Source organism: Micromonospora sp. BS32 (genome assembly GCF_059089345.1).
The window spans coordinates 449,167-564,509 of sequence record NZ_JBSSHR010000001.1; the positions used below are offsets into that span (position 1 = coordinate 449,167).

General features: G+C 74.7%; 65 protein-coding genes (2 of these 65 only partly in view). 41 read left to right on the forward strand and 24 right to left on the reverse strand.

Annotated features, from left to right (window positions below; all coding sequences use genetic code 11):
• Positions 1 to 1,926 carry the 3' portion of a molybdopterin oxidoreductase family protein gene (locus AC5RWQ_RS02165; protein ID WP_494281036.1) on the forward strand. Its footprint begins 294 nt before the window's first position, so the window shows 1,926 of its 2,220 coding nt (coding positions 295-2,220); its start codon lies beyond the left edge, outside the window; it ends in the stop codon at positions 1,924 to 1,926.
• A 395-nt stretch (positions 1,927 to 2,321) separates the two neighbouring features.
• Here the strand turns inward: AC5RWQ_RS02165 and AC5RWQ_RS02170 are convergent, their stop codons facing one another.
• Genes AC5RWQ_RS02170 through AC5RWQ_RS02185 form a run of 4 tightly spaced genes read right to left on the reverse strand, consistent with a single transcriptional unit; the run spans position 2,322 to position 5,602 of the window.
• The gene (locus tag AC5RWQ_RS02170; protein ID WP_494281037.1) at positions 2,322 to 2,948 is read right to left on the reverse strand and encodes a response regulator; all 627 of its coding nucleotides are present in this window, start codon (positions 2,946 to 2,948) and stop codon (positions 2,322 to 2,324) included.
• Positions 2,945 to 4,216, reverse strand: a complete 1,272-nt coding sequence (locus AC5RWQ_RS02175; protein ID WP_494281038.1) for a sensor histidine kinase — start codon at positions 4,214 to 4,216, stop codon at positions 2,945 to 2,947. The genes AC5RWQ_RS02170 and AC5RWQ_RS02175 overlap by 4 nt, the downstream gene beginning before the upstream one ends.
• 4 nt (positions 4,217 to 4,220) lie before the next feature.
• Positions 4,221 to 4,676, reverse strand: a complete 456-nt coding sequence (locus AC5RWQ_RS02180) for an ABA4-like family protein (RefSeq protein ID WP_494281039.1) — start codon at positions 4,674 to 4,676, stop codon at positions 4,221 to 4,223.
• Positions 4,673 to 5,602 (reverse strand): hypothetical protein, encoded by a 930-nt coding sequence (locus AC5RWQ_RS02185; protein ID WP_494281040.1) that lies wholly within the window; start codon positions 5,600 to 5,602, stop codon positions 4,673 to 4,675. The genes AC5RWQ_RS02180 and AC5RWQ_RS02185 overlap by 4 nt, the downstream gene beginning before the upstream one ends.
• A gap of 124 nt (positions 5,603 to 5,726) precedes the next feature.
• On the opposite strand from AC5RWQ_RS02185, the gene AC5RWQ_RS02190 reads away from it, so the two are divergent.
• The 5 genes from AC5RWQ_RS02190 to AC5RWQ_RS02210 all read left to right on the forward strand — a co-directional run bounded on the left by AC5RWQ_RS02190 (position 5,727) and on the right by AC5RWQ_RS02210 (position 9,084).
• Positions 5,727 to 6,461, forward strand: a complete 735-nt coding sequence (locus AC5RWQ_RS02190) for a YqjF family protein (RefSeq protein WP_494281041.1) — start codon at positions 5,727 to 5,729, stop codon at positions 6,459 to 6,461.
• 90 nt (positions 6,462 to 6,551) lie between these two features.
• Positions 6,552 to 7,307 (forward strand): maleylpyruvate isomerase family mycothiol-dependent enzyme, encoded by a 756-nt coding sequence (locus AC5RWQ_RS02195; RefSeq protein ID WP_494281042.1) that lies wholly within the window; start codon positions 6,552 to 6,554, stop codon positions 7,305 to 7,307.
• Between the two features lie 132 nt (positions 7,308 to 7,439).
• Entirely contained in the window at positions 7,440 to 7,916 is a 477-nt protein-coding gene (locus tag AC5RWQ_RS02200; RefSeq protein WP_494281043.1) for a winged helix-turn-helix transcriptional regulator, read from the forward strand.
• A gap of 42 nt (positions 7,917 to 7,958) precedes the next feature.
• Positions 7,959 to 8,657 (forward strand): SDR family oxidoreductase, encoded by a 699-nt coding sequence (locus AC5RWQ_RS02205; protein WP_494281044.1) that lies wholly within the window; start codon positions 7,959 to 7,961, stop codon positions 8,655 to 8,657.
• 67 nt (positions 8,658 to 8,724) lie between these two features.
• Positions 8,725 to 9,084 (forward strand): hypothetical protein, encoded by a 360-nt coding sequence (locus tag AC5RWQ_RS02210; RefSeq protein WP_494281045.1) that lies wholly within the window; start codon positions 8,725 to 8,727, stop codon positions 9,082 to 9,084.
• An 8-nt stretch (positions 9,085 to 9,092) separates the two neighbouring features.
• Here AC5RWQ_RS02210 and AC5RWQ_RS02215 read toward each other — a convergent pair whose 3' ends face one another.
• Positions 9,093 to 9,677, reverse strand: a complete 585-nt coding sequence (locus AC5RWQ_RS02215) for a helix-turn-helix domain-containing protein (RefSeq protein WP_494281046.1) — start codon at positions 9,675 to 9,677, stop codon at positions 9,093 to 9,095.
• A 43-nt stretch (positions 9,678 to 9,720) separates the two neighbouring features.
• On the opposite strand from AC5RWQ_RS02215, the gene AC5RWQ_RS02220 reads away from it, so the two are divergent.
• Entirely contained in the window at positions 9,721 to 10,341 is a 621-nt protein-coding gene (locus AC5RWQ_RS02220) for a dienelactone hydrolase family protein (RefSeq protein ID WP_494281047.1), read from the forward strand.
• Between the two features lie 144 nt (positions 10,342 to 10,485).
• On the opposite strand, the gene AC5RWQ_RS02225 is transcribed toward AC5RWQ_RS02220, so the two are convergent.
• Entirely contained in the window at positions 10,486 to 11,193 is a 708-nt protein-coding gene (locus AC5RWQ_RS02225; protein WP_494281048.1) for a Crp/Fnr family transcriptional regulator, read from the reverse strand.
• A 504-nt stretch (positions 11,194 to 11,697) separates the two neighbouring features.
• Positions 11,698 to 12,792, reverse strand: coding sequence for a hypothetical protein (locus tag AC5RWQ_RS02230; RefSeq protein WP_494281049.1), 1,095 nt, complete (start codon positions 12,790 to 12,792; stop codon positions 11,698 to 11,700).
• 587 nt (positions 12,793 to 13,379) lie between these two features.
• On the opposite strand from AC5RWQ_RS02230, the gene AC5RWQ_RS02235 reads away from it, so the two are divergent.
• From AC5RWQ_RS02235 to AC5RWQ_RS02275, 9 genes are all read left to right on the forward strand, one after another.
• Complete coding sequence (locus AC5RWQ_RS02235; protein WP_494281050.1) at positions 13,380 to 14,318, forward strand: hypothetical protein; 939 nt, start codon at positions 13,380 to 13,382, stop codon at positions 14,316 to 14,318.
• A gap of 64 nt (positions 14,319 to 14,382) precedes the next feature.
• Complete coding sequence (locus AC5RWQ_RS02240; RefSeq protein ID WP_494281051.1) at positions 14,383 to 14,640, forward strand: hypothetical protein; 258 nt, start codon at positions 14,383 to 14,385, stop codon at positions 14,638 to 14,640.
• A complete protein-coding gene (locus AC5RWQ_RS02245) occupies positions 14,637 to 15,392 on the forward strand; it encodes a vWA domain-containing protein (protein WP_494281052.1) in 756 nt (251 codons plus the stop codon). Before AC5RWQ_RS02240 ends, AC5RWQ_RS02245 begins: the two co-directional genes overlap by 4 nt.
• Entirely contained in the window at positions 15,389 to 16,168 is a 780-nt protein-coding gene (locus tag AC5RWQ_RS02250; protein ID WP_494281053.1) for a protein phosphatase 2C domain-containing protein, read from the forward strand. The genes AC5RWQ_RS02245 and AC5RWQ_RS02250 overlap by 4 nt, the downstream gene beginning before the upstream one ends.
• Entirely contained in the window at positions 16,165 to 16,806 is a 642-nt protein-coding gene (locus AC5RWQ_RS02255) for a hypothetical protein (RefSeq protein ID WP_494281054.1), read from the forward strand. Before AC5RWQ_RS02250 ends, AC5RWQ_RS02255 begins: the two co-directional genes overlap by 4 nt.
• 9 nt (positions 16,807 to 16,815) lie before the next feature.
• Positions 16,816 to 17,211, forward strand: coding sequence for a hypothetical protein (locus AC5RWQ_RS02260; protein WP_494281055.1), 396 nt, complete (start codon positions 16,816 to 16,818; stop codon positions 17,209 to 17,211).
• A complete protein-coding gene (locus AC5RWQ_RS02265; protein ID WP_494281056.1) occupies positions 17,208 to 17,864 on the forward strand; it encodes a 4Fe-4S single cluster domain-containing protein in 657 nt (218 codons plus the stop codon). Before AC5RWQ_RS02260 ends, AC5RWQ_RS02265 begins: the two co-directional genes overlap by 4 nt.
• A gap of 14 nt (positions 17,865 to 17,878) precedes the next feature.
• A complete protein-coding gene (locus AC5RWQ_RS02270) occupies positions 17,879 to 19,087 on the forward strand; it encodes a hypothetical protein (protein WP_494281057.1) in 1,209 nt (402 codons plus the stop codon).
• A complete protein-coding gene (locus tag AC5RWQ_RS02275; protein ID WP_494281058.1) occupies positions 19,084 to 20,961 on the forward strand; it encodes an AAA family ATPase in 1,878 nt (625 codons plus the stop codon). The genes AC5RWQ_RS02270 and AC5RWQ_RS02275 overlap by 4 nt, the downstream gene beginning before the upstream one ends.
• A gap of 2 nt (positions 20,962 to 20,963) precedes the next feature.
• On the opposite strand, the gene AC5RWQ_RS02280 is transcribed toward AC5RWQ_RS02275, so the two are convergent.
• Genes AC5RWQ_RS02280 through grpE form a run of 7 tightly spaced genes read right to left on the reverse strand, consistent with a single transcriptional unit; the run spans position 20,964 to position 31,516 of the window.
• Positions 20,964 to 21,242 (reverse strand): hypothetical protein, encoded by a 279-nt coding sequence (locus AC5RWQ_RS02280; protein WP_494281059.1) that lies wholly within the window; start codon positions 21,240 to 21,242, stop codon positions 20,964 to 20,966.
• The gene (locus AC5RWQ_RS02285) at positions 21,235 to 22,794 is read right to left on the reverse strand and encodes a TRAFAC clade GTPase domain-containing protein (RefSeq protein WP_494281060.1); all 1,560 of its coding nucleotides are present in this window, start codon (positions 22,792 to 22,794) and stop codon (positions 21,235 to 21,237) included. The genes AC5RWQ_RS02280 and AC5RWQ_RS02285 overlap by 8 nt, the downstream gene beginning before the upstream one ends.
• 3 nt (positions 22,795 to 22,797) lie before the next feature.
• Positions 22,798 to 25,206 carry a GTPase-associated protein 1-related protein gene (locus AC5RWQ_RS02290; RefSeq protein WP_494281061.1) on the reverse strand — a complete coding sequence of 803 codons (2,409 nt, stop codon included), beginning with the start codon at positions 25,204 to 25,206 and terminating at the stop codon, positions 22,798 to 22,800.
• The gene (locus AC5RWQ_RS02295) at positions 25,203 to 26,396 is read right to left on the reverse strand and encodes a hypothetical protein (protein ID WP_494281062.1); all 1,194 of its coding nucleotides are present in this window, start codon (positions 26,394 to 26,396) and stop codon (positions 25,203 to 25,205) included. The genes AC5RWQ_RS02290 and AC5RWQ_RS02295 overlap by 4 nt, the downstream gene beginning before the upstream one ends.
• A gap of 1 nt (position 26,397) precedes the next feature.
• Positions 26,398 to 29,058 carry a SaeA-related protein gene (locus tag AC5RWQ_RS02300; RefSeq protein ID WP_494281063.1) on the reverse strand — a complete coding sequence of 887 codons (2,661 nt, stop codon included), beginning with the start codon at positions 29,056 to 29,058 and terminating at the stop codon, positions 26,398 to 26,400.
• A gap of 5 nt (positions 29,059 to 29,063) precedes the next feature.
• Positions 29,064 to 30,734 carry an Hsp70 family protein gene (locus AC5RWQ_RS02305; protein WP_494281064.1) on the reverse strand — a complete coding sequence of 557 codons (1,671 nt, stop codon included), beginning with the start codon at positions 30,732 to 30,734 and terminating at the stop codon, positions 29,064 to 29,066.
• A 29-nt stretch (positions 30,735 to 30,763) separates the two neighbouring features.
• Positions 30,764 to 31,516, reverse strand: coding sequence for a nucleotide exchange factor GrpE (grpE, locus tag AC5RWQ_RS02310; protein WP_494281065.1), 753 nt, complete (start codon positions 31,514 to 31,516; stop codon positions 30,764 to 30,766).
• 119 nt (positions 31,517 to 31,635) lie between these two features.
• Between grpE and AC5RWQ_RS02315 the strand changes: the two genes are divergently transcribed.
• From AC5RWQ_RS02315 to AC5RWQ_RS02325, 3 genes are read left to right on the forward strand one after another with little or no spacing between them, the layout of a single operon-like run.
• Positions 31,636 to 33,171: a vWA domain-containing protein gene (locus tag AC5RWQ_RS02315; protein WP_494281066.1), complete on the forward strand. Its 1,536-nt coding sequence runs from the start codon at positions 31,636 to 31,638 to the stop codon at positions 33,169 to 33,171.
• Positions 33,168 to 34,466: a hypothetical protein gene (locus AC5RWQ_RS02320; RefSeq protein ID WP_494281067.1), complete on the forward strand. Its 1,299-nt coding sequence runs from the start codon at positions 33,168 to 33,170 to the stop codon at positions 34,464 to 34,466. The genes AC5RWQ_RS02315 and AC5RWQ_RS02320 overlap by 4 nt, the downstream gene beginning before the upstream one ends.
• Positions 34,463 to 36,427 carry a caspase family protein gene (locus tag AC5RWQ_RS02325; protein WP_494281068.1) on the forward strand — a complete coding sequence of 655 codons (1,965 nt, stop codon included), beginning with the start codon at positions 34,463 to 34,465 and terminating at the stop codon, positions 36,425 to 36,427. Before AC5RWQ_RS02320 ends, AC5RWQ_RS02325 begins: the two co-directional genes overlap by 4 nt.
• 9 nt (positions 36,428 to 36,436) lie before the next feature.
• Here AC5RWQ_RS02325 and AC5RWQ_RS02330 read toward each other — a convergent pair whose 3' ends face one another.
• Positions 36,437 to 38,518 carry a hypothetical protein gene (locus tag AC5RWQ_RS02330; RefSeq protein ID WP_494281069.1) on the reverse strand — a complete coding sequence of 694 codons (2,082 nt, stop codon included), beginning with the start codon at positions 38,516 to 38,518 and terminating at the stop codon, positions 36,437 to 36,439.
• Positions 38,519 to 38,549: 31 nt separating this feature from the next.
• The gene (locus tag AC5RWQ_RS02335; protein ID WP_494281070.1) at positions 38,550 to 41,285 is read right to left on the reverse strand and encodes a CHAT domain-containing protein; all 2,736 of its coding nucleotides are present in this window, start codon (positions 41,283 to 41,285) and stop codon (positions 38,550 to 38,552) included.
• A gap of 277 nt (positions 41,286 to 41,562) precedes the next feature.
• On the opposite strand from AC5RWQ_RS02335, the gene abc-f reads away from it, so the two are divergent.
• The 5 genes from abc-f (at position 41,563) to AC5RWQ_RS02360 (ending at position 46,309) form a co-directional block, all read left to right on the forward strand.
• The gene (gene abc-f, locus AC5RWQ_RS02340) at positions 41,563 to 43,194 is read left to right on the forward strand and encodes a ribosomal protection-like ABC-F family protein (RefSeq protein ID WP_494281071.1); all 1,632 of its coding nucleotides are present in this window, start codon (positions 41,563 to 41,565) and stop codon (positions 43,192 to 43,194) included.
• Positions 43,195 to 43,301: 107 nt separating this feature from the next.
• A complete protein-coding gene (locus AC5RWQ_RS02345) occupies positions 43,302 to 43,775 on the forward strand; it encodes an MOSC domain-containing protein (protein ID WP_334490628.1) in 474 nt (157 codons plus the stop codon).
• 30 nt (positions 43,776 to 43,805) lie between these two features.
• Positions 43,806 to 44,141 (forward strand): CGNR zinc finger domain-containing protein, encoded by a 336-nt coding sequence (locus AC5RWQ_RS02350; RefSeq protein ID WP_494281072.1) that lies wholly within the window; start codon positions 43,806 to 43,808, stop codon positions 44,139 to 44,141.
• Positions 44,142 to 44,203: 62 nt separating this feature from the next.
• Positions 44,204 to 44,707, forward strand: coding sequence for an ATP-binding protein (locus AC5RWQ_RS02355; RefSeq protein ID WP_494281073.1), 504 nt, complete (start codon positions 44,204 to 44,206; stop codon positions 44,705 to 44,707).
• Positions 44,708 to 44,938: 231 nt separating this feature from the next.
• Positions 44,939 to 46,309: an FAD-dependent oxidoreductase gene (locus AC5RWQ_RS02360; RefSeq protein ID WP_494281074.1), complete on the forward strand. Its 1,371-nt coding sequence runs from the start codon at positions 44,939 to 44,941 to the stop codon at positions 46,307 to 46,309.
• Positions 46,310 to 46,339: 30 nt separating this feature from the next.
• Here the strand turns inward: AC5RWQ_RS02360 and AC5RWQ_RS02365 are convergent, their stop codons facing one another.
• The gene (locus AC5RWQ_RS02365; protein WP_494281153.1) at positions 46,340 to 47,221 is read right to left on the reverse strand and encodes a helix-turn-helix transcriptional regulator; all 882 of its coding nucleotides are present in this window, start codon (positions 47,219 to 47,221) and stop codon (positions 46,340 to 46,342) included.
• 156 nt (positions 47,222 to 47,377) lie between these two features.
• Between AC5RWQ_RS02365 and AC5RWQ_RS02370 the strand changes: the two genes are divergently transcribed.
• A complete protein-coding gene (locus AC5RWQ_RS02370) occupies positions 47,378 to 48,373 on the forward strand; it encodes an aldo/keto reductase (protein ID WP_494281075.1) in 996 nt (331 codons plus the stop codon).
• A gap of 70 nt (positions 48,374 to 48,443) precedes the next feature.
• Here AC5RWQ_RS02370 and AC5RWQ_RS02375 read toward each other — a convergent pair whose 3' ends face one another.
• Together AC5RWQ_RS02375 and AC5RWQ_RS02380 are read right to left on the reverse strand one after the other, a co-directional pair.
• Positions 48,444 to 49,088: a LuxR C-terminal-related transcriptional regulator gene (locus AC5RWQ_RS02375; RefSeq protein WP_334490621.1), complete on the reverse strand. Its 645-nt coding sequence runs from the start codon at positions 49,086 to 49,088 to the stop codon at positions 48,444 to 48,446.
• Positions 49,089 to 49,203: 115 nt separating this feature from the next.
• Positions 49,204 to 50,070 (reverse strand): metallophosphoesterase family protein, encoded by an 867-nt coding sequence (locus AC5RWQ_RS02380; protein WP_494281076.1) that lies wholly within the window; start codon positions 50,068 to 50,070, stop codon positions 49,204 to 49,206.
• Between the two features lie 345 nt (positions 50,071 to 50,415).
• Here AC5RWQ_RS02380 and AC5RWQ_RS02385 point away from each other — a divergent pair, with 345 nt between their 5' ends.
• Positions 50,416 to 51,186 carry a thioesterase II family protein gene (locus AC5RWQ_RS02385; protein ID WP_494281077.1) on the forward strand — a complete coding sequence of 257 codons (771 nt, stop codon included), beginning with the start codon at positions 50,416 to 50,418 and terminating at the stop codon, positions 51,184 to 51,186.
• Positions 51,187 to 51,341: 155 nt separating this feature from the next.
• Here the strand turns inward: AC5RWQ_RS02385 and AC5RWQ_RS02390 are convergent, their stop codons facing one another.
• A complete protein-coding gene (locus AC5RWQ_RS02390; protein ID WP_494281078.1) occupies positions 51,342 to 52,955 on the reverse strand; it encodes an MFS transporter in 1,614 nt (537 codons plus the stop codon).
• An 83-nt stretch (positions 52,956 to 53,038) separates the two neighbouring features.
• On the opposite strand from AC5RWQ_RS02390, the gene AC5RWQ_RS02395 reads away from it, so the two are divergent.
• From AC5RWQ_RS02395 to AC5RWQ_RS02410, 4 genes are all read left to right on the forward strand, one after another.
• A complete protein-coding gene (locus AC5RWQ_RS02395; protein ID WP_334490616.1) occupies positions 53,039 to 53,641 on the forward strand; it encodes a TetR/AcrR family transcriptional regulator in 603 nt (200 codons plus the stop codon).
• 134 nt (positions 53,642 to 53,775) lie between these two features.
• Positions 53,776 to 54,012 carry a PqqD family peptide modification chaperone gene (locus AC5RWQ_RS02400; protein WP_494281079.1) on the forward strand — a complete coding sequence of 79 codons (237 nt, stop codon included), beginning with the start codon at positions 53,776 to 53,778 and terminating at the stop codon, positions 54,010 to 54,012.
• Positions 54,013 to 54,127: 115 nt separating this feature from the next.
• Positions 54,128 to 56,212: an MMPL family transporter gene (locus AC5RWQ_RS02405; protein ID WP_494281080.1), complete on the forward strand. Its 2,085-nt coding sequence runs from the start codon at positions 54,128 to 54,130 to the stop codon at positions 56,210 to 56,212.
• Between the two features lie 302 nt (positions 56,213 to 56,514).
• The gene (locus tag AC5RWQ_RS02410) at positions 56,515 to 57,117 is read left to right on the forward strand and encodes a TetR/AcrR family transcriptional regulator (RefSeq protein WP_494281081.1); all 603 of its coding nucleotides are present in this window, start codon (positions 56,515 to 56,517) and stop codon (positions 57,115 to 57,117) included.
• 48 nt (positions 57,118 to 57,165) lie between these two features.
• Here the strand turns inward: AC5RWQ_RS02410 and AC5RWQ_RS02415 are convergent, their stop codons facing one another.
• Complete coding sequence (locus AC5RWQ_RS02415) at positions 57,166 to 58,449, reverse strand: LLM class flavin-dependent oxidoreductase (RefSeq protein WP_494281082.1); 1,284 nt, start codon at positions 58,447 to 58,449, stop codon at positions 57,166 to 57,168.
• Between the two features lie 39 nt (positions 58,450 to 58,488).
• Positions 58,489 to 59,337 carry a mycofactocin-coupled SDR family oxidoreductase gene (locus AC5RWQ_RS02420; RefSeq protein WP_494281083.1) on the reverse strand — a complete coding sequence of 283 codons (849 nt, stop codon included), beginning with the start codon at positions 59,335 to 59,337 and terminating at the stop codon, positions 58,489 to 58,491.
• 294 nt (positions 59,338 to 59,631) lie between these two features.
• On the opposite strand from AC5RWQ_RS02420, the gene AC5RWQ_RS02425 reads away from it, so the two are divergent.
• The 9 genes from AC5RWQ_RS02425 (at position 59,632) to AC5RWQ_RS02465 (ending at position 107,242) form a co-directional block, all read left to right on the forward strand.
• Entirely contained in the window at positions 59,632 to 60,078 is a 447-nt protein-coding gene (locus tag AC5RWQ_RS02425) for an SRPBCC family protein (RefSeq protein ID WP_334490609.1), read from the forward strand.
• Positions 60,075 to 61,481: an NAD(P)/FAD-dependent oxidoreductase gene (locus tag AC5RWQ_RS02430; RefSeq protein ID WP_494281084.1), complete on the forward strand. Its 1,407-nt coding sequence runs from the start codon at positions 60,075 to 60,077 to the stop codon at positions 61,479 to 61,481. The genes AC5RWQ_RS02425 and AC5RWQ_RS02430 overlap by 4 nt, the downstream gene beginning before the upstream one ends.
• A gap of 178 nt (positions 61,482 to 61,659) precedes the next feature.
• On the forward strand, positions 61,660 to 66,993 hold the full coding sequence (locus AC5RWQ_RS02435) for a type I polyketide synthase (RefSeq protein ID WP_494281085.1): 5,334 nt from the start codon (positions 61,660 to 61,662) through the stop codon (positions 66,991 to 66,993).
• A gap of 24 nt (positions 66,994 to 67,017) precedes the next feature.
• Positions 67,018 to 71,790, forward strand: coding sequence for a type I polyketide synthase (locus AC5RWQ_RS02440; RefSeq protein ID WP_494281086.1), 4,773 nt, complete (start codon positions 67,018 to 67,020; stop codon positions 71,788 to 71,790).
• Positions 71,791 to 71,829: 39 nt separating this feature from the next.
• Positions 71,830 to 82,287: an SDR family NAD(P)-dependent oxidoreductase gene (locus AC5RWQ_RS02445; RefSeq protein ID WP_494281087.1), complete on the forward strand. Its 10,458-nt coding sequence runs from the start codon at positions 71,830 to 71,832 to the stop codon at positions 82,285 to 82,287.
• Position 82,288: 1 nt separating this feature from the next.
• Positions 82,289 to 103,459 carry an SDR family NAD(P)-dependent oxidoreductase gene (locus tag AC5RWQ_RS02450; protein ID WP_494281088.1) on the forward strand — a complete coding sequence of 7,057 codons (21,171 nt, stop codon included), beginning with the start codon at positions 82,289 to 82,291 and terminating at the stop codon, positions 103,457 to 103,459.
• Between the two features lie 209 nt (positions 103,460 to 103,668).
• A complete protein-coding gene (locus tag AC5RWQ_RS02455) occupies positions 103,669 to 104,997 on the forward strand; it encodes a KamA family radical SAM protein (RefSeq protein WP_494281089.1) in 1,329 nt (442 codons plus the stop codon).
• Complete coding sequence (locus AC5RWQ_RS02460; protein WP_494281090.1) at positions 104,994 to 106,250, forward strand: pyridoxal phosphate-dependent aminotransferase; 1,257 nt, start codon at positions 104,994 to 104,996, stop codon at positions 106,248 to 106,250. The genes AC5RWQ_RS02455 and AC5RWQ_RS02460 overlap by 4 nt, the downstream gene beginning before the upstream one ends.
• A 44-nt stretch (positions 106,251 to 106,294) precedes the next feature.
• Positions 106,295 to 107,242: an ACP S-malonyltransferase gene (locus AC5RWQ_RS02465; RefSeq protein ID WP_494281091.1), complete on the forward strand. Its 948-nt coding sequence runs from the start codon at positions 106,295 to 106,297 to the stop codon at positions 107,240 to 107,242.
• A 44-nt stretch (positions 107,243 to 107,286) separates the two neighbouring features.
• On the opposite strand, the gene AC5RWQ_RS02470 is transcribed toward AC5RWQ_RS02465, so the two are convergent.
• Positions 107,287 to 107,547, reverse strand: a complete 261-nt coding sequence (locus tag AC5RWQ_RS02470) for a phosphopantetheine-binding protein (protein ID WP_494281092.1) — start codon at positions 107,545 to 107,547, stop codon at positions 107,287 to 107,289.
• An 87-nt stretch (positions 107,548 to 107,634) separates the two neighbouring features.
• On the opposite strand from AC5RWQ_RS02470, the gene AC5RWQ_RS02475 reads away from it, so the two are divergent.
• Positions 107,635 to 109,173: an amino acid adenylation domain-containing protein gene (locus tag AC5RWQ_RS02475; protein ID WP_494281093.1), complete on the forward strand. Its 1,539-nt coding sequence runs from the start codon at positions 107,635 to 107,637 to the stop codon at positions 109,171 to 109,173.
• Between the two features lie 46 nt (positions 109,174 to 109,219).
• Here AC5RWQ_RS02475 and AC5RWQ_RS02480 read toward each other — a convergent pair whose 3' ends face one another.
• Positions 109,220 to 110,803 (reverse strand): AMP-binding protein, encoded by a 1,584-nt coding sequence (locus AC5RWQ_RS02480; RefSeq protein WP_494281094.1) that lies wholly within the window; start codon positions 110,801 to 110,803, stop codon positions 109,220 to 109,222.
• Positions 110,804 to 110,978: 175 nt separating this feature from the next.
• Between AC5RWQ_RS02480 and AC5RWQ_RS02485 the strand changes: the two genes are divergently transcribed.
• Positions 110,979 to 115,343: the start of an SDR family NAD(P)-dependent oxidoreductase gene (locus AC5RWQ_RS02485; RefSeq protein WP_494281095.1), read on the forward strand. Its footprint extends 11,802 nt past the window's final position; only the first 4,365 of its 16,167 coding nucleotides appear in the window; the start codon lies at positions 110,979 to 110,981; its stop codon lies off the right edge, out of view.

Genomic DNA, 115,343 nt, shown 5'->3' on the forward strand with positions numbered 1-115,343 from the left:
GGTCGGGACGCGGTCGCGGCCTACCTCGGCAACCCGAACGTGCACACCATGGCCGGCGGACTCTACGTGGGACCCCTCGTCCGGGCCCTCGGCACCCGCAACGTCTTCTCCGCCAGCACCGTCGACCAGATGCCCAAGCACGTCTCCTCCGGCTACCTGTACGGCGACCCGAACGCCATCCCCGTGCCCGACCTCGACCGCACCGACCTGCTCGTGCTGCTCGGCGCCAACCCCTGGGAGTCCAACGGCAGTCTCTGCACCGCGCCCGACTTCCCCGGCCGGCTGCGCGCGCTGCAGGCGCGCGGTGGCCGGTTCCTGGTCGTCGACCCGCGGCGCACCCGCACGGCCGCCGCCGCCGACGAGCACCTGCCCATCCGGCCCGGCACCGACGCGCTGCTGCTCTTCGCCGTCGTGCACACCCTCTTCGACGAGGGACTGGTCCGCCTCGGCGCGCTGGCCGAACACGTCACCGGGCTCGACGACGTCCGGGAGTTGGCCGGGGCGTTCGCCCCGGAGCGGGTGGCCGACCGGTGCGCGGTACCCGCCCCGCGCATCCGCCGGCTCGCCCGCGAGCTGGCCGCCGCCCCGACGGCCGCCGTGTACGGGCGCATCGGCACCTGCACGGTCGCGTTCGGCACATTGACGAGCTGGCTGGTCGACGTGGTCAACGTGCTCACCGGCAACCTCGACCGGCCGGGCGGGGCGATGTTCCCCCTCGCCGCCCACCAGCGCGTTCGTGCCGCCGGCCCCGGCAAGGGGTTCCGCACCGGGCGCTGGGCCAGCCGGGTGCGGGGGCTGCCGGAGGTCAAGGGTGAGCTGCCGGTCGCCACGCTGGCCGACGAGATCTCCACGCCGGGGGAGGGGCAGGTCCGCGCACTGATCACCATTGCCGGAAACCCCGTGCTGTCCACCGCGAACAGCGAGCGGTTGGACCATGCGCTCGCCTCGCTCGACTTCATGGTCAGCGTCGACCCGTACCTCAACGAGACGACCCGGCACGCCGACGTGGTGCTGCCACCACCCGACCCCGCCCACAGCGGGCACTACGACTTCGCGTTCCTCACCCTGGCGGTGCGCAACGTGGCGAGCTACTCGCCGCCCGTGCTGCCGCCGGAGCCCGAGGGCTTGGACGAGTGCGAGATCCTCGCCCGGCTCACGCTGATCGCCGCCGGGCAGGGCGTCGGCGCCGACCCGGCGCTGCTGCACGAGCAACTGCTCGGCCAGGTGCTCGCCGAGGCGGCCGACGGACTGGACCGGCCGGTGGCCGAGCTGCGGGCGCTGATCGCCGGAGACCGGCCGGCCGAACGCCTGCTGGACGCGCGGCTGCGCCTCGGCGCGTACGGCGATCTTTTCGGACAGCGACCGGACGGGCTGACCCTGACCCGGCTGCTCGACCATCCGCACGGCGTCGACCTGGGGCCGCTGCGGCCGCGCCTGCCGGAGGTGCTGCGCACGCCGAGCGCGACGGTCGAGCTGTGCCCGCCGCCGATCGCCGCCGACGTGGCCCGGCTGCGCGAGGCCCGGGACGCGCCACCGGAGGGCTTCGTCCTCGTCGGCCGCCGGCATCTGCGGTCGAACAACAGCTGGATGCACAACGTGCCGGCGCTGGTGAAGGGCCGGGACCGCTGCACGCTGCAGGTGCATCCCGAGGACGCGGCGAAGCTCGGGCTGGCCGCCGGGGACCTCGCGCGCGTCTCCTCGCGGGTCGGGTCGGTGGACGTCGCCGTGGAGCTGACCGCCGACACCATGCCGGGCGTGGTCAGCCTGCCGCACGGGTGGGGTCACGACGTGGCGGGAACCCGCCAGTCGGTGGCGCGCGCACACGCCGGCGTCAACAGCAACGTGCTCACCGACGAGAGGGCGATCGACCCGCTCTCCGGCAACGTCGTGCTCAACGGCATCCCGGTGCGCGTCGCGCCTGCCTGACCGTCGACCGCGGACCGCCGTCACCGGCCACCCCGGGGACCGGTGGCAGCGTCGTCGACGCCCGCGACCGCGCGCCCCGGTCCTCGGCCCGCCCCGACGATCGGCTCCGGCTGACCCTGCTGGCGGCGCAGGTCGGCCGCACCGAGACCTGGTCGCCCGAGGCGGACGGGAGCCTGCTGGCCGCACTCCTTCCCGGCCACCGCCCTCCGCCGGCCGCTGACGTACCGGCGAACCGGGGAACATCAGGCCGGCTGCTGCTGATCGCCTGTCTGGCGGACGCCGCGCAGGTCCGGGTGGGAGCCCTCGTCGACGTGGCGCTGGCCGGTGCCAGCAGGCGGGCGTCCCGACCCCTTGCCCGGTCGGTGCCACAGTCGCGCGTCGGAACCTGTCGCCGCTCACGCTCCTCGGGCGAACAGGGCCAGGCGTACCCGGTTGGGGCTGTTGGTCTTGGTCATCAGGCTGGTGATGTGGGTCTTCACCGTGGTCACGCCGATGTGGAGCCGGTCGGCGATCTCCGCGTTGGACAGTCCGTCGGCGACCAGGTTCAGCACGTCCTGTTCGCGCGCGGTCAACCCTTGAGTCGGCTCCGGCGCCTCGGCACGGGCGTGCACCGCGCGCTGGACCAGGCGCTGCAGCACCTCCTGGCTGAACGGGCTGTCGCCCGCGGCGGCCCGGCGGACACCCTCCAGCAGGTCGGCCGGCGGCGCGTCCTTGAGCAGGAATCCGCAGGCGCCGGCGGTCAGGGCGGGATACAGGTGGTCGTCGTCGCCGAACGTGGTCAGCACCAGGACGCGGGTGGCGGGGCGGTCGGCGAGGATCCGGCTGGTCGCGGTGATCCCGTCGACGCCGGGCATGCGCAGGTCCATGACGACGACGTCCGGGACCAGCCGGGCGGCGAGGGAGATCGCATCGCGGCCGTTGTCGGCCTCGCCGACGACCTCGATGTCGGGCTGGGCGCCGCAGAGCATGCGCAGGCCGGCGCGGATGAGGTGCTGGTCGTCGACCAGCAGGACGCGGATCATGCCAACTCCGGCGCGGGCGGCCCCGCCGACGCCTCGCGCTCGCGGGGAGCCGGCGGGGCCGGCATGACGGCGGGGGAGAGGGGAGGAATTGTCGGCGCGGAGACCGCGGCCGGGAGGACGGTGCGGACCCGCCAACCCGTGCCGGCCGGACCTGCCTCCAGCCGACCGCCGAGGACCTCCGCGCGCTCGCGCATGCCGGTGATGCCGTGGCCGCCGCCGGACGGCACCACCGCCGGCACCGAGCCGCGCCCGTCGTCCGAGACCTCCCAGTGGACGGCCCCCTCGGCGACGGACACCGACAGGCGCGCCCGCGCGGACGTGCCGGCATGCTTGGCCACGTTGGTCAGCGCCTCCTGGGTCAGTCGCAACACCGCCAGCCCCCGAACCGCATCGAGCGAACCGACCGCCCGGTCGATGTCCGCCTCCACCGTGACACCGGCCTGGCGGGCTCGATCGACGGCCGCGCCGAGTGCCGACGGCAGCGCCGACGGCTCGATCGCGGTCAGCGCCGCGTCACCGCGTACCCCGTCGGGGTTGCGCAGGACCGCGACCAGCCGGCGCAGCTCCGCGAGGGCCGCGGACCCGGTGCCGTGCACGTCGTCGAAGACCTCGTTCACTCGCGGATCCAGGTCGGTGAGCACGTGCCGGGCCACGCCGACCCGCAGCACCATCGACGCCACATGATGCGCGACCACGTCGTGCAGCTCGCGGGCGATGGCGCTGCGTTCGTCGGCGCGCGCGGCGCGGCCCTCCGACTCGCGCCGGCGCTGCTCCTCCGCCGCCCGCTCCTCGGCCTGCCGGCCGAGTTCCCGGGTGGTCCGGATGACCAGGCCCAGCAGCAGCGGCAGGCCGACCTCCACCGTCAGCCCGAAGACGCCGGAGAGGAACCGGCGGAACGGGTCACCGATGGAATCGGTCAGGCCGACCGCTGCCAGCAGCCCGGCGGCCAGCCAGATGGTCCGCGGCCGGTTCGCCCACATGGCGAGTTCGAGCAACGCCCAGCTGGCCCCCACCTGGTTGATCATCGTGTCGTCGATGACCTGGAACGCGAGCGTCAGCAGCGCGGCCTGCGCCAGCAGGTTGACCAGCGGCCGGCGGTGGAGCACCAGCGCGACGGCGAACGCGACCACCGCGAGGAGCCACTGTGTGGCCGTCGGTGAGCGGCCCGCATGGGTGCCGAAGACCAGGTAGCCGATGCCGCTGAGGTCGAGCAGCAGCATCCGCGCGAGCGTGTCACGCCCGTCGAACAGCCGTCCCACCCACCCCACCGGTTCAGCCTAGGGGTTGGGGCTCGAGGACAGTAGCGACCGCCGGCCGGACCCACCTGGCCCGGACCCCGAGGTAGGCGGCCAGGCCGAGAGGTCCGAGCAGGATCGTCAGCACCAGCACCGGAGCCATGACCAGCGCCGGCACCCCCCGTTCCCGGCTGTCGAGCCACGCCCACCGACCGGCGAACAGATCGAACGCGACCAGGTGCGCCCAGGCCGCCGCCGCGCCGTCCGTGCTGCCGAGCAGGTCGCGCACGCCGCCCAGGGTCGGCGACAGCACGGCCGGCAGCACGTCGTCGAACGCCGGGATCACCAGCATCGCGTAGATCACCAGGACCGGTGCCACGATCAGCGGCGAGGAGATGATCCGCGCGGTCCACGGCCAGCGCGGCAGCAGTAGCATCAGCGCCCAGAACGGCGCGGCCACCGCGAACGTCAGGCTGAACAGCGCCCCGGTCATGCGGCCAGCGCCAGTTCCGGGCGGCGTCGGCGGGCCAGGACCACCCCGGCGGCGGTCCCGGTCGCGACCACCAGGGCCGCCACGGCGGCCAGCGTGAGGGCGTCCGGACGCAGCAGCGGCTGCCCACGCAGGGCCTGCCAGGTCAACAGCATCGTGAGTACGCCGTACGCCCCGCCCGCGACGACCAGCAGCCGCACCCGGCTGCGCTCGTCCAGCCGCGTCCCGAGGAACCGGCTCAGCAGGATCGCCAGGATCGGCAGCGCCTGCAGGGCGTGCAGCCCCACGAAATGCCCGATCCGCAGATCCCCGCCGGTGGTGCTCCAGCCGACCAGCGGCAGCCCGGGCCCGCCGTCCGGTACGCCCACGCTGTGCGCCCCGGCGATCCCCTCGATCCCCGGATCCTGGCCGGGCAGCACCATCGGCACCGCGGCCAGCATGCCCAGCAGGGTCAGGCCGAGCCCCAGCCCGACCGCGTACCCGGCGACCCGGTCCACGACCGGCTGACGCAGCACCACGATCCCGATCACCAGGTGCGCGACGAAGAGCACCATGATCGAGGCACCCATCACCTGCCACAGTGCGGCGTTCAGCGGGGTGCTCTCGTTGTAGTGGCTGGTCTGGCCGCGCAGCACCTGCCCGACGATCACCACCATCTCGGCCAGCGACATCGCGACGATGACCGTGCCCGCCCACCCCGCGACCCGGCTGCGTCGCGGCAGCAGGGAGAGCATCCAGGCCAGGGTCGTGCCGTACAGCACGAAGGACACCGAGAACTTGAACGGCTTGAGCCAGATCGGCGCGCCGGTGAGGACGCGTGGGTCGGCGAAGATGCCGACCGCCGAGACGACGGCGAGGACCGCCATCGCCGAGACGAAGACCATCAGTGGGCGGTGCCAGTGTGCCGCCCGGTGCAGTGCGGTAGTCATACCTGTTGATGCTGGTGAGCCGAACCCCGGATCGCGCCCGACCGCAGGCCCCGGCTGCGGCCGGCGGTCGGACCCTCGTCTCCTACCAGGGGAGGAGGCCGAGCGCGTCGGGGACAATGGGTATGTGCACATCGAGCCGGTCGACTGCGCGCCCGAGCAGGCGTTCCCGCGGGCGCTGCTGCGGCAGCGCTGGGAGGATCTGACCTTCCTGCACTGGGCGGTCGCGCCGGAGCTCGTCGCGCCGCTGCTGCCACCCGGCACCCGCCCGGACACCCTCGACGGGCTCAGCTACGTCGGCCTGATCGGCTTCCGCATGGTCGGGCTGGGTCTGGGCCACGGGCCCGGGGTGCCGTACCTCGGCAGCTTCGCAGAGACCAACGTCCGGCTCTACTCGGTCGACGACACCGGTCGCCGGGCGGTGGTGTTCCGCTCGCTCGACGCGTCCCGGTTGGTCCCGGTGCTGGTGGCCCGGGCGACCCTGCGACTGCCGTACCTGTGGTCGGCGATGCGGCTGGACCGGGACGGTGACCGCTACACCTACCGGTGCCGGCGCCGCTGGCCCGGCCCGGCCGGTACGACGAGCCGGATGGTGGTCCGGGTGGGTGCGCCGAGCGCCGACCCGACCCCGCTGGAGCACTTCGTCACCGCCCGCTGGGGGCTGCACACCCGGGCGTACGGGCGCACGCGGCACCTGCCGAACTGGCATCCGCGCTGGCCGCTGCACCGGGCCGAGCTGCTGCACCTGGACGACGAGCTGGTCGCCGCCGCCGGGCTGCCGGCGCCGACCGGGCCGCCGGCCAGCGTCCTGTATTCCCCCGGCGTTCCGGTCCGGTTCGGCCCACCGGTCAGCCTGCGCTGAGCGGCCGGCACAGACCACCTGAGTGGCCTGGCCCCGGCGGTGGGTGCGGCGGGACGCGGTGTGTCACAGGTCCGTGGTGGGCTCTGAAGCATGGAGACGACCCGATTCCTCGACTGCCTCGCGGCCGACTTCGCCCGGCTGCGCGCCGTGGCGCCCACCGACCTCACCGCGGCCGTGCCGAGCTGCCCCGGTTGGCGCGTCGCCGACCTGACCCGGCACGTCGGCCTGGTGTACCTGCACAAGACCACGGCCATGCGCGACGGTGCCGAGCCCGAGTCCTGGCCGCCGGCGGAACTCGCGGACGAGGAGCCGCTCGCGCTGCTCGACCGGGCGTACGCGCAGTTGCGCGCCGAGTTCGCGGCCCGTAGGCCGGAGGACGCGGTCGGCTGCTGGTACGGGCCGGACCAGACCGTCGGTTTCCTCATCCGCCGGATGGCGCAGGAGACCGTCATCCACCGCATCGACGCCGAGCTCGGCGTCGGCGTGCCGGTGGCGCCCGTCCCGGACGACCTCGCCGTCGACGGCATCGACGAGCTGCTCAGGGTGTTCGTGGAGTACTCGGTGGGGGAGTGGCCCGACTACTTCACCGGGATTCTGGCCGGCTCGCCCGGCCGGTCGTACACCGTGCGGACCGACGGCGCCGCCTGGCGGGTGCGGACCGGCCCGGGCCTGTTCCGGGTGGACAGCGGCGCAGAGGACGCCGCCGACGTGACGGTCTCCGGCCCGCCGACGGCGATGCTGCGCTGGCTGTGGGGCCGGGCCGGTGAGCGGAGCGGGGTGACGGTCGAGGGCCCGCCCGAGGCGGTCGAGGAGTTGCGGCGCTGCCTGGTGACCGCGACGCAGTGAGGCGGGCGCGCCACGGAATCCACGCCGGCCGGGGGGAGGGCGGGGAACCTCGGGTGGCCGACGGGCATTCCCGAGGATCCCGTGACCTAGCTGACTTTGGTTTCCCTAAGTCAGGCGGGTAGCGTCACCCGTATGACCGAATTCCTGGACCAGCGAGACGATTGGCTCACGACCAACTGCTCGATCGCCCGCGCGCTCGAGGTGGTCGGAAACCGGTCCACCCTCCTGCTGCTCCGGGAGGCTTCGTTCGGCACCCGGCGCTTCGACGACTTCGCCCGGCGGGTCGGCGTCAGCGAGCCGGTCGCCGCCGCCCGACTGAAGCGCCTCGTCGCCGACGGGCTGCTCGAACTCCGGCCCTACCGCCAACCCGGGCAGCGGACCCGGGACGAGTACGTGCTGACCGCCAAGGGTCAGGAGCTGCTGCCCGTGCTGGTCGCGCTGCGGCAGTGGGGCGACAGCTGGGCCGCCGACGAGGCCGGTCCGTCCGTGCGGGTCGAGCACCACGACTGCGGCGCGGTCGTGCACGCCCGACTGCGCTGCGAGGCCGGTCACGACGTGGCGCCCGGCGAGATCGACGTACGCCCCGGGCCGGGGCTGCTTCGTCCCTGACCGGCCACCCCAAGACAGCCCTTCACCTCTCAGGAGCAGGACATGAAGATCTCAGGACGTACCGCGCTGGTCACCGGCGCCAACCGTGGCTTCGGCCGGCACCTCGCCGGCGAGCTGGTGGCCCGCGGCGCCACCGTCTACGCCGCCGCCCGCAACCCGGACAGCGTCGACCTGCCGGGCGTCACCCCGCTCCGGCTCGACATCACCGACCCCGCCTCCGTGGCCGCCGCCGCCGAGGTGGCCCGCGACGTCACCCTCCTGATCAACAACGCCGGCTCGGGCACCGGCGCGGATCTGCTCGACGCCGACATCGCGACGATCCGGCTGGAGATGGAGACCCACTACTTCGGCACGTTGTCGGTGGTGCGCGCCTTCACCCCGACCATCGCGGCCAACGGCGGCGGCACCATCCTGAACATCCTGTCCGCCCTCTCCTGGATCAGCTTCCCGCAGGTCGGGGCGTACGGCGCCGCCAAGGCCGCCGAGTGGTCCCTGACCAACGCGCTGCGCGCGCAGCTCGCCGACCGCAACATCCGGGTGGCCGGCCTGCACGTCGGCTACATGGACACCGACATGACCGCCAACGTCTCCGCGCCGAAGTCCGACCCGGCGGAGATCGCCAGGATCGCCGTCGACGGGATCGAGGCGGACCTGTTCGAGATCGTCGCCGACGACACCAGCCGGCAGGTGCGGGCCGGCCTGTCGGGCGGTGTCGCCGCCCTCTACCCGCAGCTGTCCTGACCCGGTACGCCCCTCGGCCGGCGGCGGATCCGTTCCGCCGCCGGTCGGCGGGGCCACAATGGGAGGCATGAGGCAGGGGTTCGCCCACCAGGCGGTGGTCCAGATGGCACCGGACGCCGACCTCGGCGCCCCCGGGGCGGCCATCACCACCGTCCTGTGCGGCCACTGGGAACACGAGTCGCCCTGCCCGATCGCGTCCCACCACACCAGCGCGGAGCGGATCGGCGACGACGTGCGCCTGCGCATCCTCTTCGCGACCGAACCACACCTCGAGGTGAGCGTCCGGCAGGACATCGACCGGGCGTTGGGGCGCGGCGAGCTGCTCGGCCCCGACGGCCGGACGACCCGGTGGCGGCTGCGGCTGAGCGGGTCGAGCGAGCCGGCGGGCCGGGAGTTGGCCCACCTCGCCCGCCTGACCCGCGGATAGTCGGTGCCTCAGTCGTCGTCGGCGTCGTCCGGCTCGGGCAGCGTGGGATGGTCGGTCGGGTAGAGGCCGGCGGCGAAGCCGTACACCGTGTCGCCGGAGCGCGGCAGCTCGCTGAACTCCCGGATCAGCGCCTCGACGCGCTGCCAGAACCGCGCCGCCGCCTCGGCGGGGATCCGGGCGTGGCGGATCGTCGTGTAGAGCCGGTCCGCCTCGTGGGCCGGGACCGATTCGGCCGCGGCCACCGACAGGCCGTTGACGCACACCGGTGTCGTGGTGTCGCCCGGGCGCCGGACGACGCCCACATGGATGGTGCGGCCCGTACGTCCGTAGAAGCGCTCGTCGATGGCGCGGACCCGGCGGGTCCGCACGACGCGGAGCATCTGCGCCTGGACCAGCACGCTCACGTGGTGGGCGACGGTGCTCTTCGGACGGCCCAGGGCGGCGGCCAGCTCGGCCACGGTGGCGGCCCGTTCCAGCACCAGGTCGAGGATCGTGGCCCGCAGCGGGTCGGCGATGGCGCGCAGCTGCTGGGGCGTCGACACCTCGACCGTGTCGGGAAGGTCGTAGTCGGGGATCTGCCTATTGCTCGACATTGTTGGATCAATCTAAACTCTTGGACTGTTAGCGGCAAGACTGGTGGCGGCACCCGTACGTGTCGTCCGTCCGAGAGTGAGGGGCCGCATGGCTGAGGTGCTGTTGTTCCACCACGCGCAGGGTCGGACGGCGGGGGTCCTCGACTTCGCCGAGGAGCTTCGACGGGCCGGGCACACCGTGCACACACCCGACCTCTACGACGGCCACACCTTCCCGACCCTGGACGAGGGTCTGGGGTACGCCAGGAAGGTCGGCTTCGACGAACTGCTCGAACGCGGGGTGCGCGCTGCCGATCAACTCCCCGCCGAGCTGGTCTACGCCGGTTTCTCGCTCGGGGTGATGCCGGCGCAGAAGCTGGCGCAGACCCGGTCGGGCGCCCGCGGGGCGCTGCTGTTCCACTCCTGCCTCTCGACCGAGGAGTTCGGGACCTCCTGGCCGACGGAGGTGCCGGTGCAGGTGCACTCCGCGGACGCGGACCCGTTCTTCGTGGACGACGGCGACATCGACGCCGCCCGGGCGCTCGTCGAGTCGGCCGAGCACGCGGAACTCTTCCTCTATCCCGGTGACGGGCACCTGTTCGCCGACAGCAGCCTGCCGTCGTACGACGCGGACGCCGCGGCGCTGCTCCGCCGGCGCGTACTCGACTTCCTCCGGGACCGCTGACCGGCACCGGGCCGGCCTCCCCTCGGTGGCCCGCACACGGCGGTGGGACCGGGCCGGATCAGCCGGCCCGGTCCCATCGAGGGTCCGGCGCCTCGGCGCGATCATGCCAGCGCCCGTCGCCGCGCGGCGCGGTCCGGGGTGGGCTCACCGCGGCCCGCCGTGGGCGGCGATCGCGCGGAGACCGGCCAGATCGAGCACCGCGATCTGGCGGTACCCGGTGCGGATCAGCCGCTCCGCGCGGAGCGTGCGCAGCGCCCGCTGGGTGGTGTCCGTCGCCGCGCCGACCAGGGTGGCAAGCTCCGCGTGGTTCAGCTCCACCCCGATGACGAGTTCGTCGTCGTCGGTCCGCCCGCAGCTCGTCGCGATCTCGGCCAGCACCCGGGCCAGCCGTACGTGCACCGGATAGGCGGCGAACTCTGCCCGGCGTTCGTTCGCCCACCGCAGGCGCTGGCCGACCGTCGCGGTGACCTGGGCGGCGACGGCGGAGCGGCGGTCGAGGAAGCGGAGGAAGTCCACCTGACGGATGACGGTGGACACCACGTCACCGCACGTCGTCACGGTCGCGGAGCGGCCCTGCCCGCTGATCGCCGCGAACTCTCCCACCAGATCGCCGGGCAGGCGGATCGCCAGCAGCCGGTCCGCACCGTCCGCCGTCGTCGTGATCTTGACGAAACCGCACCGGATCACCTCGACGTGGGTGTCCCGCGCGCCTTCGGTCAGCAGGCGCCGGCCGGACGACACGGTACGGGTCACCCCGAGGGCCAGCAGTTCCTCGCGGTCGGCGGGAGCGATCCGGTCCAGGAACGATCCCGGCGCCCAGACCGCGTCACCGTCCAGCGGTACGGCAGACATGACCGTGGCCTCCTCGAGGTGGGGCCGGGCGAGATCCCGTCCTTCCCCGGAATACCGCCCGCCGGTCCGGGGTGCAATACCCGCAGAGGACCGGATCAGCTGCCTGGCGAGGGGAGGCGACGTGGAGTCCCATCGCAGACGGTCGTAACGCCGACATCCTCGTACCGTGGATCGCCCGCGCCGGCCCGTGGGCCGGCGGTCCGGCCGGCTGTCCGTCAGATGATTGACAGATGACACGCAGGGCGGTGCGGCGCGGATCGGAGGGGACATGGCTACCTGCGATCCCGGCCCGTCGACCGGCAGCCTCCGGGCGGTGGCGGGGCCGTGAGCACCCCGCCGCCGGCCGGGGAGCCGCCGCCCGCGGAGCTCTCGCCCGAGCAGCGGACGCGCATCCGGCGGCTCCTCGAACGCGAGTTCAGCGAGGCGTGGCGGGCCGCCGTCGCGGCCGGAGCCGACCCGGCCGCTCTCGCGGACGCCGTTGCCCACCGGGTACGGGAAACGTGGTCACGGGCGGCTGTCGGCGATGATGCGGAGCACCTCGTCGACGATCCGCCGGACGGCCGCGTCGTCGGCGAGCAGGACTGACACCCGCTCCTCCGGGGCCGGCACACCGTCGGGCGTACGGTCGATCTGCTCGCTCCCGGTGCCGGCGCCGAAGACCACGCCGAGCACCCGCACCACCGTGTCGACCGGGTCCGCGCCACGGCGTAGCCGACGGCTGATCGCCGCCACGGCGGCGGACGCGAGGTCGGCGAGCCGGGCCTCGTCGCGCTCGTGCGGGCCGATCGCCACCAACGGCCGGGGGTCGGCCACCCCGTCGCCGGGGACGGCGAGGACGGGGGCGCACTTGCGGCCGAGCGGTCGCTCCACATAGTCCGCGTACCACCGGGGTCGCCGCCGCATGGCGGCCAGCACCCGCTCGATCTCCCGGGACAGCGTCGGGCTGTCGCTGCCGGTCAGGTCGCCGGTGGCCGCCTCCCGCCGTAGCGCCCAACTGTCCAGCGGCCACAGCTGCGTGCCGGCGGTGGCGGGTACGCCCACCCAGGTGAGGATCTGCACGGCCAGCTCGGTCAGCCAGGGATCACCGCCGAGCTCCGCGGCCAGCCAGGCCGGGACCCGGGGCCGCTGCAACGCGCCCCGCCGGCCGCGCCGACGGCGGTGACCGTCCACGGTGGCCGCAGTGAGCCGGGCCGACAGCCAGCGTTCGACGTCGAAGATCGGCACCTTGGCGTTGGCGAGCAGGTCGGACACGACCGCCTCGACGTCGTCGTGGTGTCGGTCGAGGCAGTCGTCGGCGAGCATCTGAACCGAGTTCGCGCAGGCCCAGTGCCCCCGCCGGCGCTCCATGGGACGGGTCACCCGGGAGAAGACGATCGGCCAGACGATCGCGTACGCCGCACCGGTGAGCCGGGCGTGGACCTCGGGCGTCGCGGACGCCGCGACGGCCGTCAGCTCCCCGCGGCGGGCCAGGTCGCGCAGTTCGTCCAGCGCGGGTCGGGTGCGGGGCGTCCCGGGCGTGCGCGTCGGCCGGCACAGGGTCGCGGCTTCGACGGTGCCGCGTGGAGAGAGCCGTGCAGTCGGATCATCCGCGTTCGTCATGACGCCCCCTCCAGAATGTGGAATGAGCCTGTCTGCGCATTGCACCCGAAAAGATTTCGGTGCTGACCAGTAACAATGTGTCGAGTAGGTGTGGAAGGCGAGCCCCTGCTCGTCGAAGAAGCGGTTCGCCGCACATCGGTGACGAAATCGTCCGGCCGGAAGGCCGATCCGGCACGCGGGCCGACGGATCCGCCGAGCCGTGCCGGCCCTCCCGTCCACCCGGGCACGTCCGTCAGGGCGACCGACATCCGTTCGCGGCCCGACCGATCGGCGGCTCGGCATCCGGGCCCGAGTGTGCTAGGACCCTCCACTGTGTTCACCTGCATGGCGCGGATCGATCCCCCGTTTCCCGCAAATGGTGGCGTGACGCGTCCATCCTCGTGCGCAGGGGGGATCGACACTGGCCAGAAGATGTCCTTTTTCCTGGCCAGATAATGGTCGTGGGCGGGACACTCGGCACACGACGGGGCCACGGGCCTCCCAATGTGCCGGTAGCCTCCGCATCGTCCTGACGGACCACCCACAGGAAGGAGAGGGCCCTGCGTCCCGGGATCGAACCCCGTCCCTCCGACGGGCTCCGACAGGAGTTGCTGGACCTCCGCCGGGGTCCGGGCCTGCAGAGCAGCCCGCTGCACCGTCGACTGGGGCCCCGCCTGGCCGACCTCTGCGGCGTCTCGCCGGCCGAGTCGGAATCGGCGGTACGGGCGAAGGTGCGCGCCACCCTGCTCGCCCTCGCCGCCGACATGCCCGGCGACCTGCGCCGGGCCGTCGTCCTCGCATACGCCCTCGATCCCACCCATGCCTATCTCCGGCTGGACCGCCGCACCGACCAACTCGCCCGCGAGCTGTCGGTCCAGCAGCGCACGGCCCGCCGCCGGATCGACGAGGCGGTCGCCCGGCTGGTCCGCGCCGCCGTACCGGAAATCCCCACCGGCGCGACCGACGCCGGCCCCGACTGGCACCTGCACGCGATGAACGCGCTGCTCCGGCTCGACACGCCGACGCCGGAGCTCTACGAGACGCGCACCGTCGTGGCGATCCGCCCGATCGACGAGCTGACCGTGCAGTTCAGCCTGCCGCGCCAGCCGGGTGACGACGGTCCGGAGCACGACGTGCGCGCCGACGTCCTGTTCGGCGCGCGGATCCGGGAGCTGACCCGGTACAACTCGGGCCAGTTCTTCCGGCTCACCCTCGCCCTGCCGAGGACGCTGACGCCGGGGGAGCGGCACGAGCTCTGCCTGCACTACCGGGTGCCCGAGGGGCAACCGATGCGGGAGCACTACGTCTTCCAGCCGCTGACGCCGTGCGCGCACTGCACCGTCCGGCTGCGGTTCCCGGCGGACGGCGGGCCGGCGACGGCCTGGCGGCTCAACGGTGTCCCGCCCCGCGCCGTGGACGAACGGGTGCCGGGCCCGGACCGGCTCCACCCCGACGCCGTGGGCGAGGTGACGTCGGCCTTCGACGGGTTGCAGCAGGGCTACGCGTACGGGATGGCCTGGACCTTCGCCGACGGCCCGCGCACCTGAGCCGGGCCGTGGGCACCTCGTCGGCCGGAGCGGCCCGCCCGACGGCCGTCCGTCAGATGAGTACGTGGCGAGTTTCTCCGCCCGGCTCCGGGCAGGCGGGTTCGGGGTCCGGCCCCTGGTCCGGCGTACCCCGCCGCCACCCGGTCACGAGCTGGGCACCGTGCACGCGACGTTGAAGCCGCGGGGGCTCGTCGAGGCCGACGGGGTGATCGTCGCGGCCTGGTGGGTCGGCGACGGGCCGCCACCCGCGCCCGGCGCCCGCGTCCGACGGCGGTCCGACCCGGGCGGGCGCTGGCTGGCCGAGGCGGTGGTCGGACCATGAACCCCTTCGCCCTGTTCGAGGAGGACACGGACGAGCCGGACGAGGTCCCCTTCATCACCGACACCCACCGGCGGCGCTTCGTGGCGCTCCTGATCGACACCTCCTGGTCGATGGCGGCCACCCAGAGCAACGGCGTACGCGCGATCGACGCGCTCAACCGGGAACTGGCACGGTGGCTGCCCACCGTGCGTGCGGAGGGGCGCGGGCCCCTCCGGGACGTCGAGTTCGTGGTCGTCACGTTCGGCGCGGGCGGCGTACGCGTGGTCTCCGGCGACGGGACGCCGTCGGCCGAGGACGACGGGGCGTTCGTACCGGCGTCGCGGCTGGAGCTGCCGACCCTGGTCGCGGGAGGCGCGACGCCGATGGTGGCGGCGCTGGACCTGGCGCTCACCCTCGTCGAGCAGCGACGCCAGCACGTGCAGACAGTCCACGCCCAGCAGACCGGCGGGCCCCGGCTGATCCTGGTCAGCGACGGCACCCCCACCGACGAGGAGGGCAACCCCACCGACGACTGGCGGCCGCTCGCCCGGCGGCTGGAGCAGTGGCGGTCGACGCGGCGGATGCAGCTGTTCGCGTTCGGCGTGCCCGGGGTGGACGACGAGGTCATGCGGGCCCTCGCCACCCCCAGCGGCTACTTCCCGCTGGACGACCTCGACCTGCGCAAGCTGCTCGACCTGATCCTGGTGGCCACCTCCGACCACGTCGACTTCGAGCGGGTGCGCAGCCAGGTGTACGGGGACGACCTCCGATGACGGCGCGTTGGTCGGTCCTGGGCGGCAGCGCGGCGGGCGGGGCCCACGCCCGCGCCGGGCTCAGCGGCCAGGACGCGTACGCGGTCCAGGAGGTCGACGGCACCCTGCTGCTGGTGACGGCCGACGGTGCCGGCAGCCGCCGCTGCGCCGGGGCCGGCGCGTCCCTGGTGGTCACCCTGGCCGTGCAGCTGCTCGTCGCGCTCCTCGGCGACCAGCCACCGGCCACCGCCGCTGCCTGGTCCGGGTGGCTCGACGTCGCGGGGGACCGGCTGTTCCGCCGGTTCCGCCGCGCGGCGCGGGCGCTGGCCCGGGCCGCCGGTGGACTCGACCCGGCCGACCTGGCGACCACGGTGACCGTCGTGGTCGCCCGTCCGCCCTGGGTCGCCGTGCTCGCCGTGGGTGACGGCATCGTGGTGGTCCGGGCCGCCGACGGCAACCTCGACCTGCTGCTCGCCCCGCCGGGCGGCGCCGACCTGCCGCCCGGTGCGACGACGCTGCTGCCGGACGCACGCGCCGGGAGGCACGCCCGCCGGCTCGTCGCCCGGCTGCCCGACCTCACCGGGCTCGCCGTGTGCACCGACGGCCTCGACAGCCTCCTCGTCGAGTACGACGGCAGCCGGCCCCGCCAGCCCGGCGCGGCGGCCTTCGCGCAGCTGTTCACGCTCGTCGAGGCCGCCGACACCGACCCGGCGGCGCTCATCCGGCTGCTCAGCGGCCGGCGGGTCGGCGCCCTCACCGACGACGACCGGACCCTCCTGCTGGCGGTGCCCCAATGAGCCTCGACGTGTGGCTGGTCGGCCCGGACGGCCGCCGGACGGCCGACACCCTGGACGCGCCGGTCGGCTCGGTCGGCTCCCAGGGGCAGGTCTTCCGGCTGCGGCACCGGCCGGACACCGTGGCGAAGGTCCTGCACCGCGCGGACCCGGCCGAGCTGGCCGCCCGTACCCGGGTCCTGCTCGCCGAACCGACCGGGTGGACCGTGCGGTCGGGCGGACCCGTGGTGGCCTGGCCGACCGCCGCGGTGCACCGCCGTGACGACGGAAGGCTCCTCGGGTACGCCGCCCCCCGGCTCGCGCCACCCCGGTTCGCACCCCTGCCGTTGCTGTTCAACCCGGTCGCCCGGGCCCGGATGCTGCCCGGCGCCACCTGGGCCTGGTGGCTGACCGTGGCGGAGGAGCTGGCCCGGCTCGTCCGGTCGGTGCACGCGCGCGGGCACCTGGTCGGCGATCTCGCGCCGGCCAACGTCTTCGTCTCCGCCGCCGGCGGCGTCTGCCTGATCGACGTCGACGGCTGGCAGTTGCACGACAGCGCGACCGGGGAGGACCTGCCGTGCCCGTTCTCGCGCCCGGAATACACCGCGCCCGAGGAGCTCGGCCGGTCGGGCCGGCGGCGGGAGGCGGCCAGTGACAACTGAGCGCTGGCCGTGCTGACCGCCCAACTGGCCTGCCTCGGCTTCCACCCCTACGGGGGTGTGCCGCCCGAGGCGACCGGGCCGGTCGAGGAGGTCGACAACGTCCGGCTGCGCCGTTGCCGGCTGCTCGGGGCGGACCTCCGGTCGCCGGTCGCCGCCGTACCGCCGCACGCGCTGCCGGCCGTGCTGCGCCGCCGGCTGGCCGAGGCCCTCGACGCCGGGTTCGACGCGCCGGCCGCGCGACCCGGCCCACAGTCCTGGGCCGCGGCCCTGGCGTACCTGCGGGACCAGCTCGTCGGTTGTCCCGCCATGCCGACCCACGTGTATCCGCGCGAGCACCGCGACTGCCCCTGGTGCCGGATGGTCGCGGCCGGCGCACCCGATCCGTTCCCCGGGAGTGGACGATGACCACGACGATCGAGATCAGCCGGGTCGCCGACCGGACCGCTGTGCTCGGACCCGGCCTGCGCGCGGTGATCTGGGTACGGGGTTGCCCGCTGCGCTGTCCCGGCTGCGTCGCGCCGGAGGACCTGCCGTTCACCGGCGGGATCACCCGCACCGTCGACGAGTTGGCCGGGTGGCTCGGTGCCCTGCCGTCCGACATCACCGGGGTGACCTTCTCCGGCGGCGAGCCGATGGCCCAGGCGGGCGGGCTCAGCGCGCTCGTCGACCGGATCCGCGCCGACCGCGACTGGTCGGTGATGTCGTTCAGCGGGTGGACCATCGAGCACCTGCGCCGGCAGCGCGACCCCGACCAGCTCCGGCTGCTGGGCCAGCTCGACATCCTGGTGGACGGCCCGTACGTGGCCGCCCGCCACGCCGATCTGCTCTGGCGCGGCTCGACGAACCAGCGGCTGCATCTTCTCACCGACCGGCACGCGCCGTCGGCGCAGGACACGTCCGCCGGCATCGAGCTGCAGCTGGGCGTTGACGGCGTGCAGTGGATCGGGGTCCCTCCGGTGCCCGACTTCCGCGCCGGGTTCGAGACCGCGATGCGGGATCAGGGCGTCCAGATCGCACCGCTCGGGGCCGCCGCCCCCTCCGACGAGAAAGGCCGATGATGTCCGGTAGCCCCATGTACACGACCGTCGCGTTCAACGCCGCCCGCCGCGCCCAGATGGAGGCCGCCCGGCGGCGGCGCGAGGAGGAGCGCCGGCGGCGTCGGGAGGAGCAGCGGCAGCGGCGGCTCGCGGCAGGGATCCGGGCCGCGGACGTACGCCGCGACGCGCTGACCACGCGACTGCGCGAGCTGCTGGAGACGTCGCGTGGGCTGCCTCAGCAGGCCGAGGTGACCGCGGAGACCAATCGGGTCGTCGGCCTGCGCCGCCCCACCGACGAGGCCGGGCTGAGCCGGATCGGCCGGGAGCTGCGCGGCGCCGAACGACGCGCCGACGAACTCACCGTCGCGGTGTCCCGGGAACTGACCCGCCAGGAGCAGAGCCGCGCGGTGGAGTTGGCCGTCGCACCGCTGCGCGGGCTGGCCGACGGGGACCAGTTCGACCCGGTGGGGCACCGGAACATCGCGGTGCTGCTGGACGAGACCCGGCGGCGCGCGGGGGACGTACGTGGCTTCGCCGACCTGCACCGCCGGCTCGGTGAGGCGGTCGGCGCACACCTGGAGACGGTCCGCGACCGGCAGGCGCACCTGCTGCGCCTGGCCACGGAGACCGACGAGCTCTCCGCCCAGCTGGCCGACGTGCTGGCCGATGCGGCGGCGGCGGGTCTCGCGGTGGCCGAGGAGTCCGAGCTACGCGCCGAGCTGACGGGTCTGCGTCGGGAGGCGGCCGGCGGCAACGTGGACCGGTGGGAGCGGCGCGTCGCCGACCTGCGTGGCCGGGTCGAGGCGGTGACCGCGGCGACCGACGCCCGTCTCGACCAGCTCGACCGGATGGCACTCATCGTGGAGGCGGCCAGCGCCGCGTTGCCGGCCGCCGGCCTGCGGGTCGTGCCGAACAGCCTGGCGGAGCGGGCCGACGCCGTGGTCTTCGTCGCCGAACGCGCCGACGGCTCACCCATCGAGTTGACCGTCTACGCGGGGGACACCGACGGCAACCGGCTGGAGTACCGCACCGACGGCTCCGACATCGTCGTGGAGAACACGGTCGACGGGGTGATCTCCCGCTGCGACCTGACCGAGGACCTGCTCGAACGCTTCCACGCCGAACTCGCCGACCAGGGGGTGGCGGCCGACGGCCTGTACTGGGAGGGCAAGCCCGGCCAGCCCCGGCCACCGGCCGTGGAGGCGTTGCGCCGACCGGCCCACGACGACCGGAGCCGATCGTGACCGGCGCGTCGCCGGGCCGGCCCACGGCGCCACCGGCGGCGGCCTGGCTGGAGCGGGTCACCGCCGAGATCGCCCGCGGCCGGCACGTCGTCATCCACGGCAACGTGCGCGACCTGGTCCGCTGGGACCGCTCGTTCCACCCGCTGCGCACCGCCGTCTCCGGTCTACTGTCGATCTTCGGCTATCAGCTGACCGGTTACTACGATCCGGTCGACGGGCTCAGCTTCGGCAACCTGGACGACCAGCGGGAGTTCCACCGGCTGCTGGCCGCCCCGGACGCCGGCCGGCCCGCGGCGTCCGAGCCGCCCACCGCCACCGACCGGTCCGCGACAGTGCGGAACCGGTTCTCCGCCGCGCTGCGCGACGCACCCGCGCCGACCCTGGCCAACCCGTACGACTCGCTGGCCGCGATCCGGCGGGTGCTCCGACAGGCCGGAACGTCGTCGGCGTTCCTCATCGACCAGGCCGACCTGATGCTCTCCCCGCCCGAGCGGGGCGGCGACGCCGAGCGACGGCTGCTCGGCACGATGGCCAAGGCGATGACCGAGGCGGCCCAGACCGGCAAGCTGCGCAATCTGCTCGTGCTGGTCGCGGACGACCTCGCCGCCCTGCCGGCCTGGCTCTACCGGGACCGCCCGTACGTCCAGGTGGTCGAGGCGGCCCTGCCGACCTTCGACGAGCGCCACGTCTACCTCCACCAGCAGGCCCGCCACTTCCACCAGGCGGGCACCGCCCAGAAGGCCCCGGAGGACCTGCGGGTGCTGGCCAACCTGAGCGAGGGCATGGCGATCACCGAGCTGGACGGGCTGTGGCGGATGAGCAACCTGCAGGAGATCCCGCTCGACGAACCTCGGACGCTGATGAAGCGCACCCTGTTCGGCCCGCGCCAGGACCCCTGGCGCCGGGTCCGCGACCGGCTCGCCCGGTTCGGGCCGATGGCCGGCGAGCGGGTCATCGGCCAGCCCGTCGCGGTCGACCGGGTCCGCCGGGCGCTGACCTCGGCCACCGTCGGCATCGACTTCGTGGCCGACCCGCACAACGCCGAGTCCCGGCCCAAGGGCATCTTCTTCTTCGTCGGGCCGACCGGGGTGGGCAAGACGGAGCTGGCCCGGACGCTGAGCGAGTTCGTCTTCGACGACGAGACCGCGCTGGCCCGCTTCGACATGTCCACCTTCGCCGAGGCGCACTCCGCGGAACGGCTCACCGGCGCGCCACCCGGGTACGTCGGCCACGAACGCGGTGGTGAGCTGACCAACCGGGTGAGCCAGCGCCCGTTCAGCGTGCTGCTCTTCGACGAGATCGAGAAGGCGCACGCGTCGGTGTTCGACAAGTTCCTCCAGGTCCTCGACGACGGGCGGCTCACCGACGCGCTCGGCAACACGGCGTACTTCTCCGAGACCATCATCATCTTCACCTCGAACCTGGGGGCCGCCGAGACGTACGGCTGGCTCGACGGTGGTGAGCTGCCCGATTACGAGAAGGTCAGCGCGCACTTCGAACGCGCCGTGCGGGACCACTTCACCGCCACCCTGGGCCGGCCGGAACTGCTCGGCCGCCTCGGCGGCGGCATCACCGTCTTCGACATCCTGCGGCCCGAGTTCGTCGACCGGATCGTCCGCAAGCTGCTCGCGCAGCTGGTCGCCAGCGCCCTTCGCCAGGGGGTGCGATTGACCCTCGACGACCAGAGCGTCGTGGCCCGGGTGCAGGAGGTGATGCGCCGGCCGGAGGCGCTGCGGCTGGGAGTGCGTAGCATCCGCGACGTCCTGGACCGTCTGGTGCGGGAGCCCCTGGTCGAGCACGTCTTCGCGCATCCCGGACAGGCGGCCCTGCGGCTGTCGGTCGGGCCGCACGGCACGGTGATTCGCGCCGGCTGAGCTCAGCGGGCCCGGCTCCTGGTCGGCGTGGGTTTCGGTTTCGGCTTCGGCTTGGGTTTCGGCTTGGCCGCGGTGGCTGACGGTGTGGGCGGAGGCACCGGTTCGGCCCTGCCCCGCAGCGGCGCCAAAAAGTACCCGACGACCTGCCCGGCCTGGTCCCAGGCGCCCCGGGTGAACCCGCCCGCGCCGGGTAAGGCGAACGCGGCCAGCAGCGCGCCGAGGATCACCAGCCGTGCCGCCCGGTGACCGGGTGGCACCCGTCCCTGCCCCTGCTCAGCCAAGACCGCTCCATTCCCTGGTGAGGATCCAGTTCGCCGGCCCGAACCCGCCGTCCGGGCCGGCATCCCGCCCGGAGACCAGGAAGAAGCGCACCTCCCGGAAGTCGCGTTCGGCGGACAGCACGAGGTTGCCCAGCCCGTTCTCCCGCAACCACGCCCGCACCCCGGCGGAACCCCCGGGACCGGCGGACATCTTCTCGAGCAGGTCCGCCTTGGACACCACGAAGGCGAGCCGTCGACGGTCGGTGGGGACGCCGTACTCCTGCAACCGCTGCACGGTCGCGTTGTAGGCGTCCTCCGGGTCGTAGGTCGCCGGGTTGGCCGCGGCGAAGACCTCCGGCGCCCCGCTCGCGAACTCGTCGCGTACCCGGCGGACCGAGAACGGGTCGAGGACGTAGATCAGGGAACGCGCGTGGTCGAGGTAGGCGAGCCGGGCGTTCTGCTCCCGGTCGACCAGGTTCTCGCCGGCCGCGTCGAAGAGGTGCACCAGCGCCACCCGCCGCCCCCGGGCCAGCCGGAGGGTGATCGCCACCGGCGGGCCGGACGCCTCGGTCTTGGCCGGCGACGCCCCCTCGCGCATCAGCCGCGCGTACACCTCGTGCCGCTGCCGGCTGTGCTCGTCCGGCAGGGACACCTCCACGCCGGCCCGCTTCCCGGCCCGCTCCAGGCCGGCCAGCGCCGACATGATCAATTGCGTCTTGCCGGCCGACGCGGCGCCGAACACCGGCATCCGTACGTCGGTGACCACCCCGGCGCCCGGCAGCAGCGGTTCCCCGCAGCTCGGGCAGCAGGCCTCCAGCCGGCGGCTGAACGCGGCGCGCAGGACGGTGGTGGGCAGCAGCGCGTCGCAGCCGCAGCGCCGCCACAGCACGCCGAGCCGCCCGGGGCGCAGATCCCGGTGCAGGTCCGCGCCGGTCAGCCGGTGGCCGGGCGGGTGCGCTCCACGGCAGCGGTACGCCGGAACCGCCGTGAGCTGGTGGCAGTGCCGGCAGCTCGCCCGCGCGCCCAACGCCGCCTGCCAGCCCCGGTCCACCCCGCGCAGCAGCAGGACCACCGGCACGCCGACCAGCCAGGCGACCACCGTGACCCCGGCGGTTACCAGCGCGGCGCCCAGCACCCCGGCCACCACGCCCAGCGTCACCCCGGCCTGCACGGCGAGGACCGGCACGTAGAACGGCCACCAGAACCACACCCGGTGGGCCCGGGCCCACCGGCGGGGCCGGACCCAGACCGCACGGGTGATCAGCCGTACGCGGTCCACCAGCGCCCGGGCGTCGAGCAGCACCTGGGCGGCGAAGTACTGCGGCCAGGCCCGGTCACGCCGGACGAATGCCGGCGCCACCCGACCCGCCAGCGCGCCGCCGTGGACGTCGTCGGGAGTGCGTACCCGCACCCAGGAGGCGCGTCCGAGCAGGACGACACCGGCGACCCCGAGCACCACGGCGACCCCCGCGGCCAGGCCGGCGATCGCCGTGAGGTTGGCCAGCGGCAGGGCGACGGAGAACAGCAGACCGAGGCTGACGGCGAAGTGCAGAACGCGCCCGATGAACCGCACGGCTCACCGGTCCCGGAACGGGTGGGCGAGGCGGTACCGGCGGCGCCGGCCGCTGTAGTTGTCGGCGTACCGCTGCCAACCCTTGCGCCAGGCCCTGTCGAGCTGGGCGAAGTGCTGGTCGGCCCGTTCGAGCTGACCGTCCGGGGCTCGGGTCAACCACTGCCCGAGCGCCTGTTCGAGGCGCTTGACCTGCTGCGCGGCGGGCGGACCCGAGCCGGAGACCAGGTAATAGGCGAGCACCGCGGGCGCCTCGCCGTCCTCGGTCGTCAACGCGTCGACGAGCCGGTCGACGAAGGGGGCCATCAGGGCCGGATGCCGGTCGAGGACCCCGTCGAGGTTGAGGAAGGCCACCACCCGGCTCAGCGCCACGACCACCTCGGCCAGCCGCATCTCGACCAGTCGTGAGGGGCAGTCGCGCAGCCGCTTGAGCAGGACCGCCTTGCCACGTTCGTCGGGGTTGCGGCGCAGTCCGGCGACGGCGTCGGTCAGCCTCTCGTCCTCGACCAGTTCGGCGGCGATCCGGGCGGTGGGTGTCATCAGGCCGCGGGCGACCAGCCGGTGACAGAGGTCGAAGACGCGCGGGTCCGGCGCCGCGCCGGCGGTGACCTCGTCGACGACCTTCTGGAAGACCCGGCCGGGCAGGCGCGTGCCGTCCGGGGCGCGGTCGAGCACCAGTTCCAGCTCCGCCATCGTCGGCGCGGACTGGCTCCACAGCGCCCCCGCCAGCCAGGAGAAGCGACCGGGATCGTCTCGGCTGGCGGTCAGGAACCGCTCGATCACCGCGTCCCGCTCGTCGCGGTGCCGCACCGCCGCGCCGAGCACCGCCTCCGCCAGCGGGGACGCCAGCGTCTCGAACTGGCGCAGCAGTGACCGCCACCAGCCGTCGCCGACTTCGGCCCGCTCCTTCGCGCCGAGCCGGGCGCGATCCGCCAGCACCGCCAGGAGCCGGTCCTGCAGCTGGTCGCGGCACGCGAGCCCGGCGGGGCGGACGTCCCGCGGGTGGTCCGCCCAGTACCCGACGAAGTCCTCGGCGGCTCCGGCGATGTCGGACCACTGGACGTCCACGTCGAACCGGGTCGCCACCCGCAGCAGCGCCTCGAACCGCTGCGGCGTCACGCCGGAGGTGAGCGCCTCGGTGAGGAGTTGCCGGGCCTGGTCGTCGTGGTCGGGGTGCCACTCGCCGGCCGGCAGCGGAGGCAGCCGGCGGTCGGTCACCGCGCCCTCGACGCGGGCGTCCTCCAGCTCGCCGATGATGAGGGCGAGCCGGACGTCGGCCGCCTTGCCGGGCAGCAGGCCGTCACAGCCGACCTCGTCGAGCAGCACCAGCACCCGCTGCGGCCAGCGCTCGGGCGTCTCGGCGAAGAGGTCCGCCATGTCGGCGCCGTACGCCCGGCGCATCCCCTCCGGCCCGGTGCGCAACCACCCCACGATGGCCTCGGCGTGCCGGGGCTCGGGAAGGCGGTGCAGGATGGCGGCCAGCCCGAGCGCGGCGGCGGCCTCCTCCTGCGCCGCGCCGCCGTCGCCGGCCAGCCCGGACGCCGTCGCCACACCCAGGGCGTCCACCACGTCCCGCGGGTCCTCGGTCAGGAACAGGTCGACCCACCGGCGGGCGGACGCGGTCGGTTCCATCGGCGTGTGCTGGTGCCGGTGCAGGTCGAACACGGCGTAGCCGAGCGCGTTGTCGATCCGGCCGGCCGGGCCCGCGAACTCCGGCAGGACCGCGACGACCGGCAGCGCCGAGCGCGCCGGGTCGGTCGAGAAGATCTTGAAGCCCAGCTCCAGCGCCCGCTCGCGGGGCAGCAGGAGGGTGCTGGCGACCAGCCAGCCCACGATCGAGGCGATGTCGTCGCCGACGAAGAGCACCCGCGACCGCCCGGGCCGCCCGGCGTCGGCGAGCGCGGAGACCAGCGCCAGCAACGTCTCCCGGCCGTTCGGCTGGTCGAGGACGAATGCCTGGGCGTGCGTCGGGGAGTGGTCGGCCCCCACCCCGTCGCCGAGCCGCACCGGCTCGGACCGGGTGGTCGGCGCGGGGGCCGTCGACCAGAACCCGGCCTGGAACAACTGGGCCGGCCGCAGGTCGGCATAGCTGGCCGGGTCGGTGGTGACGATGGCGTGGGTGAGCTGGTTGCCCTCCCGGGTGCCGTTCGCCTCCCGGCCGAGGTAGAGCCCGGTCGCCGTGGCCAGGACGCCATTGGAGCTGATGTGCGCGAACGAGGGCGGGTACTGCTCGACGGGCCGCCGGTCGGCCATCCACCGCGACGGCGGCTCGTAGAGCAGGTGGTCCTTGACCAGCATCTCCGCCGCCACGGCGGAGTCGGCCGACCGGGCCTGGAACTGCAGGCCCGCGCTGCCCTTGAGCCCCTGACCCGGCCGGCAGTCGGTGTAGATCAGGGTCTCGAAGTGTCCGGTCATCGGGCCGCCTGGCGGCGCGGCACCACGTTGAACTCGCTGAGCAGCCAGAGCAGCGGCTCGTCCACCCGGAACGGCTGGACCCCGCGAACGTCGACCCGGTCGGTGTCGTAGTCCGGTTCCGAGCCGAGGGCGGAGACCGCGAAGTAGCGGAAGTTCTTGTAGTTGTGGGTGAGGTGGGTGTCGATGTCGTTTGCGCCCCAGTCGTGCAGCAGCGCCCGGACGTGTTCGTGGGTCTCCCGGCCGGCCTGCTCGTCGTAGTAGGGCCCCGGCTCCGGGCGGCGGACCAGGGGATGGTCGGCGCCGAGCACGTCGAAGTACGCGTCGATCTTCGCGAAGGCGACCGCCACGGGGATCGGGATGTTCCTGCGGCCACCGAGACGATGGCTGATCCGCAGGTTCTCGGTCACCCGGTTGACCACGTCGATGGTGCTGGCGTGGGTGTCGATCGCCGAGTCCGGCAGCCGGATCCGGTCCCGTGCCTGCGGGATCATGAACGGGTCGAGCAGCAGGATGAGGGCGTCGGCCGCGCCGAGGTAACCGAGGTTGTCGACCGTCTCCTGGTCGAGCAGGTCCTCGCCGGCGGTGTCGAAGAAGGACAGGAAGGTCGTGTCGTAGCCGGTGATCCGGCGGTTCTGCCGCCACGCGAACACGATCGGCTCACGCCGGCCTTGCGGTGCCTGGTTCGTCCGCTGGTAGAGGCGGCCATTGGGGAACAGCTCACCGGCCGGGTCGAGGAAGTCGATGCCACCGCCGGTCTCCTGCTGGAACTGCCGATCGCCGGCGAGCCGCACGTCGGCGCCGAACCGCTGCCCCATGCCACGGCGGAGCTGGTGCGCCAGCACCTTGAGGTACACGCTCTTGCCGGTGTGCCGGGCGCCGGCCATCGCGATCAGCGGGCTGCGCCCCTCGCCGAACGCCGCCGGCAGCCGGCTGTGGCAGTTCGGGCAGACCTTGACCGCGGACTCGGTCCCGCAGTGCGGGCAGGGCGCGGCGGCCACCGGGCGCAGGGCGCGTCGGGGCCCGGCGAACGACGGCAGCACCAGCTCCTTGATGCCGAGTTCTCGCTCCCGAGCCTCGTCCCACTGCGGCTTGCAGGGGTCCTTCCCCGGCGACCGCCGCCCGGTGCACCGGAACCACGGCCCGCGGGGGTCGATCTTCCCGTAGCAGTACGGGCAGGAGAGGGTCGTCATGTCAGGACACCTTCATCTCGTCGATCGGATCGGTGACCCGCGCCCCGGGCGGCTGGACCACGAAACAGCGCAGCCAGTACGGCTTGGCCAGCCCGGCGGGCAGGGTGAACGGCAGCTGCCACGGCGCGTCCGGGTGCAGCGAGAGCCCGGTCACCCGGCTCACCACGCGGCCGCGCTCGGCTCGAGCCGGCATCGCGATTCCGGAGGCGGCCACCAGGACCAGCTCCACCCCCTCGCACGGCTGGTCGACCTCGACGCTCAGCAGCCGCTTGCGGCTGAACAGGCCACCGTCGCGCCGGATGCGGTAGCCGAACGCGACGGGCACCCCGTCGACCGGCACCGACTCCGCGGCGGAGTACGTCTCGCCGCCGGCGCCACGCTCCACCGTCCGGACCGAGACCCGACCACCGGCGGGACCCACCCGCAGGCGGCAGCCCGACTCGGTGAACTGCCCCCGGGTCAGTCGTCGCACCGTCGGCGCGCCCTGCGGCGGGGTGAACGTGACCTCGGCCAGGTTCACCGACGGTGGCCACACCCACGCCACGTTGACCTCGTCACCCGTGCGGCGGGCGACGAGCTGCCGGACCGGCTCGGTCACCCCGAGCGCGAGGGGCTCGCCCACCACGGCGGTGTCCGTCGCCCGGTCCACGGTGAACGGGACGTACACGAACCGGCCGCTGGGCACGGTCACCTCGAGCAGGGTCTCCGCCTCCTGCACGATCCGGTCGCTGACCAGCGCCTCGCCGTACCCCTCCATCTCGTCGCGGCGGATCCGGGTGCCCGCCGCCCACGTCGGGCGCAGCTCCGACCGGCGGATGGACACTGTCCCGCCGGCCGGGGTGAGCCAGGCGAAGTGCGCGGTGGCCGTCCGCGCGTCGAGCGCGGTGATGTGCGCGCGCAGCCGCTCCACGTGCAGCGGCGCCGCGTCCCGCAGGACGGCGCGGGCCACCACCAACGGCCCCTCGACCTCGGCGCCGTGCTCATTCCGGTAGACCGCGACGACACCGTAGTAACGGTCGGTGCTCCCGTCCCCGGTGTCGTCGGAGAGCCCGGCGCGGCTCGCGGTCACCGGCTCCCCGTCCTCGGCGGAGGCCGGCGGCCGGCCGAGGGTGCGACGCACCCGGACGGCCTCCGCGGCCGGATGCGCCCGCCAGGAGCAGGACACCTCGTCGGGGCGGACCGACACCTGCACGGCCGTGACCGGCGGGACGACGCGCGTCGCCACGGTGGCGGGGCGCGACCAGTCCCCGCCGACGCTGGCGAAGACGCCGTAGAGCAGCGGCCGGGCGGGTGGCGCGGCGGCGTCCGTCGCCTCCGTCAGGGGGCCCTCGACGACCACCTCGCCGTCGCCGGCCGAGCGGGGTGGCCGGTCGGAGCGGACCACCCGGTAGCGCACCTGGGCCGTCTGGGCGGGCGGTGCCGTCCAGGTCAGCCGGACGCCGGTGTCCATCGCCCGCGCCGCCAGGTCACGTGGGGGCGGCGGCGCGAGCGCGGCCAGCCGGTCGGCGAGGTCGTCGTCGTCCGCGGCGATCCGCAGCGCCGACCGGAGCAGCCGGGCCGCCTCGTCCTCGCGCTCCGACCGGGCGGCCTCGTCGGCGGCCCGCCGCAGCGACTCGACCTCGCCCAGCAGGGTGTCGACCTGGCCGCGCAGCTCGTCGCGGTGCGGGTCGTCCGCGGGCAGCACCGCGAGGGCCTGCCGGGCCGCGAGCAGTTGGCCGTCGGCGACCAGATCGCGGATCCGGCCCGCCGGACCGGCCTCCTGGTCGGTGTCGAGCGGCAGGTTGGCCACCACGGACCGGGCGTCGGACTGCTCCAGCCCGGTGTCGGTGGCGATCCGCACCAGCATCCCGTCCGCCAGCCCCCTGGCCCGCCCGGACCGGAGCCGGTCGATCACCTGGAACAGCGCCAACAGGCGGAGGTCCACGCCGTCGGTGGCGGCCCGCTCCAGCAGGCCGAGGGCCTCCTTGCGGTGTCGCACCGCGGCGGCGTCGGCGAGCCGGTTCGCCTCCTCCGTCCGGGCTCGCACGGTGGCCGCGTCGAGCGGCACCGCCTCCGCGCCGAGCAGCCGGAACGGAGTGCCATCGGGATGCACCACCTGGACGACGGTGGGCGCGCCGAGCAGGTCCTGGAGCCGGAGCAGCGAACGGTAGCCGGTGCGCTCCATGCCCGGCTCGGTCGGCAGCTCCACCGGGTCGACCACGGCCAGGCCGGCGCGGCGGACCGCCTCGTCGATCTGGCCGGCGTCCAGGCCCGGCCAGTGCCCGGCGATCTCCTTGAGCTGGCCTCGGGTGATCCGGCCCAGGGCGCCGTACGCCTGGGCCAGGTCCCGGGCGAACCGCTCGGACTCCGCCCGCGCCCCGCGACCGTGTTCCTCGATCCGCTCCCGCCACCACGACGGCTCGAACATGGCCGCGCCGTGCTCGGCGCGCAGCTGCTCGTCTCGGCTGAACAGCTGCGCGCAGACCCGGGCGGCGGTGTCGACGCCACCCGAGCGCTGGTTCCACAGTCGCCGGACCGCCGTCAGGTGCTCCCGCAGCTCGGCCGCGGACATGTCCGGGGTGACCGCGTAGTGCCGGGCGAGATCGGTGGGCGACAGGCCGCCCGGCCGGTCCCGCAGCGGACCGATCACGTCGCGCAGGTATCCGCGCTGGTCGAACGCCATCGTGGTCAGCCCCGGACCGTGAGCCCCGCGACGACCTCCCGGGCCTCCTGCACTTCCTCCTCGCTGAGCACGCTGACCTGCACCTCGATCAGGAGTTCCTTGCCGCTGCTCGGCTCGACCGCGTGCAACTTCAGCTGACCGCCGTCGCTGACGTCCATCGTGATGCTGATCGGCGAGTGCCGGGGCAGCGGGGGTAGCTGGCTGATCTGGCCCTTGCCCCTGTCCACCGGCTTGTTCGCCGACAGCTCCGGGCTCTCCGCGGCCCCGGCCTGCTCGTAGAGCTCGATCTCGATCGCGGTCTGCCCCTCGGCGACCGTGCGGGCGCTCAGCTCGCGCTGGCTGATGGGCAACGACTCGTTCGCGTGCACCAGGTGCTCGACGTAGAGCTTCTCCGGCTGGGACCGCCAGTCGGCCGCCGAGGTGTCCTGGAGCTTGACCCCGAACGACTTCGGCAGCACGGTGACGATCCGCTTGTTGGCGCTGGCGGCCAGCGCCTCCTCGTCCATCCCGGTCGCCAGCGCCAGCGCCTGGACCCGCTCACGCTGCTCCTCGGCGGTGGGCGCCGCACCCTCGCCGTCCCACGCCCACAGCGCCCGGCTGAGCGCGTAGCGGGCCGCGCCCTTGGCCACCGCCAGGTCGGGGTCGTGCAGACGCGGCGCCCAGCCCCACTTCTCGGTCAGCCGCCTCGCCACGGCGGGCATCTTGCTGGAGCCCCCGACCAGCAGCACCTCGTCGATGGCGGCGGCCGGGTCGTCGACCCCGAGCTTCTCGCCGAGTGTGCGCAGCGTGCGTTCGGTGTACACCACCGTCCGGTCGAGCAGGTCGCCGGTGATCTCCTCGAACGTCTCCCGGCTGACCTCCACCGAGGCGGACGCGCCCGCGTAGCGCATTGGCACCTTGCGCGAGGTCACGGTCGACAGCTGCCGCTTGACCTCCTCGGCGGTCAGCGCGAGGTCCTGCATGAACTCCTCGTCCAGGGTCGGGTCCTCGGCCGGCCGGGCGCGGGCGACGAACTCGTCCACCAGGTACTGGACCAGGCGGGCGTCCCAGTCGGTGCCGCCGAGCTGCTGGTCGCCGTCGGTGCAGAGCACCTCGACGGCGTCCGCGCCGATCCGGATGACCGTGGTGTCGAAGGTGCCGCCGCCGAGGTCGTAGACGAGCACCGTCCGGGTGGTGTCGCCGTCGAGGTCGTACTGCAGGGCGGCGGCGACCGGCTCCGGCACCACCTCGACGACGTCCAGGCCGGCGATCCGGCCGGCGTTGCGGGTGGCGTCCCGCTCCAGCAGGCCGAAGTACGCGGGGACCGTGATCACGACCTTGCGGACCGGACGATTCGTGTAGTACTCGGCGTCCTGCGCCAGCTGCTTGAGGATCAGCGCGGAGATCGACTCAGGGGTGTACGTCGTCCCGTCGAACTCCCACTGCGCCTCCTTGCCCATGCTCCGCTTGACCCGCTCCACCACCCGGGACGGGTAGAGCCGGGACACGTTCTTGGCGGCCTCGCCGACCACCACCTCGCCGGTGTCCTGCTCGAAGTAGACGACCGAGGGGGTGGTCTCGTTGTTGGTGATGACGTTGCGGACGACGGCCGGCCGTCCGGTCTCGTCGACGTACGACACGACCGAGTACGTGGTACCCAGGTCGATGCCGTAGAAGGTGAGGTTCTCGTCCGACATCCTGCTCCTGTCCGCCGATCGATCGGCTGTCACGGGGTGGGCGTGGGCTGCTTGCCGCTCTCCGGCTCCGGATGGGGCTCGACCGCGGCGGACTCCGGGTCGGGGACCCAGCGGTGCACCCGGACCGCGGCGGGCACGACGGTGCGTCCGGCCTCGACGTCGTGGTAGCCGTCGAGGACCACGGCGGCGACCGTGCCGTCCTGGCCGGGGTCGCTCGCCGGCACCGTCGCGGTGGCCCGCTGGGTCGACGGTTCGAAGGCCGCGCCGACCGCGGGGGCCACCACGGTGATGCCGCCCCGTTCCAGCGTCAGTTCGAGGTTGGCGGCGTAGCTGCGCAGCATGTCCGCGGCGGCCGCCGCATCGAACGCCGGGGGCAGCCCGGCGGCGGTGCGCAGCAGGTCGTGGCGCAGCCGCTGCAGGTCGGTCAGGAGCGGGCGGAGCAGCAGCAGCCGCTCACCGGCCCGCAGCCGTTGGTTCTCCTCGTGCAGCCGGTCGATGACCTGCTCGCGGGCCGCGGCCCGGTCGTGCGTGCGGGCGATCTCGGCCCGCAGCCCGGCCAGCTCGCCACCGAGCCGTTCCGCCAGCCCGGTCAGCTCGCCGCCCAGCCGCTCCGTCAGCTCGTCCAGCCGGTCCGGCCCGACGGCCGGTGCGGGCGCGGACCCGACCACCGGCTGTGGGGGAACCTCCACCGCAGGCTGCGCGGGGACCTCGACCGCAGGCGCCGGCGGATCCGGGTCGACGACGACGACATCCTCCTCGGGACCGTGCGCTTCTTCGTGCACCGGCGCTCCCTCCCCTGATCCATCCGGCAGTCGCGGTGGGCGTCTCGGTCTTCTCTGACGGACAGCTCCGCCGTCCGTCAGGGACAGACGACGGACGGCAGGGGCGGAGGACGATCAGCATGGTTCGGCGTACGGTGGCGGCCGTCGCGGCGGCGCTCACGGCGGTGGCGGTGGCCTGCCTGCCCGTCGCGCCGGCGACGGGCGCTCCGGGGGACAGCGACGAGGTGTACGCGGCGCTCGGCGTCAACCGGGTGCCGGCCGACTACGTGGTGCTGGTCGACGTGTCCCGGTCGATGCGCGACGGCGGCCGGTACGAGCAGGTGAAGCGGGCGCTGCGGACGTTCCTGGCCGCGCTCGCCCCGGACGACCGGGTCGCCCTGGTCAGCTTCGCCGACTCGGCGCGGGTGGTCCACGACGGCCCGGCCGGCCGCGCCCCCGACCAGCTGGTGACGAAGCTGCCCAGGAGCGCGGACGGGCAGCACACCGACATCGGCGCGGCCGTCGAGACGAGTCTCCGGCTGCTGGGACGCAGGGGGGCGCCGCCGATCGCCACCGTCGTCCTGCTCACCGATGGGCGGCACGACCCACCCGCCGGTAGCGCGTACCCGTTCGAGCAGGGCTACGCCTGGAACCAGCTCGTCCGTTCCGCCCGGTCGCTGAAGAAGACGTCCCTGAACGCGTACGCCGTGCCGCTGACCGGGTCGACGGGCGCGCCGCTGCTCGCCCGGGTCTACCCCGGCGCCAGGGTGCTCGCGCCCACGTCGATCGACCGGCTGGGCGCCCAACTGGAACAGCCGAAGGCGGCGGCCCGCGCGGCGAAGGCGCGCAGCGTCCTCGGCGACGACGTGTCCCACGGGGTCCGGGTGAGCTGGCCGGCCGGCACGGGACGGATCGGGGCCGGCCGGACCCGGCTGGAGGTCCGGCTCCGGTCGACCACCACGAGGATCCCGCTGGTCGTCGACCACCTTGTGGTGCGCAGCGACCGGTCGGACGTGCGGGTGTCCGTGCCCGGCGGGCCGGTGGAGCTGCCCGCCGGAGGCTCCGCGACCGTCCCGGTGACGGTCGACTGGGACGCCGGCCCCCGCCGGGTCGCGCCGCTGGCCCGGGTCACCAGGGACGCGGCGTTCACCCTCGACGGCGAGGTCGACTCCCCGTGGGCGGCGGTGCTCACCGGCGAGCTGGGCGCGGACTTCGCCCCCCGGCTGGACGACGGCCCGACCCGGGGCACCCTCTCCGCCCAGCGCGGCAGCATCGGGTGGTGGGCGCTGGGCGCCGCGCTGGTGGTGGCGATGGCAGCCGCCGGCTGGTGGGGCCGCGCGCGGCGGCTGCACCCGGCCCTCGCCGGCACGGTGCGTCTCCGCGACGCCTCGGGCAGCGAACGCGACCTGTTGCTCAGCGGCCGCCGGACCGCGATCACCGCGGACTCGACCGGGCTGCCCGGGTACGGCGAGGTGACCGCCCGCCGCTCCTCCGTCGGCGCGTCCGAGGTCCGGTTGGTGATCGGCTACTCCCGGGACGGCTCGGTGGCCGCCCGGGAGGTCGGCACCTGCGGCCCGGGGGAGACCGTCGCACTGGGCGGCGTCGACTTCACCTGGCGCACCACGACGCCGGCGAGGTCCGGCCTGGTCGGCGGCCTCACCGGGCCGTCGCGGTGACCGGCGGCCCGGCCGAGGAGGCGGTCGGTCTGCTGGGCGACGCCGACCTCCTCGCCCTCGCCGAGCTCGTACCCGCCGGTGGCCGCGGTCCGGGGGAGGACGGGCCGACCGAGCCGATCGGCGTACGGTGCGGGCGACCGCTGCTGTATCCCGTGCCCGGCGAGGACCTGCCGGTGCACCTGCGCCGCCGTGCCGAGGCCACCGGCGGGCGGTACGTGGGCGCGCTCTTCGCCTTCGACCTCGACACCCTGCCGCGGCGGCAGCGGTACACGGCCGCCCGGTTCGAGGTGACGCTCGCCGACCCGGCGGCTCTCGCGGCGCGGCTCGACGGCGACGGCGGCACGCTCGGCCTGAGCTGGCCGGCGGCGCTCGCCGAGCCGGCCTCGGTGACGGCGGTGCACACCGTGGCCGCGGCCCGGGCCCGACCGGGCTGGCTGGCCCGGCTGGCGAGCCGGGCGGGAACGCCCCGCGCCCACGTCTTCGGCATCCACCGCCACGAGTTCGGCTGGGTGTACGAGGACCCGCGAGGGGACCTGCTGGTGCCCCGCGTGCACGGCATGCACGCCCTGCTGGAGCTGCCGGCCGGCGCGACCCGGGTCGCCGGGACGCTCGACGTGCGGGTACGGGTGGCGAGCGGACGCGACCCGTACAGCGCGGGCCTGCGCGAGTCGGTGACGTTCGACGAGGCGCTCGAGGCCGGTGGGACGGTCGAGGGCGCGGCGGTCCGGCTCTGCATGGCCGTTGACGTCACCGGCTACAGCCGGCGCAGCACCGCCGGCACCGAGCAGGTCCAGCGCGACCTGGTCGAGCTGCTGTCCCGGGTCCGGCGGGGAGCCGGCGTGCCGGACTCCGCCGTCCGGCCCCAGCCGCAGGGCGACGGCCAGTTCACCGTACTGCCGGCCGGGATCGACGAGTCGGTGGTGATCTCCCGCCTGGTCGCTGGCCTGGGCCGGCAGTTGCGCGCGCTCAACGCCGGCCGGCCGGCGGCGGACCGGCTGCGGATGCGGGTGGCCCTGCACCGGGGCCTGGTCAAGCCCGCGCCGAACGGGTGGGTGGGCGCGTCGGCGATCGCGGTGCACCGGATCCTCGACAGCCCGCCGCTGCGGGACGCGTTGACCGCCCGTCCGGCCGTCGACTTCGTCCTCGGCCTGCCCGACGTGCTGTTCCAGGACGTCATCCGGCACGCCACCGAGCCGCCGCTGCCGGTGGACTTCGCCCCGGTCACCGTGGAGCTGCCCGCGAAGGGGTTCGTCGAGCACGGCTGGCTGCACATCGGACCCGAGGAGACGGCATGAGCACCCTGTACGCCCTGCTGGTCGGCATCAACGCGTACCGGGCGCCGGCGGTGCCCGACCTGCGCGGGTGCCGTACCGACGTGGCGGAGGCGCGGGCCTTCCTGGCGACCCGGCTGGCGCCCGGCGTCGCCCTCGACGCCCTGTCGCTGCACGACGGCCAGGCGACCCGGGCGGCGGTGATCGAGGCGTTCCGGTCCCACCTGGGGCAGGCCGGCCCGGCGGACTCCGCGCTGTTCTGGTTCAGCGGGCACGGATCCGAGGCGCCCGCCCCGACGTGGTGGTTCGTGGAGCCGACGGGCATGTTGCAGACCCTGGTCTGCGCGGACAGCAGGGACGGCGGGGTGCCCGACCTGCTGGACAAGGAGCTGTCGATCCTGCTCGACGAGGTCGCCCGGCGGGCCGGGCACGTGGCGGTGGTCCTCGACTGCTGCCACTCGGCGGGCGGCACCCGGGAACTGCCGGGCACCCGCGCCCGGATGGTGGCGCCGATGGCCGCCGCGCCGGTCCGGGAGCTGCTCCTGCCGGAGCTGGTGCACGCGGCGCCCGAAGGGACGCCCGCCCCGGAGCACGTCGCGCTGGCCGCCTGCCGGTCCCACGAACTGGCCCAGGAGATGGAGCTGGGCGGCCAGCGGCGAGGCCTGTTCAGCTGGGCTCTGCTGAACGCCCTCGGCCGGCTCGGCCCGGCGGCGACGTACCGGGACCTGCTGGTCGCGGCGCAGACGGAGGTGGAGCAGAACGCGTACCGGCAGGTGCCGCAGCTGACGCCGGCCACCCGGGGGATCGCCGACCGGCCCTTCCTCGGCGGCCGGCTGGCCCCACCCGCCTCCGGCCTGCTGCTGCGGTACGCCCGCCAGGGCTGGGAGGTCGGCGCCGGCAGTTGTCACGGCCTGGTCGGTGACGCCGCGCCGGACGAGATCCGGCTGGCCGTGGTGGGCGAGCTCCCGGTGCGGGAGGTCCGGGTGGTCCAGGTGCTCCCGGAACGGAGCCTGGTCGAGCCGGTCGGCTGGCAGCCCGAGCGGGACCGGCAGTACCGGATGGCGCTCAGCCGGGTGCCGCTGCCCGTCACCACCGTGGCGGTGGGCGGGCCGGGCCAGGACCGGGCCACCGCCGCGACGGTGCTCGCCGCGCTGCGCTCCGCCGGTCCCGGGGGCGGGCCGTCGCCGCACCTGCGCCCGGTCGACCCGTCGCACGTCGACTTTGCGCCGGAGCTGCGGGTGCACGTCCCGCGGCGCGGGGTGGCCACTGTGGTGGACCGGCGCGGCGTCCGGCTCGCCGGGGAGCTGACCGACGTCGACCGGGACGGGGCGCGGCAGACCGTCCACGTCCTGGAGCACATCGCCCGGTGGCGGCAGATCCGGGAGCTGAACAACCCGGTGACCGGCCTGGCCGGCGCGGTGACGGTGGAGGTGGTCGCGGCACGACCGGGGGAGCACCTCGCGCCGTTCGACCGGCCGCCCGTCGCCGCCGACGCCGACGGGGTGGTGCGGCTCCGCTACGGGCGGGGGCCGGGTGGCTGGACGCCGCCGACCGTCTTCGTCCGCCTGCACAACCGCGGTGACCGGAAGCTGTTCTGCGTCCTGTTGGACCTGACCGAGCGGTTCCGGGTGCACGCCGAGCTCTTCCCGGGGGACTTCGTCGCGCCGGGCGGGCGGGCGGCGGCCCTGCGGGGACGCCGGGTCGTGGCGGCCCTACCGCCCGGTTCGGTGCCCGAGCCGGGTGCCCGGGTGCGGGACTGGCTCAAGCTGGTGGTGGCCGAGGAGCAGTTCAGCCCGGAACCGTTCGAGATGCCGGCGCTCGGCGCACCGCGCGGGGTGGACCGCGGGCCGCTGGCCGTCCGGGGGTTCCTCGACCGGGTCGGTCGCGCCGTCCAGCATCGCGACCTGGCGGCGTCCGCCGAGGACGGCGCGTACGACTGGACGACGGTGACCGTCCCCCTGGAGGTGGCGGTGCCCCGGGAGTGAGCGGTCGGCTCAGAGCCCCCGCAGCACCATCGCCGTCCGGTACGCGGGGTCGGTGAGGTCCAGGTCGGTGCGCCCCGCGAGGGTCGCCGGCAGCTGGGCGGGAGCGATCCTCCCAGGATCGCGGAGCCGTCGGCCGACCGCCCGGACGGCGGCGGCCGGGCGCAGCCCACCGCGGACCAGTTCGGTGTGCAGGATGGTGAGCATCAGCATGGCGACCGGGCGGGGTACCGGCCGGACCCAGTCGACCACGGCGGTGAAGCCGGCGGTGAGCAACGCGCCGGCGAGCGGCCCGGATCCCGCACCGACGGGTGGCAGCACGGCCAGCCCACCCTCCGCCCCGGCGCGGCCCGCCCGCCCGGCGATCGCGGCGGGTGTCAGCGCGGCCGGCCCGGCGAGGGCCAGCGCACCGTCGACGTCGACGCCGCAGTCCAGGTGCAGCATCGACGCGTCGAGGTGGGCGAGGACCTCGTCCGGGGTGCCGGCACCGTCGGCGCCCGACCCGACCCGGCCGAGCACGACCGACCGTGGGTACAGGCGGCGGAGCCGCTCCACCTCGGCCGGGCCGCGGTCGCCGCGGGGATCGGTGACGAGCACCGGCGCCTCGGTGACCCGCATCGGCACCCGGGCGGCCAGCTCGGCCGCCTGTCGGGCCGAGGTGACGTGGGAGACCACCGCCGGGTCGTCGTCCGGCAACGGGCCGGCGCCCACGACCACGACCCGGTCCGGTAGGGCCCGACCGGGCGGGACGTGGTCGAACCGGCCGGTCTCCGCGCGCAGCAGCAGTGTGCCGTCCGCCCGGGGCCAGGCCAGTGCCGCGATCCGTACGCCGTGCAGCGCCGCCGCCACCGGGGCGAAACCGGCGTGCAGGGTCTCGCCCAGCCGTCCGGCGGGGTGGCGCTCGTCGAGCAGCCGGGCCAGGTCCACGGCGAGCGGGACGACGCCGGACGGCTCGGCGGGCAGGGCGTCCGCGGCGGCCAGCAGGTGCCCGGCGGCCGACCGGGCGTCGTCGTCGGTGTCGCCCCAGCCGTCGTCGGCGTCGTCCCTGCCGCGCAGGTATAACGCCACCGCCAGGGTGACCCGGTCCGCGGCGGTGACCGCGACTCCCGCCGCGTGGGCGACCGAGCTGGCCAGCCCCACCAGGTCGTCCACCAGCCCTACCTGCGGGGCCGGGGCGCCGGGGCGCAGCAGCGCGGCGAGGGCGGCGGACGGTTCGCCGCCGCCGAGCCGTTCCCTGACGGCGTGGCGCAGGGCCGCCGGGTCGGGCCGTGCCGGCGCCGGCCGTGGCGTGGGTACGGATGCCTTCGCCCGGTCCGGCACGGTCACGACGGTGACGGGGCGGTCCAGCGGGTCGACGGTGGCCGTGGCGGACAGGTCGAACAGGGAGGGCATCGAGAGCCCGGCCACGGCGCCGCTGCTCATCCGCTGCTGCATCTCCTGGAGGGTGGCCATCAGCTGCATCATGGGCCCGAGGTCGAACGGGACGGCGCCGCCCCGCGGCGTACGGAAGAAGTCCCGCACCGCCTCGGCCATCTCCAGCATGACCTTCGTGGCCTCGGCCATCTCGGCGCCCAACTGGTCGGCGGCGACCACCTGGCGGAAACACTCCACCGCCCGCTCGGCCTCGGCCAGCGTGGCGGGGTCGGCCGGGGTGCCGCTCAGCAGCCCCGTGACCCCGTGCGAGCCGAGGCCGCGTACCAGCCCGGTCACGTAGAGCTGACCGAGGGCGAAGCGGGCGATGAGGGGGAAGACCGGTGGCAGTCCCACCGCCGCGACGGCCTCCTCCAGCAGCCCGATCGCCTTCTCCCGGTCCTCGTTCGGGCCACCGTGCGCGACGTGCCGTGCGCTTAGCAGCCAGCCCAGCTGGGCGGCGATCTGCGCGCGCAGGGGGTCGCCGGGGCCGAACATGCCGTACGCCTCCGCCAGGCAGTCGATGGCGTCGTCGAGCATCGGGCGGCCGGTCGCCTGCCCGGGGCCGATCCGCCAGTAGCGGTCGACCAGGATCTGGGAGAGTTCCATCAGGGGGCGGACGCGGGCGGGGCCGGTCAGCCGGGCCAGCTGAGCCCGCAGCCGCGTCTCCTTGTCCTCGTTCACGATCGGCCCCTCTCGTCTTCGTGCGGTCGCATCACTGTCCCCAGTGGACGAATCCGGCCCAGGCCGTGACGTGGGAGAGTTCGTCGTGGGCCAGGTGCCGGCGCAGCGGCGCCGGCATCCCCTCCGGAATGGACCGGTCCGGGTCGAGCATCCAGCCCTGTGCCCGCCGCAGCGCCTCCCACGCGGGCAGTCCGTCCGCGATCAGGTGGTGGTGGAACATGTACATCAGCACCGAGGTGGCCCGATCGGGGATGGCCCACTGGGTCGACAGCACCGACCGGACGCCGCCGGCGAGAAAGGCCGTGCCCAGGCTGTACGCCTCGTCGTAGCCGCTGATCGCCAGCCCCGTCCGGCAGGCGGCGAGCACGATCAGCCCGATGGCCCGCTCCGGGGAGCGCGCCGTCAGCTCGACCAGCTCCTCCGCGGTCAGCCGTCCACCGCCGGCCAGCAGGAGGTAGGAGGTGGCCGTCGCCGGGTCGGTGTTGATGACCCCGTGACAAGCGAGGTGCAGCACCGCGCCGGCGCCGGGGTTGTCGCCGGTGAGCCAGGCCCGCACCTCATCGACGCTGCCGGGGCCGGACCGGCTCGGCGACCCGTCGACCCGCCGGCCCACGTACCGGCCGCCGGGATAGAACGACCGGTGGATGGCGTACGCCTCGACCCGGGCCGCGGCCAGGTCCGGCGCCTCACCGCCCGGGTCCGGATCCCCGACCACCAGGCCCACCGGGGTCGGCGCGACCGGAGGAAGGGCCGCCGAGTGGCAGAGCATCCGGGCCGAGGCGGCCTGCGAGATGGCGACCAGCCGCACCGCGTACGTGCCGTCCGGCCGGCGGGCCGCCTGCCACGGGATCCGGGCGAGCTCCCCCATCGGCACCAGCACCATCCGGGGCGGTCGCCCGGTGGCGGGGCGGGGGAGGGCGGGCAGGTACCGCTGCACCAGCGGGCCGATCGCGGCCCGCCACGCCCAGTCGCACATGGCGTCGAGGCTGCCGGCGAAGTCGGCGGGGTCGTCGAGCGCGGTCAGGTCCCGCTCCGGGTCCGCGATGACCGCGTCGCGTCGGACCAGGGCCCTCAGGTAGCGCTCCACGTCCAGGTCGTCGAAGAGGTGCAGGTTGGGCAGGGCCATGTAGGCGGGCGGGCCCTGCGCCGGCGCGATGACCGCGTAGCCGGGCACCGGTGCCGCGCCCGGCATCAGGTAGACGAGCGCGTCCGCGTCGAGGGTGTGCAGCGCGGCGCGGATCTCGTCAAGCGTCGGCGCGTCGAGCAGCGCCCCCGCGCTGCTCCGCTCGGTGAGCACGGTGAGCACCTCGCGACGCAGGTCGATCGGGACCTCCTCCGCCGCGCCGGACGCGGTGGTCGTCCGCCAGCGCGACGCCAGGTCGGGCCGGCCCGCGCCCTCGAGGCGACCGGGGATCTGCCGGTTCTCGGTCGCCGCGTAGAGGGCCAGTCCCCGGCCCGCGTCGAGCGCGCGGATCGCGCTGGCCGGATCGTGGAACACCAGGCACTGTCGCGCGACGTCGACGGCGTCCTGGGCGGCCCGGCGCGCGGCGGCGTTGGCCGCCCTCAGGTCGGTCTGCAGCAGCACCCGCCAGGCGTGTTCGCGCAGGCCCTCCAGGGCGACGGTGTGCGGGTCCGCCGCACCGGCGTGCCGCCGCCGTACCTGCGACAGCAGCTCGTTGATGACCGACCACAGGGGGTGTGCCGGCCCACCGGCCAGCCGCTTCGCCCGCCCCAGCACCTCGTCGGCCTCGACCGCGTCCGCCATCGAGCCGGTCACCTCGCTGCGGCGGACCAGTCCGAGGGCCAGGCCGACCAGATGCGAGGCGAGACGGGGGTCGTCGGGTGGGGCGATGTCCACCGACGTCCGTAGGTGCGCGACGGCCTCTTCGACCCGGACCGGGTCGGTCTCCTCGCCGAGACCGAGCATCGTGCCGCCGATCCCCGAGTGGTACATCGCACGGTCGCTGGGGGAGAGGTCGGGCCGTTGCGCCAGGGTCGTCATGGCGGCGAGCTGTTCGGCCGTGACGGTGGGGACCGTCCCGTCGGGACCCTCGCCGCGCATCGCCGCCAGCGGCGTCAGCATCGTCTCGAGGGACACCACGGAGGCCCGGAGCGGATCCTCGGCCGGTAGCCGCTCCACCGTCTCGCGGAGCAGGTCGAAGGCCGGTCGAGGGTCGTCACCGCGGTGGTTCGCCGCCATCATGTCGGTCAGGCTGGCGAAGGCGTCGCCGAGCGTCGCCAGCGCCGGGTTGCCGGCCAGCGCATCGCGGAGCCGACGGGCCTCGCCGGGCAGCCGCTCCATCGCGGCCTCGTCACCGTCGTCCATCGCCCGCAGGGCACCGATCATGGTCCTCATCCCGTCCCGCAGCGGCGCCACCGTCGCGTCGTCGCCCTCGGTCGTCGCCAGGGCGAGGAAGGACTCCACCTCGGCGAGCGCGACCCGCGGGTCCGACACCTCTCCCTCCACCCCGGCGCGCAGCACCGCCATCGCCCGGGCCGCCGCGCGCACCTGCGGCCACTCCGGGGTGTCGGGTGGACCCGCCTCGGCGATCTCCAGGAGGCCGTCGAGCTGCCGTAGCCGGCGGGGATCCGTCGACGGACCCCCGCGCACCAGGGCACCGAGCAGGTCGGCCGCCAGGACACCCCGGACCGGCAGGTCGGCCGGGAGCCGGTGCAGGTCCCCGATCGCCGCCTCCAGGTCACCCCGGCCGAAGGCCGCCCGGCTGATCGCAACGCACCGCCCGGCGATGTCGGCCGCCCCGTCCACCCGCGCCCCCTCCCGCGTGCCACCTTCCGATCTACCTCACCTGACGGACCGCGAGGGTGGACCGGGCAGCGGTGGGCGGTGTTAGGGTCGGAATCGAACGACCGGATGAGGGAGACCAGACGTGGCAGGTGACGACGACATCTCCGGGTGAGACCGGAGTGTGCGGCCACCGGGTCGGCGCGCGACAGCGCAGCCGCCGTGGCCATGTCGTCGTTCCACCGACCCGTCTCCCGCTGGGCGGCTCCGCCGCGCCCACGTCACCCATGAGGTTCCTCGCATGTCCGACGCGTTCATCGTCTGCTCGCACCTCTCCTTCTCCTGGCCGGACGACACCCCGGTCCTGGACGATCTCTCCTTCACCGTGGGCGCCGGCCGCACCGGCCTGGTCGCGCCCAACGGCGCCGGCAAGAGCACCCTGCTCCGGTTGATCGCCGGTGAACTGCGGCCGACCGGCGGCACCGTGACGGTCGACGGGGTGGTCGGCTACCTCCCGCAGACCCTCTCCCTGGCCGGCGACCTGACCGTCGCCGAGGTCCTCGGGATCGCCCCGGTGCTGCACGCCCTGGACGCGATCGAGTCCGGGGACACCGCCGAGGAACACTTCACCACCGTCGGCAACGACTGGGACGTCGAGGAGCGCAGCCGGGTCGAGCTGGACCGGCTGGGCCTGGCCGACGTCGCGCTCACCCGGCGCCTGCACACCCTCAGCGGCGGCCAGGTCGTCTCCCTCGGCCTGGCGGCTCAGCTGCTCAAGCGGCCCGACGTCCTGCTCCTCGACGAGCCCACCAACAATCTCGACATCGACGCCCGCCACAAGCTCTACGGCGTGCTGGAGAACTGGGGCGGCTGCCTGCTGCTGGTCAGCCACGACCGGGCGCTGCTCGACCGGATGGACCGGATCCTCGAACTGGACCGGGGCGGGGTCCGCGCGTACGGCGGCAACTTCACCGCGTACGAGGCGGCGGTCGGCGCCGCGCGGGAGGTGGCCGAGAAGAACGTCCGCAACGCCGAGCAGGAGGTCAGGCGGGAGAGGCGGGAGATGCAACAGGCCCGCGAGCGGGCCGAGCGCCGACAGGGCAACGCCGCCCGGAACCTCGGCAGCGCCGGCCTGGCCCGGATCGTCGCGGGCGGTCTGAAGCGCAGCGCGCAGGAGTCGGCGGGGAGGGCCAGCGGGATGCACGCCGCGCGGGTCGGCGACGCCCGGGCCCGGCTCGACGAGGCCGAACGCGCCCTGCGCGACGACCAGCGGATCACCGTGGAGCTGCCCGGGACGAACGTCCCGGCCGGTCGTACCGTCTTCACCGGGGAACGGATGCAGGTCCGGCACGGCGGCCGGGCCCTCTTCGCCGGGGACGGGATCGATCTGACCATCCGGGGACCGGAGCGGATCGCGTTGACCGGGCCGAACGGCGCCGGCAAGTCGACCCTGCTGCGGTTGGTCACCGGCGAGCTGTCGCCGGAGGGCGGCGCGACGCGACGGGCCGACGGCCGGGTCGCCTACCTGTCGCAGCGGCTGGACCTGCTGGACGTCGACCGTACGGTGGCGGAAAATCTGGCCGCGTTCGCGCCCGGCGTGCCGGATGCGGAGCGGATGAACCTGCTCGCCCGGTTCCTGTTCCGTGGCGCCCGGGCGCACCTCCCGGTCGGGGTGCTCTCCGGCGGCGAGCGGCTGCGCGCCACCCTGGCCTGCGTGCTCTGCGCCGAGCCGGCGCCCCAGCTGCTGCTGCTGGACGAGCCGACCAACAACCTGGACCTGGTCAGCGTCGCTCAGCTGGAGAGCGCGCTGCAGGCGTACCAGGGGGCTTTCGTGGTGGTCAGCCACGACGAGCGGTTCCTCGCCGACATCGGGGTGGATCGCTGGTTGCGGCTCGACGGGGGCCGGCTGCGGGAGGTCGGCGCCCCTGTGTGATCTTGAGGTCGCCGGGCCGGTAGGCAGATCCGTGCCGCGACCCGGGGCAGGTGACGCCGGCAGGAAGGCCGTCGGCGCCGTGGGCTGCGGCTCGTAGGATCACCGGCATGCCGCGCATCGTCCAGCTGCTGGCCTCGCCGGTGCACCGCTACGTCGGCCGCCCCGCCGACGGTCCGGCGCCGGCGGCCCCCGGTGAACTGGTCGAGGAGATCCGGATCCGGGCCGGCCTGGGCATCGTCGGCGACCGGTACTTCGGCAGGCCCGCGCACCGCGAGGCGAGCGTCACGGTGATCGCCGCGGAGTCGCTGCCACCCGGGGCCGACCTGGTGCAGGTCCGGCGCAACATCCTGACCAGCGGCGTCGCGGTGGACGAGCTGGTCGGGTCGGTGCTGGTGCTGGACTCGGGGGACGGGCCGGTCCGGCTGCGGGTGCAGCAGCCGGCCCGTCCTTGCGCCTGGATGGACGTGGCCGTCGGCCCCGGCACGTGGAAGGCGCTCCGGGGCAGGGGCGGCATCCGCTGCACGCCGCTGACCGACGGCGTGCTGCGGGTCGGCCCGGTGGACGTCACAGTCGCCGGCTAGGGACGCCGGGTCGACCGGGTCCTGGCCGACGTGCCCGTCCGGCTGGCCTTCTCCGGCGACGGCCCCCGCCTCGTCGCCATCCGCGACGCCGCGCTCGACCGGGCGCTGGTCCGGCTCCTCGACGCCGTCCGGCAGGCCGGTGAGGACGGCACCTGGCCCAGGCTCAAGGTCTGCGCGCGGGACAGCTGCCGCTGGGCGTACTACGACGCCTCCCGCAACCAGGCCCGCCGGTGGTGCTCGATGGCCGGCTGCGGCAACCACGTCAAGATGCGGCGGGCGTACGCCGCCCGCAAGAGCCGCGGCACCGCGGCCGAGGGTCGTCCCGCGGACGATGACCGGGTCGCGCCGGTGGGAGCGCTCCGGTGACCTGCGGATGGTTGCCCCTTCGCAACGGTCGCGGTGTTTCCGGCAATGTGTAGCCTGCGAGCGTGAGCGACGATACAGCGGCACCCGACCCGGGGCATCCGACCCCGGTGCCCGGTGCCGCCGTCGTCCTGTTGTCGCAGGATTTCGCCGCCTCCAGCGTCACCGCCCTGCGCCACCGGCTGCACGCCGCGGTGAACGCCGCCGGGCTCACCGGCGACACCGGTGACGACTTCGTGCTCGCCGTGCACGAGCTCGTCGCCAACGCGGTACGCCACGGCGGTGGCCACGGCCGCCTCGATCTCCGGTGCGAAGGCGACGTGCTGATCTGCGAGATCAGTGACAACGGCACCCCGACGGGCACGCTGCCCGTGCGGCCGGCCGCCGTGGACGTCGCCGGCGGCCGCGGACTCTGGTTGGCGCACCAGCTCACCGAGGGGCTGATCCTCACCCAGGGCCCGCACGGCGTCACCGCCACGGTCAGCGCCTGCCTGTCGCCGGCCGGTCGCCCCGACGCGCCGTCCAACGGGCGACCGGACGGCCCGCAGACGTCCGCGGCGGTGAACTGACGGGTCCCGCACCGGGGCGGTGACCGGTCACCTACCGGCGGCCGGCCCGGAACGGCTGCCCCGAGCGCCGGTCGGGCCCGGGCCCGAAGTCGCCGGGGGGGGGTCCACCGAAGGGGTGACCCGGGTCGGCCGCCGGCCGGATGGCCAGCGACGATGACTTTCCGTTGACTGATGGCGACGCTGAGCTGCCGACGCGTCGGCGTGGCGCCACGTCGACGAGGGGAGGTTGCGGTGTACCAGTCTCCCGCGCGCGCCTTCGCCCGGATCGGCGCGACGCCGCCGGCGGCCCGACCGTCGGTCGTGCTCGGCCGGGCCGTCGTGCTCGGGGCGAGCGTCGCCGGGCTGCTCGCCGCCCGAGTGCTCGCCGACCACGCGGAACACGTGCTGGTCGTGGATCGCGACGAGCTGAGCGGCGGCGCACGGTCCGGCGTGCCGCAGGGCACCCAGATGCACGTGCTGCTGCCGGCCGGCCTGGGCCAGCTCGAGCGGTGGTTCCCCGGCTTCTCCCGGCAGGCCGTGGCCGAGGGCGCCGTGCTGGTCTCCGCCGCCACCCGGCGCAGCTACCTCGACGGGCGGCGCAAGGTGCCCGGCTCGGACGTCGACATGATCGCGGCCAGCCGTCCCTTCCTGGAGGGACTCCTGCGGCGTCGCACCCGGGAACTGCCCAACGTGACGGTGCTCCGCGCCCGGGTGACCGGCCTGGACTGCGACGGGGTCGCCGTCACCGGGGTACGCCACGAGACCGCCACCGGCCCCGCCACCACCTTCGCCGACTTCGTCGTCGACGCCACCGGCCGGGCGAGTCGGCTCGGTGACTGGCTGGAACGGCAGGGCTGGCAGCGCCCGCCCCAGCTGCGGCTGACCATCGACCTGCACTACGCGACCGCGACGTTCCGGCGTACCGAGGAGAACCCGGTGCCCAACGCCGTCCTGGCCGGCTTCAGCCCGGGCAACGGCGGTGACGTGGCCGGCGCGGCGTTCTCCGCCGTCGAGGACGGCCGGTGGATCGTGATGCTCGGCGGCTATGGCGACACCCGGCCCGGTCGCGACGGCGACGACCTGATCCGCCGTTGCCGGGAGGACTTCCCGCCGGAGTTCGCCCGGGTGGTCGGCAACGAGCTGCTCGGCCCGGTCCGGACCTACCACCAGGCCGACAGCCGACGGCGGGACTTCCACCGCCTCGGGCGGCTGCCGGGGGGCCTGGTGGCCGTCGGCGACGCCGTCTCCTCGTTCAACCCGATCTACGGTCAGGGCATGTCGTCGGCCGCGTTGCACGCCTCGTGCCTGTCGGAGTACCTCCGCTCCGGCGTCGATCCCCGCCGCCACGCCCGGGAGTTCTTCGCCCGGCAGCGGATCGTCGTCGACGCGGCCTGGGGGATGTCGACCTCGGCCGATCTGGCCCGCCCGTCGGTGGCCGGCCCCCGTCCGCGTGCCTTCCGGGTGTCCCGGTGGCTCACCGACCAGATCGTCGCCGCGTCGGTGACCGACCCGGCCGTCGCCCGACGTTTCGACGCCGTGGTGGAGATGCGCAGCCACCCGAATTCCCTGGCCCGGCCCGGCACCCTGCTCCGCGCGTGGCGGGTCAACCGGTCCCGGGCGTAGTCACCCCGGCCGGGCGGCGGGTCCGCCCGGTCAGCCGCGGTTCAGCCCCGGGTCGGGGGACACCCCGCTCGCCGTCGATTCCAGCTCCTGGGTCCCGATCACCCGCAGCAGGCGCAGTCGCTCGGCCGCGTCGGTGCCCGACCTCGGGGTCAGCACCAGCAGCTTCTGGCACGCATCGGCGGTGACCAGGGTCTCGCAGTCGACCTCGACCGCGCCGACCACCGGATGCAGCAGCGTCTTGCGGTCGAAGCGGCGCACCGCCACGTCGTGCGTCGCCCAGAGCCGCGCGAACTCCTCGCTGGCCGCGCGCAGCCGTCCGACCAGATCGGCCACGTCCGCGTCGCCGTGCCGGCGGGCCGCCGTGGCCCGCAGGTCCGCCACGATCACCCGGGACTGCCGGTCGTGGTCCTCGGCCGGGTACAGGGCGCGGGCCGCCGGGTCGGTGAACCACCGCCACGCGAAGCTGCGTCGCCAACCCGAGTGCCGGGGGTCGTCGCCCAGCAGCGCCCGGGCGAGCGGATTCTGTGCCACCGTGACCCCGAGGTCGTCGATCACCTGCGCGGGCAGGTCGACCAGGTGGTCCAGCAGGGTGAGCAGGCCGGGCCGGACGTGGCCGGTCGGGCGGTGGACCGCCGGCGGGCGGCGGCCGGCCAGGTGGAACAGGTGATCGCGCTCGTCCGTGGTCAGCCGCAGGGCGCGGGCGATCGCCGCGAGCATGCTCTCCGACGGTTGCGGGCCGCGCGCCTGCTCCAACCGGACGTACGTGTCCGGGGAGGCGCTGGCCAGCGCGGCCACCTCCTCCCGGCGCAGCCCCGGCGTCCGCCGGCGGGACCCCACCGGCAGCCCCACGTCGGCCGGGCGCAGCCGCTCCCGGTGCCGGCGCAGGAAGTCGGCCAGCTCCGCGCGTTGCATCCGCCCCACCCCACCCGTCGCCTCGCTCACGCGTACCAGGCTGCCCCAGCCGCGCCCGCCGCAGCCAGGGATCGGCGATCCCAGGCTGAGCCTTCTCTGCCCGAACCCCCGGTCACCGTCGCACAGTGGTCGGGACACGAACCTGGAGGAGCAGACATGATCAACCGTCAGTTGGGCGCCACCGGACCGACCGTCTCGGCCCTCGGCCTCGGTGCCATGGGCATGTCCGGCATGTACGGCCCCTCGGAGGACGCCGAGAGCATTGCCACCATCCACGCCGCGCTGGACGCCGGGGTGACCCTGATCGACACCGGCGACTTCTACGGCATGGGCCACAACGAGCTGCTGATCCGGGACGCCCTCGCCGGCCGGGACCGGGACGCGGTGACGATCAGCGTCAAGTTCGGCGCGCTGCGCGGGCCCGGCGGCGAGTGGCTCGGGTTCGACGCCCGCCCGGCGGCCGTGAAGACGTGGCTGACGTACACGCTGCGCCGGCTCGGCACCGACCACGTCGACGTCTACCGGCCGGCCCGGCTCGATCCGGCGGTGCCGATCGAGGAGACCGTCGGCGCGATCGCCGAACTGGTCGAGGCCGGGTACGTCCGGCACATCGGCCTGTCCGAGGTGGGTGCCGAGACGCTGCGCCGTGCCGCCGCCGTGCACCCGATCGTCGACCTGCAGATCGAGTACTCGCTGCTGAGTCGGGGTGTCGAGGCCGAGGTGCTGCCCGCCGCCCGGGAACTCGGCATCGGCGTCACCGCCTACGGGGTGCTGTCCCGCGGTCTGCTCTCCGGCCGGTGGGCCGCGGACCGCGCGCTGGCCGCGACCGACTTCCGGGCGCACAGCCCCCGCTTCACCGGGGAGAACCTCACCCACAACCTGAGCCTGGTGGAGGCGTTGCGTGCGGTGGCCGACCAGCGGGGAGCCACCCCGGCCCAGGTCGCCATCGCCTGGGTGCTGTCCCGCGGCACGGACGTCGTGCCGCTGGTCGGCGCCCGCCACCGGGACCGGCTCGCCGAGGCCCTGGCCGCGGCGGAGCTGACGCTCGACGAGGCGGACCTGGCCGCGATCGAGGCGGCGGTGCCGCCCGGCGCGGCGGCGGGGGACCGGTACCCGCAGGCCCAGATGGCGATGCTCGACAGCGAGCGTTGAGCGGACGGCGCGTCGGCCGGTCCGGGCTCCCGCACGGTCGGGGCCCGGCCGGCGACGTCCGGAGGTGTGCTCAGGCGTTGAGGTAGGCCAGCACCGCCAGCACCCGCCGGTTGTCGTCGTCGGACGGCGGCAGGCCCAGCTTGCCCAGCAGGTTGGTGATGTGCTTGCCGACGGCCTTCTCGGTGACGAACATCTTCGCGGCGATCGCGGCGTTCGACCGCCCCTCGGCCATCAGGGCGAGCACCTCCCGCTCTCGGGCGGTCAGGTCACGCAGCGGCTCGTGGTGGGTGTTCCGGGCCAGCAGCTGTGACACGACCTCCGGGTCGAGGGCCGTGCCACCGGCGGCCACCCGGCGCACCGCGTCGATGAACTGCCCGATGTCGGAGACCCGGCTCTTCAACAGGTAGCCGACGCCGCCGTTGCGGTCGGAGAGCAGCTCGCGGGCGTAGAGCTGCTCGACGTGCTGGGACAGGACGAGCACCGGCAGGCCGGGCACCTCGTTGCGGGCCTCGATGACCGCCCGCAACCCCTCGTCGGTCTGGGTCGGCGGCAGACGGACGTCGACCACCGCCACGTCGGGCCGGTGCGTGATCAACGCGTGCACCAGCGCCGGGCCGTTGTCGACCGCCGCCACCACCTCGAAGTCGTACGCCTCCAGCAGGCGGATCAACCCGTCCCGCAGCAGGGCCAGGTCCTCGGCAAGGACAACACGCACGCAGGCTCCATAGTCGAGTCGATCCGGGGTCGCCGGTCACGGGCCGGTACGCGGCCCGCCCCCGGCCCGGCGGGTCGGGTGGATCCTATCGGCCCGGGCCGCACCGGAGGCGCCGTCACCGCCGGGCGGCCAGCCCCGGCGCGGCGGCGTGGGCCGGGGCGAAGACGTGCCGGAGCACCTGCGGCGGCCCAGGGCGGGCGCCCCACTCGCGCGGGTAGCCCAGCGACACCTCCACGAACCGTACGCCGTCGTGCCAGGTCGTCCGGGGGATGTGCAGGTGGCCGTAGACGCTGACCGCGGCGCGGAACCGGCGGTGCCAGTCGGCGGTCGCGGTGGTGCCGCACCACTGGGCGAACTCCGGGTATCGCAGGATGTCGGTGGGCTCCCGGACCAGTGGGAAGTGGTTGACCAGCACCGTGGGCAGCGCCGGATCGCAGGCTGCCAGTCGCCGCCGGGTCACGTCCAGCCGGGCCGCGCACCAGGCCTCCCGGCTCGGATACGGATCGGGGTGCAGCAGCATCTCGTCGGTGCACACCACCCCGGCGGCGTACGCGCGCTCCAGGGACTGCTGCTTGTCGGCCGCGCCCGGGACGCGGAACGAGTAGTCGTAGAGGACGAACAGGGGAGCGATCGTCACCGGACCGCCGGGCCCCGCCCAGACCGGGTAGTCGTCCTCCGGGGTCAGCACGTCGAGCCCGCGGCACATGGCGACCAGGGCGCGGTAGCGCTCGTCGCCGCGCAGCTGCACCGGATCCGATCGGGGCGTCCACAGCTCGTGGTTGCCCGGCGCCCAGACCACCCGGGCGAAGCGGGCGCTCAGCAGGCCGAGGGCCCACTCGATGTCGGCGAAGGTCTCGCCGACGTCGCCCGCGACGATCAGCCAGTCGTCGTCGTGCTCCGGGCGGAGCCCCTCGACGATGGCGCGGTTGGCGGGGTGTGCCACGTGCAGGTCGCTGGTGGCCAGCAGGCTACCGGTCGTCATGGCCGCCGCTCCCGATGCTCTCCGTCCGCCCCCGCCGAGTGCCGGCCGATCCGGTGTACCGACGCTAGCCAGCCGCCGGTGACCGGGCCAACCCCTATCGCGGGGCACGCGGGGACGCCCACCGCGCGCCGTCCGGCCGGCCCCGAGTCAGGGGGCGCTAAGGGTTGGCGGGCCCTCCCGGCGGCCCATAGCGTCCGAACGATCAGTTCGCGCAGACCGTCCGCCGGCAGATCCCGCGCGACGTGCGCCCGGCCGCGCCGGCGGGTCCGGCGACGACGGGTACGGCGGCGCCGGGCAGGACGTCGGCGTCGGCGCGCGGCCCGGCCCACCGAAAGGACGTCCCGAGTGACCGAGCAAGCGCCCGATCCCGGTCCGTGGTTCCGCCGATTCCATCCCGCGCCCGCCGGTGACCTGCGGCTGGTCTGCTTCCCGCACGCCGGTGGCTCGGCGAGCTTCTACTTCCCGGTCTCCGCCGCCCTGGCGCCGCGGATGGAGGTCCTCGGCGTGCAGTACCCCGGCCGGCAGGACCGTCGCTCCGAACCGCCCGTCGGCGATCTGCACGCCCTCGCGGACGGGATCGCGGCGGCGCTCGCCCCGCTGGACGACCGCCGGCTGGCCTTCTTCGGGCACAGCATGGGCGCGATCCTGGCGTACGAGGTGGGCCTGCGGCTCGAACGGGCCGGCCGGCACCGCCTCACCCACGTCTTCGCGTCGGGGCGCCGCGCGCCGTCGCGCTACCGGGACGAGTCGGTGCACCTGCGCGACGACGCCGGCATCCTCGCGGAGCTGCGGCAGCTGGAGGGGACCGACAGTCGTCTGCTGACCGATCCCGAGTTGCAGCAGATGTTCCTGCCGGTGATCCGCAACGACTACCGGGCGGTCGAGACGTACCGGCACCGGCCCGGCCCGGTGCTCCAGTGCCCGGTGACCGTGCTGACCGGGGACAGCGACGCGATGACCAGCATGGACGAGGCGCGGGCCTGGTCGGCGCACACCACCGGGCGGATGGACCTGCGGGTCTTTCCCGGCGGGCACTTCTATCTGGTCCGGCAGGCGACCCGGGTGATCGACCTGCTGGCCGAGGAGCTGGCGCCGGCCGTGCGGCTCCCCGGCTGAGCCCGGACACGTCGACGGGGCCGTCCCTCAGGGGCGGCCCCGTTCTCCGTACCCGGTCGGTGGTGGCGGCCCACGACCGGACGCCGTCGCCCGCGTACGCGGAGCGGCGCCGGTGAAGCCGTGGCTTCACCGGCGCCGGGGCCGAGCATGACTGACTACGCCGAGGCGTCGACGGTGCCGGTCTGCGGCGACGCCGTCGCCTCCGCCCCCTCGCTCGTCGCCGCGCCGGCCGGCGAGACGGGGACGTTGCGCAGCAGGTAACCGGTCAGCACCGCGACCACCGCCATGGCGATGGCCCCGGCCAGGGCGGCGTTGTTGAGGCCGTGGGTGAACGCGAGCCGCCCGGTGGCGAGCAGCGCGTTGCCGATGCCCTCCGGCAGGTTCGCCGCCACGGCCGTGGCACCGCCGAGCGTGCCGCGGGCCGCCTCGACGACGGCCTCCGGCGCGCCCGGAATCTGCACGTCGAGCATCTCCCGGTGGTAGACGGCGGTGCCGACGCTGCCCAGGACGGCGAAGCCCAGTGCGCCACCGAACTCGCTGGCGGTCTCGGAGACCGCCGCGGACGAGCCGGCGCGCTCCGCCGGGGCGGCGGTGACGATGATCTCGGCGATCAGCGTCTTGGCCACCAGCATGCCGGCGGCCAGGCAGGCCACGCCACCCAGCAGGAACAGGATGTGCGAGGTCACCCTGACCTGGGTCAGCACGATGAAGCCCGCGGTCATCAGCAGCAGGCCGCCGGAGATGATGTAGCCCGGACGGACCTTCTTGGACACCGCGGTGGTGACACCGATCGCGATGCCGATGGCCGGTGCGACCGCCAGCGACCACAGGGCGGCCACGAACGGGCTCTTGCCGAGCACCAGCTGCATGAACTGGTTGGTGAAGAGACTGATGCCGACGAACGCCAGCATCACCATCAGGTTGACTATGACGGAGCCGGTGAAGGCCCGCGACCGGAACAGCACCAGGTCGATGAGCGGGTGCTCACGGGTGCGCTGGCGCTGGATGAACGCCCAGCCGAAGAGGACGCCGACCACGATGGCGGCGACCGCCGCGTTGCTGTAGCCGTTGACCGCCAGCTCCTTGATGCCCCAGATCGTGGGCAGGATCGCGGCGAGGGAGAGTGTGACGCCCAGCAGGTCGAACCGGGCCGGTGACGGGTCGCGCTGCTCGGGCAGCACGATCGGCGCGAGCACCACCAGCAGGATCATCACCGGGACGTTGATGAGGAAGACGGACCCCCACCAGAACTTCTCCAGCAGCAGGCCACCGATGATCGGGCCGAGGGTCGCGCCGCCGGTGAGCGCCCCGCTCCACACCGCGATGGCGGTCTTGCGCTGGTTGGGGTCGTGGAACATGCTGCGGATGAGCGCCAGCGTGGTCGGGGTGAGGGTCGCGGCGCCGATGCCCAGCAGGGCGCGTGAGGCGATGAGCATCTCGGGGCTGGTCGAGTACGCCGCGAGCGCGGACGCGGTGCCGAAGAGGATCGCCCCCATCACCAGCACCTTGCGGCGGCCGATCCGATCGCCGAGCCACCCCATGGTGATCAGCAGGCCGGCGAGCGCGAACCCGTAGCTGTCCATGATCCACAAGAGCTGCGAGCCGGAGGGCTCGAGATCGGCACTCATCAGTGGAACTGAGAAGTACAGGACGCCGATGTCCATGGTGAGAAGCAGGCAAACCAGGGTCAGGACGCTCAGTCCCAGCCACTCCTTGGCGGTCGCCTTGGCGCCGGGCTCGGCGCCGGCCGTCGCTTCCAGGTCAGTCATTCCCGTACTGTACAACCGTATGAAACAAACGTCCACGACATCTTTCTAAAACATCCGTATAGATCTGAGCTACGCTCTGCGGCATGGGAAATCGCGAAGCCCTCCTGGCCGCTGCGAAGCGATGCCTGTACCAGAACGGGTATCCGCGCACCACGGCCCGCGACATCGCCGCCGAGGCGGGGGTCAGCCTGGCCGCCATCGGCTACCACTTCAAGAGCACCGAGGCGTTGCTCAACGCCGCCCTCATCGACGCCGTGCAGGACTGGGGCGACGAGATCGCCCGCGCCGTGGCGGAACCGCCCGAGGAGGGGCAGAACGCGCTCGAACGCTTCGAGGCGACCTGGACCCGCCTGGTCGACGTGGTGATCAGGCACCGGCGCACCTGGGTGGCCAGCTTCGAGTTCCTGGCCCAGGTCGACCACGTGCCGCAGGTACGCGAGCAGCTCGCGGCCGGCATGGAACAGGCCCGCTACGGTCTCGCCCGGATGCTGCACGACCTGGACCCGGTCCGGGACGGCGCCGAAGCGTGGGCGGTGGGATCCTTCTACCAGGCGCTCGTCACCGGCGTGATGGCGCAGTGGCTCGTCGACGACGAACGTGCCCCGTCCGGCCGGGAGCTGGCCCAGGCCCTGGAGAGCATCATGTCCACCGTCGTAGCGGACGTGGAGACGTCCGCGCAGGGCTGATCGGTACGGCGGCCGCCGGCGCACCGCGCCGACGCGGCGCCGGACGACGGGCGAGCCGGCGGGGATCTCCCACGGCATCCGAAGGTACGGGGGGCAACGTGCGAGTGGGACCGGCGCGGGGCGTCACGTCACGGATGCTCGAGGACGGCCACCTCGAGTTCCTCCTCGGCGACACCGGCCGGCGGATCCGGTGCGGGCGCATCGGCGCGGCCGTGTGGATGGCGCTGCGCCAGCACGAGGGGCAGTGCGCCGCCGCCGCCGACATGCTGGCGGAACTCTGGGACATCGACCCGGTCAACATGCGCGCCGAGGTCGACATCTGGGTGGAGGAGTGGTGTGACGCCGGGCTGGTAAGGGTCGAGCTGCCCTGACGGCCCCACGCCCCACCGACTTTGGGGGGTTAGGCCCACCAACGATAGGGGTGCCGAGCCGGTGTCCCTCCCGCTGCCGTCCGCACAGGATGGATCCCGACGGAGGGAGTGTGCGGTGGCCTGGAAATGGTGCAAGTGGGCAGTCTTCATGCTGTGGCTGGGGGTGGCCGTCGGTGTCACACCGATGGCGATGAAGCTGGGCGACTACCAGCAGAGTGACGGCGTGGTCTGGCTGCCGCACTCGGCAGAGGCCACCGAGGCCTTCAATCGGGTGGAACAGCAGTTCCCCGGCCTCGACGCCCACCTGGCGGTGGTGGTCTACAACCGGGCGTCGGGCGTGACCGCCGCGGACGCCGGCCGGGTCGAGCAGGACCGGGCGGCCTTCCTCGGCTTCGCCCGCGACGGTGCCATCCCGCCGGCGGTGAAGAGCCAGGACGGCAAGGCGCTGCTGCTGGCCTTCTCGCTCGCGGGCGACGAGGACGCCCAGGCCGCCAACAGCGTCACCATCAAGAAGCACCTGGCCGACGCGCCCGGCGACCTGAGCTCGGCGCTCGGCGGGTCGAGCGGCGCCGGTACGGACATCGACGAGGCGTTCTCCGGCATGGAGGTCACCGTCCTCATCGCCACCGGCAGCATCGTCGCGCTGCTGCTGCTCATCACGTACCGCAGCCCGATCCTCTGGGCCGTGCCGCTCTTCGCGGTCGCTCTCGCCAGCCAGGTCGCGACCGCGGTGGTCTACCTGCTGGCCCGGTACGCCGACCTCACCGTCGACCCGCAGAGCCGCAGCATCTTCACGGTCCTGGTGTTCGGCGTCGGCACCGACTACGCCCTGCTGCTGATCGGCCGCTACCGCGAGGAACTGCGCCGCCACCCCGACCGGCACCGGGCCATGGGCGCCGCGCTGCGGGCGTCGTTCGGCGCGATCCTGGCCTCGGCGGCCACCGTCACCGCGGCCCTGCTCTGCATGCTCTTCGCGCAGCTCAACTCCAACCGCAGCCTCGGCGCGGTCGGCGCGGTGGGGATCGTGACCGCGCTGGTGGCGATGACCACGCTGCTGCCGGCCCTGCTGCTGGTGCTGGGTCGCTGGGTCTTCTGGCCGTTCGTGCCGCGCTACACCGAGAACGCGCCCGCACCGACGGCGCAGCACCGGATCTACGGCGGCCTCGCCCGGTTCGTCGGCCGGCGGCCGCGCGCCGTCTGGATCGGCACCGCGGTGGTGCTCGCCGCGATGGTCTTCGGCGCCACCAACCTGCACCTCGGCCTGCCCAGCACCGACTACTTCGCCGACGACGTCGGCTCGGTCCGGGCCCAGAAGATGATCGACCAGCACTTCCCGGGCGGCTCGACCGGCCCGGCCCAGATCATCGCGACGACGGGCTCCGCCAGCGCGGTCGCCACCGCGGCCGGTGGTGTCCCCGGCGTGGCGAGCGTGCAGGCTCCGCTGCCGTCGGCCGACGGGCGGTGGGTCGCCATCTCGGCGGTGCTGACCGACCCGCCGGCCAGCGCCGCCGCCCAGCGGACCGTGGAGCGGCTGCGGGACGCCGTGCACGCGGTGCCCGGCTCGGACGCGGTGGTCGGTGGGATGAGCGCCGTCGAGCTCGACACCGCCACGGCCGCCGAGCGGGACGACTTCCTGATCATGCCGCTGATCCTGGGCGTGGTGCTGCTCGTGCTCATCCTGCTGCTGCGGGCCCTGGTGGCACCGATCCTGCTGATCCTCAGCGTGGTGCTGTCGTTCGCGGCGGCCCTGGGCCTGACCGGCTTCATCCTGCACGCCCTCGGCTACGCCAACATCTCCTACGGCATGCCGCTGGAGGCGTTCCTCTTCCTGGTCGCCCTGGGCGTCGACTACACGATCTTCCTGATGACCCGGGCCCGCGAGGAAAGCCGCCGGATGGGCACCCGGCGGGGCGTCCTGCACGCGCTGACGGTGACCGGTGGGGTGATCACCAGCGCCGGCCTTGTGCTCGCCGCGACCTTCTCCACCTTCATCGCCCTGCCGCTGGTGCCCTCGATCCAGATCGGCATCTTCGTCGCGGTGGGCATCCTGCTCGACACGTTCATCGTGCGGACCCTGCTCATCCCCGCGCTGGCCGTGCACATCGGCCCGCGGATCTGGTGGCCGAGCCGGCTCAGCCGGGAGCTCCCGGCGCAGTCCCCGCCGGCCGCCGCACGGCCGCCGCTGGTGCCGACCTCCTGAAGCCGCCGGAGAGGCGGGTCACCCGCCCGCCTCTCCGGCACGTGCAGCGCCTGGGCCTCCCCCGTGGCCCGGGCGCTGCTCCCTGTCCCGGTCCGGGCCGTCCGCCGGACCGTCCCACCCGGATCCCGCCGAACCGACATACCGGTCACCCGGCGGGGACGAAGTAAAGTGGCTGCCAGGTGCGGTACGGCTCGACGTACCGCGGAGGTCGCCGATGACCGCGACCACCGCATCCGGCACCAGACGGACGGCGCGGAGGAGGTACGGGGCAGCGGCCTTCCCGGTCGTGGCCCCGACGGTCGATGGGACATCGTGAGGCCCTGCTGGTCGGCGCGAAGCGCTGCCTGGCCGAGAAGGGATACGCCCGCACCACGGCGCGGGACATCGTGGCGGCCTCGGGGACGAACCTCGCCTCCATCGGCTACCACTTCGGGTCGAAGGAGGCCCTGCTCAACCAGGCGCTGATCGAGGCGATCGGGGACTGGGGCACGGAACTGGCCCGTACGCTCTCCGCCCACGCCGTCAGCGACCTGGAGCCGATGGCCCAGTTCGAGGTGATCTGGACGGAGATCATCGCCCTCTTCGCGAAGCACCGGCAGGTGCTGCTGGCCAGCTTCGAGGCGATCTCTCACGTCGACCACGTGCCGGCCGTGAAGGAGATCCTCTCCTCCGGCCTGGAGCAGGGGCGCCAGGGCCTGGCCCAGATGTTCGGCACCGTCGCCGAGGGCGCCGGCGAGGCGGAGTCCCGCGCGGTCGGCTCGTTCTACCAGGCGCTGCTGACCGGCCTGCTCGCCCAGTGGCTGATCGACCCGGAACACTCGCCCTCCGGTCACGACGTCGCGACCGCGCTGCGGATCATCACCGCGCGGCACCGGGCGGGCGACCTGACGGAAAAGAGCGCCTGATCCCGGCCGGGCCGGGTCAGACGCTCTCGGTTCCGTACCTGCCGGTGGCTACCCGGCCTGCGCCGGCGCCTCGGCCGGCGGCGGCCCGTGCTGCATGTCGGTGACCACCGTGTAGTCGGAGACGTCGACCTTCGGCTGCGGCACCCGGCTCAGCGCCGCCTTCACCGGCACCGCCAGCCGCTCCGCCTTGGCCGCGTCGCTGGCCGACCGGCGGGCGGTGAACTCCGGCATGACCTCGCGGGCGAACAGCTCCAGCGACTCCATGATGTGCTCGTGCTTGGTGTTCCCGATCTGCACCTGGAAGACCATCTGGTCGACGCCGGCCTCCTCGTACTGGCGGACCACCGCGGCCAGCTGCTCCGGCGTGCCGATCGCGCGCCGCTGGGCGTCGAGCCGCGCCTTGACCGTCGGGTCCATCGCCGCGTCCATCGCGGGGTCACGGTCCCGGACGAAGCCGTAGACGCCCCGCATCTGCTCGAACTCGGCCCACAGGTCGGTGGTGCCCGGGTGGTGGGCGCCGTGGATGTAGTAGTGCATGAAGGCGTAGCCGAAGAAGTGCGCGCCGTCGAGGCCGCGGTCCAGGGCCACCTCCTCGTCCTGGTGGCACATGAACGGCATGACCACCGAGAAGTTCGGGTTGACCGCCTGGCTGACCGGCACGCACTCGTCGGACTCGATGGTCCGGTAGTACGTCTCCGCCCACTGCGCCGCTTCCTCGACGGTGACGAACGCCAGCGAAAGCGCGCCCATCCCGTTGCGGGCGGCGGCCTCGATCGTCTCCGGCGAGCTGCACGCCACCCAGAGCGGCGGGTGCGGCTTCTGCTTGGGCTTCGGCACGACGTTGCGCGGCGGCACGTCGACCCACTGGCCCTGGTGCCCGGTGAACGGGGTCTCGGTCATCATGCGGGTGACCACGCCGAGCGCCTCGCGCCACTGCTCGCGCTTGGTCGTCCGGTCGACGCCGAACGCGGCCAGCTCCATCTGGGTGCTGCCCTGGCCGGTGCCGAAGTCCACCCGGCCGCCGGAGATCAGGTCGAGCGTGGCGAGCCGTTCGGCGACCCGGACCGGGTGGTTCACCGCCGGCGGCAGCGACACGATGCCGTGGGCCAGCCGGATCTGCTTGGTACGCGCCGCCGCGGCGGCGAGGAAGACCTCCGGCGCGGAGGCGTGCGAGTACTCGTCGAGGAAGTGGTGTTCGGTGGCCCAGGCATAGTCGAAGCCGAGCTTGTCGGCGAGCTCGATCTGCTCCAGGGACTCACGGAGCAGTCGTTCCTCGCTGTCCTCGGACCACGGCCGGGGAATCTGGTGGTGGTAGAGCAGGCCGAAGCGCATCTGCTGATCCTTCCGAAATGGAGTGTGACGCCGGCCGGCTCAGGCGCCGCGCTTGACGAGGGCGCCGGCGTCGACCTTGAGCTGGAGCCCGGTCACGTACCGCGACTCGTCGGAGGCGAGGTAGGTGACGGCGTGCGAGACGTCGACCGGCTCCACGTACGGGATCGGCATCGCCTGGAAGGCGTAGAAGCCCTGCTCGCCGTCCTCCTTCGTGGGGTTTTCGAGGTCCGGGCGGAAGATGCCGTACATGGTGTCGTTCTGGATCATCGGGGTGTTGCAGTTCGCCGGGTGCACCGCGTTGATCCGCCGGTTGGAGGGGGCGAGCTGGAGCGCCAGCGAGTTGACGTAGAGCACCAGCGTCTGCTTGGCCACCGAGTAGCCGGCCCCGCCCGGGCCCATCGGGCCGGGATCGCCGTGACCCGGGATCAGGCCCACCGCCGAGCCGATCACGATGATCGACGAGCCCTCGCCGAGGTGCGGCAGGGCGGCGTGCACGGTGTTGATCGCGCCGTTGAGGTTCACGTCGATGGTCTCGGTGAACGCCTCCACCGGCTTGTCCGCGCCGAGCGCCGAGATGCCGGCGTTGGCGACGACCACGTGCAGGCCGCCGAGCGCGGCGACGCCCTCGTCGATCGCGGCCTGCAGGGCGGCCCGGTCGCGGACGTCGACGATCTTGGTGAAGACCCGCCGGCCGGCCTTCTCCACCAGGCGGGCGGTCTCGTCCAGCTCCTCGCTGGTGGCCATCGGGTACGGCGTGACGCCGCTCTCCTGGCAGATGTCGAGCGCGATGATGTCGGCGCCCTCCTCGGCCAGCCGTACCGCGTGGCTGCGGCCCTGCCCCCGCGCCGCGCCGGTGATCGCCACGACCTTGCCTTCGACTCGGCCCATCAGGCCCTCCTCGGTGAATGGGTTCGTTGAATTCGCCGGCGCCAGCGATCAACCTGTGCCGTCGACGGCCTGCGGAACTTCCTACCAACCCCACCAGAGAATCCGGCTCCGGACGGACCCCTAAAGTGCGCGTCCGCACCAGATTTAGGGGCTCACTCCAGGTCCACGGAAATGGTAGGGGTGGGTAGGCGTTCTCAGGGGGAGCGGGTGTCTGGCGTCCAAAACCGCGCCACGCTTGAATAACACGCGGATGAAGGCCGGTTGCCGACCATTAAAAGGACGCGAGGTATCCCGATGCTGTGCAGATTCAGCGAAACGGCCACGATCGACGGCGATCTCGCCACGGTCTGGCGGACGGCCATCGACGTGGCGAACTGGGCACAGTGGGATCCGCACTTCAAGGTCTCCCGCTTCGAGGGCGCCTTCGAGCCGGGCGCCATCGGCTGGACCAGGCCGAAGGGTGCCCCGCTCGGCTCGTTCGTCGTGCTGAAGGTCGAGCCGGAGCGCTTCTACGCCACCGAGTCGCGGATGCCGGGCGGCAAGATGGTCATCGAGAACACCTTCACCCAGGCCGGACCGGGCAAGGTGACCGTCCGCCGCCAGAACGAACTGCACGGCGGCTTCGTGCCGATCTTCAAGCTGTTCTACCTGAAGGCCATGCAGCGTGACCTCCGGCGCACGCTGCAGGAGCTCGGGAACGAGGCGCGCCGTCGCGCCGCTGCCGCCGGCAGCAACCGGTGACCAGCGCGGTCGTCCTGGGCGGCGGCTTCGCGGGGATGCTCGCCGCCACCGCCCTGCTGCCGCACGCCGACACCGTCACCGTCTACGAGCACGACGAGCTGCCGGACGGCCCCCGGCACCGGCGCGGACTGCCGCAGGCCCACCACAACCACATGCTGATGGGCGGCGGGGTGCTCGCCCTGGACTCGCTGCTGCCCGGCGTCGCCGCCGCGCTGGAGCGGGCCGGCGCCCAGCGCCGCGAGCTGCTCGGCGGCTTCCTGGTGCTCTCCGCCGGCGGGTGGTACCGGCGCACCGAAGCTCAGGAGCCCTTCGTCCTGGCGTGCAGCCGGGTCCTGCTCGACCACGTGGTGCGCGAGCACGCCCTGCGCGACGGCCGGATCCGGGTCGTCCAGAACACCACCGCGACCGGCCTGCTCGGCGACGCCAACCGGGTCACCGGCGTACGGCTCGCCGGGCGCGACGGCGGCACCACGACCGTCTCCGCCGACTTCGTGGTGGACGCGACCGGCCGCCGGTCCAAGGCGCCGCAGTGGCTCACCGATCTCGGCCTGCCCGCCGTCCGGGAGGACGTCGTGGACGCGGGCTTCGCCTACTCCAGCTGCTTCTTCGAGGCGCCCGCCGGTTTCCACGAGGGATTCCCCGGCATCCTCATCCAGGCCCAGCCGGCCACCGGCCGACCCGGGCAGGGCCTTGCGCTCGTCCCCAACGAGCAGGGCCGGTGGATCGTCGCGCTGATCGGCACCCGGGGCGGGCAGCCGCCGACCGACGAGGCCGGGTTCCTGAAGTTCGCCCGGAACCTGCGCCACCCGATCGTCGCCGACCTGCTGGAGCACGCGAAGCCGGTCAGCGAGATCCGGTCCTACAAGGACCTGGCCAGCCGGCGGCGGTTCTACGACAAGCTGCCGGTGCCGGACGGCTTCCTGGCCCTGGGCGACTCCGCCTCGGTGGTCAACCCGACGTACGCCACCGGGATGTCGGTGGCCGCCCGAAGCGCCGTCGCCCTCCGGGCGGCGCTCGACCGCAAGGGCCTGGTGCGCGGGCTGTCCCGGCGGGTCCAGAAGGACGTCGCGAAGGCCGCCGACGGGCCGTGGCAGATGGCGCTCGGCGCCGACCGCTGGTTCCCCGAGGCCAGCTCCACGGTCAGCAAGCCGCCCAGCGCCGGCCAGCAGCGGATGGCGGCCCGGTACACCGTGACCGCCGGGGCGGACCCGCGGGTCGCCGGTGCGCTCTTCCGGGTGGCCGCGCAGATGGCGCCGCCGACGTCGATGATGACGCCGCGGGTGCTCTGGTCCGTGTTGCGTGGCCCGCGCCGGCCGCTGCTGACCGCGCCGGAGGCGATCGCGCAGTTCCCGCAGCTCGGCGAGCTGGTGACCGCGCGGGAGACGGTGCCGCCCGAGTGGTGACGGTGCCGGCCGCGGCGACCGCCCGGTTAAGGGGTCGTCGGGGTTGTCGCAGGGGTTGGCCCGCCCGGTTCCGCTGAATAGTTTCAAAGCGGTCCGGGAGCATTCGGAATTGATTCGGACGGCGGAGAAAAGTGTCCCGGAAATGCCGACGGGCCGACGGAAATGCGGGGTCGTCCTTGTGAACAATGAGGAAAAACTGCTTGGTTATCTCCGTCGCGCCACGGCCGACCTGCGGGAGGCGCGTCGGCGACTCGCCCAGGCGGAGGCGCGCGGGGACGACGAACCGGTGGCGGTGGTGGCGATGGCCTGCCGGTACCCGGGCGGGGTCGGCACGCCGGACGAGCTGTGGCGGCTTGTCGCCGACGGGGTCGACGCGGTGGGCCCGTTCCCGGACGACCGGGGCTGGCCGGTCGACGACCTCTACGACCCCCGCCCCGGCGAACCGGGCCGGACCTACACCCGCAACGGCGGCTTCCTGCCCGACGCGGGGGACTTCGACCCGGAGTTCTTCGGCATCAGCCCCCGCGAGGCGCTGCACATGGACCCGCAGCAGCGGATCCTGCTGGAGATCTCCTGGGAGGCGTGCGAACGGGCCGGCATCGACCCGACCGCCCTGCGGGGCAGCCCCACCGGCGTCTTCGCCGGGGTCATGTACCACGACTACGGGCTCGGTGACGACGCCGGCGGCACCAGCGGCGGCAGCCTCGTCAGCGGCCGGGTCGCCTACACGCTGGGCCTGGAGGGGCCGGCCGTCTCGGTCGACACGGCCTGCTCCTCGTCCCTGGTCGCCCTGCACTGGGCGGTCCAGGCGCTGCGCCGCGGCGACTGCACCCTGGCCCTGGCCGGCGGCGTGACGGTGATGTCCACACCGGACATGTTCCTGTACTTCAGCAGCCAGCGCGGCCTCGCCGCGGACGGGCGGTGCAAGTCCTTCGCCGCCGCCACCGACGGCACCGGCTGCGCGGAGGGCGCCGGCGTCCTGCTGCTCGAGCGGCTCTCCGACGCCCGCCGCAACGGTCATCCGGTGCTCGCGGTGGTACGCGGGTCGGCGGTCAACTCCGACGGCGCCTCCAGCGGCTTCACCGCGCCCAACGGGCCCTCCCAGCGGCGGGTGATCCGCCAGGCCCTCGCCGGCGCCGGGCTGGTCCCCGCCGACGTGGACCTCGTCGAGGCGCACGGCACCGGCACGACGCTGGGCGACCCCATCGAGGCGCAGGCGCTGCTCGACACGTACGGGGAGGGCCGTCCCGCCGACCGGCCGCTGTGGCTTGGCTCGATCAAGTCGAACATCAGCCACACCCAGGCCGCCTCCGGCGTGGCCGGCGTGATCAAGGTGGTGCAGGCGATGCGGCACGGGGTGCTGCCCCGGACGCTGCACGTCGACCGGCCCACCCCACACGTGGACTGGTCGGCCGGCGCGGTGGAGCTGCTCACCGAGAACCGGGAGTGGCCGTCGCCGGACCGGCCCCGCCGGGCGGCCGTCTCCTCCTTCGGCCTCAGCGGCACCAACGCCCACGTCATCATCGAGCAGGCCGCCGACGAGCCGCCGACCGGCGCCGCCGGCGTACCCCCGGTGCTGCCCTGGGTGCTCTCGGCCCGGACCGCGCCGGCCCTGGCGGACCAGGCGGCCCGGCTCGCGTCCCACCTGCGGGCGTACCCGGACCTCGCGCCGGTCGACGTGGCGGCCACCCTGGCCGGCCGGTCCCTCTTCGCGCACCGGGCGGTCGCGCTGGGCGCGGATCGCGACTCACTGCTGGCGGCGCTGACCCAGATCGCCGACGGCGCCGGCCTGTCCGGCACCGCCCGGCCCGGCCCGACCGCGGCGCTCTTCACCGGCCAGGGCGCGCAGCGTCTGGGCATGGGCCGCGACCTGTACGACGGGTACCCGGTCTTCGCGGCGGCGTTCGACGCGGCGCTGGCGGGCTTCGACCCGGGGCTGCGAAACGTGCTGTGGGGTGACGACGCGGAGGCGTTGCACGGCACCGGCAACGCGCAGCCGGCGTTGTTCGCCTTCGAGGTGGCCCTGTTCCGGTTGCTCGAGTCGTGGGGTGTGCGCCCGGACCTGGTGGCGGGTCATTCGATCGGTGAGCTGGCCGCCGCGCACGTGGCGGGGGTGTTCTCCCTGGCGGACGCGTGCCGGCTGGTCGCGGCGCGGGGCGCGTTGATGCAGGCGTTGCCCGCCTGCGGAGTGATGGTCGCGGTGCAGGCCAGTGAGGACGAGGTGCGGCCGCGGCTGGTCGACGGCGTCGACATCGCGGCGGTCAACGGCCCGGACTCGGTGGTCGTCTCCGGCGACGAGGGGGCCGTGGACGCCGTGCTGGCCGGGCTGGGCACCCGGCGGTCCACCCGGCTGCGGGTGTCGCACGCGTTCCACTCGCCGCTGATGGAGCCGATGCTCGCGGACTTCCGGGCGGTCGCGCGGTCGCTGAGCTACTCGGCGCCGGTGATCCCGGTGGTCTCCGCGCTGACCGGCCGGGTCGCCGAGCCGGGGGACCTGGCCGACCCGGACTACTGGGTGCGGCACGTCCGGCACGCGGTCCGCTTCGCCGACGCCGTCACCACCCTCGCCGAGCGCGGCGTCGTGGCGTACCTCGAGGTGGGCCCGGACGCGGTCCTCACCGGGCTCGCCCCGGCCTGCCTCCCCGCCGACAGCGACGCGACGTTCCTCGCCACCCAGCGCCGGGACCACGACGAGGCCGCCACCCTGGCCGTCGCGGTCGCCCGCCTGCACGTCGGCGGCGCCGCCGTCGACTGGACACCCTGGTGCCCGGGGCGCCGGGTCGAGCTGCCCACCTACCCCTTCCAGCGCGAGCGGTACTGGCTGCGGGGCAGCCGGGCGGCCGGCGACGTCAGCACGCTCGGTCAGGCGGACCCCGGGCACCCGCTGCTCGGCGCGGCCGTCGACCTGCCGGACGGGGGCGCCGTGCTCACCGGGCGGCTCTCCGCCGCCGACCAGCCGTGGCTCGCCGGCAACCGGGTTCACGGCGTCGCCCTGCTGCCCGAGGCCGGCCTCGTCGCGCTCGCCCTCACCGCCGCCCGGCACGTCGGCGCCGCGGCGGTCGGCGAACTCGTCGTCGACCAACCGCTCGTGCTGGCCGAGCGGACCCACCTCGCGCTGCGCCTGGTGGTCACCCCCGAGGGGGCGGGTGGCCTGCGGTCGGTGACCATCAGCAGCCGCGTCGAGGGCGCCGAGGGAGGCTGGCTCCGGCACGCCACCGGCACCCTCACCACCGACGGCCCGTCGAGCGCTCTCGTACCGGTGACCTGGCCGCCGCACGGCGCCACCCCCGTCGAGATCGACGACCTGGCCACGGCCCTGGCCGGGCTCGGCCACGAACAGGCCGCGGCGGGCGTGGTCCTCACCGCCGCGTGGCGGCGGGGCGCCGAGCTCTTCGCCGAACTGGCCGTGCCGGCCGGGACCGCCGGCGCGCCGCTGGACGCGGCGTCGCTCGACGCGGCCCTGCACCCGCACCGGCTGGCGGGGGGCGGCGGCCAGGCGTACCGCTGGACCGGGGTCGCCGCGCACGCGGTGGGCGCCACCGACCTGCGGGTGCACCTTGCCCCAAGCGACGCCGACACCCTCCGGCTCACCGTGACGGACGCGGCCGGCGCACCGGTGCTCACCGCGGAGTCGGTGGCGACCCGGGCGTACGACCCGGCGCAGCTGGCCGTCCCGGACACCGGCACCCTGCTGCGGCTGGACTGGCTGCCGGCCACCGGTGGCGCCGCCGCCGAGCTGCCCGGCGACTGGACGGTGCTCGGCCCCGACGTCCTCGCCCTCGGCGACGAGGCACCCGTCCACCCCGACCTGGCGTCGCTCACCGCGGCGCTCGGGGCGCAGCCGCCCCGGTACGTCGTCACCGCCCTGCCCGCGGTGACCGGCCAGGTCCCCGCCGACGTGGCCGCCACCACGGCCGCCACCCACGCGCTGCTGCGCTCCTGGCTTGCCGAGGACCGGCTCGCGCTGACCACGCTCGTCGTGGTCGTCCGGGCCGGCACCGCGGCCACCGCGCTGCCCACCGCCGCCGCCCGGGGCCTGCTCCGCGCCGCGCAGGCCGAACACCCCGGCCGGTTCCTGGTCGTCGAGCTGGCACCCGACCTCGCGCCGGGGACGGAGACGGCCGCGGCGGTACGGGCCGCCGTCGGCGTCGGCGAGCCGGAGACCGCCGTACGCGGGGAGACCGTGTTGGTGCCCCGGCTCACCGACGTGCCCGACACCGCCGGACCGCGCCCGGCCCTCGGCGCCGGCACCGCCCTGGTCGTCGGCGGAACCGTCGGCGTCGGCGCGCTGCTGGCCCGACACCTCGTCGGGGCGCACGGCTTCCGGCACCTGCTGCTCACCGGGGACGCCGACGTGCCGGCGCTGGCCGCCGAGATCACCGCGCTCGGCGCCACGGTCGACGTCGGCGTCGGCGACCCCCGCGAACCGGCGGTGCTCGCCGGGCTGCTCGCCGGGGTCCCCGGGGACCAGCCGGTCACCTGCGTGGTGCTCGTCCTGCCGGCCGCGGGGAACGGCCTGCTCGCCACCCGTACGCCGGACGAGGTCGTCGACACAGTCAGCGGCACCGTCGACGTGGCGTGGCACCTGCACGACCTCACCCGCAAGCTGGCGCTCGACGCGTTCGTCCTCTGCGGCGACTCGGTGGGCGTGCTGCACGGCGCGGGCCGGGGCTCCACCGCCGCCGCCAGCACCTTCCTCGACGGCCTGGCCCGGCACCGGCGGGCGCTCGGCCTGCCCGGTGTCGCGCTCGCCTTCGGCCCGGTCGAGCCGGCCGGCGACGACCTGTACCGGGACCGCCTGCACCGCCTCGGCCTGCCCTCGCTGACCGCCGCCGAGGTCACCGCCGCGTTCGACGCGGCGCTCGCCGCGGAGGAGCCGGCGCTGCTGCCGCTGCGCCTGCACCGCCCCACGCTGCGCGCCGCGCCGACCGAACTGCCCGCCGTGCTGCTGGGCATCGGCGGGGTACGCCAACCGGCGCGCGACGACGTCGCCGGCGGCCAGGCCCTGCGCCGGCGCTACCTCGCGATGAGCGCGGGCACCCGGACCGACGCCCTGCTGGACCTGGTGCGCGGGCAGGTGGCCGCCGTCCTCGGACACGCCGGCGGCGACGCCGTGCCGCCGGACCGGCCGTTCAAGGAGCTGGGCTTCGACTCGCTCGCCGGGGTGGAGCTGCGCCGACGGCTCGGCGCGGCGCTCGGCCTGGAACTGCCCGCGACGCTGGTCTTCGACCACCCGACCGCCCGCGCCGCCGCCGCGTTCGTCGACGCGGAACTCGGCACCGGCGCGGACGACGGCGAGCCCGCCCTCCTGCACACGATCGACGAGCTGGGTGCGGCGCTGACGGCCCTGCCGCCGGAGGAGCGGCACCGCGAACTGATCACCACGCGGCTCGAGGCGCTGCTGCGCGGCTGGCGGGACCGGGCCGGGGACACCGGACTTTCCGACGACTACCTGAACGCCACCGACGACGAGCTCTTCGAGCTCATCGACGGCGAGCTCGGGCTGTCCTGACGGCCCGCACCGACAGGGGACCAGATGAGCAACGACGACAAGCTCCGCGACTACCTGAAGCGGGCCACCGCCGAGCTGAAGAACGTCAAGCGCCAGCTCAGGGAGAGCGAGCAGCGGTACCACGAGCCCATCGCGATCGTGGCGATGAGCTGCCGCTACCCCGGCGGGGTCAGCTCCCCCGAGGGGCTGTGGGACCTCGTCGCCACCGGCACCGACGCCATCTCCGAGTTCCCTACCGACCGCGGCTGGGACACCGACCGGCTGTACGACCCGGAACCGGGCCGGCCCGGCCACACGTACACCCGGCACGGCGGCTTCCTGCACGACGCCGCCCTGTTCGACGCCGCCTTCTTCCGGATCAGCCCGAAGGAGGCCAGGGAGACCGATCCGCAGCAGCGGCTCATGCTGGAGACCGCGTGGGAGGCCTTCGAGCGGGCCGGCATCGACCCGCACGCCGTCCGGGGCGACCGGGTCGGCGTGTTCGCCGGGGTGGTCTACCACGACTACGCCGACGGTGGCGGCACCGGACAGTTGGCCAGCGTCGCCTCCGGCCGGGTCGCCTACACCCTCGGCCTGGAGGGCCCGGCGGTCACGGTGGACACCGCCTGCTCGTCGTCGCTGGTCGCGGTGCACTTCGCGGTGCACGCGCTGCGTACCGGCGAATGCCGGATGGCGCTCGCCGGTGGCGTCACCGTGATGGCCACCCCCGCCTCCTTCGTCGGCTTCAGCCAGGACGGCGGTCTGGCCGCCGACGGGCGCTGCAAGTCGTTCGCCACCGCCGCCGACGGCACCGGGTGGGGCGAGGGCGTCGGCATGCTGCTGCTGGAGCGGCTCAGCGACGCCCGCCGCAACGGCCACCCCGTGCTCGCCGTCGTCCGGGGCAGCGCGCTGAACTCCGACGGCGCCAGCAACGGGCTGACCGCACCGAACGGACCGGCGCAGCAACGGCTCATCCGGGCCACCCTCGCCGACGCGCAGCTGACCGCCGACCAGGTCGACGTGGTCGAGGCGCACGGCACCGGCACGGTGCTCGGCGACCCCATCGAGGCGCAGGCGCTGCTCGCCACGTACGGCCAGGGGCGCCCCGCCGACCAGCCGCTGCTGCTCGGGTCGCTCAAGTCCAACATCGGGCACGCCCAGGCGGCTGCCGGGGTCGGCGGCATCATCAAGATGGTCCAGGCCATCCGGCACGGCGTCCTGCCCCCGACCCTGCACCTGGACGCGCCGAGCCCGAACGTCGACTGGTCCGCCGGACGGATCGAGCTGCTCACGTCGGCCGTCGCCTGGCCCGACCGGGGACACCCCCGCCGGGCCGGCATCTCCTCCTTCGGGCTCAGCGGCACCAACGCCCACCTCATCCTGGAGGAGGCGCCGGCCGCCGACGTCGCGCCGGCCGCCGATGGGGCCGTACCTCCGGTGGTGGCGTTGCCGGTGGCGGCCGCCGACCCGGCCGGGCTGGCCGCGCAGGCCGCCGCGCTGCTGGCCCACCTCACCGACCGGCCGGAGCTGGCGCCGGCCGACGTGGCCTGCTCGCTGGCCACCGGGCGGGCGCAGCTCGACCACCGGGCGGCCGTCCTGGCCACCGACCGGGAGTCCACCCTCGACGCGCTGGCCGCGCTGGCCGCCGGCACCGACCACTCCCGGGTGGCCACCGGCAGCGTCGTCGACGGCAAGGTCGCGCTGCTCTTCACCGGTCAGGGCGCGCAGCGCCTAGGCATGGGTCGTGCGCTGTACGACGCGTATCCGGTGTTCGCGGCGGCGTTCGACGCGGCGCTGGCGGGTTTCGACGGTGGGTTGCGGGCGGTGCTGTGGGGTGACGACGTCTCGGCGTTGAACGCGACGGGGAATGCGCAGCCGGCGTTGTTCGCCTTCGAGGTGGCGTTGTTCCGGCTCCTCGAATCGTGGGGGATCCGGCCGGACTTCGTGGTGGGTCATTCGATCGGTGAGCTGGCCGCCGCCCACGTGGCGGGGGTGTTCTCCCTGGCGGACGCGTGCAAGCTGGTGGCCGCGCGGGGCAGTCTGATGCAGGCGTTGCCGGCCGGTGGCGTGATGGTCGCGGTGCAGGCGTCCGAGGACGAGGTGCGTGCGCTGTTGGTCGACGGTGTGGACGTCGCGGCGGTGAATGGTCCGACGTCGGTGGTGGTTTCCGGCGTGGAGGCGGCCGTGGATGCGGTCGTCGCGGGGTTGGGGGAGCGGAAGTCGACCCGGTTGGCGGTGTCGCATGCGTTCCACTCGCCGTTGATGGAGCCGATGCTTGACGGCTTCCGCCAGGTGGCGGGGTCGCTGACCTATGCGGTGCCGTCGATCCCGGTGGTGTCGACGCTGACCGGCCGACTGGCCGAGGTCGGCGAGTTGAGCGATCCGGAGTACTGGGTGCGGCACGTCCGGCACGCGGTCCGGTTCGCCGACGCGGTGAGCACTCTGGAGTCCGCCGGGGTGACCCGGTTCGTGGAGGTGGGTCCGGACGCGGTGCTGACCGGGCTGGCCGCGCAGACGGTCACCGGCGAGCAGACCGTCACGATCGCCACCCAGCGTCGCGACCGGGACGAGGCGGCCACCCTGGCGACCGCCGTGGGTCGGCTCTGGGCCACCGGCGGGACCGTCGACCTGGCGGCGTGGTGCCCGACCGGATCGCGGGTCGACCTGCCCACGTACGCCTTCCAGCGCCAGCGCTACTGGCAGACGGCCGCCACGCCGGCCACCGGCGGCGACGGACCGGACGCGGTGGACCAGGCATTCTGGGCCACCGTCGAACGCGAGGACCTGCCCGCCCTCGCCGCCCAACTGGACGTCGACGCCGCCGCCCTCGAACCCGTCGTGCCGGCCCTCGCCGGCTGGCACCGCCGCCGGCGGGACGAGGCACACCTGGACACCTGGCGGTACCGGGTGGCCTGGCACCCGCTGCCCGAGACCGCCGACGTCCCCACGCTCACCGGGAACTGGCTCGTCGTCGCCCCCGCCGGGCACCGCGACCACCCGCTCGTGACCCACGCCGCCGACGCGCTCGCCTCGTACGGCGCCCGGGTGGTCCACCTCGACGGGACGGACACCGACCGCGCCGCCCTCGCCGACCGGCTCCGGGACGAGGCGCCCGACGGTGTGCTGTCGCTGCTGGCGCTCGACGAGGAAGCCGACGACCGGCACCCGGGACTGTCCCGGGGCCTCGCCGGCACGGTCACCCTCGCCCAGGCCCTCGCGGACACCGGCGGCGCCGGCCGGCTCTGGTGCCTCACCACCCGCGCCGTCGCCGTACCCGGAGACGACGACCTGCCGAATCCGGAGCGGGCCGCCCTGTGGGGGCTCGGCGCCGGGCTCGCCATGGACCTGCCGGCGACCTTCGGCGGCCTGGTCGACCTTCCCGAGACCCCTGGCGACGACGCGCTGCGCCGGCTCGTCGCCGTCCTCGCCGCCGCCGCCGAGGACCAGGTCGCCGTGCGGGCGGACGGCGTCCACAGCCGGCGCATGGTGCGCGCCCCGCTGGACGGCGCCCCCCCCCCCCGCCCCTGGCGACCCCGGGGCACCGTCCTCGTCACCGGCGGTACCGGCGGACTCGGCGCGCACGTCGCCCGTACCCTCGCCGCCGACGGCGCCGCACACCTCGTCCTCACCAGCCGGCGGGGACCGGACGCCGCGGGTGCGGCCGAACTCCGCGCCGAACTCACCGCGCTCGGCGCCGAGGTCACCATCGCCGCCTGCGACGTCGCCGACCGCGACGCGGTCCAGCGCCTGCTCAAGGAGCTGCCCGGCGAGCTGACCGCCGTCGTGCACGCCGCCGGCGTCGCCCAGCGGATGGCCGCCCTGCCCGAGCTGACCCTCGACGAGTTCGCCGAGGTCGGCCACGGGAAGATCGCCGGAGCCCGGCACCTCGACGAGCTGCTCGGCGACGCGCCGCTCGACGCGTTCGTGCTCTTCTCCTCCGGGGCGGCCGTCTGGGGCAGCGCCGGACAGGCCGCGTACAGCAGCGCCAACGCCGTCCTCGACGCGCTCGCGCAGCACCGCCGCGCCCGCGGCCGGACCGCCACCGCCATCGCCTGGAGCTCCTGGCACGGCGGCATGGTGGACGCCGAACTCGCCGCGGTGATGCGCCGGGTCGGGGCGCCGGCCATGGCCCCGGAGCGGGCGCTCGCCGCGCTCCGGCAGGCCCTCGACCACGACGAGTCGCACCTCGTCGTCGCCGACATCGACTGGGCCCGGTTCGCCCCGACGTACACCCTGGCCCGTCCCCGGCCGCTGCTCGCGGCGCTGCCGGAGGCGCAGGCGGCACTGGCCGACGCGGCGGCGCCGGCGACCGGGCCGGCCGTCGCCGAGCTGCTCGCCGGCGCCCCCGCCACCGAGCAGCGCCGGCTGCTGCGCGAACTGGTCCGCGAGCACGTCGCCGCCGTGCTCGGCTACGACGACCCGGGCATGCTCGAACTCGACCGGGCCTTCCAGTCCCTCGGCTTCGACTCGGTCGGCGCCGTGGAGCTGCGGACCCGGGTCGGCCGCGCCACCGGATGCGCCCTGCCGGCCACCATCGTCTTCGACTACGCCAGCCCGGCGGCCCTCGCCGACCACCTGCGGACGCTGCTCTGCCCGGCCGACGAACCGCCCCCCGTGCTGGCCGAACTGGACCGGCTGGAGGCCGCCGCGGCGGCGCTGAGCGCCGACGAGCTGGAGCGGGCCCGGGTCACGACCCGGCTCCAGGCACTGCTGTCCCGGCTCACCGGGCCCGCGGCCGAGGACGTCGGCGAACAGCTCGCCGACGCGACCGCCGACGACCTCTTCGAGTTCATCGACAACGAACTCGGCCTCGCCTGACCAGCTGCGTACCAAGCGACCGAAGGACCGTGACCCGCGATGGCGAACGACGACAAGCTCCTCGACTACCTCAAGAAGGTCACCGCCGACCTGCACCAGACCCGGCGGCGGCTGCAGGAGGTGGAGGGTGCCGCACCGGAGCCGATCGCCATCGTCGGCATGGCCTGCCGCTACCCGGGCGGAGTCACCTCACCGGAGGAGCTCTGGCGGCTCGTCGCCGACGGCGTCGACGCCATCTCCGGCTTCCCCACCGACCGGGGCTGGGACGTCGACGGCCTGCACGACGCCGGCGACGACCGGACCGGCACCAGCTACGTCCGGGAGGGCGGCTTCGTCCACGACGCCCCCGACTTCGACCCCGGCTTCTTCGGGATCAGCCCGCGCGAGGCGCTCGCCACCGACCCGCAGCAGCGGCTCATGCTGGAGGTCTGCTGGGAGGCGTTCGAGCGGGCCGGGATCGACCCCGAGTCGGTACGCGGTGACCGGGTGGGCGTGTTCGCCGGCTCCGGGCTCCAGGACTACGGCTACCTGCTGGACGCCGAACCGGAGATCGCCGAGGCGTACCTGACCACGGCGACCGCCGCCGCGGTCATCTCCGGCCGCATCGCCTACAGCCTCGGCCTGGAGGGGCCGGCCCTCACCGTCGACACGGCCTGCTCGTCGTCCCTGGTGGCACTGCACCTGGCCGCCCAGTCGCTGCGTCAGCGCGAGTGCACCCTCGCGCTGGCCGGCGGGGTGATGGTGATGTCCACCCCGGCCCCGTTCATCGCGTTCAGCCGCCAGCGCGGCCTCGCCCCGGACGGCCGCTGCAAGGCGTTCTCCGACACCGCGGACGGGACCGGCTGGTCCGAGGGCGCCGGGGTGCTGCTCCTCGAACGGCTCAGCGACGCCCGCCGCAACGGCCACCCCGTCCTCGCCGTGGTCAGCGGCTCCGCGGTCAACTCCGACGGCGCCTCGAACGGCCTCACCGCGCCCAACGGGCCCGCGCAGCAGCGGGTCATCCAGGACGCGCTCGCCAACGCCCGGATCTCGGCCGCCGACGTGGACGCCGTCGAAGGCCACGGCACCGGTACGACCCTCGGCGACCCGATCGAGGCGCAGTCACTGCTGGCCACCTACGGTCGGGACCGCCCGGCGGGCCGGCCGCTGCTGCTCGGCTCGCTGAAGTCGAACATCGGCCACGCCCAGGCGGCGGCCGGTGTCGGCGGCATCATCAAGATGGTGCAGGCGCTGCGCCACCGCGTACTGCCCCGCACCCTGCACGTCACCGCGCCGTCCCGGCACGTCGACTGGTCCGCCGGCGCCGTCCGGCTGCTCACCGAGCCGATGGACTGGGCGTCCGAGGGCCGCCCGCGCCGGGCCGGCATCTCGTCGTTCGGGGTGAGTGGCACCAACGCGCACATCCTCGTCGAGGAGGCGCCGGTCGAGGAGCCCGTGCCGGTGCCCGCGCCGCCGGCCGCCGGTCCCGTGCCGTGGCTGCTGTCCGGGCGTACCGCCGACGGGCTCGCGGCGCAGGCCGGGACGCTGCGGTCGTACCTGGCGGGGCGGCCGGAACTCGACCCGGTGGACGTGGCCTCTTCGCTGGCCACCGGACGGGCCGCGCTGGCGCACCGGGCCGTCGTGCTCGGCGCCGACCGGGACGCCGCGCTCGCGGCCCTGGTGGCCGGCGAGCCGCACGCCGGGGTGCTCCGCGGCACCGTCGGGGACGGCGCGACCGCGTTGCTCTTCACCGGTCAGGGCGCGCAGCGCCTGGGCATGGGTCGTGCACTGTACGAGGCGTATCCGGTGTTCGCGGCGGCGTTCGACGCGGCGCTGGCGGGTTTCGACCCGGGCTTGCGGGCGGTGTTGTGGGGTGCCGACGTTGCGGCGTTGAGCGCGACGGGGAATGCGCAGCCGGCGTTGTTCGCGTTCGAGGTGGCGTTGTTCCGGCTCCTCGAGTCGTGGGGGATCCGGCCGGACTTCGTGGCGGGTCATTCGATCGGTGAGCTGGCCGCCGCCCACGTGGCGGGGGTGTTCTCCCTGGCGGACGCGTGCAAGCTGGTGGCCGCGCGGGGCAGTCTGATGCAGGCGTTGCCGGCCGGTGGCGTGATGGTCGCGGTGCAGGCGACTGAGGACGAGGTGCGTCCGCTGCTGGTCGATGGTGTGGACATCGCGGCGGTGAACGGTCCGACGTCGGTGGTGGTCTCCGGTGTGGAGTCGGCCGTGGTGGCGGTGCTGGCCGGGTTGGGGGAGCGGAAGACCTCCCGGCTGCGGGTGTCGCACGCGTTCCACTCGCCGTTGATGGAGCCGATGCTGGCGGGCTTCCGCGAGGTGGCGGAATCCCTGGCCTACGCCGCGCCGACCGTGCCGGTGGTGTCCACGTTGACCGGTCGGCTCGCGGAGGCGGGCGAGTTGACCGATCCGGAGTACTGGGTGCGGCACGTCCGGCACACGGTCCACTTCGCCGACGCGGTCACCACCCTCGAGACCGCCGGGGTGACCCGGTTCGTCGAGGTCGGCCCGGACGGGGTGCTCACCGGCCTCGCCGAGCTGAGCGTGACCGGCCCGCAGTCGGCCACGATCGCCACCCAGCGCCGGGACCGCGACGAGGTGGCCACCCTGGCGACCGGCGTCGCTCGGCTCTGGGCCACCGGCGGGACCGTGGACCGGGCCGACTGGTGCCCGCACGGCCGCCGGGTCGACCTGCCCACGTACGCCTTCCAGCGCCAGCGCTACTGGATCGACACCGCGAACGCCGCGCGGAACCTCGCCTCCGCCGGCCTCGACGCCACCGACCACGCGCTGCTCGGCGCCGCCGTCACCGTCGCCGACGCGGACACGGTGGTCTGCACCGGCCGGCTCTCCGTCGACGCCCACCCGTGGCTCGCCGACCACGTCGTCGGCGGCCTGATCGTCTTTCCCGGCACCGGCTTCGTCGAGCTGGCCGTCCGCGCCGGCGACCGGGTCGGCTGCCCCGCCGTCGCCGAACTGACCATCGAGGGCGCGCTCGTCCTGCCGCGCGACGGCGCCGTGCAGGTCCAGGTCGTCGTCGGCGCGCCCGAGGCCGACGGCAGCCGTCCCGTCGGCATTCACTCCCGTACCCCCGACTCGCCCTGGACCCGGCACGCCACCGGTCGGCTCGCCGCCGCCGCGACCCTCGGCGCCGCGCTCACCGCCTGGCCGCCGGCCGGCGCCACGCCGATCGACGTGAGCGGCCTCTACGCCGAACTCGACGGCGTGGGGCTCGGCTACGGCCCCGCGTTCCGGGGGCTGCGGGCCGCCTGGCGGCACGGCGACGAGGTGTACGCCGAGGTCGCGCTCCCCGAGGCGGTCAGCGCCCAGCGGTACGGCGTGCACCCGGCCCTGCTCGACGCCGCCCTGCACGCGGCCACCTTCACCGGCACCCTGGGCGACCAGGCGGTGCTCCCCTTCGCCTGGTCCGGCGTCACGCTGCACGCCGCCGGAGCCACCGCGGTCCGGGTCCGGCTCCGTCCCACCGGCGGCGCGCTGGCCGTCGACATCGCCGACGGCACCGGCGCCCCGGTCGTCTCGGTCGACGCCCTGGCCCTGCGGCCGGTCTCCCTGGCACAGCTCGCCGCCACCCGCGACCCGGCCCACGACGCACTGTTCCGCGTCGGCTGGGTGCCCGCCCCCGCTGTCGGGGCCGGCGCCGCGGCCGCCTGGGCCGAGTGGGCCGATCCCACCGAACCCGTCCCGACCGCCCCGGTCGTGCTGCTGCGCTGCGGCGGCGGGCGGGACGCCGCGGCGGTGCACGCCGCCACCCACCGGGCCCTCGCCGGCCTTCAGGGCTGGCTCGCCGCCGACCCCGACCCCGCGGCGCGGCTGCTCGTGGTGACCGGCGGCGCCGTCGCGCTCCCCGGCGAGAACATCACCGACCTGCCCGGCGCGGCCGTCTGGGGCCTGGTCCGGGCCGCCCAGTCCGAGAACCCCGGCCGGATCCTGCTCGCCGACCTGCCCGGCCCGGCCGACCCGGCCGCCGTCGCCGCGTTCCTGGCCAGCGAGGAGAGCCAGGGCGCCGTCCGGGACGGCACCGTGCACGTCCCCCGACTGGTCCGGGCCACCACCCCCGCCGACCCGGCGCCCGCGTCGGTCTTCGGTGGTGACGGGGTGGTGTTGGTGTCGGGGGCGACGGGTTCGTTGGGTGCGGTGGTGGCGCGGCATCTGGTTACCGCGCGTGGGGTGCGGCGGCTGCTGTTGGTGGGTCGTCGTGGTGTGGACGCGCCGGGTCTTGCCGGGTTGGTGGGTGAGTTGGAGGGTCTGGGGGCCGAGGTGGGGGTGGCCGCGTGTGACGTGGCCGATCGTGGACAGCTCGCGGCTGTGCTGGACGGTGTGCCGTTGGTCGGTGTGGTGCATGTGGCGGGGGTGTTGGACGACGGGGTGATCGGGAGTCTGACGCCGGGGCGGGTGGATGCGGTGTTGCGTCCGAAGGTGGATGCGGTGCTGGCGTTGCACGAGGCGACGGCCGGGCTGGAGCTGTCGGCGTTCGTGGTGTTCTCGTCCGCCTCCGGGGTGCTGGGCGCGCCGGGTCAGGGCAGTTACGCGGCGGCGAACGCCTTTTTGGACGCGTTCGCGGTGCACCGCCGGGCCCAGGGTCTGCCCGCCCAGTCGATCGCCTGGGGCCTCTGGGACACCGAGAGCGGCATGGCCGGCGGGCTCACCGACAGCGACCGGTCCCGGCTGCGGCAGGGCGGCGTCGTACCGCTCACCCCGGACGACGGCCTCGCCCTCTTCGACGCCGCCGTACGCACCGATGACCCGTTCCTCGTCGCCCTCCGGCTGGACCTCGGCGCCCTCGCTCGCGGCGGCGCGGTACCGGACGCGTTGCGTGGCCTGGTCCCGACCCGCCGCCGCGCCGCGGCCACCGGCCCGGACGGCGGCCTGCGCCGACGCCTCGCCGGCCTGCCCGCCGACGAGTGGCACGCCGCCCTGCTCGCCCTGGTGGTGGAACGCGCCGCCGCCGTCCTCGGCTTCGCCTCCACCACGGCGATCGAACCCACCCGGGCCTTCAACGAGCTGGGCTTCGACTCACTGACCGCCGTCGAGTTCCGCAACGCGCTGAGCGAGGCGGTCGGGCTCCGCCTGCCCGCCACCGTCGTCTTCGACCACCCGAGCCCCGACGCGCTCGCCCGGCAGCTCCTCGCCGAACTCTCCGGCGTCGTCGAGGACGTCCCCGCCGCCGCGGTGACCACCGTGGCCGCCGACGAGCCGATCGCGATCGTCGGGATGGCCTGCCGCTACCCCGGCGGCGTCACCTCACCCGAGGAGCTGTGGCGGCTCGTCGCCGACGGCGTGGACGCGATCAGCGAGTTCCCCGCGGACCGGGGCTGGGACGTCGACCGGCTCTTCGACCCCACCGGCGAGACCCCCAACACCAGCTACACCCGGCACGGCGGGTTCCTGCACGAGGCGGCCCGGTTCGACCCGGCCTTCTTCCACATCAGCCCCAACGAGGCCCTGCTGATGGACCCGCAGCAGCGGCTGCTGCTGGAGGCGTCCTGGGAGGCGATCGAGCGCGCCGGCATCGACCCGACCACGCTGAAGGGCAGCCGGACCGGCGTCTTCGCCGGGATGATGTACCACGACTACGCCGCCAACAGCAGCACCGGCGCGATCGCCTCCGGCCGGGTGTCGTACGTCCTCGGCCTGGAGGGGCCGGCCGTCACCCTGGACACCGCCTGCTCGTCGTCGCTGGTCGCCATGCACCTGGCCGGGCAGGCGCTGCGCTCCGGCGAGTGCTCCCTCGCGCTCGCCGGTGGCGTCGCCGTGATGGCCAGCCCCGAGGTCTTCGTGGAGTTCAGCCGCCAGCGTGGCCTCTCCCGGGACGGCCGCGCCCGGTCGTTCGCCGCCGCCACCGACGGCACGAGCTGGGGCGAGGGTGTCGGCATGCTGCTGCTGGAGCGCCTCTCCGACGCGCGCCGCAACGGGCATCCGGTGCTCGCGCTGGTCCGCGGCTCGGCGGTCAACCAGGACGGCGCGTCCAACGGGCTGACCGCGCCGAACGGGCCGTCCCAGCGCCGGGTGATCCGGCAGGCCCTGGCCAACGCCGGACTCGCGTCGTCCGATGTGGACACCGTGGAGGCGCACGGCACCGGTACGACGCTGGGCGACCCGATCGAGGCGCAGGCGTTGCTCGCCACGTACGGCCAGGACCGGCCGGCCGACCAACCGCTCTGGCTCGGCTCGATCAAGTCGAACATGGGGCACACCCAGGCCGCCGCCGGCGCCGCCGGTGTGATCAAGATGGTCGAGGCGATGCGGCACGGTGTGCTGCCGCGCACCCTGCACGTGGACGAGCCGACGCCGCACGTCGACTGGTCGGCCGGTGCGGTGAAGCTGCTGACCGAGTCCCGGGAGTGGCCGCAGACCGATCGACCCCGACGCGCCGGGGTCTCGTCGTTCGGGCTCAGCGGCACCAACGCGCACGTGATCCTGGAACAGCCCCCTGTCGCGGACGTGGCGCCCGCCCCGGCGGCGCCCGTGGTGCCCTGGGTCCTGTCGGCGCGGACGCCGGACGCGGTCATCGACCAGGCCGGCCGGCTGCTCGCCGCCGTCGCAGAACACCCGGACCGGTCGGCGGTGGACGTGGCGTGGACCCTCGCGGGTCGCAGCGCGTTCGAGTACCGGGCGGTGGTGGTCGGCGCGGACCGGGCCGAGCTGCTGCGCCAGCTCGCCGAGGGCGTGCTGCCGGTGTCCCCGGTGACGGGTGCGACGGCGGCACTCTTCACCGGCCAGGGCGCACAGCGCCTCGGCATGGGTCGCCAGTTGTCCGCCGGGTATCCGGTCTTCGCGGAGGCGTTCGACGCGGTGCTGGCGGCGTTCGCGCGGGCCGGGGGCGACGTCGGCGACCGGCCCGGGCCCGACGACCGTGCCGGTCTACGGGATGTCCTGTGGGGTGACGACGTCTCGGCGCTGAATGCGACGGGGAATGCACAGCCGGGGTTGTTCGCGTTCGAGGTGGCGTTGTTCCGGCTGTTGGAGTCGTGGGGGATCCGGCCGGACTTCGTGGCCGGGCACTCGATCGGTGAGCTGGCGGCCGCGCACGTGGCGGGGGTGTTCTCGCTGGACGACGCCTGTCGGCTGGTGGCCGCCCGGGGCAGCCTGATGCAGGCGTTGCCGGTCGGCGGCGTGATGGTCGCGGTGCAGGCGTCCGAGGACGAGGTGCGTCCGCTGCTGGTCGACGGCGTGGACATCGCGGCGGTGAATGGTCCGACCTCGGTGGTGGTTTCCGGCGTGGAGGCGGCAGTGGATGCGGTCGTCGCGGGGTTGGGGGAGCGGAGGTCGACCCGGTTGGCGGTGTCGCATGCGTTCCACTCGCCGCTGATGGAGCCGATGCTCGCCGACTTCCGCCAGGTCGCACAGTCCCTCAGCTACTCGACGCCGACCATCCCGGTGGTGTCGACGCTGACCGGCCGGCTCGCCGAGGCCGACGAGCTGACCGACCCCGACTACTGGGTGCGGCACGTCCGGCAGGCCGTCCGGTTCGCCGACGCGGTCACCACCCTCGAAGGCGCCGGGGTCGCCCGGTTCGTCGAGGTCGGCCCCGACGGTGTGCTGACCGGGCTCGCCGCGCTGAGCGTGACCGGCCCGCAGGCGGTCACGGTGGCCACCCAGCGCCGCGACCGGGACGAGGTCACCACCCTGGCCGCCGCCGTGGGCCGGCTCTGGACCTCCGGCGCGCCCGTCGACCTGGCCGCCTGGTGCCCGCCCGGCCGGCGGGTCGACCTGCCGACGTACCCGTTCCAGCGGCAGCGCTACTGGCTCGACACCGCCGGCTACTGGGCGGACGCCTGGGCCGGCGCCGCCGCCGGGGCGGGCGACGTCGGCGCCGCCGGTCTGGACGACACCGGGCACCCGCTGCTCGGCGCCGTCCTCACCGCGCCCGACTCCGACGCGGTGACCCTCACCGGCCGGCTCTCCGTCACCACCCAGCCGTGGCTCGCCGACCACCTCATCGGGGAGAGCGTCGTGTTCCCCGGCGCGGGCCTGTTGGAACTGGCCGTCCGCGCCGCCGACCAGGTGGGCTGCGGCGCGGTCGAGGAAGTGACCCTGGAGGCGCCGCTGGTCCTGCCCGACCGGGGCGGGGTCGCCGTCCAGGTCCTCGTCGGCGCCGACGACGGGACGGGACGGCGGCCGCTGGCCATCCACGCCCGGGGCGACGAGCCGGGCAGCCCGTGGACCCGGCACGCCGCGGGCGTCCTCACCGCCGTACGGCCGGCAGCCGGCTTCCCGCTCGGCGAGTGGCCACCGCCGGGCGCCACCGCCGTCGCGCTCGACGACTTCTACGCCGGCCTGGAGGGCAGCGGCCTCGGCTACGGCCCGGCGTTCCAGGGCCTGCGCGCGGCCTGGACCGACGGGGACGTCCGGTACGCCGAGGTCGTCCTGCCCGACCCCGTCGCCGCCGACGCCGACCGCTACGGACTGCACCCGGCCCTCCTCGACGCCTGCCTGCACACGCTCGCGCTGCCCGGGACGCCCACCGACGACGGCACCGCGAAGCTCCCCTTCGCCTGGTCGGACGTGACCCTCCACGCGACCGGCGCCACCCGGCTCCGGGTACGGCTCGCCCCCACCGCGGACGGAGCGGTTGCCCTGCACCTGGCCGACGCCACCGGCCAGCCGGTCGCCTCGGTCGGCGCGCTGGTGCTGCGCCCGCTCGGCGCCGTTCCGGTCGCCACCAGCACCGTGCACGAGTCGCTCTACGAGCTGACCTGGGCGCCCGTGCCCACGGTGCCGCGCGGGACCCCCGCGTACGCGGACTGGACGGCACTGCCGGACGGCCACGTACCCGAGGTCGTCGTCTTCCACGCCGGCTCCGGCGCCGACCCGGCGGCGGTGCACACCGCCACCCACGAGGCGCTCGCCGTGCTCCAGACCTGGCTCGTCGACGACCGGTACGCCGACTCCCGGTTGCTCGTGGTGACCCGGGGGGCCGTCGCGCTCCCCGGCGAGCCGCTGCCGAACCTGGCCGGCGCCGCCGTCTGGGGACTCGTCCGCACCGCCCAGTCCGAGTCGCCGGACCGCTTCCTGCTCGCCGACATCGACGACCCGGCGGCCCTGCCGACCGTCCTCGCCGTCGACGAGCCGCAGGTGGTCGTCCGCGACGGCATCCCGTACGGCGCCCGGCTCACCCGGCCCACCCGTACCGCCGACCCGGCGCCCGCGTCGGTCTTCGGTGGTGACGGGGTGGTGTTGGTGTCGGGGGCGACGGGTTCGTTGGGTGCGGTGGTGGCGCGGCATCTGGTTACCGCGCGTGGGGTGCGGCGGCTGCTGTTGGTGGGTCGTCGTGGTGCGGACGCGCCGGGTCTTGCCGGGTTGGTGGGTGAGTTGGAGGGTCTGGGGGCCGAGGTGGGGGTGGCCGCGTGTGACGTGGCCGATCGTGGACAGCTCGCGGCTGTGCTGGACGGTGTGCCGTTGGTCGGTGTGGTGCATGTGGCGGGGGTGTTGGACGACGGGGTGATCGGGAGTCTGACGCCGGGGCGGGTGGATGCGGTGTTGCGTCCGAAGGTGGATGCGGTGCTGGCGTTGCACGAGGCGACGGCCGGGCTGGAGCTGTCGGCGTTCGTGGTGTTCTCGTCCGCCTCCGGGGTGCTGGGCGCGCCGGGTCAGGGCAGTTACGCGGCGGCGAACGCCTTTTTGGACGCGTTCGCGGTGCACCGCCGGGCCCAGGGTCTGCCCGCCCAGTCCCTCGCCTGGGGCGTCTGGGCCGACGACCTCGGCATGGCCGGCGCGCTGACCGACGCCGAACGGCAGCGGATCGCCCGCACCGGCGTCGCGCCGCTCAGCGCCGAGCAGGGCCTCGCCCTCTTCGACGCCGCCGGCACCGTCGACGCGGCCGCGCTGGTGCCGATCCGACTCGATCTGCGGGCCCTCTCGGCCGGCGGAGCCGACCTGCCGCCGCTGTTCCACCGGCTGGTGCGTCGCACCGGCCGCCGAACGGCACGGAACACCGCCGCGGACCTGGCGCGCCAGCTGGCCGAGCGGACTCCGGACGAGCGCGTCGGGCTCCTGCTCGATCTGGTCCGTACCCAGGCGGCGACGATCCTCGGCCACGCCGGCCCGGACGTGATCGAGCCCGACCGGGCCTTCAACGAGCTGGGCTTCGACTCGCTCACCGCCGTCGAGTTCCGCAACCAGGTCAACGAGGCCACCGGCCTGCGGCTGCCACCGACGCTGATCTTCGACTACCCGAGCGCCCGGGAACTCGCCGACCACCTGCACCGGGCGCTCGCCCCCGACGAGGAGGCCGCCGCCGCGGCCGCCACCGACGAGGAGCGGATCCGGCGGGTGCTGCGCAGCATCCCGCTCGGCCGGCTGCGCGACGCCGGGCTGATCGACACCCTGCTGGAACTGGGCGGCGCGGCCCCCACCGCGCCCCCGGCCGCAGCCGCCGGTGACAGCCCCTCCATCGACGCGATGGACACCGAGAGCTTGATCAACATGGCCTTCGACGGTCTCGACCTCGACCTTGACGACGTTGACACGGGAAGCGTGAGCTGACATGACGAACTCCGACGACAAGCTTGTCCAGGCCCTGCGCGCGTCCCTCAAGGAGACCGATCGGCTGCGGACGCAGCACCGCAAGCTCACCGCCACGCTCCGCGAGCCGATCGCCATCGTCGGCATGGCCTGCCGCTACCCCGGCGGCGTCTCCTCCCCGGAGGAGCTGTGGCGGCTCGTCGCCGACGGGGTCGACGCGGTCAGCGGCTTCCCCACCAACCGCGGCTGGGACCTCGAACGGATCTTCGACCCCGAGGGTGAACGCCCGCACACCACGTACACCCGGGAGGGTGGCTTCCTGCACGACGCCGGCGAGTTCGACGCCGGCTTCTTCGGTATCAGCCCCAACGAGGCGCTGATGATGGACCCGCAGCAGCACCTGCTGCTGGAGGCGTCCTGGGAGGCGGTCGAGCGGGCCGGCATCGACCCGGCCACCCTCAAGGGCACGCCCACCGGCGTGTTCGCCGGGATGATGTACCACGACTACGCGGCCAACAACAGCACCGGCTCCGTCGCCTCCGGGCGGGTGTCCTACGTGTTCGGTCTCGAGGGCCCCTCGGTCACCGTGGACACGGCCTGCTCGTCGTCGCTGGTGGCCATGCACCTGGCCGCACAGGCGCTGCGCTCCGGCGAGTGCACGCTGGCGCTCGCCGGTGGCGTCGCGGTGATGGCCACGCCCGAGACGTTCGTGGAGTTCAGCCGGCAGCGCGGGTTGAGCCCCGACGGACGGTGCCGCTCCTTCGCCGCCTCGGCCGGCGGGACCGGCTGGGGTGAGGGCGTGGGCATGCTGTTGCTGGAGCGGCTCTCGGACGCGCAGCGGCTCGGCCACCCGGTGCTGGCGATCGTGCGGGGCACCGCGGTCAACTCCGACGGTGCGTCGAACGGGCTGACCGCCCCGAACGGCCCCGCGCAGCAGCAGGTGATCCGGCAGGCGCTGGCCAACGCGCAGCTCTCCGCCGAGCAGGTGGACGCGGTGGAGGCGCACGGCACCGGCACCACCCTCGGTGACCCGATCGAGGCGCAGGCGCTGCTGGCGACGTACGGGCAAGACCGGCCGGCGGACCGGCCGCTCTGGCTCGGCTCGATCAAGTCGAACATGGGCCACGCGCAGGCCGCCGCGGGTGTGGCCGGTGTGATGAAGATGGTGCAGGCGATGCGGCACGGCGTGCTGCCGCCGACGCTGCACGTGGATGAGCCGTCGCGGCAGGTGGACTGGTCGGCGGGCGCGGTGGAACTGCTGACCGAGTCCCGGGAGTGGCCGGAGACCGGCCGGCCCCGGCGGGCCGGGGTGTCGTCGTTCGGGATCAGCGGCACCAACGCCCACGTCATCCTGGAACAGGCCCCCGAGGCGGAGGTGCCGGCCCCACCGGTCGCGGGGGCGCCGGTGGTGCCGTGGCCACTCTCCGGGAAGACACCGCAGGCGGTGACGGACCAGGCGGTACGGCTGCGGGCGTACCTGCTCGCCCACCCGGAGCTCCGGCCGGTCGACGTGGCCACGGCGCTCGCCGGCCGGTCGGCGTTCGCGCACCGGGCGGTGGCGGTGGGGGCCGACCGGGACGCCCTGCTGGACTCCCTGGCCGACCTGACCGTCACCCGCGCCGGTGCCGGCGCGACCGCTGCCGTCTTCAGCGGTCAGGGCGCGCAGCGCCTCGGCATGGGTCGTGCACTGTACGAGGCGTACCCGGTGTTCGCGGAGGCGTTCGACGCGGTGCTGGCGGGCTTCGGGCTCGCGGGGGACGACCGCGACCCGGACCTGGCGGGCGGCCCCGGCGCGGGCCTGCGGGACGTGGTGTGGGGTGACGACGTCTCGGCGTTGAACGCGACGGGGAGTGCGCAGCGGGCGTTGTTCGCGTTTGAGGTGGCGTTGTTCCGGCTGTTGGAGTCGTGGGGGATCCGGCCGGATTTCGTGGCGGGTCATTCGATCGGTGAGGTGGCCGCCGCGCATGTGGCGGGGGTGTTCTCCCTGGACGACGCGTGCAAGCTGGTGGCCGCGCGGGGCAGTCTGATGCAGGCGTTGCCGGCGGGCGGCGTGATGGTCGCGGTGCAGGCGACCGAGGACGAGGTGCGTCCGCTGTTGGTCGACGGCGTGGACATCGCGGCGGTGAACGGCCCGACCTCGGTCGTGGTCTCCGGCCTGGAGTCGGCCGTGGAGGCGGTGCTGGCCGGGTTGGGGGAGCGGAAGACGACCCGGTTGGCGGTGTCGCATGCGTTCCACTCGCCGCTGATGGAGCCGATGCTTGACGGCTTCCGCCAGGTGGCGGGGTCGCTGACCTACGCGGTGCCGTCGATCCCGGTGGTGTCGACGCTGACCGGCCGACTGGCAGGCGATGACGAGCTGAGCGATCCGGAGTACTGGGTGCGGCATGTCCGGCACGCGGTCCGCTTCGCCGACGCGGTCACCACTCTGGAGGCCGCCGGGGTGACCCGGTTCGTGGAGGTGGGACCGGACGCGGTGCTGACCGGCCTGGCCGCGCAGACGGTCACCGGCGAGCAGACCGTCACGATTCCCACCCAGCGTCGCGACCGGGACGAGGCGGCCACCCTGGCGACCGCCGTGGGTCGGCTCTGGGCCACCGGCGGGACCGTCGACCTGGCGGCGTGGTGCCCGACCGGATCGCGGGTCGACCTGCCCACGTACGCCTTCCAGCGGCAGCGCTACTGGCTCGGCACCCGGGAATACCTCACCGACTCCTGGTTCGCCGATGACCTCGGCGACCTGAACTCCGCCGGCCTGGTGACCGCCGAGCACCCCCTCCTCGGCGCGGTCGTCACGCTGCCCGACTCCGACGGGGTGCTGCTCACCGGCCGGCTGTCGCTGGACGCCCAGCCCTGGCTGGCTGACCACGCCGTGCACGGCACGGTCCTGCTGCCCGGGACCGGGCTGGTCGAACTCGCCCTGCGGGCCGGTGAGGAGGTCGGCTGCGACACCGTCGAGGAACTCACCCTCCAGGCCCCGCTGATCCTCCCCGAGTCCGGCGGCGTCGCCGTCCAGGTCGTCGTCGGCGCCGCCGACGACACGGGCGGTCGTACCGTCGCGATCTGGTCCCGCGGCGACCAGCCGGACGCCGGGTGGACCCTGCACGCCGAGGGACTGCTCGTCGCCGCGCCGGCCACCCCGGCCGACGACCTCGCCGAGTGGCCGCCGCGTGGGGCGACCCCGGTGCCGGTCGCCGAGGCGTACGAGTATCTGGCCGGCGAGGGGTACGGCTACGGGCCCACCTTCCAGGGCCTGCGGGCGGCGTGGCGGCGGGGCGACGAGGTGTTCGCCGAGGTCGCGCTGCCGGACCAGGCGGCGCAGGACGCCGGCCGGTTCGGCCTGCACCCCGCCCTGCTCGACGCGGCCATGCACGTCTCCCTCGTCGACGACGGCGGCCAGCGCGAGGGGGTGACCGTCCTGCCGTTCGTGTGGAGCGGTGTCACCCTGCGCGCAGCCGGCGCGGCGCAGCTGCGGGTCCGGATGGCGCCGACCGGCCCGCAGAGCGTCGCGCTCCTGGTCGCCGACGGCGCCGGCAGCCCGGTGCTCTCGGTGCGGTCGCTCACCTCCCGCCCCGTCTCGGCCGGTCAGCTGGCCGCGCCCGGCGCGGCGCGGCACGAGTCGCTCTTCACCGTGCGGTGGTCGCCGCTCACCACCCCCGCCGCGCCGGTCGGCACGGCCCGCTGGGCGGAGCTGACCGAGGGCGCCGAGGTGCCGCCGGTGGTCGTCCTCGACCTGCCCGCCACCACCGGGCCGGTGCCGACCGCGACGCGGCGGGTCCTCGACGAGGTCCTCGCCACGGTACGGACGTTCCTGGCCGATCCCCGCTTCGCCGCCTCCCGGCTCCTCGTCGTCACCCGCCACGCGGTCGGCATCGCCGACGAGGCGGTCGACCTGTCGACGGCGCCCGTCTGGGGCCTGATTCGGGCGGCCCAGGCCGAGCAGCCCGGACGCTTCGTCCTCGCCGACGTGGACGCCACCCCCGACGCGGTGACCCTCGCGGCCGCCGCCGGCGAGGCGGAGCTGGCGGTCCGCGACGGCGCGGTGCTCGTCCCGCGCCTCGTCCCGCTGCCGGTCGCCGCCGACGAGCCGACCGCGCCGGCCTGGGAGGCCGGCGGCACGGTCCTGGTCACCGGGGGCACCGGCGGCCTCGGCGCGGTGCTGGCCCGGCACCTGGTCACCGCGCACGGCGTCCGCCGCCTCGTGCTCGCCGGCCGCCGCGGCCCGGACGCCCCCGGGGCCGCGGAGCTGCGCGCCGACCTGCTCGCCGCGGGGGCCGAGGACGTCACGCTCGCCGCGTGCGACCTCGGCGACCCCGCCGAGGTACGCGCCCTCGTGGCGGCGGTGCCGGCGCGGTGGCCGCTGACCGGCGTGCTGCACGCCGCCGGGATCGCCGACAACGGGCTGGTGGAGACGCTGACCCCGGAACGCGTATCGGCCGTCCTGGCGGCCAAGGCTGACGCCGCTTGGTGGCTGCACGAGGCGACCCGGAAACTCCCGCTGACCGCCTTCGCCGCGCTCTCCTCGGCCGGCGGGCTCGTCCTCGCCGCCGGCCAGGGCGGGTACGCCGCCGCGAACGTCTTCCTCGACGCCCTGATGCGCGAGCGGCGTCGGCAGGGCCGGCCGGCCACCGCCATCGCGTACGGGCTGTGGCACGGCGCCGGTATGGGCCGGCACCTCGGTGACGTGGACCTGGCCCGGATGAGCCGGCAGGGCCTGCCCCCGCTCACCGTCGACCAGGGCGTACGCCTCTTCGACGCCGGTCTCAGCGCCGGGCACGCGGTGGTGGCAGCCCTGCGGGTCGAGCCGGCCGCCCTGCGTACCCGGGAGGACCTGCCGCCCCTGCTGCGTGGCCTGGTCCCGGCCGGACCCCGGCGGACCCGGGCGGTCGCCGGTGGCGGCGCGGTGCTGCTCCGCCGGCTCGCCGGCCAGCCCACCGCGCAGCGCGACCGGATCGTCCTCGACCTGGTCCGCGACCAGGTCGCCGGCGTGCTCGGGCACGCCTCGCCGGACGCCGTCGAGCCCGACCGGGCGTTCCAGGAACTCGGCTTCGACTCGCTCACCGCGGTGGAGCTGCGCAACAACCTGAACACCGCCACCGGGCTCCGGCTGCCCGCGACGCTGGTGTTCGACCACCCGACGGCGCAGGCCGTCGCCGCGCACATCCTCGACCTCCTCGATGGCGCGGACGTCGTCCCGGTCGCCCGGGCCGCCGCCGTGGACGACGATCCCATCGCGATCGTCGGCATGGCCTGCCGGTATCCGGGCGACGTCCGCAACCCCGACGACCTGTGGCGGCTGGTCGCCGACGGCGCCGACGCGGTGACCGGGTTCCCCACCGACCGGGGCTGGGACATCGCGCGGCTCTACGACCCCGAGCCCGGCAAGGAGGGCCGGACCTACACCCGCTCCGGCGGCTTCCTCTACGACGCCGCCGACTTCGACCCGGCGTTCTTCGGCATCAGCCCCAACGAGGCGCTCCGGATGGACCCGCAGCAGCGGCTGCTGCTCGAGTCGGCGTGGGAGGCGTTCGAACGGGCCGGCATCGACCCGGGCACGCTGCGCGGCTCGGCCACCGGCGTCTTCGCCGGCGTGATGTACCACGACTACGCCCTCGGCAACGAGGCCGCCACCACCAGCGGCGGCAGCCTGATCTCCGGCCGGATCGCGTACACCCTCGGGCTGGAGGGGCCCGCCCTGACCGTCGACACGGCCTGCTCGTCGTCGCTGGTGGCCATGCACCTCGCCGCCCAGGCGCTGCGCTCCGGTGAGTGCTCCCTCGCGCTGGCCGGCGGTGTCGCCGTGATGTCCCGCCCGGACATGTTCCTCGACTTCAGCCGGCAGCGCGGCCTGGCGCCGGACGGCCGGTGCAAGTCCTTCGCCGCCGCGGCCGACGGCGCCGGCTGGTCCGAGGGGACCGGCATGCTGCTGCTCGAACGGCTCTCCGACGCTCGCCGCAACGGCCACCGGGTGCTCGCCCTGGTCCGCGGCTCTGCGGTCAACTCCGACGGCGCCTCGAACGGCATCACCGCCCCGAACGGTCCGTCCCAGCAGCGGGTGATCCGGCAGGCCCTGGCCAACGCGGGTCTCGCGCCATCCGATGTGGACACCGTGGAGGCGCACGGCACCGGCACCACGCTCGGTGACCCGATCGAGGCGCAGGCGCTGCTGGCGACGTACGGGCAGGATCGGCCGGCGGACCGGCCGCTGTGGTTGGGGTCGATCAAGTCGAACATGGGTCACGCGCAGGCCGCGGCGGGTGTCGCGGGCGTGATCAAGATGGTGCAGGCGATGCGGCACGGTGTGCTGCCGCCGACGCTGCACGTGGATGAGCCGTCGCGGCAGGTGGACTGGTCGGCGGGCGCGGTGGAGCTGCTGACGGAGGCGCGGGAGTGGCCGGAGACCGGCCGGCCGCGTCGGGCGGGGGTGTCGTCGTTCGGGATCAGTGGCACCAACGTGCACGTCATCCTGGAACAGGCCACCGACTCGCCGGCCGGTGACCGGTCCGCGCCGCCGGCGCCGGTGGTGCCGTGGGTGTTGTCGGCGAAGACGCCGGCGGCGCTGGCCGAGCAGGCCGGCAACCTGCGGGCGCACCTGGACGCCCACCCGGAGCTGGACGTGCGGGACGTGGCGTACTCGCTGGCGGTGGGCCGCGCCGCCTTCGCGCACCGCGCGGTGGCGGTGGGCGTCGGCCGGGACGCGCTGCTCGCCTCCCTGACCGACCTCGCCCCGAACCGGACGGGCACCGGCGCGACCGCCGCGCTCTTCACCGGTCAGGGTGCGCAGCGCCTGGGCATGGGCCGCGAGTTGTACGACGCGTACCCGGTGTTCGCGGCGGCGTTCGACGCGGTGCTGGCGGGCTTCGGGCTCGCCGGGGACGACCGCGACCCGGACCTGGCGGGCGGGCCCGATACGGGCCTGCGGGCCGTGCTGTGGGGTGACGACGCCGAGGCGTTGCACGCGACCGGCAATGCGCAGCCGGCGTTGTTCGCCTTCGAGGTGGCCCTGTTCCGGCTGCTCGAATCCTGGGGGATCCGGCCGGACTTCGTCGCGGGTCATTCGATCGGTGAGCTGGCGGCCGCGCACGTGGCGGGGGTGTTCTCCCTGGACGACACGTGCAAGCTGGTCACCGCGCGGGGCAGTCTGATGCAGGCCTTGCCGGCCGGCGGGGTCATGGTGGCCGTGCAGGCGACCGAGGCTGAGGTCCGGCCGCTGCTGGTCGACGGTGTGGACATCGCGGCGGTCAACGGTCCGACGTCGGTGGTGGTTTCCGGTGTGGAGACGGCCGTCGAAGCGGTGCTGGCGAGGCTGGGGGAGCGGAAGACGACCCGGCTGCGGGTGTCGCACGCGTTCCACTCGCCGCTGATGGAGCCGATGCTCGACGGCTTCCGCGAGGTCGCCGGGTCGCTGACCTATTCGACGCCGGTGATCCCGGTGGTGTCGACGCTGACCGGTCGGCTCGCCGAGGCCGACGAGCTGACCGCCCCCGACTACTGGGTGCGGCACGTCCGGCACGCGGTCCGCTTCGCCGACGCGGTCACCACTTTGGCAGCCGCCGGGGTGACCCGGTTCGTCGAGATCGGCCCGGACGCCGTACTCACCGGCCTCGCCGCGCAAGCGGTGACGGGTGAGCAGGTCACGATCGCCACCCAGCGCCGCGACCGCGACGAGGCGGCCACCCTGACCGCCGCCGTCGGTCGGCTCTGGGCCACCGGCGTGCCGGTCGACCTGGCCGCCTGGTGCCCGACCGGGCGGCGAATCGAGCTGCCCACCTATCCGTTCCAGCGCGAACGGTACTGGGTGCACTCCGCGGCCTCCGTGGCCAGTGCGTCGGCGCTCGGACTGGAGGCGAGCGAGCACCCGTTGCTGACCGCGATGGTGCCGCTGCCGGACTCCGACGGGGTGCTGCTCACCGGCCGGCTGTCGCTGGACGCACAGCCGTGGCTGGCCGACCACGCCGTGCACGGCACGGTCCTGCTGCCCGGGACCGGGCTGGTCGAACTCGCCCTGCGGGCCGGTGAGGAGGTCGGCTGCGACACCGTCGAGGAACTCACCCTCCAGGCCCCGCTGATCCTCCCCGAGTCCGGCGGCGTCGCCGTCCAGGTCGTCGTCGGCGCCGCCGACGACACCGGCGGTCGTACCGTGGCGATCTGGTCCCGCGGCGACCAGCCGGACGCGGCGTCCACCCTGCACGCCGAGGGCCTGCTGATCGCTGCCCCCGCCGGCCCGACCGACGACCTCGACCAGTGGCCGCCGGCCGGCGCCACCGCCGTCGACATCGCCGACGCCTACCCGTACCTCGCCGATGGCGGGTACGGCTACGGACCCGCCTTCCAGGGGCTGCGGGCCGCCTGGCGGCGCGGCGACGAACTCTTCGCCGAGGTGTCGCTCCCCGAGCAGGCGGCGCAGGACGCCGGCCGGTTCGGGCTGCACCCCGCGCTGCTCGACGCCGCCATGCACGTCTCCCTCGTCGACGCCGGCGAGCGGTCCGAGGACGGGACCGTGCTGCCGTTCGCCTGGGGCGGCGTCACCCTGCACGCCGCCGGCGCGGCGCAGCTTCGCGTCCGGATGGCACCCAACGGCCCGCAGAGCACCTCCCTCGTCGTGGCGGACCCCACCGGCAGCCCCGTGCTGACCGTACGGTCGCTCACCTCCCGGCCGGTCTCCGCCGGCCAGCTGACCGCGACGAAGCAGGACTCGCTGTTCCGGGTCGACTGGACGCCGGTGACGCTGGCGACGACCGACCGCACCGACGACGCGATCGTGCACACCGTCGAACCGGGAACCGATGTCGCCGCCGTCCACCGGATCACCGGCGAGGCCCTGCTCGCGCTCCAGTCCTGGCTCGCCCGTGACGAGGAGACCGCACCGCGGCTGCTGGTGCTCACCCGGGGCGCGGTCGCGCTGCCCGGGGAGGACGTGACCGACCTGGCCGGCGCCGCCGTCTGGGGCCTGGTCCGCTCGGCCCAGCTCGAACACCCGGGCCGGATCGTCCTCGCCGACGTGGACACCGCCGCCCCGGACACCGCCGCCCTGCTCGCCGCCGACGAACCGCAGCTCGCCCTCCGTGGCGACGCGGCGTACGTGCCCCGGCTGGCCCGCGCCGCGACGACGGACACCGACGGCGCCCCGCCGTTCGACTCCGACAGCACCGTCCTGGTGACGGGTGCGGGTGGGATGTTGGGTCGCCTGGTGTCGCGGCATCTGGTGCGGCGGTACGGGGTGCGGCGGTTGGTGTTGGTGTCGCGCGGTGGCGCGGCGTCGATGGGTGATCTGGTCGGCGAGTTGGCCGGGGCGGGTGTCGAGGTCTCGGCGGAGGCGTGTGATGTGTCGGATCGGGTGGCGTTGGCGGGGGTGTTGTCGGCGTACCCGGTGACGGCGGTGGTGCACCTGGCGGGTGTGTTGGATGACGGTGCGGTGTCGTCGTTGTCGCGCGATCGGTTGTCGGGGGTGTTGCGGCCGAAGGTGGACGCGGCGGTGGCGTTGGACGAGCTGACGCGTGGGTTGCCGTTGACAGCGTTCGTGTTGTTCTCGTCGATCGCGGGTGCGTTCGGCAACGCGGGCCAGGGCGCCTACGCGGCGGCGAACGCGGCGCTGGATGCCGTGGCGATACGTCGTCGGGTGGCGGGGCTGCCGGGGTTGTCGTTGGCGTGGGGGTTGTGGGGTGACGAGGCGGGGATGGCCGCCGACCTCACCGACGCCGACGTCCGCCGCCTCGCCCGCGGCGGCATCCAACCGATCCACTCGGCGGAGGGCCTCGACCTCTTCGACCGGGCGCTGACCGTCGACGAGGCCGTCGTCGTACCCGTCAAGCTGGACCTCGCCGCCGTCGCGGCCGCCGGTGACGACGGGCCGCCCCTGCTGCGCGGCCTGGTCCGCCGTCCGGCGCGGCGCGGCGCCGCCGGCCGCTCCGGCACCGCGACCGGCCTCGAACGGCGGCTCGTCGGCCTCTCCCGCGAGGAGCGGGTGGCGCTGCTGCTCGATCTGGTCCGCGCCCAGGCCGCCGTCACGCTGGGCCACGCCGGCCCGGAGGCGATCGAGCCCGACCGGGCCTTCGACGAGCTGGGCTTCGACTCGCTCTCCTCCGTCGAGTTCCGCAACCGGATCGGCGAGGCCATCGGGCTGCGGTTGCCCGCCACCCTGGTCTTCGACTATCCCAACCCGTTCGTGCTCGCCGAACACCTGGTCGACGAGGTTTCCGGCCTCGTCTCCCGCGCGGTGGCGGCCGTGGCGACCAACGGCACGGACGAACCCATCGTCATCGTCGGAATGGCCTGCCGCTACCCCGGCGGCGTCACCTCACCGGAGGAACTGTGGCGGCTGGTCGCCGACGGCGTCGACGCGGTCAGCGGCTTCCCCACCGACCGGGGCTGGGACACCGCCGCGCTCTACGACCCCGAGCCCGGCCGCCCCGGGAAGACGTACACCCGGGAGGGCGGCTTCCTGCACGACGCCGCCGAGTTCGACGCCGGCTTCTTCAACATCAGCCCCAACGAGGCGCTCTGGATGGACCCGCAGCAGCGGTTGCTGCTGGAGGCCTCCTGGGAGGCCCTGGAGCGGGCCGGGATCGAGCCCGCCACGCTCAAGGGCACGCCCACCGGCGTCTTCGCCGGCATGATGTACCACGACTACGCGGCCAACAACAGCGCCGGCTCGATCGCCTCCGGCCGGATCTCGTACGCCTTCGGCCTCCACGGCCCGTCGGTCACCGTCGACACGGCCTGCTCCTCGTCGCTGGTCGCCATGCACCTCGCCGCGCAGGCGCTGCGCTCCGGCGAGTGCACGCTGGCGCTCGCCGGTGGCGTCGCCGTCATGGCCACCCCGGAGACGTTCGTCGAGTTCAGCCGGCAGCGCGGGCTGAGCCCCGACGGGCGGTGCCGCTCCTTCGCCGCCTCGGCCGGCGGGACCGGCTGGGCCGAGGGCGCCGGCGTGCTGCTCCTGGAACGGCTCTCCGACGCCCAGCGGCTCGGCCACCCGATCCTCGCCGTCGTCCGCGGCACCGCCGTCAACTCCGACGGCGCGTCGAACGGGCTGACCGCCCCGAACGGCCCCGCGCAGCAGCAGGTGATCCGGCAGGCGCTGGCCAACGCGGGTCTCGCGCCGGTCGAGGTGGACGCGGTGGAGGCGCACGGCACCGGCACCACGCTGGGCGACCCGATCGAGGCGCAGGCGCTGATCGCCACCTACGGGCAGGACCGGCCGGCCGACCAACCGCTCTGGCTCGGCTCGATCAAGTCGAACATGGGCCACACCCAGGCCGCCGCCGGCGTCGCGGGCGTGATCAAGATGGTGGAGGCGATGCGGCACGGCACCCTGCCCCGGACGCTGCACGTCGACGAGCCGTCGCCGCAGGTCGACTGGACGGCGGGCGCGGTCGAACTGCTCACCGAGGCCCAGCCGTGGCCGCAGACCGGCCGGCCCCGACGCGCCGCCGTGTCGTCCTTCGGCATCAGCGGCACCAACGCCCACGTCATCCTGGAACAGCCCCCCGTCACCGACGTGCCGCCCACCCCGGTGGCGCCCGTGGTGCCGTGGCTGCTCTCGGCGCGGACGCCGGACGCGGTGATCGACCAGGCCGGCCGGCTGCTCCGCACGGTGCGGGAACACGACGACTGGTCGGCGGCGGACGTCGGCGCGACGCTGGCCGGTCGCAGCGCCTTCGAGTACCGGGCGCTGGTGGTGGGCGCGGACCGGGAGGAGTTGCTGCGCCGGCTGGGCGAGGGCGTACTGCCCGTCACCCCCGTCGCGGGTGCGACCGCGTTGCTCTTCACCGGTCAGGGCGCGCAGCGCCTGGGGATGGGTCGTGCACTGTACGAGGCGTATCCGGTGTTCGCGGCGGCGTTCGACGCGGCGCTGGCGGGTTTCGACGGTGGGTTGCGGGCGGTGTTGTGGGGTGACGACGTTTCGGCGTTGAGCGCGACGGGGAATGCGCAGCGGGCGTTGTTCGCGTTTGAGGTGGCGTTGTTCCGGCTGTTGGAGTCGTGGGGGATCCGGCCGGATTTCGTGGCGGGTCATTCGATCGGTGAGCTGGCGGCCGCGCATGTGGCGGGGGTGTTCTCCCTGGACGACGCGTGCCGGCTGGTGGCCGCGCGGGGCAGTCTGATGCAGGCGTTGCCGGCCGGTGGCGTGATGGTCGCGGTGCAGGCGACTGAGGACGAGGTGCGTGCGCTGTTGGTCGACGGTGTGGACATCGCGGCGGTGAACGGTCCGACGTCGGTGGTGGTCTCCGGCGTGGAGTCGGCCGTGGAGGCGGTGCTGGCCGGGTTGGGGGAGCGGAAGACCTCCCGGCTGCGGGTGTCGCACGCGTTCCACTCGCCGCTGATGGAGCCGATGCTCGCCGACTTCCGCGAGGTGGCGGAATCCCTGGCCTACGCCGCGCCGACCGTCCCGGTGGTGTCCACGTTGACCGGCCGGCTCGCCGAGGCGGGCGAGTTGACCGATCCGGAGTACTGGGTGCGGCACGTTCGGCACGCGGTCCGCTTCGCCGACGCGGTGACCGCCCTGGAGGCCGCCGGGGTGACCCGGTTCGTCGAGGTCGGCCCCGATGCGGTGCTGAGCGGACTCGCCGAGGCGACTGTCACCGGGCCGCAGACGGTCACCGTCACCACCCAGCGCCGCGACCGCGACGAGGTGACCACCCTGGCCGCCGCCGTGGGCCGGCTCTGGACCGCCGGCGCGCCCGTCGACCCGACCGCCTGGTGCCCGAGCGGACGGCGGATCGACCTGCCCACCTACCCGTTCCAGCGCGAGCGGTACTGGATCCACTCGGCCGCAACGGGGACCGACGCCGCCGCGCTCGGCCTGGGAGCCAGCGAGCATCCGCTGCTGACCGCGGTGGTGCCGCTGCCGGACTCCGACGGGGTGCTGCTCACCGGCCGGCTGTCGCTGAACGCGCAGCCGTGGCTGGCCGATCACGCCGTGCACGGCACGGTCCTGCTGCCCGGTACCGGGCTGGTCGAGCTCGCCCTGCGGGCCGGTGAGGAGGTCGGCTGCGACAGCGTCGAGGAGCTCATCCTGCAGGCGCCGCTGATCCTGCCCGAGGAGGGCGGTGTCGCCGTCCAGGTCGTCGTCGGCGCCGCCGACGACACGGGTGCCCGGCCGGTGAGCATCCGCTCCCGTGGCGAGCACGACCCGGGGGCGCCCTGGACCACGCACGCCGAGGGCACCCTCACCGACGACACCACCGTCCCCGACGTGACCCCGCTGACGGTCTGGCCACCGGCGGGCGCGGAGGCGGTGCCGGTGGCGGGTGCGTACGAGATGCTGGCGGGGCTGGGGTACGGCTACGGGCCGGTGTTCCAGGGGTTGCGGGGGGCGTGGCGGCGCGGCGACGAGACATTCGTCGAGGTGGCGTTGGGTGATGCCGTCGCGGTCGACGGGTTCGGGGTGCATCCGGCGCTGCTGGACGCGGCGATGCACGGGTTGGTCGTGGCGGCCGAGGACGGTCGCGGGGATCGGGCGGTGCTGCCGTTCTCCTGGTCGGGTGTGTCGCTGGCGGCGGCGGGCGCGTCGGTGCTGCGGGTGCGCTTCGCGCCGGCCGGTGCGGACGCCGTCTCCGTGCTGGCAGCGGATCCGGCGGGCCGGCCGGTGCTGTCGGTGGGCTCGCTGGTGTCCCGTCCCGTCGCCGAGGAGGAGCTCGCCGCCCCCGCCTCCCGGGACCCGCTGTACCGGATCGACTGGACCCCCGCCACCGCCCGGGCCGACGACCGGCCCGCCACCGACGACGTGGTGGTGCTCGACGTGGAGTCGGGCACGGACGCGGCGGCGGTGCACCGGGTGACCGGGGACCTCCTGCTGGCCCTCCAGTCGTGGCTCGCCGGTGAGCAGGATGGACGGTTGCTGGTGGTCACCCGAAGCGCGGTCGCGCTGCCCGGGGAGGACGTGACCGACCTGGCCGGCGCCGCCGTCTGGGGCCTGGTCCGTTCGGCCCAGGCCGAACACCCGGGGCGCATCGTCCTCGCCGACGTCGACACCGCCGCGCCCGACACCGCCGCCCTGCTCGCCGTGGACGAGCCGCAGTTGCTCGTCCGCGCCGGCACCACGTACGTCGCCCGGCTGGTCCGGGTACCCGACACCGGGGGCTCCGACGTGCCCCGGATCGGCCCGGAGGCCACCGTGCTGGTGACGGGTGCGGGTGGGATGTTGGGTCGCCTGGTGTCGCGGCATCTGGTGCGGCGGTACGGGGTGCGGCGGTTGGTGTTGGTGTCGCGCGGTGGCGCGGCGTCGATGGGTGATCTGGTCGGCGAGTTGGCCGGGGCGGGTGTCGAGGTCTCGGCGGAGGCGTGTGATGTGTCGGATCGGGTGGCGTTGGCGGGGGTGTTGTCGGCGTACCCGGTGACGGCGGTGGTGCACCTGGCGGGTGTGTTGGATGACGGTGCGGTGTCGTCGTTGTCGCGCGATCGGTTGTCGGGGGTGTTGCGGCCGAAGGTGGACGCGGCGGTGGCGTTGGACGAGCTGACGCGTGGGTTGCCGTTGACAGCGTTCGTGTTGTTCTCGTCGATCGCGGGTGCGTTCGGCAACGCGGGCCAGGGCGCCTACGCGGCGGCGAACGCATGCCTGGACGCGGTGGCGATACGTCGTCGGGTGGCGGGGCTGCCGGGGTTGTCGTTGGCGTGGGGATTGTGGGCGGACGACAGCGGCATGGCCGCCGAACTCAGCGCCGCCGAACGCCAGCGCATCGCCCGGACCGGCATCGCCCCGCTCTCCGCGGCGCAGGGGCTGGCCCTGTTCGACGCCGCGCTGGGCCGCGACGAACCGGCCCTGGTCCCGGTACGCCTCGTCCCCGCCGCGCTCAGCGCCGCCGGCGACGAGCTCCCCCCGCTGTTCCACCGCCTCGTCCGGGTACGGACCCGGCGCAGCGCCACCGGCGGCGACCTGCGGCACCGCCTCGTCGGCCTCGACCGGGAGCGGTCCGCCGCCCTGATCCTCGACCTGGTGCGTACCCAGGCCGCCAGCACCCTCGGCCACGCCGGCCCCGAGGCCATCGAACCCGAGCGGGCCTTCGGCGAACTCGGGTTCGACTCGATCAGCGCCGTCGAGTTCCGCAACGGCCTCAACGCGGCCACCGGGCTGCGGCTCCCGGCCACCCTGGTCTTCGACTACCCGACCCCGCTCGCCCTGGTGGCGTACCTCCTCGACGAGGTCGCGGGGGACGGCCCGGCGGCCGTCGCCACCGCGACCACCACGGCGACCGACGAGCCGATCGTCATCGTCGGAATGGCCTGCCGCTACCCGGGTGGCGTCTCCTCACCTGAGGAGCTGTGGCGCCTCGTCGCCGACGGGGTCGACGCGGTCACCGAGTTCCCCGCCGACCGGGGTTGGGACGTCGCCGCGCTCTACGATCCGGAGCCCGGCCGCCCTGGCAGGTCGTACACCCGGGAGGGTGGCTTCCTGCACGACGCCGCCGAATTCGACGCCGGCTTCTTCGGCATCAGCCCCAACGAGGCCGTCTGGATGGACCCGCAGCAGCGGCTGCTGCTGGAGGCGTCGTGGGAGGCGATCGAGCGGGCCGGCATCGACCCGGGCACGCTGCGCGGCACCGCCACCGGCGTATTCGCCGGGATGATGTACCACGACTACGCCGAGAACCACAGCACCGGCTCGATCGCCTCCGGCCGGGTGTCGTACGTCTTCGGTCTGGAGGGCCCGTCGGTCACGGTGGACACGGCGTGCTCGTCGTCGCTGGTGGCGTTGCACCTCGCCGGCCAGGCGCTGCGGTCCGGGGAGTGCACGCTGGCCCTGGTGGGTGGCGTCGCGGTGATGGCGACCCCGGAGACGTTCGTGGAGTTCAGCCGGCAGCGCGGCCTGAGCGCGGACGGCCGATGCCGTTCCTTCGCCGCGTCGGCTGGCGGGACCGGCTGGGCGGAGGGTGTGGGGGTGCTGCTGGTGGAGCGGCTTTCCGACGCCCGCCGGCTCGGTCACCGGGTGCTGGCGGTGGTGCGGGGTACGGCGGTCAACCAGGACGGCGCGTCGAACGGGCTGACCGCGCCGAACGGTCCGGCGCAGCAGCGGGTGATCCGGCAGGCCCTCGCGAACGCGCAGCTCCAGCCCGGTGAGGTGGACGTGGTGGAGGCGCACGGCACCGGGACCACGCTGGGCGATCCGATCGAGGCGCAGGCGCTGCTGGCGACGTATGGGCAGGACCGGCCGGCGGACCGGCCGCTGTGGCTCGGCTCGATCAAGTCGAACATGGGTCACCCGCAGGCCGCCGCGGGTGTGGCCGGTGTGATCAAGATGGTGCAGGCGATGCGGCACGGGGTGCTGCCGCCGACGCTGCACGTGGATGAGCCGTCGCGGCAGGTGGACTGGTCGGCGGGCGCGGTGGAACTGCTGACCGAGGCGCGGGAGTGGCCGGAGACCGGCCGGCCGCGTCGGGCGGGGGTGTCGTCCTTCGGGATCAGCGGCACCAACGCCCACGTCATCCTCGAACAGGCGCCGGACGAGCCCGACCGGTCGGTCGAGGCCGCACCGGCCCCGATCGTGCCGTGGGTGCTCTCCGCCAGGACGCCGGAGGCGCTGGCCGACCAGGCGGCACGGCTGCGGACGCACCTGCTGGCGCAGCCGGACGTCCGGCCGGTCGACGTGGCCGCGGCGCTGGCGGCCCGCGCGGTCTTCGACCACCGGGCGGTGGCCTTCGGGACCGACCGGGAGGCCCTGCTGAGTGCCCTCGCGGACCTGCCCGGGGAGCGGACGGCAGCGGGTGCGACCGCCGCGCTCTTCACCGGTCAGGGCGCGCAGCGCCTCGGCATGGGGCGCGCGTTGTACGACACCTATCCGGTGTTCGCGGCGGCGTTCGACGCGGCGTTGGCCGGCTTCGGGCCGGCCGACCGGGACCCGGCTGCGGGCGGCGGTGGCGCGTCGGCGGGTGGCGGTGGCGACCGCGACGCTGGCCTGGTGGGCGGACCCGAAGAGCGGGGCCCTGACCTGCGGGCGGTGCTGTGGGGTGACGACGTCTCGGCGCTGAATGCGACGGGGAATGCGCAGCCGGCGTTGTTCGCGTTTGAGGTGGCGTTGTTCCGGCTCTTGGAGTCGTGGGGTGTGCGCCCAGATTTCGTGGCGGGTCATTCGATCGGTGAGCTGGCCGCCGCGCATGTGGCGGGGGTGTTCTCTCTGGCGGACGCGTGCCGGCTGGTGGCCGCGCGGGGCAGTCTGATGCAGGCGTTGCCGGCGGGCGGCGTGATGGTCGCGGTGCAGGCGTCCGAGGGCGAGGTGCGTGCGCTGTTGGTCGACGGTGTGGACATCGCGGCGGTGAACGGCCCGACCTCGGTCGTGGTCTCCGGCCTGGAGTCGGCCGTGGAGGCGGTGCTGGCCGGGTTGGGGGAGCGGAAGACCTCCCGGTTGGCGGTGTCGCATGCGTTCCACTCGCCGTTGATGGAGCCGATGCTTGACGGCTTCCGCCAGGTGGCGGGGTCGCTGACCTATGCGGCGCCGTCGATCCCGGTGGTGTCGACGTTGACCGGTCGGCTCGCCGAGGTCGGCGAGTTGACCGATCCGGAGTACTGGGTGCGGCATGTCCGGCACGCGGTCCGCTTCGCCGACGCGGTGAGCACTCTGGAGTCCGCCGGGGTGACCCGGTTCGTGGAGGTGGGACCGGACGCGGTGCTGACCGGCCTGGCCGCGCAGACGGTCGCCGGCGAGCAGACCGTCACGATTCCCACTCAGCGTCGCGACCGGGACGAGGTGGCCACCCTGGCCGCCGGCGTGGGTCGGCTCTGGGCCACCGGCGCGTCGGTCGACCTGGCCGCCTGGTGCCCCAACGGGCGGCGGGTCGACCTGCCCACGTACGCCTTCCAGCGGCAGCGGTACTGGTCGGTCTCCGCCACCGGGACCGGGGACGCCGCCGCCCTCGGGCTCGGCGCCACCGAGCATTCGTTGCTCACCGCCGTGGTCACCCTGCCCGACGACGGGGGTGCCGTCCTCACCGGCCGGCTCTCCCTCGACACCCAGCCGTGGCTCGCCGACCACGCGGTGCACGGCACCGTGCTGCTCCCCGGCACCGGCCTGGTCGAACTGGCCATCCGTGCCGGCGACGAAACCGGCTGCGGACGACTGGAGGAACTGACCCTCCAGGCCCCGCTGCTCATCCCGCCGCACGGCGGCGTCGCTGTCCAGGTCACCGTCGGCGCGGCCGACGACACCGGGATCCGGCCCGTCGCCGTCCACTCCCGCGACGAGGCCGACCCGGACGCCTCGTGGACCCGGCACGCCGAGGGATTCGTCGCGCCGACCAGCCCGGCGACGGTCGACGTGGACGCCCTGGCGGTGTGGCCGCCGGCCGACGCCGACGCGGTGCCGGTGGAGGGTGCGTACGAGGTGTTGGCGGGGTTGGGCTACGGCTACGGGCCGGTGTTCCAGGGGTTGCGGGGGGTGTGGCGGCGCGGCGACGAGACGTACGTCGAGGTGGCGTTGCCCGACGGGGTGGAGGTGGACGGCCTCGGGGTGCATCCGGCGCTGCTGGACGCGGCGATGCACGGGCTGATCGTGGCGGCCGAGGGCGGTCGTGGGGACCGGGCGGTGCTGCCGTTCTCCTGGTCGGGGGTGTCACTGGCGGCGGCGGGCGCCTCGGTGCTGCGGGTGCGCTTCGCCCCGGCCGGCGCCGACGCCGTATCGCTGCTCGTCACCGACCCCGCCGGTCAGCCGGTCCTGTCGGTCGACTCCCTGGTCTCCCGGGAGGTCAGCGAGGAACAGCTCGCCGCCTCCGGCACCGCCCGCCACCAGTCCCTGCTGGCCGTCGAATGGACCACCGCCCGCGTCTCCGCCGCGCCGACCGGCGCCACCCCGCCGCGCTGGGCCGACCTGCCCGCCGCCGGACCGGTGCCGGAGCTGGTGCTGCTCGACTGCGCGACCCCGCAGACCCCGGTGCCGGCGGCGGTCCGCGCGGTCCTCGACGAGGTGCTCACCGCCGTCCGCGCGTTCGTCGTGGAGGAACGCTTCGCCGCCGCCCGGCTCGTCGTGGTCACCCACGGCGCGGTCGACACCGGCCTGGACGCGGGCGTGGACGTCCGGGTCGCCCCGGTGTGGGGCCTGGTCCGCTCCGCGCAGGCGGAACAGCCCGGCCGCTTCGTCCTGGCCGATGTGGACGCCACCCTCGACGCCGTGCCACTGGCCCTCGCCACCGGCGAGGCCGAGGTGGCGGTCCGCGACGGCGCCGTGCTGGTGCCCCGACTGGCCCGGCTGCCGATCACCCCCGCCGACGAGGCGGAGCCGGCGCCGCGCTGGGAGGCCGGTGGCACGGTGCTGGTCACCGGCGGCACCGGCGGCCTCGGCGCCGTCCTCGCCCGGCACCTGGTGACCGGGCACGGGGTACGGCGGCTGGTGCTGGCCAGCCGCCGCGGCCCGGACGCCCCGGGCGCCGAGGAGCTCCGCGCCGAACTGCGCGACCTCGGCGCGGCCGAGGTCACCCTGGCCGCCTGCGAACTGGGCGACCCGGCCCAGGTGCGCGCCCTGGTGGCCGACATCCCGGCGCGGTGGCCGCTGACCGGCGTGCTGCACGCCGCCGGCGTCGCCGGCAACGGGGTGGTCGAGTCCCTCACCCCGCAACGGCTGGCGGAGAGCCTGGAACCCAAGGCGGACGCGGCCTGGCACCTGCACGAGGCCACCCGGCACCTGCCGCTGACCGCCTTCGTCGCGCTCTCCTCGGCCGGTGGCCTGGTGCTCGCCGCCGGGCAGGGCGGCTACGCCGCCGCCAACGTCTTCCTCGACGCGCTCATGCGGTACCGGCGGGCCGACGGCCTCCCCGGCACCGCGCTGGCCTACGGCCTCTGGACCGGCGCCGGCATGGGTCGGTACCTCGGCGAGGTCGACTTCGCCCGGGTGCGCCGCCAGGGCCTGCCGGCGCTGACCGTCGACGAGGGGGTGGCGCTCTTCGACGCCGGGGTGGCGGCGGACCGGGCGGCGGTCGTACCGCTGCGGGTGGACCTCGCGGCGCTGCGCAACCGCGAGGACCTGCCCCCGCTGCTGCGCGGGCTCGTCCCGCCGACCCGCCGGCGCAGCAGCGCCGGCCGGGTCGACCCGGCCGCGTTCCGCCGGCACCTGGCCACCCTGGACGAGGCCGGGCAGCTCGCCGAGCTGCGGGAGCTGGTGCTGACCAGCGCGGCCCAGCTGCTCGGGCACGCCGGCGCCGCCGACGTCGACCCCGCGCGGGACTTCCTGGAAGCGGGCTTCGACTCGCTCAGCGCGGTGGAACTGCGCAACGGGCTGAACGCGGCCACCGGCCTCCGGCTGCCGCCGATGATCGTGTTCGACAGCAAGAACCCCGCCGAGCTGGCCCGCAACGTGCACGCGGAACTCGTCGGCACGCTGGACCGCCCGGCCGACGGCGCGACCCCCGCCGCACCACGATGGGCGGACACCCTCAGCGACCTGTTCCGCAGCGCCGTGGAGGCCGGCAACTCGGCCCAGGGCTTCCAACTGCTGGCGGCGGTCGCCGCCATCCGGCCCCGGTTCACCTCGTCGGCGGACCTCGACCGGCCGCCGGTGGCCGTCCGGCTGGCGGGCGGGGAGCCGGGCACCGGCCGACCGCGACTGATCTGCATCAGTTCCCCCATCGCCACCGGCGGCGTGCACCAGTACGCCCGGGTGGCGTCCAGCCTCACCGCGCGCCGGCACGTGGCGGCGGTGCCGCTGCCCGGCTTCGCCCTCGGCGAGGCGCTGCCCGCCTCGCCGCCGGCCGCGGTCGCGGTGCTGGCCGACGCGGTCCTCGCCGCCGCCGAGGGGGAGCCGTTCGTGCTAATCGGCTACTCCTCCGGCGGGGTCATCGCGTACGCGGTGGCCGCCCACCTGGAGGCCGTCCGGGGGATCCGCCCGGCCGGGCTGGTGCAGCTCGACTCGTTCAAGCCCGGCCAGGACGCGAAGGGCGGCCCGCTGGACGACCTGATCCTCGGGCTGCTGGAGAAGGAGTCCGCCTTCGGCCGCTTCGACAGCGCCCGGCTCTCCGGCATGAGCGCCTACGGCGGCATGCTCGAGGAGTTCAGCCGGGCCCGGACCACCGTTCCGGTGTTGTTCGTGCAGTGCCTGGAATCGTTCCTGCCGCACGTCGGCGCGGACGACGACGGGAGCTGGCGGGCGCAACCGTGGGACGCCGGGCATCTCGTCCGGGGGGTGGCCGCCGACCACTTCACCATGGTCGAGGAGGAGGCCGGCGCCACGGCCCGGGTGGTCGAGGAATGGCTCGGCACCCTGCCTGGCGAGCGGCCGTGATAAGGGCCGAGCAGGGGCTCGGCTAGGGGTTCTCCCGGCCGCCGCGCGACGTATGTTGAGCGCGGCGGTCAGGTGGCCCAATCCGTCGTATGACGACAAGAGAACGCCTGTCACCAGGTGGTCAGGTCTCGCCGCGCCCGAGGGGCGGACAGCGCGAGTCGCCGATGCCGGACTCAGGCCGGCCTGCCCGAGACGCGAGGAACCTAGGCATGACAATACTGGCCCCCACGCTCGCCGGAACAGAGCGCTTCCGTGCGTTGGGCCCCCGTCAGGTGGACGAGGTCGCGAACCGCTACGGCATACCCGCGGAGCTCCGGGAGACCATCCGACTGGTCTCGATGGTGCTGCCGTTCCGGGTCAACGAATACGTTCTCGGCGAACTGATCGACTGGGAGCGCATCCCCGAGGACCCGATCTTCCAGCTCGTCTTCCCGCAACCGGGCATGCTGACCCCCGACGACGAGCGGCAGCTCGCCGACCTCTCCGCCCGGGGCGACCAGCCGGCGCTGCGGGCCGCCATCGGGCAGATCCGCGGCCGGCTCAACCCGCACCCCTCCGGGCAGATGGAGCACAACGTGCCGCTGCACGAGGGCGTCCCGCTGGCCGGCGTGCAGCACAAGTACCGCCGCACCGTCCTCTACTTCCCCGGGCACGGCCAGACCTGCCACTCCTACTGCACCTACTGCTTCCGCTGGGCGCAGTTCGTCGGCGACGCCGACCTGCGGTTCGCCGCGCCCGGCCCGGAGCAGCTGATCGAGTACCTGCGCCGGCACCCGTCCGTCACCGACGTGCTGGTCACCGGCGGCGACCCGATGGTGATGTCCACCGAGCGGCTGCGCAGCCACCTGGAACCGTTGCTGCGGGTGGAGACCCTGCGCACCATCCGGATCGGCACCAAGTCGGTCGCGTACTGGCCGCAGCGGTTCGTCACCGACTCCGACGCCGACGACGTGCTGCGGCTCTTCGAGGAGATCGTCGCCACCGGCCGCAACGTCGCCGTGATGGCGCACTTCAGCCACCCCCGCGAGCTGGCGCCCGAGCTGTCCCGCCGGGCGCTGGCCCGGATCCGGGCCACCGGCGCGCTGATCTACTGCCAGGCCCCGCTCATTGCGCACGTCAACGACAGCGCAGCGGTGTGGAGCGAACTCTGGCACGCCGAGATCGGCAACGGGGCGGTGCCGTACTACATGTTCGTCGAGCGGGACACCGGGCCGCACGAGTACTTCAAGGTGCCCCTGGAGCGGGCCGTGAACATCTTCCACGAGGCGTACCAGCAGCTGCCGGGACTGGCCCGGACGGTGCGCGGCCCGGTCATGTCCGCCACTCCCGGCAAGGTGGTGGTGGACGGGATGGTGGACACCCCGGAGGGCGAGTTCTTCCAGCTACGGCTGCTCCAGGCCCGCGACCCGTTGCTGGTCGGCCGCCCGTTCCGGGCCCGCCGGTCGGCCAGCGCCGCCTGGCTCGACGACCTGCGGCTGGACCCGTCCACCCCGGCGGACATCGTCGCCGCCATCGCCGGGGCGGGGGCGGACCGGTGAGCACCCGGCAGACGTCGCCGAACATGGCCCTCGACCAGCGGGTGGCCGCCCGGCAGGCGGCCGGCGAGTCCATCGTGCACCTCGGCTTCGGCGAGGCCCGGCTGCCGGTCTTCCCGCCCTTGGTCGACCGGCTGGTGGCCGGCGCCCGCCGCAACCGGTACGGCCCGGTCGCCGGGGACCTGGCCGTACGCGAGGCGGTGGCCGGCTACTTCGGCCGCCGCCGGCTGCGCACCGACCCCGAGCAGGTCGTGGTCGCCCCGGGCAGCAAGGCCCTGCTGATCGGGCTGCAACTCGTGCTCGCCGGCGACATCGTGCTGCCCCGCCCCTGCTGGAACACCTACGCGCCGCAGGCCGCCCTGGCCGGCAAGACCGCCATCCGGGTGCCCATCCCGGCCGACTGCGGCGGGGTGCCGGACCCGGACCTGCTCGACGACGCGCTGCGGGACGCCCGGCGGGCCGGCCACACGCCCCGCATCCTGCTGCTGACCCTGCCGGACAACCCCACCGGCACCCTCGCCCCGCCCGCGGTGGTCCACCGGCTCTGCGCGATCGCCGAGCGGGAGGACCTCTGGATCGTCTCCGACGAGATCTACCGGGACCTCGTGCACGACCCGGCGACCGAGTTCGTCAGCCCGGCCGAGCTGCTGCCGGAGCGGACGCTGGTCACCACCGGGCTGAGCAAGAACCTCGCCCTGGGCGGCTGGCGGATCGGCGCGGCCCGCTTCCCGGCCGGTGCCGCCGGCGACCGGCTCCGCGCCGACGTCGTCTCGGTGGCCAGCGAGGTGTGGTCGACGCTGGCACAGCCGATGCAGGAGGTCGCCGCGTACGCCTTCGCCGAGCCGCCGGAGATTCGGGCCTACCTGGCGGCCGCCGCCCGGCTGCACGGCGCCGTCGCCGGCGCGGTGCACCGGATCATGGTCGACGTCGGCGCCAGTTGCCGGCCGCCGACCGGCGGCTTCTACGTCTACCCGGACTTCGCGCCGCTGCGCGAGGTGCTGGCCGGCCGCGGAGTCACCGACTCGGCCTCGTTGCAGCACGAGCTGCTCGAGACGTACGGCGTGGCGGTCCTCGGCGGACACCACCAGGGCGACGACCCGTCGGCGCTGCGGTTCCGGGCCGCGACGAGTCTGCTCTACGGCGACACCGACGTCGAACGGGCCGCGGCGCTGGACGCCGCCGACCCGCTCGCACTGCCGCACGTCAGGGACGCACTCAGCAGGATCGAGGAACGCTTCGCCAAGCTCTGCCGGTAGCCGCGAGGCGGACCGGGCAGCGTGCGGCGCGGAGAGGACACGACATGGAGCACGACAGACCACCGGGTGAGGCGATCGTCTTCCCCGGCATGGGACCGGCCCGCTTCGCGGACGTCGCGCGGTTCATGATGATCAATCCGGCGGCCCGTCGGCTCGTCGCGGTCGCCGACGAGACGCTCGGCTACTCCCTCGTCGACCGCTACCGCGACACCGACGGTGACTACTCCGAGTACGCCCAGGTGGCGTTCCTGGTGAACTGCCTGGCGCTGGCCGAGTGGGCGGCGGAGAGCCACAACGTGGTGCCGGCGCTGGTGGCCAGCGCCAGCTTCGGCGGCAAGGCGGCCGCCGCGTACGCGGGCGCGGTCACCGCGTCCGACGCGATCGCGATGACCGCCCGGATCGCCCGCTGCGAGGAGGAGTACTTCGCCCGCGAGCACCGCGACGTGGCCACCCTGTCGTTCGCCCGTACCCCCGTCGAACGGCTCGACGAGGTGCTGGCCGAGCTGGCCGCCGACGGGGGCTGGTACGACGTCGCCTGCTACATCGACGACGACTTCCACATGGTGTCGCTGCGCCGGGAGCGGCTGGACTGGTTCTCCGACCGGTTGCGCGCGGCCGGCGGACTGCCTCTGTACGTGACCGAGCCGCCGATGCACTCGGCCGCGTTCGGCCCGCTGCGCGACCTCGTCGAGCGGGAGGTCTTCCCGGACGTCCGGTTCGTCGACCCGCAGGTGCCGGTCGTCGCCGACCAGGACGGCACGATCCGGCACAGCGGCGAGGGCGTGCGCCGGATGCTGCTGGACGGCCTGGTGTCGCCGGTGCGGTGGCCGGAGGTGGTCGCGACGATGCGCCGCAACGGGATCGGTCGGGTCTTCGTCGCCGGACCGGACCACCTGTTCGGCCGGGTGGGCTGCACGACCCGCAACTTCGACGTGGTGACCGCGAACCCCCGCCTGGCGCTGACCCCGCGCCGCCGGCAGGTGCCCGTCTGAACGCCGGCGGGTCCCGGCCGCCTCGGCGACCGGGACCCGCGGGGTCAGGCCGCGGTCGGGACGATGCGCGACAGCGCGGTCCACAGCACGCCGGGGGTGGCGAAGGTGTCCATGCTCAGCAGCTCGTCGGTGAACCGGACCTGGTACGCCTTCTCGAGGTGCGAGAGCAGTTCCACCGTACCCAGTGAATCGAGTCCGAGATTGCGCAGATCGGCGTCCGGATCGAGCTTTTCCCCGGCCGGAAGGAATGGCAGCGACCGACGCATGATTTCCTCGAACCTGTCATCCCACATCATTTTCTCCATCCTCCCGGACACTTCCTCGTCCATTTCGACAAAAGCCCACCGTCGGGCGGCGGACAACCCCTGCCGTCCCCCTAATCGCGGAGACCGATGATGGACGACACCGCACTGCCGCTGCCCTGGAGATTCCTGCGTGGACTTGCCCTCGGACCCGACCGCACCGCGCTGCGGGTCGGCGCCCGGGAGGTCTCCTACGCCGCCCTGCACGAGCTGGCGTCCCGCTGGGCCGGCGCGCTGGTGGCCGCCGACGGTGGGCCCCCCGCCGCGGTCGGGGTGCTGGCCGGCAAGAGCGTCGAGGGGTACGCCGGGGTGCTCGCCGCGCTCTGGGCCGGCGCCACCGTGGTGCCGCTGCACCCGGACTTCCCCGCGGTGCGGACCCGGCGGATGCTGGACGCCGCCGGGGTCACCGCGGTCGTCGCGGACCCGGCCGGCCGGGCCGCCCTGGACCAGTTGCGCGCCGGCGGGCCGGCGCTGCCGGTGCTCGGCGACGGGCCGGCCGGCGACCGGCACACCATCCCGGTGCACCCGGGCGACGCCCTGGCCGCGCCGCGGCCGGTGGCGCCGGACGCGGTGGCGTACACCCTGTTCACCTCCGGCTCGACGGGTCGGCCGAAGGGGGTGCCGATCAGCCACGCCAGCGTCGGGCACTACTTCACGCTGATGGACGCCCGGTACGACTTCAAACCCGACGACGTCTTCTCCCAGACCTTCGACCTGAACTTCGACTGCGCGATGTTCGACCTCTTCTGCGCCTGGGGGGCCGGGGCCGCCGTGCACCCGGTGCCGGCGCAGGCGTACCGCGACCTGCCGGCCTTCGTCGCCGAACGGCGGATGACCGTCTGGTTCTCCACCCCCAGCAGCATCGGGCTGGTCCGGCGGATGGGCGGCCTCGGGCCCGGCGCGCTGCCCGGGCTGCGGTGGAGCCTCTTCGCCGGCGAGGCGCTGCGCGCGGCCGACGCCGAGGACTGGCAGGGCGCCGCCGACCGGTCCACCCTGGAGAACATCTACGGCCCGACGGAGCTGACCATCACCGTCACCGGGCACCGCTGGTCGCCGGCCACCTCACCGGCGCGCTGCGTCAACGGGCTGACCCCGATCGGCACCGTGCACGCCGGCCACGACCACGTGCTGCTCGACGCCGACGGCCGGGAGTCGCCGACCGAGGGTGAACTCTGCATCACCGGCCCGCAGCTCACTGCGGGCTACCTCGACCCCGCCGACGACGAGGGCCGGTTCCTCGACCGGGACGGGCGCCGCTGGTACCGCACCGGTGACCGGGTCCGGCGGCTGGCCGACGGCGAGCTGGTCTACCTGGGGCGGCTGGACTCCCAGGTGCAGCTCCAGGGCTGGCGGGTCGAGCTGGCCGAGGTCGAGCACGCCCTGCGGGCCTGCGCCGGGGTGGAGGACGCGGTGGCGGTCACCCGGGCGAGCGACGACGGGCTGGAGCTGGTGGTCTTCTACACCGGCGAGGTGACCCCGGCGGCGGTGCTCGCCCGGCAGCTGCGCCAGCTCCTGCCGGCCGGCATGCTGCCGCGCACCTACCGGCACCTCGACGAGTTGCCGCTCAACCCGAACCGCAAGGTGGACCGGGGGCGGCTGGCCCGGGAGGCCGCGGCCGTACCCGCGTGACCGGCGCGACCGCGGCGGAGCGGGCGGCTCCGCCGCGGCGCGGTGGTCAGTCCCGGGCGGCGCGCCACTCGACCAGGGCCGCCTTGTCGACCTTGCCGTTCACGGTCACCGGCAGCTCGGTGAGCAGGTGCAGCTCCGCCGGGACCATGTAGTCGGGCAGCGTCTCCTTGCAGAACGCCCCGAGTCGCCCGCCGACGGCCTCCGCGCCCGGCGCGGTGGCCACGAACGCGCAGAGCCCGGGCTCGCCGTTCGGCTGCGGCAGCACCAGCACGGTCGCCGCGGTCACCCCGGCGCACTCCGACAGCCGCCGTTCCACCTCGCCCAGCTCGACCCGGTTGCCCCGGATCTTCACCTGCGAGTCGAGCCGGCTGCTGAAGTACAGCGCGCCGTCGCCGCCCCGGTAGGCCAGGTCGCCGGTGCGGAACACCCGCTGCCCGGAACGGGGCTCCACCGGATCGGGCACCAGCGCCGCCGCCGTGGCCTCGGGGTCGTCCCAGTACCCGGTGAACAGCGCCGGGCTGCGCAGGTAGAGCTGGCCGAGCACGCCGGGGGCGCGGACCGGTTCACCGGAGTCGTCCAGCAGCAGCAGCTCCGCGCCCGGGTGCGCGACGCCGATGGAGATCCGCTCGGCGTCGTCGGGCACCGGGTCGGGCACGTCGGTGAAGGAGCAGGCGATCGACTCGGTGCTGCCGTAGCAGTTGACGATCCGCAGCCCCGGCCGCAGCTTGCGCAGGTGCCGCAGCTCGGGCAGGGGGAAGCTCTCGCCGGAATAGAGGACGCCGCGCAGCCGCTCGAGGGTGGCGAGCTGGTCGGGCTCGTGCCGCAGCGCCGGCCGCCAGATCGACGGCACGCCGTTGACCTGGGTGGCGCCGGTGTCGGCGAGGAAGCCGAGGAAGCGGCGCGGCCAGCGCAGCAGGGCCCGGGGCACCGGCACCACGGTGGCGCCGCTGCCCAACGCCAGGCCGACGTCGAGCAGCGAGAAGTCGAACTGCAACGGCGAGGTGGTGGCCACCCGGTCGTCCGGGCCGACGATGCCGTGCGCGAGCATGCCCCGGTAGAACGCGAGCACCGCCCGGTGGCTCATCACCACGCCCTTGGGCCGGCCGGTGGTCCCCGAGGTGAAGACGATGTACGCCGGGTCGGTGGGGGTCGACGCCACCCGGCGGTGCGGCCGGCGCGCGGGTGCCCGCTGCACGGTCAGCCCGGCCGGGCCGAACCGGGCGGCGCCCAGCTCCGGCGGCAGGCCCTCGCGCCGGCCGTCGGGCGGCTGGAGGTGCAGCACCGCGCCGGCGGTCTCGGCCACCGTCAGCACCCGCCGGGTCGGTGACTCCGGGCTCACCGGGACGAAGGTGAGACCGCGCAGGGAACAGGCGATCACCAGCGCTATCGCCGACGCCGAGGTGTCGGAGTCCACCACCACCCGGTCACCGACGTCGAGCCCCAGCTCGGCCAGGGCCGCCGCGTACGTCTCGGCGCGATCCCGCAGCGCGCGGTAGGAGACAGTCTCGAGATCGCCGGATCCGGTCCGCTCGACGACGGCCGGATGATCCGGTCGGGTCGACGCGTGACACAACAGGAATTCGTGCAGTTTCTCCGGGCACCGTATTTCCGGGACGGTTGTTCGACTCATATTCCGGAGTGTAGGGAAAACCGGTCGCCCCGATCCGTCTTCTGTGGAGGAGCCGACTCCCGTTAGGGGTCCGTAGGGGTGGGGCGACCGCGATCGGCTGCGTACGGTTCCGATTCATGGGTCCCCCGTGGGTGACGCCTGTCGGAATTAGCGTTGATAAATGGAGTGTGCGTCGATGCGCGATTCTCGCGGCGCCGTCTCGGACGGCGACCACCTGGCGGAACGACGTGCGGCGCTGACGCGTCAGCTGACCGGCCTGCCGGGGCCCGAACAGGTCCGGCTGCTGCGCGAGCTGGTCGGCGGGCAGCTGCTCGCGGTGCTGCGACGGATCCGCCCCGACGAGGACGTCGTGGTGGCGGTCGAGTCGTCCTTCCGGGAGCAGGGCCTGGACTCGCTCGGCCTCGTCGAGCTGCACGCCCGGCTCAACGCGACCACCGGCCTGGCGTTGCCCGTCACCGTGGGCTTCGACCACCCGACCCCGGCGCTGCTCGCCGAGCACCTGCGCGCCGAACTGCTCGGCCTCGCCGACGGCGGGCCCGCCCCGGTGGCCACCACCGGCGCGACCGACGAGCCGGTCGCGATCATCGGCATCGGCTGTCACTACCCGGGCGGCGTCGACTCGCCGGAGCAGCTCTGGCGGCTGGTCGCCGACGGCGAACACGTGCTCAGCCCGTTCCCGACCGACCGGGGGTGGGACCTGGACAACCTCTACGACCCCGACCCGGACCGGCCGGGGACGACGTACGTGCGGCACGGGGGGTTCCTCGCCGACGCGGGCGGCTTCGACGCCGACTTCTTCGGCATCGGCCGGCGCGAGGCCGTCGCGATGGACCCGCAGCAGCGGCTCGTCCTGGAGACCGCCTGGGAGGCCCTGGAGCGGGCCGGCATCGACCCGACCGGGCTGCGCGGCGGCCGGACCGGCGTCTTCATCGGCGCGGAACCGCAGGAGTACGGGGTACGCCTGCACGAGGCGCCCGACGGCCTCGACGCGTACCTGCTGACCGGCAACACCACCAGTGTCCTGTCCGGACGGGTGGCCTACACGCTGGGCCTGGAGGGTCCGGCGCTCACCGTCGACACCGCCTGCTCGGGTTCCCTGGTCGCGCTGCACCTGGCGGTCGAGTCGTTGCGGCGCGGGGAGTCCGCGCTGGCGCTCGCCGGTGGGGTGGCGGTCATCGGCACCCCCGGTGTCTTCACCGCGTTCAGCCGGCAGCGTGGCCTCGCCCCGGATGGCGTCGCCAAGCCGTTCGCCGCCGCGGCCGACGGCACCGCGTTCGCCGAGGGGGTCGGGCTGCTCGTCCTCGAACGGCTCTCCGACGCGCGCCGGCTCGGCCATCCGGTGCTCGCCGTGGTCGCCGGGACCGCGATCAACTCCGACGGGGCCAGCAACGGGCTCACCGCGCCGAGCGGGGTCGCCCAGCGCCGGCTGATCCGGCAGGCGCTGGCCAACGCCGGGCTCACCGCCGCGCAGGTCGACGCCGTCGACGCGCACGGCACGGGCACGATGCTCGGTGACCCGATCGAGGCGCAGGCGCTGATCGCCGCGTACGGCCGGGACCGGCCGGCCGGCCGCCCGCTGCGGCTCGGTTCGGTGAAGTCGAACCTCGGGCACACCCAGGCAGCCGGCGGCGCCGCCAGCATCATCAAGATGATCATGGCGATGCGGCACGACACGCTGCCCCGCACGCTGCACGTCGACGCGCCGACGCCCAACGTGGACTGGACCGCCGGCAACGTCGCGCTGCTCACCGAGGCATTGCCCTGGCCCCGCACCGACGAGCCGCGCCGCGCTGGCGTGTCCGCCTTCGGCATCAGCGGCACCAACGCCCACGTCATCGTCGCTGAACCCACCGACGAGCCCGCCCCGCCGCCCCCCGCCCCGGCCGGGCCGGCGCCCGCCGTGGTCCCGCTCGCCCTCTCCGCCCGCAGCGACACGGCCCTGCGCGCGCAGGCCGAGCGGCTGCTGGCGGCCACCGACGACGAGGCCGCGCCCAGCCTGGCCGACCTCGGGCTGTCGCTGCTCACCGGTCGGGCGGCGCTGCCGCACCGGGCGGTCGTCCTGGCCGGCGACCCGGACGAGGCCCGCCGCGGCCTGCGGGCCGTGGCCGCCGGCGGCACCGACCCGGCGGTCGTCACCGACCTGGCCCGCGACGGCCTGCTCGCGTACCTCTTCACCGGCCAGGGCAGCCAGCGCCTGGGCGCCGGCCGGGCGCTGCACGCCGCGTACCCGGTCTTCGCGGAGGCCCTCGAGACCGCCATCGGGCACCTCGACCTCCAGCTCGACACCTCGCTGTGGGACGTGCTCTTCGCCGCCGAGGGCACGCCGGAGGCCGCGCTGCTGCACACCACCGGGTACGCGCAGCCCGCCCTGTTCGCGGTCGAGGTGGCGCTGTTCCGGCTCCTCGAGTCGTGGGGACTGCGCCCGGACTTCGTCGCCGGCCACTCGATCGGTGAGCTCGCCGCCGTGCACGCGGCCGGGGTGCTCTCGCTGCCCGACGCCGCCGCCCTGGTCGCCGCCCGCGGCCGGCTGATGCAGGAGCTGCCGGCCGGCGGCGCGATGGCCGCCGTCCAGGCCACCGAGGCGGAGCTGCGCCCGCTGCTCGACGAGCGGCTGGACCTCGCCGCGATCAACGGCCCCGAGCAGCTGGTGGTCTCCGGCGCGGGCGACGCCGTCGACGCCGTCGTCGCGCGCTTCGCCGCCCTCGGCCGGCGCGCCCGACGGCTCGACGTCAGCCACGCGTTCCACTCCCCGCTGATGGAGCCGATGCTGGCCGAGTTCGGCCGGGTCGCCTCGGTCCTCGACTACCGCCCGCCGACCGTCCCCGTGGTCTCCTCCGTCACCGGCCGGCTCGCCGCCACCGAGGAGCTCACCGACCCCGGCTACTGGGTGCGGCACGTGCGCGCGGCCGTCCGCTTCCACGACAGCCTGACCTGGCTGCTCGACCGCGACGTCGCCACCTTCCTGGAACTCGGACCCGACCCGGTGCTGTCGGCGCTGGGCCGCGAGGCGGCGGCCCGCCGATCCGGCGGGCCCGTCTTCGTACCCACGATGCGCCGGGACCGCGACGAACGGCGCGAGGCGGTCACCGCGGCGGCCGTCGCGCACACCCGCGGCGGCCGGCTCGACGCCGCCGGGCTGCTCGGCGGGCACGGCGCGCCGGTGCCCCTGCCGACGTACGCCTTCCAGCACCGTCACTTCTGGCTCTCCGGCGCGGCGGCCGGGCAGGGCGACGTCCCCGGCCTCGGCCAGATCGCGGCCCGGCACCCCTTCCTCGGCGCGGTGGTGCCGCTGGCCGGGGCCGACTCCACCGTGCTGACCGGCCGGATCGCGGTACGGGCGCACCCGTGGCTCGCCGACCACGTCGTCGCCGCGGCCAACCTGCTGCCCGGCACCGCCTTCCTCGAGCTGGCGCTGCGCGCCGGCGAGCAGGTGGGCTGCGGCACGGTCGAGGAGCTGACGCTGGCCGCGCCGCTGGTGCTGCCGGCCGACGGCGGCGTCGCCGTGCAGGCCGTGGTCGGCGTCCCCGACGCAACCGGGCGGCGCGGCATCGAGCTGCACTCCCGGGCCGAGGGCGCCGAGACCGAGGCCTGGACCCGGCACGCGGTGGGCTGGCTGGCCCCGCACCGCGCCCCCGCGACCGGTCTCGCGGTCTGGCCGCCCCCGGGCGCCACCCCGGTCGACGTGACCGACTTCTACCCGGAGCTGGTGGCCCAGGGCTACGGCTACGGGCCGGCGTTCCAGGGTCTGCGCGCCGTGTGGCGCCGCGGCGACGAGGTCTTCGCCGAGGTCGCGCTCCCCGACCCGGTGCGGGACACCGCCGCCGGCTTCGGCCTGCACCCGGCGCTGCTCGACGCGGTGCTCCAGGCCACCGACCACGCGAACCCGCCCGCCGACACCACCGGTGTCCGGGTCCCGTTCGCCTGGAGCGGGGTGTCACTGCACGCCGCCGGGGCCGCCGCGGTGCGGGTCCGGATCGTCGCGCTCGGCCCGGACGCGGTCTCGCTCACCCTGGCCGACGCCGCCGGCGCACCGGTCGCCACGATCGAGTCGTACGTGGTCCGCCCGCTCACCGCGACCCCGTCCGTCCCCGACCGGGCCGGCGCCCTGTACACGGTGGACTGGCGCCCGCTCGGCACGCCCGCCCCCGCACCGCCCGCCCCGCTCGCGCCGTACGACGCGCTGGCGGCGGGATCGGCGCCCGCCCTGGTGCTGGCCACGGTCGACCCGGCCGACGGCGACGTGCCCGCGGCGGCGCGGGCGGTCACCGCCCGCACCCTCGACCTGCTGCGCGACTGGCTCGCCGACGAGCGGACCGGGGACGCCCGGCTGGTGGTGGCGACCCGGCGGGCGCAGGCCGTCGCGGACGACCCGGCCGACCCGGCCCAGGCCCCGGTCTGGGGTCTGGTGCGGGCGGCCCAGGCCGAACACCCCGACCGCTTCCTCCTCGCCGATCTCGACGACGACGACCGGTCCGCCGCCGCGCTGCCCGGCGCGGTCGCCGCGGCGCTGGCCGCCGGGGAGCCGGAACTCGCCGTGCGG

What these genes read in the sequence shown, in the direction of transcription:
- AC5RWQ_RS02170 (WP_494281037.1), bottom strand. Translation starts at nt 2,948, where the DNA reads ATGATCCGCGTCCTGCTGGTCGACGACCAGCACCTCATCCGCGCCGGC.
- AC5RWQ_RS02180 (WP_494281039.1), bottom strand. Translation starts at nt 4,676, where the DNA reads ATGACCGGGGCGCTGTTCAGCCTGACGTTCGCGGTGGCCGCGCCGTTC.
- AC5RWQ_RS02185 (WP_494281040.1), bottom strand. Translation starts at nt 5,602, where the DNA reads ATGACTACCGCACTGCACCGGGCGGCACACTGGCACCGCCCACTGATG.
- AC5RWQ_RS02195 (WP_494281042.1), top strand. Translation starts at nt 6,552, where the DNA reads ATGGAGACGACCCGATTCCTCGACTGCCTCGCGGCCGACTTCGCCCGG.
- AC5RWQ_RS02200 (WP_494281043.1), top strand. Translation starts at nt 7,440, where the DNA reads ATGACCGAATTCCTGGACCAGCGAGACGATTGGCTCACGACCAACTGC.
- AC5RWQ_RS02205 (WP_494281044.1), top strand. Translation starts at nt 7,959, where the DNA reads ATGAAGATCTCAGGACGTACCGCGCTGGTCACCGGCGCCAACCGTGGC.
- AC5RWQ_RS02210 (WP_494281045.1), top strand. Translation starts at nt 8,725, where the DNA reads ATGAGGCAGGGGTTCGCCCACCAGGCGGTGGTCCAGATGGCACCGGAC.
- AC5RWQ_RS02215 (WP_494281046.1), bottom strand. Translation starts at nt 9,677, where the DNA reads ATGTCGAGCAATAGGCAGATCCCCGACTACGACCTTCCCGACACGGTC.
- AC5RWQ_RS02225 (WP_494281048.1), bottom strand. Translation starts at nt 11,193, where the DNA reads ATGTCTGCCGTACCGCTGGACGGTGACGCGGTCTGGGCGCCGGGATCG.
- AC5RWQ_RS02230 (WP_494281049.1), bottom strand. Translation starts at nt 12,792, where the DNA reads ATGACGAACGCGGATGATCCGACTGCACGGCTCTCTCCACGCGGCACC.
- AC5RWQ_RS02245 (WP_494281052.1), top strand. Translation starts at nt 14,637, where the DNA reads ATGAACCCCTTCGCCCTGTTCGAGGAGGACACGGACGAGCCGGACGAG.
- AC5RWQ_RS02250 (WP_494281053.1), top strand. Translation starts at nt 15,389, where the DNA reads ATGACGGCGCGTTGGTCGGTCCTGGGCGGCAGCGCGGCGGGCGGGGCC.
- AC5RWQ_RS02255 (WP_494281054.1), top strand. Translation starts at nt 16,165, where the DNA reads ATGAGCCTCGACGTGTGGCTGGTCGGCCCGGACGGCCGCCGGACGGCC.
- AC5RWQ_RS02265 (WP_494281056.1), top strand. Translation starts at nt 17,208, where the DNA reads ATGACCACGACGATCGAGATCAGCCGGGTCGCCGACCGGACCGCTGTG.
- AC5RWQ_RS02270 (WP_494281057.1), top strand. Translation starts at nt 17,879, where the DNA reads ATGTACACGACCGTCGCGTTCAACGCCGCCCGCCGCGCCCAGATGGAG.
- AC5RWQ_RS02290 (WP_494281061.1), bottom strand. Translation starts at nt 25,206, where the DNA reads ATGACCGGACACTTCGAGACCCTGATCTACACCGACTGCCGGCCGGGT.
- AC5RWQ_RS02295 (WP_494281062.1), bottom strand. Translation starts at nt 26,396, where the DNA reads ATGACGACCCTCTCCTGCCCGTACTGCTACGGGAAGATCGACCCCCGC.
- AC5RWQ_RS02300 (WP_494281063.1), bottom strand. Translation starts at nt 29,058, where the DNA reads ATGGCGTTCGACCAGCGCGGATACCTGCGCGACGTGATCGGTCCGCTG.
- AC5RWQ_RS02305 (WP_494281064.1), bottom strand. Translation starts at nt 30,734, where the DNA reads ATGTCGGACGAGAACCTCACCTTCTACGGCATCGACCTGGGTACCACG.
- AC5RWQ_RS02315 (WP_494281066.1), top strand. Translation starts at nt 31,636, where the DNA reads ATGGTTCGGCGTACGGTGGCGGCCGTCGCGGCGGCGCTCACGGCGGTG.
- AC5RWQ_RS02325 (WP_494281068.1), top strand. Translation starts at nt 34,463, where the DNA reads ATGAGCACCCTGTACGCCCTGCTGGTCGGCATCAACGCGTACCGGGCG.
- abc-f (WP_494281071.1), top strand. Translation starts at nt 41,563, where the DNA reads ATGTCCGACGCGTTCATCGTCTGCTCGCACCTCTCCTTCTCCTGGCCG.
- AC5RWQ_RS02345 (WP_334490628.1), top strand. Translation starts at nt 43,302, where the DNA reads ATGCCGCGCATCGTCCAGCTGCTGGCCTCGCCGGTGCACCGCTACGTC.
- AC5RWQ_RS02365 (WP_494281153.1), bottom strand. Translation starts at nt 47,221, where the DNA reads ATGCAACGCGCGGAGCTGGCCGACTTCCTGCGCCGGCACCGGGAGCGG.
- AC5RWQ_RS02370 (WP_494281075.1), top strand. Translation starts at nt 47,378, where the DNA reads ATGATCAACCGTCAGTTGGGCGCCACCGGACCGACCGTCTCGGCCCTC.
- AC5RWQ_RS02380 (WP_494281076.1), bottom strand. Translation starts at nt 50,070, where the DNA reads ATGACGACCGGTAGCCTGCTGGCCACCAGCGACCTGCACGTGGCACAC.
- AC5RWQ_RS02390 (WP_494281078.1), bottom strand. Translation starts at nt 52,955, where the DNA reads ATGACTGACCTGGAAGCGACGGCCGGCGCCGAGCCCGGCGCCAAGGCG.
- AC5RWQ_RS02395 (WP_334490616.1), top strand. Translation starts at nt 53,039, where the DNA reads ATGGGAAATCGCGAAGCCCTCCTGGCCGCTGCGAAGCGATGCCTGTAC.
- AC5RWQ_RS02400 (WP_494281079.1), top strand. Translation starts at nt 53,776, where the DNA reads ATGCTCGAGGACGGCCACCTCGAGTTCCTCCTCGGCGACACCGGCCGG.
- AC5RWQ_RS02410 (WP_494281081.1), top strand. Translation starts at nt 56,515, where the DNA reads ATGGGACATCGTGAGGCCCTGCTGGTCGGCGCGAAGCGCTGCCTGGCC.
- AC5RWQ_RS02415 (WP_494281082.1), bottom strand. Translation starts at nt 58,449, where the DNA reads ATGCGCTTCGGCCTGCTCTACCACCACCAGATTCCCCGGCCGTGGTCC.
- AC5RWQ_RS02420 (WP_494281083.1), bottom strand. Translation starts at nt 59,337, where the DNA reads ATGGGCCGAGTCGAAGGCAAGGTCGTGGCGATCACCGGCGCGGCGCGG.
- AC5RWQ_RS02425 (WP_334490609.1), top strand. Translation starts at nt 59,632, where the DNA reads ATGCTGTGCAGATTCAGCGAAACGGCCACGATCGACGGCGATCTCGCC.
- AC5RWQ_RS02440 (WP_494281086.1), top strand. Translation starts at nt 67,018, where the DNA reads ATGAGCAACGACGACAAGCTCCGCGACTACCTGAAGCGGGCCACCGCC.
- AC5RWQ_RS02445 (WP_494281087.1), top strand. Translation starts at nt 71,830, where the DNA reads ATGGCGAACGACGACAAGCTCCTCGACTACCTCAAGAAGGTCACCGCC.
- AC5RWQ_RS02450 (WP_494281088.1), top strand. Translation starts at nt 82,289, where the DNA reads ATGACGAACTCCGACGACAAGCTTGTCCAGGCCCTGCGCGCGTCCCTC.
- AC5RWQ_RS02455 (WP_494281089.1), top strand. Translation starts at nt 103,669, where the DNA reads ATGACAATACTGGCCCCCACGCTCGCCGGAACAGAGCGCTTCCGTGCG.
- AC5RWQ_RS02465 (WP_494281091.1), top strand. Translation starts at nt 106,295, where the DNA reads ATGGAGCACGACAGACCACCGGGTGAGGCGATCGTCTTCCCCGGCATG.
- AC5RWQ_RS02470 (WP_494281092.1), bottom strand. Translation starts at nt 107,547, where the DNA reads ATGGAGAAAATGATGTGGGATGACAGGTTCGAGGAAATCATGCGTCGG.
- AC5RWQ_RS02475 (WP_494281093.1), top strand. Translation starts at nt 107,635, where the DNA reads ATGATGGACGACACCGCACTGCCGCTGCCCTGGAGATTCCTGCGTGGA.
- AC5RWQ_RS02480 (WP_494281094.1), bottom strand. Translation starts at nt 110,803, where the DNA reads ATGAGTCGAACAACCGTCCCGGAAATACGGTGCCCGGAGAAACTGCAC.